We start from the raw sequence: 115,343 nt of genomic DNA, 5'->3' as shown, positions 1-115,343 counted from the left end.
CATGCTGGGGATTCCAAACCCTGCCTTTTACTACACGCTCGAGCTGTATCCTCATATCGTGGAGAAATTCCATGATTGGCATCTCCGGATGGGTATGGAGAAATCACCTTTGGAGGGAATCCGCTGCTGTTGAGGAGGGGTAAGATGACAAGTATAGAGAAGAACAAAATCATTTTTGTAGGAGGAAAAGGAGGAGTGGGAAAGTCGACGACGGCAGCAGCTCTGGCACTAAGTTACACGAGCCGTGGTTATCGGACACTCGTTGTCTCCACAGATCCAGCTCACAACTTAGGTGATATTTTTCATAAGCAATTAGAAAATAGTAAAAAGCCGCTGATGGATGGCTTGTGGGGATTAGAGATCGATCCAGGGAAGGAAGCGAAGCGGTATATTCAAGGAGTGAAAAATAACCTGAAGGGACTCGTTCATGCGAAAATGATCGAGGAAGTACATAGACAAATCGATCTTGCTTCTTCTACCCCCGGGGCAGAAGAAGCGGCACTGTTCGATAAGCTGATATCCATTATGATCGAGGAGAAGGATTTCGATAAGATCATTTTTGACACAGCCCCAACCGGTCACACGATCCGTCTCCTTACTCTGCCGGAAATGATGACCGTTTGGGTGGACGGGCTGTTGGAAAGGCGGAAGAAAGTGAATGATACCTATACGCAGCTGCTTCATGATGGAGAACCTGTGGAAGATCCGATATACGAGGTACTGCAGGAGCGGCGAGAGAAGTTTGCCAAAGCCCGAGGAATTATCCTTGATGAAGATAAGACGGGCTTCCTGTTTGTTTTAAATCCGGAGCGCCTTCCAATTCTTGAAACAAAGCAGGCAGTCCGTCAGTTGGACACCTACGACATCCGTGTCCATACGCTGGTAGTTAACAAAGTGCTTCCGCCTTATGCAGACGGAAGCTTTCTTGAACGTAGAAGAAAGCAGGAACAGATGTACATGCAGGACATTGGTGAGATTTTCAAGGAACAACGGCTTTTGAAGATTCCTTTATTCACGGAAGACATTGCGGACCTGGATCAATTGCAGGCATTTTCCAGACAGTTTGATCAAGAGAACCTATCCGTATAAACCGGACTTTTGAGAGTCCGGTTTATTTTTTTTATTTCGTAGTCGAAAAGTATTAAGTCATTATCCGTAAATAGAACTATATTATCAGAAATTTCCGCCGATATAAGAAAGAGTGTAAACAGGTGATACCAACCTACTCAATCTTAAGGAAAGGAAAGTGAAGCAGATTTATGAACCCTAACAAGTCGCTGCGGGCGCAGCTGTTTCTTAACTTCTTGATTCCTATTGTTATATTAGGAGTCCTTGTTTTTGGATTTGTCAAAGTGTTGTCCAGCCATATCATTGATTCCTATCTTGTTCCTCAATTTGAAAGCACACTGGAAGACACGGGGGATGAACTTGTTCAGGCTGTCGATGATTACCGCATACTTCAGGCGATCCGCAATCCCGAAGGAAATCATGCGGGTTTATTAAAAACCATGGACTCTATCGTAGAGGACAATGATAAACTCAAGCATGCTTATATCCTTACACAAAAGGAAGGGAAAGGTTACTCCGTTAGCAGAAATGGAAGCGGAGAAATGATGGTGGAGTCCCCCCTTACGAAAGAACAAAAGCAGGCTCTGGATAACAAACAGACAGTCATGACAGATTTCTATAAAGACCCGGTAGACGGAGACACGCATAAATCAATAGTTATCCCATTGGAAAATTCGGATGCCGTTGCAGGGGTGGATATGGATGGTTCATTCATTATGACCCTGGAAAACAGTATCAACGTCTTCCTTATTGCTTTCCTAATCCTTGCATTACTGCTCGGCGCGTTGTTTGCATACGTCTTTGGAGGAAGACTGAATAAGTCCATCCAAATTCTTCTGGGATCAATGAAGCGAATTCGTGATGGGGATTTGACAGGCCGTGTGGAAGTGAAGAGGCAGGACGAAATCGGTCAGCTTGCCAACGCAGTTAATGACATGGTGGACGGCCTTCGTTCTTTGGTGAAGCGTGTATCTCAGGCATCCAATGACGTAGCAGGACGAAGTATGGAGCTGACTCACTCCGCCAATGAAGTAAAAGAAGGAAGCGGTCAGGTGGCTTCCACCATGCAGGAACTTTCCTCAGGAGCAGAATCCCAGGCGAACAGTTCCGGCAATCTTTCCGTTATGATGGATCGGTTTACGCTGAAAATTAAGGAGGCAGATCAGACCGGCAAGGAAATAGCCGGTACATCTCATGAGGTGCTTCAGATGACGGATGAAGGAAGGAAGCTGATGCAGCAGTCTGTTCATCAGATGAACAAGATTCATACTATTGTTAAAGATGCTGTGGACAAGGTGCAGGGATTGGAACATCAATCCAAGGAAATCACCAACCTGGTCCAAGTCATTCAGGCAATTGCCGACCAGACGAACCTCCTTTCCCTGAATGCTGCAATAGAAGCAGCAAGAGCAGGAGAACACGGAAAAGGATTTGCTGTCGTTGCGGGTGAAGTCCGCAAATTGGCAGAGCAAGTATCCTCATCTATAGGAAGCATTACGAAGATTGTACATACTATCCAGCAGGAATCTACGAATGTAGCGGGTTCTTTAGAGAGCGGGTATAAAGAGGTTACTACCGGGTCTGAGCAGCTTGAACAAACAGAGGGAACGTTCCTTGCTATTCAAGGATCTGTGACGCAGATGGCTGAGCGAATCAAGCATATATCCACCCATCTGGAAGATATAACGACAGACAGCAGCCACATGAGTGCCTCAATTGAAGAGATTGCATCCGTCACAGAAGAAGCAGCTGCGAGCGTGGAGGAAGTGGCTGCCTCCACCAATCAAACGACGGTTTCAATGGAGGAGGTTTCTGCCAGTGCGCAGCAGCTGTCGGAGCTTTCTGACCAATTGAGTGGTAACGTTCGTGAGTTTAAGACTGATTTGGTATGAAAAAAACCTGTGCTTTAAAGCACAGGTTTTTTTATGCATGGTTTTTTTTTCTTTAACGCCGTGTCCTGTTTCTCTTGGTGAACGAAAGATTTCTTGTGCCAGGTTCTTCCTCGCCACCTTCGCAGCATAAGCAGTCCCCGCAGCCATTCGTCGACAATAAAGGCGATCCATATACCGATCAGCCCGTAGGAAAGCGGAAGACCGAGCAGCCAGGCGATCGTGACTTGGACCCCCCACATGGAAAGAATACCGATGACGACGGGATAACGAACATCGCCTGCCGCTCTTAGAGAATTGATGACGACAAGATTGAACGCCCTCCCTGGTTCCAGTAGAATACTGAGCAGCAGTAAGGTCCCGCCCGATGCAATAATTAATGGGTCGTCCGTAAACAAACCGAGCAGGATATCGCTTGAGAAGTAGAAAACGACAGCGACTACAATCGAGACGGCAATGGCCAGCTTCAAGCTGCGCATGCACTGCCTGTATGCCCGCTCGGTTTCCTTTGCTCCTATATGATGGCCAATCAGAATTTGTGTGCCCTGGCCGATTGCGACTGAGAAAAGGAATATGAACATCATCAAATTTTGGGCGTACACCTTGGTTGTGAGAGCAGTCGCGCCCATCTGTGCGACGAAGTACGTAATGACCATCTGGCTTGCATTGTACGATAATTGTTCTCCCGCTGATGGAATTCCGATATTCAGTAAACTTTTGATATGCTTGATTTCATAACGGTAGAGGGCTGTCCAAGGAAGAGAACTCGACACGCGTTTCACTAATAGGAGAAAGAGCACGATGAATCCTAAACCACGGGAAACGGCGGTAGAGACGGCTACTCCCTGGACGCCGAAAACAGGCAGCCCGAACGGTCCGAAAATGACAATGTAGTTTCCTATTACGTTGACAATATTCATGCCGATCGTGACATACATCGTATCCTTTGTATGCCCATAACTCCTCAGAATAGCGCCTGCTGTCATGAGCAATGCTTGGACAAAAATCAATCCACCGACGATATTCATATAATCGACAGCTTCCCCCATAAGCTGGGCAGGAAGGGCCATTACGGCAAGAATAGGCTCACTGAAAAGAAATAAGCCGAAACTTAAGAGAAGTGAGAACCACAAGTTCACGCTGAGGGAAGTAACGGAAATGGCTCCTGCCTCTTTCGGTTTTCCGGCTCCTAGGTTTTGAGCGACAAGGATAGCCGCTCCCGTTGCAATAAATCCGAACATGACGATGATAACGGAAAGGATCTGGTTGGCTACCCCTACAGCGGCTACTGCCTCATCCGAATATTGACTGAGCATGAGGGTATCGGCGTTCCCCATCAGCATATGTAGAAGCACTTCGATGAAAATAGGCCATGTGAGCGTAAACAGTGTCAGTTTCTTTACATTTTTTTCATGAGTCATGACAGGACTCCTTTACACATATATTGGGGCAAACGTTTGCATGAATAAAATAATGAACGCTTCCTACTAAAACTATAGAAAGATTCCTTCCACGTCAATATAAAAATGGTTCCGCTTACAAAAATGTTAAGAAAGAATGATCCTTATGGGAAGGAAGTAGGTAATCTTGAAAATGACGGACACTTGGGCACAGGTTGCATAGGATATGGGAGATCATGGATCGAGGAGATGATAGTATGTATCCAAACAGTCATAGGTCGTACCAGGCGCATCCGTCCGCCTATAGACAGGAAGGTTCTGAACAAATGCTGAACGTTCTTAAAAATGCTATTAAGTCAGAGGCGGAAGCGGTAGACTTGTACACCCGACTGCTTGCATCAGCGCCGTCTTCTATGCACCAAGGGGAGATGCAGAAGTCGTTGGAAGAGGGGAACGACCGTTTGCAGCAAAGGACAGCGCTTTATATTCAGCTTGCAGGCAAACAGCCGGAATATAAGATTGAAAGGATGCCGTTTCATAGTTATCCGGAAGGTTTGATAAAAGCATATGAAGTAAATGTGCGTAATTATCAGATGGACCGCCAGCAATACTACACCAATCAGCATCCAACCATTCGTCAGTGGTTCGGGAGAGTATGCAATGACGAAGTCATTCAGGCGAATCGCCTGCAGACGCTCGCATATGATGGGAGATCGGAGGGCAAAGATTTTGGCAAGCAGCCTTATGTGCTTAATATCGATGAAGCGACGAAAGCGAATGACACATTTCGGACGGCGATATGGACGGGAGATCATCTGCAGGTAACGTTAATGAGCATCGGTGTCGGCGACGATGTCGGCCTGGAAATCCATCCGGACGTCGATCAATTTCTACGTATCGAAGAAGGGGAAGGACTCGTACAAATGGGGAGCACGAAAGAAACGGTTACATTTGAGGACAGAGCGTACGATGGTTATGCCATCATGGTCCCCGCCGGAACATGGCATAACGTTATTAATACAGGTGACAAACCGTTGAAGCTCTATTCCATCTATGCCCCGCCCCAGCATCCGTTTGGAACTGTCCACCAAACGAAAGCAGACGCTCTTGCAGCGGAATCCGGGAATCACGGATCAGCTTGAGAACTTCCTTAAGGGAAGTTCTTTTTTTTATGAAAATAAATGAAATGATCCCATCTTCCTCCTCGTCTTATGTAGTAGAAGAGGAAAAGGGAGGAAGGTAAACGTGATTGTCATACGTGGTTTGGCACATTCTTTTTATGTCGGAAAGAAAAATAGTCGTCAGGAAATACCTGTGTTGAAAGGGATTGATCTTAAAATCAATAAAGGGGAAATTGTTGCAGTAATAGGCAAGAGTGGTTCAGGCAAGTCCACACTTCTGAATTTGTTAAGCGGATATATCAAGCCACTGCAAGGGGAAATTGTACTTAATGGTACAGACGTTACTGCTTTATCAGAAGGCGATTGGGCTACGTTTCGTGCAGAGAATCTAGGATTCATTTTCCAAAGCTTTCAATTGATTCCGAGTATGACAGCCTTTCAAAATATTGAACTCCCGCTTGTCATGAAGGGGATCAATGAGGCTGACAGAGGGGCGATTGTCAAATCAATGCTTGCGAAAGTCGGCCTTGACGACTATGCAGAGCATTATCCGTCCGAACTGTCTGGAGGACAGCAGCAGCGGGTATCCGTGGCACGGGCGCTCATAGTCGAGCCCCCCATTATCTTAGCGGACGAGCCTACCGGAAGCCTGGATCAGGAAACAGAAGACGAACTGCTTTCTTTTGTTAAACAATTGAATGAAGAAGAAGGCATCACCTTCGTTCTGATTACTCATGATGAAGAAGTGGCTTCCGTTGCGGACAGGGTCATCCGTCTGGAAGATGGCTCGGTCGTTGAACGATTGGATAAGGGGGCGATCCGATGAAGTGGAAAGACAGGTTCCGATTTATCCGGCAGAACATGAAGAAAAACAGATCCCGTGTTGCGATGACCATGCTTGCGACAGCGATCGGCTGCGCGTTCCTTATCATACTTGCTTCCGTAGGTATTGGGGCGCAGAAATATATTGTCGATGATTTGATGAAGGATAGGGCTGTTACGGAAGTTTCCATCTTTGGGAAATCAGAAGTGGCCGAGGGAGAGAATCCTGCACTCACAAAGCAGGACGTCGATCGTCTGGAGGAACTGGATGGGGTAAAAGCCGTCTCCCGTTCTACGATAGTGGAGAACCCGTCTGTAACTAAACTTGGAGACTATGAAGTCCAACCTTCTGTGGAAATGGTGGATTTTAATTCTGAGGAGAAGGCTGGATTGAAGCTGGCTGAAGGACGCATGCCGGCGAAAGAAAATGAAGTGCTGGTCGGCTATCACTTCGACAAACTACTCGTCAATCAGGAGGAAGGGGCGGATAAAGAGCTTTATGATTCCGATGGACTTGTTAAAAAACAGAATCGCTATGATGAACCGGTATTAGGGAAGTCAGCAGACATTGAAATAGAACAGATCAAAGAAGGGGAGCGCGTAACGAACATGTATCCCGTTACGATTGTAGGTGTGGCGGAAGAACCTGCACGGGATTGGGAAGTAGGAAATGAAGTATTAATCTCTGAATCCATGCTTGAGAAAATCGAAGCATTTACCGGTACGAAGAACGGTGCGCAAATACAGACAGCGATGAGCGATGACGAGATTGCACTGCTCCAGGATCTAAACGAACCTCGTTCTTTCAGTGAAGTCAATGTCATTGCCGGAAGCCTGGAACAGGTGGAGAACGTAACAGAGGAATTGAAGAAAGAAGGGTATAATGTTTATTCCGTAACCGAGCAGATTGATGAAGTGAATGTCGTTTTTGCAGTCATCAAGACCGGTCTTGTCATCATCGGAACTATTGCTCTTCTAATCGCGTCCATCGGTATATTCAATACGATGTCTATGGCCGTAACGGAACGGACACAGGATATCGGCATCATGAAAGCGATCGGCGGTCACCCGAAGATGATTCGAAGTATCTTTTTAATGGAAAGTGGCTGCATTGGTTTGATCGGTGCCTTAGCAGGTGTCCTCGCTGCTTACGCTGTCAGCATTTGTATTAACTTTATTCTGCCTTTGGTAATGAAACAAGTGTTTGAGGAAACGCCGGAGGCAGCGATTCAGTTGTCCTTTATCCCACCCTATCTAGCAGTCGCCTGTGTCATTCTCAGCATCGGCATTGCTATGATATCAGGATGGAAGCCTGCGAACAAGGCAACGAGGATTGATGTTCTGCGTGCGCTTAGAAGGGATATATAGCTGTCAGGATAGGTCCTTGCACCCCGATTTCCATTAGGAGTGCAGGGTCCTTTTTCTTAGATTTTTTTAAGAATTTTTGCATGTTCGGTCAATATCCGTTACCCTAGTAGAGTTGACGTTTAGAATTAGGAGAGGAATTAATATGAGTAAGATCAAACGGAATGACCCATGCCCTTGTGGAAGTGGGAAAAAATATAAGAAATGTTGTATGAATAAGAACGTAGAGGGATTAGGTTCTGTATCGCTCCATGAAGAGCTGAACAATCATTACAGTCACTTGATGGCTTATGTGAACCGCAACTACCCGAATCTGGCTCCGCTGGAACAAAAAGAGACCCAGGAAGAAGAAATCGAAGCGGCCTTCCGAATGGTGCAGAAGGTCTTTATGGAAGAACAGGAGAATGGCGGCACGATCTTCGATGAGTTCTTTGAGAAGAAAAAGAAAAAAATAAACCGACCTTCCACGCTTGCTTCCATGGAAGAGTGGAAGCAGCAGAAGACCGGCATTTTTAAAATTGTCAACGTTGACGCTGCTCAAAGTGTCACCGTCGAGGACGTTTGGACGAAGGAACTGTTGGAAGTCAATCAGCAGGGAATTCCTCTTAAGGAAGAGAACTATGCGCGCATGCCTTACTGCATTGGTATCCTTCTGAAGTGGGGACCGGTCTTTAACTTCATTCCATTGTCCATTCCTAATTACGAGGAATCCTACCTTTCCTTCCGAGAACAGCTGGAAGAGAATTATGCTGCATCAGAAGCATCCTCCATCGAGGCTTATCTGGAAGAGACATTTATTGAATCCCTGAGAAAATGGATGTTCATGAACGGGGAGCAGCAGGTGCAGACAGAAGAGCAGGCAAAAGCAGCTCCTTCCAATGAAAACGATGAAGTGCTGGAGTTGTTGCAGCTGGATATGGATGATCAAGAAGCGGTTGATCGACTGGAGAGAGCATGGCTGTCTTATAAAGAAGCAGAGCAGCCGAATCTTAGAAAGCCTGAAGTCGTCGCTGCAGCGCTTGAGCATATGTTTGTCACAACGACGTACTTCCGGGAAGAGACACAAAAAGTTACAAAGAAAGCTGTTGCTGAAAAATATGGGGTAAGCCCAAGCAGCATGACAAACCGGATCAATCAACTGAAAGAGTATTTTGACACGATTACAGAATAAAACTTCTGGAAAGACACCTGGATACAGGTGTCTTTTTTTTGGATAAACAAGCTTACCGCACAGGAAATCCCTAAATACGAAGAGAGATACGCAATGGATAAAAAGGAAAATCAAGATAATCCGTTGGCCTTGGGCAGAGGGGCATCCTGTTCAATCAGCCAAATTTGCGGACAGTCAACCAGGCATAATGATAAAGGACAAAAAAGAGCCCGCCATTTGATGCCAGGCTCTTTTTTGTCCTTCTTCTGCATAGGGTAAGGAAGGAGGGGGGAAGAAATGAAAAGGAAGAAGCAGCCTGCATTAATCCTCTTCATTCTGTTCTTATTGCTGACACTGATAGCTGCCGGAGCATTTTTCATTATGACAAGGCCGAGTTATCAAGCTGAACGAGTGGTCGATGAGTTTTATACGTTGGAGCAGGAAGGCGAGTACAATAAGTCATGGGAATTGTTACATACCAGCATACAGGAGAAATTTGCGAAGGGACCATACATCCAAGACCGATCCCACGTATTCATGAACCACTTTGGTGCGGACACCTTCACCTTTACGATAGACGGCAAGAAGAAAAGAGATAACTGGAAGATGGAGAAGGATGGGGAGCCGTTTGGTGTTGTCTACGAAATGGTGGTCACGCAGACGTACCATGGTAAATACGGACACTTCCTTTTTACACAATTCGTTTACGTTACGAAGGAAGAAGGGGAATGGCGTATCCTATGGGATTATAATAAGTGAGCCCCCTCCATCTATAAGGAGGGGGCTCACTTATTTATCTCAGTTTACCTTTGACTTCATAGGCGGATACTGTTTTTGCTTCACTTTCAATCATCAATTTCCCTTTATGACTCTTGTATTTATCCTTGTCCAACAGTGATTGGAGCTGCACACGATTAGGGGTACGCTGATTGTATAATTCAAAAGCGTCCAGGCGTCGATTCTCTGTTCCCTGGTTAACGACGACTAATACATGATTTTTACGTGTTTTCCTTTCAAAAACAAGGACGTCTTCATCAGAGTAAACAATCCTGAAATCGCCGTGGGTGAGCGCCTGCTCCTTCGTGCGGATATCAATCAACTTCTTGTAATGATTTTTGATTTCCCTGTTTTGTTCCTGCTTATTCCAGGGCATAAATTCGCGGTAATAGCGGTCCTTCCATTCTTCTACAGCATTGTGGTCACCGCTTTGGGACAGCCCTACTTCATCACCGTAATAAATGATCGGTGCTCCCGGAAGCAGGAATTGAAGAGTGGCCGCGTTTTTCATTGTCGTTTCGTTCTCCTTCGCTTCATAGAAGAAGCGTGGCATATCGTGGCTGTCAAGGAACGTAGCAGCGACGAATTCCTCGGCATACCCGTTTTGGATGGTTTCAAGCGAAGCAGCCAGTTCGTTCATCGATTTTCCTTGAATAAATGCGCCGTGAAGAGCGGTTTGCGTTTCGAAATCAATAGCGCCGTCAAGCTTGCCGGTGTAGGAAGTGATCGTATCCAAGTCATCCCATACCTCTCCGAAAATGAATGCGTTGGAATCAATCGACTTTACTTTATGTCGAAAGTCGACCCAGAAGCTCTGGCTCGGTCCTTTGGCATAATCAAGACGAAAGCCGTCGACACCGATGTCTTCCATCCAGAATGGAACGACTTCATTCAGCATGTAGTCCCTCGTGTTCGGATTGTCATTGTTCAGCTCCGGAAGCTCTTTGACACTGTAGAAAGTATCGTATTCGTCCGGCCATTTGGTAAACGTGTACCAGTCATAGTATTTACTGTCTGTTCCTTTGGAAAGAGCATCTTGGAAAAAGTCATGCTGGTTCGATGTGTGGTTGGGAACGAGATCATAGATGACTTTCATATCCCGTTTGTGCGCTTTTTTGACCAGTTCTTTCATCAGCTGATTGCTGCCGAACCGGGGATCAACTTTCATGAAATCGGTTGGATGATAGCCGTGGGAATAAGGTCCTTCATAGATCGGTGAGATCCATAACGTATTGACACCCAGTTCCTCGATGTAATCCAGCTTATCGATGACTCCCTGAAGGTCTCCTCCCATCCAGCCTTTCAGCTGTTCGTCTTTCGGAAGATCAGGCTGAACAGAGGTGTTGTTCCTTACATCTCCGTCCCGGAAACGGTCGACGAATACTTGATAGATGACTGCTTCTTTTGCCCATTTCGGCGATTTATAGTCATCGACATAGTAAGCGAACTCCGTTGCTTCCTCAGATGTCAACGCGTTATTATCAGCAAACTGGGACCCTTCAGATGACTTGTTCCACACATCTATCTTATATTTGACGCGGGTCTTGTTCTTTTGAGCAGGAATGGTGCCTTCCAATATGGACGTCTGTAAACCGTCCGGGGCAGTAGATGTCTCTTGAACAGTAAGGAAGGACGTCCTGCCTTGAACAGCTGTTCCGCGTTTTCCATCTGGAATCGATCCGTCTGTCGTGTAGTAGACCGCGCCTGCGTCAATTGGGCCGAAATGCCGGACCTCTACTTCTACCTGGACGACGTCTTTTTTATTAGGAGTGTAAGGGGCGTGATTAAAATCATGTCGCACAGATTGGGCGACTGGAATTGTCAACCATTTGTCGACTTTATCGTACACGTTGTCGCCGTCTTCACGCAACGTTACGGTCCGCGGATCTGTCCGATCTTCCTTATAAGCTTCACCTGAAAGGCTGTAGAAGTAGGTAAGCTCCTCGGAAGCATCCCCGACAACGCGGAGGGTGTAGATGCCGTCTCCTGTTTTCTCCATCGGGCTGACGGTGTAATTGAAACCGTTTTTGCTTGATGCGACAGTCGGGATTGCCCAGTCCGGTGTCTCTTCAGGCACAGACAAATTCAACGTGACACTGCCGCTGTGGGTATCCGCTAAGCGGATATCAACGGTCCTTTCTTTGTCCGGATGGAAGGTAAAGATATATTTCCCATCTTGAGAAGGGGTGAACGTCAAGTTCGATCCTTCCATCCACTTGCCGTCATAGACGAACTTATACTCCACGGTTTTTCCACCCTTTAGTTCCACAGGTGCACTTTCCCAAAGCTGCTTCTCTGCATCATAAGCAAGTGGATGATTATCCGACCCCCAATCCAATGACTCCGCACTGCCGCGAAGAACTACCTTGTCATATGTAGTCTCCGCCGCATCCGCTTTCTGTGCAAACGGTTGCGCAAAAAGCAAAAACAAAAGTGCTATCCCTACGAATGAAATAAGCGACCACTTTTTCATTAACTGCATTCCCCCTCATAATTTTGAAATCGCTTTCATAATATAGAATAAAGCTTCGAATGTCTATGGGACTAATCTAGTGATTTCCAGAAAAAAGAAAAGGCAGAGGGGACTCTGCCCTCTACCCGATTAATAAGTCAGCAGTCTGACGGAATAGGCGATATACTTCACATACTCACTGAACGTCATTTTTTGTTCCCGCTCATTTAATCCGTCACTTGCGTCGAAAAAGGAGGGGGCGAATGCATAGGAAAGGTCGATGGAATCTTCATAGATCTTATCAAAGGTCATCTTCGTCCTACGGGAATGGTAATCGCTTGTTACCACAATTGCTGAAGTGAAGTCGTATTTGAACATGATTTCTTCGGATAATACAGCATTATCCAAGGTGCTCTCGGCCTCCGTTTCTTCAATAATCGCGTCCGATGGAACACCCAGGTTCTCTGCGTCCTCTCGTGTTACGCCCTTCTCTGTAGAATTTGTGAGAATGATAGAATCGGCAAGTCCTTGATTGAAGAGATCGACGGCATAAGGGAGACGGTTGGATTCGCCGCTCAAAACAATGAGAGCATCTGCCGGCTGCACGTCTTCTGAATCCTCTATGAACAAAAAGCCACTCCCTAAGTTGTAGAGTATGATGATTCCGGTAATGAATAATACAACGGTAATTGCGAAGATACTTAGAATAACTTTCTTGACTCTCGGCAAAGGTGTGTGCACCATAGACTTCCTTTCTATGTAACGAGAAATTATAGAATATTTTACCACATGTTTTGACATAATTGTTAGGAGGGTATAACAGTTTAAGTCTGGTTCGACTTGTTTTTTTTAATGGAATCGAGTAATATATCCTGTAAAACATTTTATTTGAATTGTTTGTCAATTAGATGTAAAATGAATTCAACTTTGTTGAAAATATGAATATGAGAAAGGGTAGAGAAAGATGATAAAGCCTGATGATCGCATTGCAACACCCGGTCAAATAGTAACGTTTGAAAGAAACGATATTGTTTTTAAAGGAAGAGTAATCCCCAGTCAATGCCAACAGTCTGTCATCGTCGACCTGACCATCATGGACAATTTAGCAGAGATTGACTTTGAGTATGACAGAACTGTAGTGGCTCATACCAATTACCGCATTATAGAAGAATAGTGTTGAACCTCCTCTTATATAGGGGAGGTATTTTTATGTAGCAACGCTTTATATCGTAATATATACGACGAGTCAACATGATAATTTTTCCTCTACTTTATTTTATAGGAAAAAATCCTGTGTTCATCTTCCGTTTTTTTTATTACTATTAGAAGGAGGGGGACGTACTGGGGGATTCGTGAATAAATGAGCATGAGAGGATGAAGTGGTTTGGCGCATTTGACTAAATTACTTTTGGATCAGGATGAACTATCGATCACCGGGCGCTACAGTGTGCGTATCGATAAGACAATTGTCATTGAGCCTCTTCGGCACCTGACGGAAGACACCTTCCGTAATTTGCTTAGAAGTAAAGCAATTGTGAAGCGGATCGGAATTCGCAGACAGGAAGATGAGAGCTTCCTGACGTTCGATGGACCGTACTCTTTCCGCAGGGTGAACGGTATCTTGATCTTCCAGCGTACGGCAATATAATCCATACATAACATCTTTAGAACTTCCAAACAGGAGTGGGGAGTTCTTTTTGATTGGTATGATGAAAAAAAGCGCCCGCATTATTTGCGGGCGCTGCTTCGTTATTGGGAATAATAGTTGTCTTCTTCATACTGCGAGTCCGATGAGTTGTATTCATTGGACTGGTTATAGCCACTGTCGGTTTCTTCGTAACTAGATTCATTCGTCTGGCCATTTCCTTGTTCAGCTGGTGGATCGAGATTCAGAGCATCTCTCAATTTCGTTTGAACATCAAAGAGACTCTCCTCATCAGGAGTGAAGTAATACAGTCCATCCTGCAACCGTTCATTGACACCTTCAATTTCAAATGTCTTCGCATTAGACTCGGAAGAGAAGGCTTTCTGAATCGCGTAAATTTCACGTGGACTCAAATTCGTTTGAATGTTCTTCCCTAAAATATCAGTAATTTCTCCAACTTTAAAGATGGTACCGGCTGAGATAGCCTCGTCCATGGCGGCCTTGATGAATTGTCTCTGTCTTTCATCCCGTGGATAGTTGACGGCGGCTGCCTGTTTTCTCATCCGAACAAAGGCGAGGGCTTCTTCTCCATCCATCTTTTGTGGTCCTGCTTCAAATTCAATTCGTTTATCATGATCGAGGTGGCTCCGTTCCCAGAACCCTTCTTTGACATCAACCGTTACTCCTCCAAGTGCATCAACAATTTCAGTGAACCCTTGGAAGTTTACGGTGACATATTTATCTATAGGAATGCCTAGCTCATCTTCAATCGTTTCAACCGCTAAGCGTTCGGCCCCGTATCCGGAAAGTTCCCCGATTGAATAGGATGCGTTTAATTTATGGTAGCCAGCATACTCTTCCCCGACTTTGGATGCAGGTAGTTCAATCTGCGTATCCCGCGGTACAGATGTCATCGTCACTTCATTCGTTTTTGGATCGAGTGTCATGACAATTTGGGTATCCGCCCGCCCGGCTTGTCCGTTTGTGGAGTAATCTTCTACTCCAAGGAGCAGAATAGATATTGGATCATCCCCGATATCTACGGCTTCTTCCCGCAGATCAGACTTCTCGCCGCGATCTAACCCTTCAAAAGATGCTGTATAAACTTGGGAAACGTAATAAAAGCCGCTCCCTACTAATAGTCCAAGTAATAACAGGACGAACACGAGCCTTCTTATCTTTTTCTTTCGGCTGCGCCTTCGAACGCGTACAATTCGTTTAGCCAATGGTTACACCTCAATTCTTAACCTCTCGATGTTCTATTCTATCACAATTGTCGATAATGGAAGAACAAGTTACACAGGTGTATAGATTTGTAATTTATTTGTCATATTATCCCGAATTCTGAAACTTTCACGTTGTTTTTCCGTCTAAATCTATAACAAAAGCAAAGAACCTTCCTGTTATAAGGAAGGTTCTTTTATTAATCGATTTCTTCTTTTTCAAAAATGAGGTAGTTCATTTCTTTGCGGCTGATGCTGTTGTAACGTTTAGCATTAAAGAGATAAAAGGCGAGTCCGATCATAATCCAAACACCGAGAGCGATGTAGGATTCCCTTCCTAGTGCTGCGGGAGACCATGGCAGCAGGAGCAAGGCGAGGAACCCGATGGAGCTGATTATTCCGATCAAGGACAATGCTTTCCTTCCGGGGGCAACGGTTTTAGGGAAGCTCCCGGGTCTATCTTGTTCCGACCACGCCAAAAATTTATAAGCTGCAGCGGTACAGAAGAAATATGCGACAGCTACACCAGTCGAAGACATGTCTACGACCCACAGCAATGCCTCTCTGCCGAACCACGGGGCAAACAGACAAAAGAACATCGTAAATAGGATGCCGATGTATGGCGTATTATATTTCGGATGAAGACGCCGGAAAGCATCTGGGAGAATTCGGGCGCGGCTCATAGCAAACGTCAGTCTGCTTGACGAAATGTAAAAACCGTTCAATCCAGTAAATATTCCCATACAGACAGCCAGGGCAATAATGAAGACACCGGCTCTTCCAAGGTAACTTTCAATCGCATCTCCTGTCCCCCATACCGATCCCGTGTCTTGTATATAGGTAAGAAGTTCCTGCCATGGCATGGAGCTCGCTGTCACCCAGATCATTATACTGTAAGCGAGTCCGGCTGCGAGAAGAGACCAGATAATCAATCCGAAGGCTTTCTTCGGCTCGAATTCGAACTCTTCTGCTGCCTGGGGGATATTATCAAATCCTACATAAGCAAAAGGAGCCAGGGCTAATATTGTTAAAATGGAACCAATTGGTGTCTTATCAGGCGAGAATCCAGGAGACATATTGGTAAGGCTCGGGCCCTCCGTCAGGATTGCTCCGATCGCGAGCAGCACAATTCCGGCAATGAGCAGCATGCTGAAAAAGAATTGTGTACGCCCGGAAAAGCTCGCTCCACGGATGTTTAATAATGCGAATATAATAAGAGCGATACTGGCAATAGCAATTTGAATGATGGATACGTCATAGCCCGCCACTGTGTATAGGTTTCCGGTATGGACGAATTCCGGAAAAAGAAATTTAGCGAGCAGAGCCAGCGCTGATGCATTCAATGCAACGATACAAATATAACCAAGTGTTAAAAACCAGCCGGCGAAAAAAGCAACCTTTCGACCGAATCCTATATAGGCATAGGCGAATTCCCCTCCGGTTACGGGGAATTTCTCAATCAGAAACCCGTAGCTGACGCCGATAATCATCATCAGGACAGCTCCAAGAAGAATACCGATCGTCACGCCCATAGGCCCTGCTTGATTAATCCAATCGGTAGGCAGCACAAATGCTCCCCAGCCAATGGCGGAACCAAAGGCAATAGCCCAGACCCAGTGAGGCTTAAGGGATTTTTCTAATTTTTTTCTTTCTGACGTAGTCATGGTGTCATAATCCTCCTAAAGATTTAAAACATACTTTCCGAACTTATAGAGTATAAAAGACTGGTGCAAACAAAACGAATTCAAACGAAAACATTCAGAATTTAAATATAAATGTGAGAGGATTAGAAGGGTGATAAAAAGGGGATAAGCCAGATGTGGAAAACCATTTGCCATTTTTAGTAAATGGGTGGCGGAATTTTAAAGAAATTGTTATGTTTGACATGAAATTGTTGTGCTATAATTCTTATGGTTAATATGTCGTGGACAAAGGGTTCTTATTCGGATCCATTTGGAAAAAATATTAAAGCTTACGACATACAGGGAGAGGACATAATAAACCGGAGGAGGGTCTTTATGGAATACAAGGCCTTGCTGTTTTGCTTGATTGCATCTGTGCTCATCACACCGCTCGTCAAGAAAATGGCATTGAAGATAGGTGCTACAGATAAACCGAACCATCGAAAAGTACACAAAAATGTAATGCCGCGGCTTGGCGGCTTAGCTATTTTTCTCAGCTTTGCATTGGGGATAATTTTCTTCTTTCCGGAAAGCTCCTACACTTGGCCGGTGCTGATCGGTGCGACAGTGATTATTATTACTGGTGTCGTTGATGATATGCGAGAGCTTTCGGCTAAGGTAAAGCTTGCCGGACAGCTGCTTGCAGCTGCGATTGTTGTTATCGGCGGCGTTCAGGTCGAGTTCATCAATTTACCTTTCGGAGGCCAGCTTGATTTTGGATATTTGAGCATACCGATTACTATTTTATGGATTGTGGGCATTACTAACGCCATCAATCTCATAGACGGCTTGGACGGCTTAGCCGCAGGTGTTTCAGCTATTGCCTTACTGACGATTTCCGGTATCGCCATCACGATGGGGAACGTATTCGTTGTTTTTGCCGGTCTGATGATGCTTGGAAGTACACTTGGCTTCCTTGTCTATAACTTTTACCCCGCTAAGATCTTCATGGGCGACACAGGAGCACTTTTTCTCGGGTTTATGATTAGTGTGTTGTCTTTACTCGGCTTTAAGAACGTCACGTTGTTTTCCTTCATTATTCCAGTCATCATTCTCGGTGTACCGATATCTGATACGCTGTTTGCAATTGTACGTCGAATTATTCAGCGAAAGCCGCTTTCGGCACCTGACAAATCTCACCTGCACCACTGCCTCCTTAATTTGGGATATAGTCATCCCGAAACGGTATTGATGATTTATGCAGTCAGTGCTTTGTTCAGTCTTGCGGCAGTTATCTTCTCCCAGGCAACGATCCTTGGAGCCATGGCTGTTATTCTGGCACTCATTATTATGATTGAACTGATTGTCGAAGTTACAGGATTAATTGGAAAAGAATACCGACCGATTTTGAACATGATACGCGATCGGAATCGAAGATAAAAAGAAGGTGCGCCGGCTAATGCCGGGCACCTTCTTTTAATTATATCTTATTGCCTGGGAAATAATTTCTGCAAAGACTTCATTCATTCGGCATGGCTTGCTCTTCTCCAGAAGACGGACTGAGTTCCGGCTCGTCCGTTTCTACAAATGGTTGATCCATGTCGAGATGTGTCTTTAATGAACCAATCGTTGTCGTCAGGCTCTCCTGGTCGACTTGATAATACCATCCACCATTTATATACATGCCTTCTCCATCCAACTGGAGTTTATCGAAATCAAGTCCGTCCTTTTGTAACAGATAGTCTTTGAAGGATATCATTTCATCAAAGGTCAAGTTCGTCTTCATATTCTCACTGACCGAAGTGAGGATGCTGTCCATATTGTTCAGGGAACGGGTAGAAATTGTTTCACTGATGATCTCCTGGATAATGTCCATCTGCCGCTGTCCTCGTGCAAGATCGCTGTCGTATTTGCGTGTCCTAGCCAAGGCCAGGGCTTCCTCTCCATTCAAGAGTTGAACCCCTTCCTCCAGTTTAATGACACCTGCTTCCCGGGAGCTGTCCTGTTCTGTCATATCGAATGGGACGTCATAGGTAATGCCGCCGATGGCGTCGACGATGTCAACGAAAGATTGGAAATCGAGCCGGACATAATAATCGACAGGAACATCCAGCATTTGCTCCACGGTTTCTACTGTTGCATCCACTCCGCCGAACGCATGGGCGTGGGTGATTTTATCCTGATAGCCGACCTCTGGAATGTAGGTATAAGAATCCCTTGGGATATTGACCATCTTTATGGATTTGTTTTCATCATTGAATGTTGCGAGGACAAGAGCATCAGAGCGTGAGGGTGCCTCGGCTGCAGTTTCATCTACCCCGACGAAAAGGACGGAAATGTGGTCGGACCCCGGGTTTACAGCTTTCGTTCTTTTTTCTGATTTATCTCCCCGGTCTAATTCCTGGTGGGACTCCGTGGCAGTCTGTTTGACCTGATCGGTTAAATAAAGAGCGTATCCACCGGCAGCGCCGATGGCGATCAGCAATACGAAAAATAGAGACAAAAGGAAAATTCTTGTTTTTTTCCTTTTCATATCATAGACGGGCTCCTTTACTCGGGTTTGACATCCTTTTCTACATAAGAAGTTGTACCCTCATGGATTTCAGCCTGTGCGCTTGTCAAATCGGTCATCCATGAGATAAATGCTTCTTCTTCTCCACTTACTACATATACTATCAATTCCACATTTTCGAGATAATTAACCGTTTCGAGTGTATATTTGGAATTCCTTACTTCGTTTTCCACTTTTCCAAGTAAGTGATATTCCACTTTTACCTTTATTTCTTTCATTAACTGCCTCTTCACTACACCGGTCGTATTGATGGCAGCAGAGGCCGTAGAGGAATAGGCGCGAATGAGACCGCCCGCTCCGAGTTTTATACCACCGAAGTAACGGGTGACGACAACGGCTGTATCTTTAAGCCCCTTTTTCTTAAGTACTTCAAGCATCGGCACGCCTGCTGTGCCGCTTGGCTCTCCGTCATCGTTGGCTTTTTGTATCAAATCATGTTCTCCAATCATATAGGCGGAGCAGTTATGGGTTGCATCACTGTGTTTCTTCTTGATTTCCTGAATGAATAATTGTGCTTCCTCTTCTGTTTCGCAGCGTTTCACATAGCCGATGAAACGGGATTTTTGAATGACGACTTCTTCTGAACCTTCCGGCTTTACGGTATAATACGTTTCTAACATCGATTAACAAACCTCCTGTATTCAATTATATAGAGGGAAGGAATAATCGGCAATCTCGGGGAACTAATTACATAGGCTGATAAAAGAAGTATTTGCTATATACTTTTTTGTTCATTGTTCAGCGAACACCCCCACAAATGGACATGGGCCATACGAATGATTATGTGAATATTGATGGAGGGACTTGTCATGAGCGAAAGGAAAAATGGGGATATCGCCCTTGACTATATTATTAATGAAATGGTCGAGACGGTCACCAACAGTAAGGATGAGATATTTCAAATTGGTGAAGAATCCCGGAGCGAATTCGAAACACTGAATAAAGAGCTTGCGGAAACAAAGGACCAAGTGCTCACTCTTATTGAGGAGGGAGACATTCTGGACCGAAAAGTACGTTTCTCGCGTATACGCTTATCCGAAGTTAGCAAAGAATTCCAGAAATATTCAGAAGATGAAATCCGTAAAGTTTATGAACAGACGCACGCTTTGCAGATGGATCTATCCATGAAACGAGAAAAAGAAAAACAACTGCGTGAACGCCGGGATGACATAGAAAGAAGGCTGCGCAACCTGGAAGAGACGATTGGGCGGGCGGAGGCCTTGAGTGGAAAGATTTCGGTCGTCCTCAATTATTTGACAGAAGACTTCAAGCATGTGTCCGATGTGCTTGAGACTGCAAAAGAAAAGCAGCAGTTCGGCCTGCAGATCATTGAGGCGCAGGAGGAAGAACGCCGGCGCTTGTCCAGAGAAATCCATGATGGGCCGGCACAGATGCTGGCGAACGTGATGCTGCGGTCCGACCTTGTCGACCGCACATATCGTGAACGGGGCATTGAAGAAGCGATGGCAGAGGTAAAGAGTGTCCGATCTATGGTTCGGTCTGCTCTATACGAAGTGCGCCGCATTATATACGACCTCCGACCAATGGCGCTTGACGATCTCGGTTTGATTCCTACACTTAAGAAATACCTCACAACGGTCGAAGATTATAATGAAGGAATGGTTTTCTCCTTTACATCTTTCGGTTCTGAGGAGAGGTTGGAGTCCAAGTACGAAGTTGCACTTTTTAGATTAATACAGGAAGCCGTCCAGAATGCCGTTAAGCATGCAGAAGCAAAAGAAGTTAAAGTGAAAATTGAGATTCAGCCCCACGCGGCAACCATCATTGTGAAAGATGATGGGAAAGGCTTCGACCCTTCGGCGAAGAAAGAGAAGTCATTCGGGTTGGTCGGAATGAGGGAACGTGTCGACATGCTCGAGGGGGACCTTCATATCGATTCCAGCCCTGGAGAAGGGACCATTGTCACGATCCATTTACCAATAAATTGATATTCTATACAAAAACTATGTAAATGGACGTGTATCGTTTATAATAGAAATAGGATTAGGGTAGATCGACCAAACACAGATAAAGATAGATGTAGACAGAGAAGGAATAGGTTTCAGGGGAACGTGAAAACCATTCTATGTATAAGAATCAGGAGGAAGTAATCATGACGACCAGAATAGTCCTAATCGACGATCACAAATTATTTCGGGAGGGCGTAAAAAGAATTTTGGATTTTGAATCCAGTTTCGAAGTCGTGGCAGAAGGCGACGATGGAGATACAGCCCTTCAAATCATCGAAGAATACATGCCGGATGTTGTGTTAATGGATATCAACATGCCGAGCATGAACGGAGTCGAGGCGACTGCGGAGATTACAAAGCGTTATCCGGAAATGAAAGTGATCATTCTTTCTATCCATGACGACGAAAACTATGTGACTCATGCGTTGAAAACTGGTGCGCAGGGGTACTTGCTGAAAGAGATGGATTCAGACGCTTTGATTGAAGCAATCAAAGTTGTAGGGGCAGGCGGTTCTTACCTGCATCCGAAAGTGACTCATAATTTAGTTGCGGAATATCGCCGCCTTTCTGAGACGAAAGGAAGCAGCGCATACCGTACGATCGAATACCGTAAGCCACTTCATCTCTTGACCCGTCGCGAGTGTGAAGTGCTTCAGCTTCTTGCCGATGGAAACAGTAACCGAGGTGTAGCAGAGTCTCTGTACATCAGTGAGAAAACCGTTAAAAACCATGTGAGTAATATCCTTCAGAAGATGAATGTCAATGACCGTACGCAGGCCGTTGTTACAGCAATAAAGAATGGATGGGTAGAAGTTATTTAACCCACTCTGACCTTTGGAAACAAGCGGGTCGTTTTTCAGGCATACGAAATGTATACCTGAAAAACGACCCCTTTTTTGTAGATGGGGCCGGTGTTAGTTTTCTGATGCATTGTTACACCCCTTCATGTAAAATAAGAGGAAGAAGAAGCTGGAAGGTTTTCGTGCATAGTTAGAGGAATGTTAAATATTAAAGCAAGGAGTTGAATCGGATGAAAACAGCGGTAATTACGGATAGTACAGCATATTTACCGAAGCAGGTCCGACAGACGAATCATATACATATGGTGCCGTTAAACGTTATTTTTGGAGAAGAATCGTACCAGGAAGAGATCGATATTAAAGCAGATGACTTTTATGACATGGTAAGAGAAGGGGGGAAGCTTCCTAAAACATCCCAACCTGCTATTGGATTGATGACGAAAAAGCTGGAAGAGCTTGCGAAAGAGTATGATGCGGTCGTTGCCATCCATCTTTCGAGTGGAATCAGTGGTACATACCAGGCGATGGTGACAGCAGGTGAAATGGTAGAAAACATGGAAGTGTATGTTTTCGACTCAGAGATCAGTTGTCACATGCAGGGCTATTATGCTCTTGAAGCGTCTGAGTTGGCTGCGAATGGTGCGACACCGGGTCAAATTCTGAGTCGCTTGGAAGAAATGAAAGCGAGCATGCGCGCTTATTTCATGGTGGATGATCTCAGCCACCTTCACCGCGGTGGGAGATTGAACGGCGCTCAAGCGTTTGTTGGAAGCCTGCTGCAGGTGAAGCCTGTGCTTCATTTCGTAGATAAGCAAATTGTTCCTTTCGAAAAGATCCGTACAAATAAAAAAGCGATCAAGCGAATTCTCCAACTGTTTGATGAGGACGTCCGCAATGGCGGGAACTACCGTGCTTGTATCATTCATGCCAACCGTCCTGCGGAAGCGGAGCAGATTAAAGAAGAACTGGAGTCTTCCTATGATAATGTGGAAATGTCTGTCAGTTACTTCGGCCCTGTCATCGGTACGCACCTGGGTGAGGGAGCGATTGGTCTGGGTTGGTACCGCCGGTCCTGAGGATAAAGGGAGCCTGTTTGTGAGACTCAAACAGGCTCTAATTATCACATGGAAGGTGAATCAATGGTGAAATTATGGTTGAACAAAAAGAAAGACGATTATTCCTGGCTCCCGCACGATTCCCCCGCTCATACCACTCCGGAACTGGCTGGAAAATTGTTGTTGAAACACGAGCTCCCTTTTGATACACCTCCTCATTATGTTACACCTCTCTCATCTATCGAAATGTCTTGGTCCGGTTACCTTTGTCGGAGGTGCGGCAATTCGTCTCCCCATCTTTTTGGAAACATGCCCCATTGTGGTGATACTTGCACGTACTGCCGTTCGTGCATTCAAATGGGGAGGGTGTTATCTTGTGAACCCCTCTATTACGGAAGTCCTAACGTAACTTGGCCGTTTTTTTCATCCCCCTGCAAATGGACAGGCAGACGCACAGTCTCCCAGGATAATGCTGCCGAAACCATCCGCGATCTCGTTGACCGCGGATCGGGGGAACTGCTGGTTTGGGCCGTTTGTGGAGCGGGGAAAACCGAAATGCTGTTTTCCGGCCTTTCCGCTGCTCTTGAAGCAGGTAAAAGAATCTGCCTTGCCACTCCTAGAACGGATGTTGTACGCGAATTACTTCCACGTCTTCAGCGGGCATTTCCTGATGTTCCAATTCAGGGGTTGTATGGAGAAAGCCCGACCAAAACTAGCGATGCTCCTTTTCTAATAGCAACGACCCACCAACTTTACCGCTTTGCACGTGCTTTCGACTTTTTAATCATTGATGAAGTCGACGCTTTCCCTTACCATAACGATCCGAATCTTCATTACGCTTCCAGACGCGCAGCCAAAACAGATGCTGCTATCGTCTATTTGACAGCTACTCCTCGCAAAGCGGAAAGAAAACGCATTCGCAATAAGTCCCTTCCTGCCGTGTTCATTCCAAAAAGATTCCACGGCCACCCTCTTCCAGTTCCCATATTAAAGCTCCTTTTCCATTTAAATTCCTATTTAAAAAAGGGAATGCTTCCACCGAAAATTTTACAAATGATTGCCGAACAACAGACGTCTTCTCGGCAGCTGCTTCTATTTCTTCCATCTATTAAAAAAGCGGAAGAGGTTGCACGAATGCTTAAGCAATTAGGTTATTGTGTGACGGCTGTCCATGCGGATGATCCGGACAGGGCGGCTAAGGTGGACGCATTCCGTGAGAAGAATTACCGGATGCTTGTTACGACGACGATCCTGGAAAGAGGCGTTACTTTCCCTTCGGTTGATGTGTATGTAATTGATGCCGGTCACGCCGTATTTGATGAACCGGCACTCGTACAAATTGCCGGCCGAGCCGGGCGGAGTCCGGAAGACCCGGACGGGGACGTGTACTTTTTTCACGCAGGCAAAACCGACGATATGTTGGATGCGGTAGATTCGATTCTTTATATGAACAAGCTTGGCAGGAAATTATGAAGTGTCTGATCTGTCACGGGGAGATTATTCCTGATGTAACATGGGTTACTTTTTGGAGACTTCCTGATAAGAAACAATGCTGTCGATCCTGCTCCCATGCTTTTAGGATAATTGAGAATCCCGGTTGTTTGAAGTGCGGGCGTCCGGATGGAGACGGCATCTGTCCGGACTGCCGGCAGTGGCAGGTTACGAATCCCGGCTTACTCGAATGGAACCGGTCTGTTTTCAGCTATGAAGAGGCTGCAAGAGATTTCGTGGCGCGGTGGAAGTATCGGGGGGATTATGCTCTTTTGGAGGCATTAATACCAGAAGTTCAGCGGATTTTTAAGCGTGAGCAACTTGGCGAAGTCTCATTTCTTGCCGTTCCTTTAAGTATAGAAAGAGAGAAAGAGCGTGGGTTCAATCAGTCAGAAGCAATCATTCATCATCTTGGTCTTAAGCCAATCCATGCATTCAAGCGTGTTCATTCAGGGAAACAGGCGAAGAAGGGCCGCCAAGGACGACTTCGCGGCATCAATCCTTTTTCGCTGGTGACAGAAGTTGATGGTCCCTGCGTGATCGTCGATGATATCTACACGACAGGAAGGACCATCCGCCATATGGCAGCCCTTCTGAAACAATCGGGTTGCCCGGCGGTCTATTCTTTTACGCTTTTTCGATGAATATACTCTCCGGACTTTGGAATCTCTTTTTTCTGACGATATAATATAAAAGAGAGATTTGGGAGGCGGAATGATGGGAGAAGTGGCGAATTGTCCTAGATGTAACGGCATTTTCATAAAAGGTTCTTCGGTAGTTTGTCCGAACTGTAAGCAGAAGGAAGAGAGCGATTTTCAAGCCGTGTACACTTTTATGCGTAAAAAACAGAACCGGACGGCTGTGGTGGCAGAAATTGTTGCTAAGACTGGCGTTTCGGAGGAGAGAATCAGGCAGTTTGTAAAACAAAAGCGCCTGCATCCCTCCCAATTTCCGAATTTAGATTACCCTTGTGAGAAATGCGGGACGTCGATATCTGAAGGTAGAATCTGTAAAGGATGCCGGGAAGATATCACGCGTGGTGTTGCTGTCGATGAAAGAAATAAAGCACTTGAGGATCGAAAGCGTGCAGCTGAGAAAGAGCGTGTGAGCAGGACTTATTATTCAGTAGAAAATGATTAATAAGGCATATTAAACTACAAAAGAACGATACCGATAAAAGAGGTAAATACAACCGGACTGGAAACGAGGTGAACACGATGAAAATCAACGGGCCGAATTCCACTAATTTTAATCCCTATCAGAAACAAATCCAGAAACAACAGGACGTCCGTATGCAGCAGAAGAATGATCAGCTGCACATTTCCAAGGAAGCGAAGATGATGCAGGAGGCGGACAAGCCGGATCAAGCCCGCATGAATCTCATCGAGAAGATCAAAGCAGATATTGATTCTGATCAATACAAGGTAGATACGAATGCGGTTGCTAAGAAAATGCTCGATTTCTGGTCAACCAAAGAATAAAGGAGAACGGATATGACAGTAAATGCGATCGTTGAAGAAATGGGACGCCTGCAACAGCTGCATGAGAGTCTCCTCGCGTTGTCGACGCAAAAGACAAGTGCTTTAAAATCTAATGATACAAAGGCAATTCAGCAGCTGTTGACTAAAGAGCGTAAACACATTCAGGCGATAGAGAAAATAGAGAAAGAACGCAGGACAGCCGTCGACAGCTGGCTTCACAAAACAGGAATGAATATGGATAACCCTACGGTTTCCGCCATTTGTGAATGTCTTGAAGGGCAGGATAAGCAGATGCTGGAAGGAGCATATGAGTCGCTTCTTCATGTTCTTGCAGACTTGAAGAGTCAGGAAGAGTTGAATGCGGAACTTACAAAGCAGTCCTTGCAGTTCGTTTCCCTATCCCTGGATCTTCTGCAGCCATCCATTCAGTCGATGAACTATGCTCAAAACGAAAACCCAGGTGATAGTGGTGCGCCGAAGCGCTCGCTGTTTGATTCCAAAGCTTAACAGAAGAGGAGCAAAAGAATATGGTATCAACTTTCCACGGACTGGAAGTGGCAAAGCGGGGACTCTACGCCCAGCAGTCCGCTTTATACACGACAAGCCACAACATTGCTAATGCGAATACAGAAGGATATACGAGGCAGCGCGTAAATTTTGAGCAGACTGGTCCTTTTCCTCCTGCTTCAAGGAACCGACCGCAAATACCCGGTCAGGTGGGAAGCGGAGTGCAGGCAGGCTCCATCGAACGTGTACGTACGGGATTCCTCGATCACCAATTTCGTGGGGAAAACAGTAAATCCGGCTATTATGACTCCCGCTCGGAAGCGTTGGGCAGATTGGAGACGGTCATGAATGAACCTTCTGAGGATGGCTTGTCTGCAACGATGGACCGCTTTTGGAAATCTCTCCAGGATTTATCCACGAATCCGGAGAATTCCGGAGCAAGGTCCGTCGTAAAACAACGGGGCGAAGCAGTAGCGGATACGTTTAATTACCTCGCGGGCACCCTTCAGACGATTCAGAAGGATATCAAACAGGAAACACGTGTGACAGAGACAGAGATCAATTCGATTGCCAATCAAATCAACAACATCAATCGGCAGATTTCAGAAGTCGAGCCGCACGGCCTTGTTCCTAATGATTTATATGACGAACGGGATCGCCTCATTGATCAGCTTTCCAAACATGTGAACGTTCAGGTAAGCTACGAAAACACGGCGGATTCGGCAAGTCCTCTGGCTATGGGGAATGTAACAATTTCGTTAGTTGACAAGGACGGTCAGGATTTGACTCCAGCAGCGAAACTTGTTGATGGAGCTGTTAATGAAGTGAATACTGTCCAAGTTTCTTACGAGAACGGAGGACCGGCAGCCAATGGTATACAAATAGGAGAAGAGACGTATTCCATTGAAAGTTTTGGATCTCAGGGGAAACTGAAAGCATTGATCGAATCAGGCGGGTATATCGAGGCTGGAGAACAGAAAGGAACGTATGCAGAGATGCTTTCCAAGCTTGATCGGATGGCGACTGGTTTTGCTGACGCTTTCAATACGATTCATAAAGAAGGACAGTCTCTGAACAGTATAAAAAACGGGGATGCTGTTCCTGATTTCTTCGCTATTGATATGACCGAAGTAAATGAAGATGGTGTAGTAGAAGGAATTGCGGGCAGGCTGTCTCTCACGGATGAGATCCAGACAGATCCGGATCATATCGCAGCAGCAGGAGCCTTGCAGACAGGGAACGGAGAAAATGCTCTGAGACTCTCTGAAGTGCAGAACGAAGCTAATGCCCTTTTTGGAGAAGAGACGTCATTAAACAGCTTCTACCAATCGATGATAGGAACGATGGGCGTAGAAGCACAGGAAGCATCACGCATGTCCAGAAATGCCGGCACGTTGAAATCAGCCGTGGATGAGCAGCGGCAGTCAGTCAGCTCGGTTTCTCTCGATGAAGAGATGTCTAACATGATTAAATTTCAGCATGCCTATAACGCAGCAGCCAGAAATATCACTGTCATAGATGAGATGCTCGATACAATCATCAACCGGATGGGTGTGTAGAAAGGAAGGTGAACCTAAATGCGTGTTACGCAATCCATGCTGTCGAACAATATGATGCGCAACTTGAGCGACAGCTACCGCAATATGGGAATATACCAGGATCAGCTTGCAACTGGGAAGAAAATAAGCAGGCCGTCTCAGGATCCTGTTGTTGCAATGAAAGGAATGAATTACCGCTCTCAAGTAGAGGAAGTAGAGCAGTTCCAACGGAATATCGGCGAGGTGCACAACTGGATGGACAATACGGACTCCTCTCTTGATAAGGCGACGCAGGCAATGCAGAGAATACGAGAGCTGACGGTACAGGCGAGTAACGATACATATGAAGAAGGACAACGCACCGCTGTCGCTAAAGAAATACGTCAGTTGAAAGAACACCTCGGTACGATAGCTAATACGAAGGTGAACGACAAATATATTTTCAACGGGGCAAATACGCTGGAAGCGCCTTTTGATATCAGTGATTTGGAAAATTCCGGTCCGCCGAGTTCAGATCCGGTCCTCATCGAAGTATCTGCTGGAGTAAAAATCCAAACGAACGTCACAGGAGGAAATGTCTTCAATCAGGATTTGTTTCAGGACTTGGAGAACTTTGCATCAGTCCTTGAAGGAAACGGTACCGAAGAGGAGCTTGGCAGCTTTCTTGATACCTTTGACGGACATATCAACAATATCGTAAACGAACGCGCAGACCTTGGAGCTCGGATGAACCGTGTTGAGCTGATTGAAGACCGTCTGGAGACGCAGAAAATCAGTGCGACGAAAATGATGTCCGATAACGAAGATGCCGATATAGAGAAAGTAATTACGAATTTAAAGACACAGGAGAGCATCCACCGGGCTGCAATGGGCGTCGGTGCGAGGATCATCCAGCCAACACTGATGGACTTCCTGCGCTGACGAATATCACTAAAATAGGAAGCTTTCTCTGGTATAGAGGAAGCTTCTTTTTACGAAAGGGAAGAGAAACATGGGCGTCCCGCAAATCCAATTACAGACCTCTCCGGGGAAGATCAGCCTTTCGACAAAGAGACCGGAACAAACAATCCGTCAACCAAGGGCCGAGCAGTCGATAGAACAACCTAAAGCTGATGTAACCATACGCCAGAAAAAAGGGAAGCTTACGATTGACCAAACGAATGCATGGCATAACATCGATTTAAAAAGTTCCCCTGTACGTACAAGAGAGCTCGCAGGGATGGCAAGGGAAGACCTGCTGTCAGGGATCGCAAGGGTGGCCGGCGAAGGAGACGAGCTGATGAGGATTGAAAACGGCGGCAGTCCAATTGCCGATCAAGCTCAGAGTAACAGCGGCTATGACTTCACTTTCACCCCTGGCGGCCGTCCTGTCTACGAACTCGTTGCTCTTTCTTATGAGCCTGGGAAAGCGGAAATTTCCGTGACACCAAGGAAACCAATAATTGAAACCGTGCCCCATAAACCAGAACACATCTATAGAAAGGGGGCTGTCCAAGTGGAGATGGCCCACTATCCAGAATTGAAGATTGATTGGAAGGTGTAAGCATGTATATACAGACAAAATATTTTTCTGAGTTGGAAGTAACGGACAGCGATCTTTTAGTATTCGCCCATGGTTTGCCCGGGTTTGAAGACTATCATCAATTTGTTTTACTTCCAATCGATGACACTGGAACCTACTTCGTATTACAGTCCGTCGAAGAAGCGGATGTAGCTTTGATCGTAACGAATCCGTACCTTTTCTATAAAAATTATTCTTTCGATTTTGATGAGAAATCTATGGGGATTAAAGGACTGGAAGAAGTAGCGGTGTACAGTGTCGTCACGTTAGAAGATCCGTTTGAGAAATCTACGTTAAACCTTCAGGCACCGATCGTTATCAATGTCAGGACAAAAGAGGGAAAACAAATCATTTTGAATGATTCCGTCTACCGGACGAAACATGAACTTCTTCAGGAAATAAAAGGTGGTGGCAATCATGCTCGTTCTTAACAGGAAGGAAGGGGAGTCGCTTCGAATTGGCGACGATATTATTGTCACGATTACAGCCGTCGAAGGTGGTCAGGTGAAACTTGGTATCGAAGCCCCGAAAGATATCGCCATCCACCGCGAAGAAATTTATATCTCTATTAAGGATGAAAACAAGGCAGCAGCCTCTGCTCCCGATCATATGCTCGATTTGTTAAAAAGCTTCCATACGGATTAATTCATCGCTGGAGGTATTGGAGGTAAAAGGGTATAGTCGGTGTCTTGGTTCAGATTGTATATAGGTAAGCAATTCTTTTCTTCCCCGTTCTATTAAACTAATTTCTCTTATTCCGATATTATTATAAAGCGAATGAGATTTAAGGAGTTGTTCGGTGTGGATATAACTAAGCATCAATCACTTCTGCAGAGCAGTATGCCCCTTAGTCCTACAACAACCGCTCAGAAGCAAGGTTCAGTCGCGCAGGAAGGTTTACAAAAAGCGGTCTACTTTTCCGATCGGAATGAGAAAGAGAAAGTGAAACAAATGGTGGAAAGTGTAAATGAGTTTCTGAAACCGGTAAGAACTTCGCTTCAGTTCCAATTTCATGACAAGCTTGGCGAGTACTATGTAACCGTCGTTGATAATGAAACGAGAGAGGTCGTTAAGGAAGTGCCTCCGAAGAAGCTTCTTGATATGTACGCGGCGATTGCAGAGAAGCTGGGGTTCCTTGTCGATCATAAAATATAAGCAGGTGATCATATGAGTGATATGCGAATTGGCGGTCTTGCATCCGGAATGGATACAGATCAGATTATAAAAGACTTGATGAAAGCGGAACGTATGCCGCTAGACAAAATGGAGCAGAAACGGGAGTGGCTCACTTACCAGAGAGACTCCTATCGTGATGTGAACAAGCTGCTTTCGGAATTGGATGAAATGGCGTTCGATATGCGGTTGGAACGCACCTATTCCCAAAAAACGACAAGCTCATCGAGCGATGCTGTGTCTGCAACAGGGACCGCGACGGCAGATAATGGCAGTTATAAAGTAGAAGTGCTGGCACTTGCTGAACGGGCTTACAACTACAGCGAGAGCCGCATAACTAATGGAAGCTTCGATCCTGATGATGCACTTCAAAATCAAAAAGACAATTTTATAAACGGACTGACACTGGATGAAGCCTTCTCGATTACGACCTACAATGCGGAGGGAGAAGAAACGACAGTGTCCTTCGATGTATCCGGGGATAAGTCGTTGAATGACTTGTTAAAGGAAATCAGTGATTCGGATCTTGGTGTCCGGGCTTTTTATGATAAAGGTGCAGACAAGGTAATGATGGAGCGTACCGTAACAGGAAACTTTAATAAAGACGAAAACAATTTTCTTGGTGCGGAAATCGGCTTTAATGGAAGTACGGCTCCTTTTCTAGCCGATACACTAAATATTAAGAACGGGTCAAATGATGGGACTGGATGGGTTTTAAATGAGAAAGGCGGGACAGATGCCCGTTTCAAATACAATAATTCCTTTGAAATGACGTCACACACAAACGATTATAGTTTAAACGGCATGAATTTCACCTTCCACGAAGTCGGGACGTCTACGATCAGTGTTTCCAATAACGTCGATGACTCCTTTGATAAAGTGAAAGAGTTTGTTGATAAATATAATTCCATCATCGAAGACTTGAATGGAAAGCTTCAGGAGAAGCGTTACCGCGACTTTCAACCGTTAACAGCAGAACAAAAAAAAGCAATGGAAGAGAACGAAATTGAATTATGGGAAGAGAAATCGAAGAGCGGGATGCTTAGAGGCGATTCCGTCATCAGTAGTGCTCTGAGTAAAATGCGCCAGAATTGGTACACTCCCGTGGAGACAGGTGGTGCGTTTACCCAGCTGGCCGACATCGGCATTAAGACCTCCTCCAACTATCTGGATCGTGGGAAACTGGAAATTACCGAGGCGGACCTTCGTAAAGCACTCCAGGAGGATCCATCCTCCGTTCGCCAGCTCTTTGCAGGAACGGAAGAGAAGCCTGGTATTGCGCGCAGGTTGGAGGCGACGATGACGGAAGCGGTCAAGTCGATTGAGAGCAAAGCCGGAAAACCGACGAGCCTGGACAATAATTTCCTGCTGGGGAGACAGATCAAGGATATCAATGAGGAAATGACAGATTTCGAGGACCGTCTGACATCCATAGAGGATAGGTACTGGAGGCAATTCGGCGCAATGGAGAGTGCCATTCAGAAGATGAATTCCCAATCCGCATATATTATGCAGAACTTTTTTAATTAAAGGAAGTGTTTGATAGATGTCTATTCAAGCGTATCAAAACAACTCTGTTTCCACAGCTTCTCCCGGGGAACTGACGCTCATGCTTTATAATGGCTGTATTAAGTTTATTAAAGCCGGGAAAAAAGCGATGGAAAGCAACGAGATCGAAGCAAAAAATACAAACATTCAAAAAGCCCAGAAGATTATCCAGGAGCTGATGGTCACCATCGACGATCAGTATGAGGTATCGAAACAGATTCTTCCACTCTATGATTATATGAACCGTCGCTTGATCGAAGCGAATACGAAAAATGATACCGGCGTTCTTGATGAAGTTCAAGGAATGGTGGAGGAGTTTCGTGATACTTGGAAGCAGGTGCTGCTTGCTGACAGGAAACTTCAGCATGGTTCCGGCGGGAATGCTTGATGTGTGTGTGGGAGCAGTTTCTAACAGTAACGAAAGAACTGAAACACACTGTAGAACAGCCCGTAACGGACCAGAATAGAGCGGGAATCATTGCAGATATTCAGAAACTTTTAGCGAAAAGAGATGATTTGCTTCCCCATCTTCCTCAGCCTTCTCGATCAGAGCAAGAACTGGTTAGAGCTGTCGGTAACCATGATCTTGTGATTAATCAAAAGATGGAGTTTCTTTTTGAAGGGTTAAAAAGGGATATGCGGAACATGAAGAAGCAGAAAAAATCAAAACAAAGCTATACAAATCCGTATCAAAGCATTTCTGGTTATGACGGGATGTATCTGGACCATAAGAAGTAGAATAGGTGATTATTTGAAAGCTTTGGCAGAAGCTCAGCACTACTTGCTTATCCAATATGACAACCTAATACATACAGTCAGTGAAGGGTTGGAATATGTGGAAAAACAAATCTGTGATGGAGGTTCATTCAGGACACCAGTGGTTTTCCAGGATATCCTGGATGCCTTCATCCAGATGAACCACACCCATGAGCAGATAGCAGACATCTTCAACGAAGAGGGGATGCACCTGCTTTTAGAAGAATTCAGTCGGATGATCATTCATTTACAGGCATGGTTTGATGAAGATACAGAAGAAGGGAAAATACTTCTCCTTCGTACCCGGATCATTCCAAGTTATGAAGCTTGGAAACTGGACGTTCAGCGGTATCTGTATCCATATGTCTGCCATTAATAGAGAGAAACAAGTCCGTCCTCTTCTTAGTAAGGGGGCTTTTTTAAGTTCTCCTTTGATAGAAGAAACACCCTCTTCCACCCGATGTTTATATTTTTCTACTTAATGCGACCGTCGAAAATCAACGTTTTTCCCTCCGATTGACACCTTCCAGCAATTACCGACACAAATATGACAAAATATTTAGAAAGTTTATGCAGGAAAGGCCGTGGGTATGGTAGAATATATATCACATAAGGATGAAAGGAGGACACTTCTGATGCTACAATACAACATTCGTGGTGAAAACTTGGAAGTGACGGATTCTATCAAGGATTATGTGGAGAAAAAGGTGGGCAAGCTTGAACGCTACTTTGACACTCCCCCGACTTCCGAGGTACACGTAAACTTAAGTGTCTATAATGATGAGCAGACAATCGAGGTAACGATCCCGATGAAGAATTTACTTCTTCGTGCCGAGGAACATAACACAGATCTATATGCTGCCATCGACCTTGTGGTAGATAAATTGGAACGACAGATTCGAAAGCATAAAACGAAAGTGAATCGCCGTTTCCGCCAAGAGGGTGCTCCGAAATACGTCTTTGCTGAACTTGAACGCGAGTCTCAGCAGGGCCAGATCCAAGATGAGAATGAACTCGATGTACAAATCGTAAAAACGAAACGTTTTGACTTGAAACCGATGGACAGCGAAGAAGCGGCTCTTCAAATGGATATGCTGGGTCATAACTTCTTTGTCTTCACAAATGCAAGCACCGACGAAACAAATATTGTCTACAAACGTCGGGATGGCCGTTATGGCTTGATCGAAACTTAATATAAGAAAAGATGCTCCTCCTGCTCCGGCAGGAGGATTTTTTAATGTTTGTAGAGTTTGATGTAGCAATTCTTCCTTTTTTATACGCTGAAAAGGGAATTTCCGACATGAAAACCGGTGAAGAATTGATATTTGGCTCCTCGCTCCAGTCTTATTTATGTAGTATAAACAGTGTAGATGATTAATTAGATGAGGAGAGGATGGAATGATGTGCAACGAATGCAGGGATGTTAAGGAACGTTTGAAAAGACAGGAAGATACGATTGCCCAACTGGTTACGATTATTGCCGCCACTAACCGCCGTGTCTCCGATATGGATCAGTTTCTCCACGAGCCACTAAAAGAGGAAGTAACCCCCTCCCCAATATAATATTTCCACACAAATTCCTCATTTGTCTCCTTTATTGTCAGTCTGCTTCTCTTAGTGTTATGATAGGACATGGATTACACTATTTAATGAAGATAGGAAATCAATAGAGGAGCGGTTTCAATGCTTGGAACGTTAAAAAAAATATTTGGCGATGGAAATAACCGCCAACTCAAAAAGTTAGAAAAGGTTGCCGACGATATTGAGGCAATGGAATCACAAATAGAGAAATTATCCGATGAAGAACTGACAAATAAGACAGCTGAATTTAAAGAGCGTTATGAGAAAGGCGAGAAGCTGGATGATATGCTTGTCGAGGCATTCTCGGTCGTCCGGGAAGCTTCTAAGCGTGTTCTTGAGATGCGTCCCTTCAAAGTCCAGCTTTTAGGCGCGCTCGCTCTGCATGAGGGTAACATTGCAGAGATGAAGACAGGGGAAGGTAAAACTCTTGCTTCCACAATGCCTGCCTACTTGAACGCAATTACAGGAAAAGGTGTACACATCATCACGGTCAACGATTACTTGGCCAGCCGTGACGCGAAGGAAATGGGTGAGCTGTTCCAATTCCTCGGATTGACTGTCGGTCTTAACCTGAACGGGATGTCCAAGGAAGAGAAACGTGATGCTTATCTGGCTGATATCACGTACGGAACGAATAACGAATTCGGGTTTGATTACCTGCGTGACAATATGGTGCTTTATAAGGAACAGATGGTCCAACGTCCGTTACACTATGCCATTATTGACGAGGTCGACTCTATTCTAATTGACGAAGCACGTACGCCGTTGATCATTTCCGGCTCCGCTTCAAAGTCTGCAGACTTGTATCAGTCTGCAAACTCGTTCGTCCGTCTTCTTGAGAAAGAAGAGGACTTTACGTATGATGAGAAAACGAAAAATGCCCAGCTTACAGAAGAAGGTATTAATAAAGCAGAACGGTTCTTTAAAATTGAGAACTTGTTCGATTTGTCCAACGTCTCTTTGATTCATCATATCAATCAGGCGCTGAAGGCCCATTCTTCTATGCACCGTGATACGGACTATGTCATTGAAGACGGAGAAGTAGTCATTGTGGACCAGTTCACAGGCCGTCTGATGAAGGGACGCCGGTACAGTGATGGTCTTCACCAGGCTATCGAAGCAAAAGAAGGCTTGGAAATTCAAAATGAAAGCCAGACGCTTGCCTCCATCACATTCCAGAACCTTTTCCGTATGTACGAGAAGCTTTCCGGGATGACCGGTACAGCAAAAACAGAAGAAGAGGAATTTCTGAACATTTATAATATGCGTGTTATTGTAATTCCGACGAACCGCGACATTGCGCGTGATGATAAGCCGGACCTCGTTTATAAAACGATGGATGGAAAATTCAAAGCGGTAGTGGAAGATATCAAACAGCGTTATGATCTTGGGCAGCCTGTCCTTGTCGGTACCGTTGCTGTCGAGACGTCTGAAATTATCTCCCGTTACTTGAATAAAGCCGGCGTTCCGCACAACGTCCTCAATGCGAAGAACCACTTCAGAGAAGCGGAAATCATTGAGAATGCAGGTCAAAAAGGTGCGGTGACAATCGCAACTAACATGGCCGGTCGTGGAACGGACATCAAGTTAGGCGAAGGCGTCAGAGAGCTTGGCGGACTGGCTGTCATCGGTACAGAGCGTCATGAATCACGTCGGATCGATAACCAGCTCCGTGGTCGTTCCGGTCGTCAAGGGGACCCTGGTATGTCCCAGTTCTATCTGGCGACGGATGACGAATTGATGCGGCGCTTCGCCTCAGACAATATTCGCAGTATGATGGATCGTCTCGGTATGGATGATTCTCAACCGATCGAAAGTAAAATGATCTCCCGCGCTGTTGAATCTGCCCAGAAACGGGTGGAAGGAAACAACTTTGATGCTCGTAAAACCGTTCTTTCCTATGATGATGTGCTTCGCCAGCAGCGTGAAGTTATCTATAAACAACGATATGAAGTGCTGACTTCTGAGAACCTGCGTGAAATCATAGAACAGATGATAGAACGTGTCGTGTCTCAAACAGTCGATGTTCATACGGCAGATGACGAGGACGAAAACTGGAACCTGGAAGCAGTTGCAGAGTATTTGAGAGCTAACCTTCTTCAGGAAGGGGACGTTACTGCTGATGACCTGAAAGGTAAAGATCCGGAAGAAATGAAGGAACTGATCCTCGATAAAGTCAAGCTGCGCTATGACGAGAAGGAAGAAGAGCTTTCATCCGAACAAATGCGGGAATTTGAGAAAGTTATCCTGCTTCGTTCCGTCGACCAGAAGTGGATGGATCACATTGATCAGATGGACCAGCTTCGTCAAGGAATTCATCTGCGTGCTTATGGGCAGAACGACCCACTTCGTGAATATAACTTTGAAGGCTTCCGTATGTTTGAACAGATGATTGCAAACATTGATGAAGAAGCGGCCCGTTATATTATGAAAGCGCAGATTCGCAACAACCTTCAACGACAGGAAGTTGCGCAGGGGGCGAAAGCCGTCTCCGGCGGCGGGGAAAGCAAGGAAGCGAAGAAGAAGACCCCTTTCGTGAAGAAAGATACAGTCGGTCGAAATGACCCTTGTCCTTGCGGAAGCGGTAAGAAATACAAGAATTGCCACGGTCAATAAGGTTGAAGACACTCTCTTTATATAAGAGGGTGTCTTCCCTTGTGTGTTAGATATTAAGAGGAGTGATCATTTATGGATATGGCAGAAATTCGCCACGAGTTAGATAATACAGCTAAGAGATTAGCGGACTTCAGGGGGTCTCTTTGACGTCGATCATAAGAAGACCCGCATTGCAGAATTAGAGGAACAAATGACAGAGCCTGGTTTTTGGGACGACCAAAACACGGCTCAAAAAGTCATTGACGAGGTGAACGGGCTGAAAGGTTTAGTCCACACACTGGAAGCACACGAGGAATCCCACGAAAACCTTGAAGTTTCCTATGAGCTTGTAAAAGAGGAAGCGGATGAGGAACTGCTGGAAGATCTTATACAAGAAGTCCAGCAGCTCTCTAAGGATTTGAACGAGTATGAGCTTAACATTTTGCTCAGCGAGCCTTACGACAAAAATAATGCGATTCTCGAACTTCATCCCGGTGCAGGTGGAACAGAGTCACAAGACTGGGCGAGCCTTCTGCTGCGTATGTACACCAGGTGGGCAGAGAAGAAAGGTTTTTCCGTCAGTACGATGGATTACCTTCCGGGAGAAGAAGCTGGTGTCAAGAGTGTCACGCTTCTTATTAAAGGTCATAATGCGTACGGCTACTTGAAAGCGGAAAAAGGCGTTCATCGCCTTGTACGGATATCTCCGTTCGATTCCTCGGGCCGTCGTCACACATCTTTCGTATCGTGCGAAGTAATGCCGGAATTTAATGACGAAGTGGAAATCGATGTGAAAACAGAAGATCTTAAGATCGATACGTATCGTTCCAGTGGTGCCGGCGGGCAGCACGTTAACACAACAGATTCCGCTGTCCGGATTACCCACCTGCCAACGAATACAGTTGTAACCTGTCAGTCTGAGCGTTCTCAGATCAAAAACCGTGAGCAGGCGATGAAGATGTTGAAGGCAAAGCTCTATCAACTTGAGATTGAGCGTCAGCAGCAGGAGCTAGACGATATTCGTGGAGAACAGAAAGAAATCGGCTGGGGAAGTCAGATCCGTTCTTACGTCTTCCACCCGTATTCAATGGTGAAAGATCACCGGACGAATATTGAAAATGGAAATACACAAGCTGTCATGGATGGAGACCTTGATAAGTTCATCAATGCGTACCTTCGTTCTCAAATGGATAAATGATATAAAAGCTTTCCGCCCAAAAGGCGGGAAGCTTTTTTTGTTTGTCATTATAGATAATTTTCCTGAAGAACGAAATTCTGCTACTATGAAAGCAGATACATACGGAGGAGGCGTTAGGAAGGATGAAGGTGAAAAAAGCAATTATACCGGCTGCCGGGCTCGGGACAAGGTTTCTTCCGGCGACGAAAGCGATGCCGAAAGAAATGCTGCCAATCGTTGATAAGCCGACTATACAGTACATTGTAGAAGAAGCCATTGAGTCCGGGATAGAAGATATCATTATCGTAACAGGGAAAGGAAAACGTGCGATTGAAGATCATTTCGATCACGCGTTTGAGCTGGAGGAGAACCTTTTCAAAAAAGGGAAGATTGACCTGCTTCAGGAAGTGAAGCAATCCGCGAAGGTTGATATCCACTATATTCGCCAGAAAGAGCCGAAGGGGCTCGGTCATGCTGTCTGGTGCGCGCGTAAATTTATAGGTAATGAGCCTTTTGCGGTTCTGCTTGGTGATGATATTGTGCGTGCCGATAAGCCATGTTTAAAGCAGTTGATGGAACAGTATGAAGAAACAGGGGCTTCTGTGATTGGTGTTAAAGAAGTGCCGAGAGAAGAGACCTTCCGGTACGGTATTATCGACCCTGAGGAGCAGCAGGATCGTCGTTACGGGGTGAAGCGCTTCGTTGAAAAACCGAATGTGGAAGATGCCCCATCCAATCTTGCCATCATCGGCCGCTACATATTCACACCCGAGATCATGGATTTGTTGTCCACGCAGGAATCAGGCGCCGGCGGTGAGATTCAATTGACCGATGCCATTGAACGTTTGAATGCAGAGCAGCCGGTGTATGGGTATCGATTCACTGGCGACCGATATGACGTTGGTGATCAACTTGGCTTTATTAAAACAACTCTTTCTATTGCTATGGAGAGGGAACATATGAGAGATGATGTCCTGAAACTTCTTCATGAGGTGTTGGAAGAACAGGAGTCAATCCAACGGTGAAAAAAGCAGGGGGTGCCCTGCTTTTTTCATGGATAGAAACGGTGGAATGAATGAGACTATACATAGACGCTTTACTCTGGTAACACGTTATCCGGCATTCATTTACACGGTGGGTGCCTAGTGTTATACTCCAATCGGTTAAATAAACGGGACAAATGTTCAGGGAGAGTTGGACAACATGATGATGGCAAAAAAATACCGTAGAGAACCGATGCCGCCGCTTCTCCGGCATGGGTTCGATTATGTGTTGGTTATAGTAGGCGCATTCTTCGTTGCGCTGGCATTTAATTTATTCTTATTGCCAAATAATATCGCTTCCGGTGGTGTTGCTGGAATTAGTACCATTACGAAGTACGTCTTCGGATGGGAACCCGGTATTGTTCAATGGGCGCTGAATATCCCATTATTTATAATGGGACTGCTGATTCTCGGCAAAAATTTCGGCATCAAATCGTTTGTCGGCACGGTTACACTCCCGCTATTCGTGCTTCTGACAAGTGAACTTGCCCCTGCGACTCCCAATCCTCTTCTTGGGGCAATTTTCGGAGGTATGGGAGTAGGACTGGGTCTCGGCATCGTATTTCGCGGCAGAGCTTCTACAGGCGGGATTGACCTGGCAGCTCAAGTCGTACATAAGTATACACACCTCCCTCTCGGAATTTGCGTTGCAATGCTGGACGGAACGATTGTGATCACTTCGGCTTTCGTCTTTTCGCTTGAATCCGGTCTTTACGCCTTGATTGGATTGTTTGTAACAAGCCGTACGATTGATTTCGTTCAGGTTGGATTAAACACATCAAAAAATGTTCTCATTATAACGGATGAAGTGGATGGAGTAAGGGCAGCCATATTTAAGCGGATCGACCGCGGGGTAACGGTTTTAAGCGGATCGGGCGGATATACGGATAAAGAGAGACAGGTCGTTATGTGCGTCGTTCAGCAGAATGAATTCATTAAATTGACACAAACGGTTAAAACGGTGGACCCGCGGGCATTCGTTGTCGCCATGAATGCGACCGAAGTTCTCGGTGAGGGTTTCAAAACGACGTGACTCGGTTATAATACAGGTTAGTAGAATGTACGTTTCATGAAGGGGGACTTTTTGGATGGAGAAGTGGTGGTTGGTATTATGTTTAGGGCTTGTACTTGTCCTTGCTGCCTGTGGCGGTGGACAGGAAGACGGAACACAGGATGATACCGGATCAGATGAGCAGACAGAAGAAGATGCGGGTTCAGATAGTAATGGTGACGCTTCAGCAGCGGAAGCCGTTTATCAAGCTAATTGTACAAACTGTCACGGTGGGAATCTTGAAGGCGGCTTCGGGCCTTCGTTGACAACGATCGGTTCCAAGTATTCTGCAGACGAAATAAAGGAAATTATTTTAAATGGGCGTGGCAGCATGCCGCAGCAGGATGTATCAGAAGAAGATGCAGACCTGGTGGCCAACTGGTTGTCTACAATGGAAGAATAGAACGAAGGAGTCCGGGCTGTACCGGGCTCTTTTTTTTCGACATTGAAAAACAATTGTAATAATTTCATGTCTAAATTCATCGAATATTAATGTTATAATGGACTTGTTTGTCAATGATAACTGGATTAACAAATATAGAAATACAGGTGATTCTTATATGATAGAAATGCAAGGGGTATATAAAACCTATACCAACGGTGTGACAGCGCTGAACGGTGTCGATGTCAAGATTGATCAAGGTGAATTCGTCTATATCGTCGGTCCGAGTGGAGCAGGTAAGTCTACGTTTACGAAATTAATTTACAGAGAAGAAAAGCCGACAACAGGCAAAGTGACGATAAACAATATGGATACATCCACAATGAAGCAGCGCAAGATTCCTCAACTGCGCAGGCAGATTGGTGTTGTCTACCAGGACTTCAGACTGCTGCCGACGCTGAGCGTCTATGAGAATGTTGCTTTCGCTCTGGAAGTAATAGAAGAGAACCCGGCCAATATCCGCCGCCGTGTCATGGATGTACTTGATCAAGTACGCCTGAAAAACAAGGCACGTTTTCTTCCGGATGAATTGTCCGGCGGGGAACAGCAGCGGGTATCCATTGCCCGTGCAATCGTCAATCATCCGAAGGTCGTCATCGCAGATGAGCCGACAGGAAATCTCGATCCGGAAACGTCTTGGGAGATCATGCACATTCTGGAGGAGATTAATGCCGGTGGAACGACTGTGTTAATGGCGACACACAGCCAGGAAATCGTGAATACGATTCGTAAGCGGGTCATAGCGATTGAAGACGGCATGATCGTGCGTGATGAAAGCCGTGGAGAATACGGATATCAATACTGACAGATGAAGGCTGCCTCTTACTGAAAGAGGTGGTTTTTCTTTTTTTAGGCCTGCTATATCATCCAAATACCGGTAGATAGATGGCGGAGGATGACTTATAATGGAGAGGACATGCTCTTATGGAAAGATGCATATAGTAGTAGCACATAGAGGCATTGGTCTATGATCACCGAGCTCATCGGTAGCACGATCAGCATAGGGAAATCCATTATAGAAGGGTGAATGCGATGAATTGGAAACCGCGTTACATCGCGCTGTTGATGGCGCTTGCGGTCCTCGTGGGAGCAGCAGGCTCTTACATAGGGATAGAGTACTTCGGCAGTGGGGAACAACAATCGCAGTCCGCACAAGTCGCAGATAAAGGCGCGGAGAACTTTGGCAGCTTATCTGCAGATGAACAGAAAGAATTCTTGAAGGACATGGCTGGCTCGGAGGATTTGAAGAAAATTGAGCAGGCAATGGGTGTCATCAAGAAGAATTACGTAGAAGAGGTAGACGATAAGAAGCTCGTTGAAGGCGCCGTTCAGGGTATGCTTGATACGCTCGAAGATCCATACAGTGTTTACATGGATCAGGAAACGATGGAGCAGTTCAATGAGACGATCGAGTCTTCTTTTGAAGGAATCGGCGCAGAAGTCAGCATGGTCAATGATAAAGTGACCATTGTTGCTCCAATTAAAGGTTCCCCCGCGGAAGAAGCGGGTCTGAAGCCGAACGATCAGATTCTGAAGGTGGACGGTAAAAGTGTCGAAGGCCTTGATTTGTATGATGCGGTTCTTAAGATCCGTGGGGAAAAAGGAACAGAGGTAACGCTCGAGATCGACCGCCCCGGGGTGACGGACCCGCTCAGTATTAAGCTGGTACGTGACGATATTCCGTTGGAGACCGTCTACAGCGATATGAAGACGGTCGATGGTAAAAAGGCCGGAGTGATTGAGATTACTTCCTTCTCGGAACAGACGTCTGATGAATTTCATGAAGCCCTGCAGAAGCTGGAGGGGAATGGAATGGAAGGTCTTGTGATCGATGTCCGTGGAAATCCAGGGGGATTGTTCACGGATGTCAAAGATATTCTGAAAGAATTCCTCACGGATGATAAACCGATCGTACAGGTGGAAGATCGGAATGGAGAAATTTCGAAGGAATATTCCAGTAAGAGTAAGAAGAAGGACTATCCGATTACGGTATTGATGGATGAAGGCAGTGCTTCCGCCTCTGAGATATTAGCGGCATCGATGCAGGAAGCAGGAGGCTATGACCTTGTTGGAACGAAGAGTTTCGGTAAAGGTACGGTTCAGCAGGCGATTCCGATGGGGGATGGAAGCACCATCAAACTTACCCTCTTCAAATGGTTGACACCGGACGGTAACTGGATCCACGAAAAAGGGATCAAACCGACGGTGGAAGTAAAACAGCCGGCCTATTTTTATACCAATCCGGTGGAAATCAAAGAACCGTTGAAATACAATGACACGGATGAGAAAGTAGGAAACATCCAGAAGATGCTGAAGGGGCTCGGTCACGATCCCGGCCGTACGGACGGCTATTTCAGTAAAGGAACGGAAGCCGCTGTCAAAGATTTTCAGAAGGAAGCGGACCTTTCCGTAACCGGTGAAGTCGACGAAGAGACCGGTGGAAAACTGGAAGAGGCAATTATTGAGGAAGTACGTAACGAGGACAATGATAAACAGATGCAGAAAGCCTTGGACGTCTTGTTCCAATAAGGAGGATTCTGTTGAAGTTTGCCGAACTATATCCGTAGTCGATGACTGCGGATTTTTTCGTACATAAGACATCAAGAAGATTCAGAAAGGAGAATCACGTTGGACGTTTGGATTTGGGAGCTTTTGCGGGGGATCGGGCGAGCATTCGCCCAGCCCTTTTTGTACATAGCATTTTTTGGAATGGCTTGGTTTGCTGTGAAGCGTATAAAGAAGGAGCGTGCCACCTTCGGCATTCGTATTTTTGATCGATATTCCGATTGGCGCGGGACGGTCGTACTATCGATCGCTGCAGGGCTGCTGTTATCCATTCTTGCTGTCGGAGGAGGAATAGTTATCAGCTTTTCTTTTCTTCTGCTTGTATCGGTCGTTCTTCTTCTGGTTAGTTTGACGGGAAAATCAAATTGGTACTCGCCGGCTTATACGCTTGGAATCAGTTATTTGCTGCTTTTGTTCCTTCCGCTCCTGCCGGAAAGATATCGTTCCAATGGCTGGGTGGAATCTCTGGAACAAACTCCGCTGACAGGGGTAGTCCTTGTGTTGGCGGTGTTATTGTTTGTCGAAGCGTTTCTTTTTTTGAAGACAACACCTTCTCACACTTATCCGGAGCGGGTGATGGGAAGCCGAGGCATGTGGATCGGACAGCACCGTTCGCGGAATATCGCTGTTGTGCCTTTCTTTGCCCTTCTACCTTCGGGAAGTATCGAATCGCTCGCCTCCTGGTGGCCGCTGTTTCCGATTGGACAGGACGGCTTTGGCCTCATTCTTATTCCGTTCGTCATGGGATCGGAATGGACGGCACGGGGACAGGCGCCGGAAGTGGCAGCAAAGGCATTAGGAAGACATACGTTCCTTCTTGCGTTTCTGGTCCTTTGCCTGGCGGGTGCCAGCTTCTACATCCACGCCCTCTCCCTTGCGGCAGTAATAGTAAGTCTTTTAGGGCGGGAAATGATTCATATCCTGCACCGCGTGAGGGAAGACAGACCGGCTTTCTTCTCCTCCAATCCAAAGGGCGTTCGGATTCTGGGTATTCTTCCTGGAAGCCCGGCCAGTCAGATGGGGCTTGTTCCCGGTGAAGTGATTGAGCGTGTGAACAGTATCCCTGTCCGTACAGAGAATCAGTTCTATGAAGCCCTGCAGAATACCGGAGCTTTTACGAAGCTGGAGGTCCGTGACGCGGAGGGGGAAAACCGCTACGTACAGCGTGCTATGTATGAAGGGGAACACTTTGAATTAGGAATTGTTTTTGTAGAGCCGCCAACTCACGAATCGTCGGTAGGTTTCTTTTAGAACAAAAGGTCACTGTCACACCGGTTTCCGCTGTGGTGGTGATCTTTTTTCTTGTGATAAAAAGATTCGTTTGAAATAATTGTAAAAAGGAGGAGTGGGGATGAGTGAAGCAAAGGAAACACCGGAAGAAAGAAGAGAACGTTTGCGTGCGATGGACATCAAGCGTAACTCATCGAGTGCATCCGGAGGCGGGGCACTGCCGGATTTGGTCGGAGCACTCGGGTCAAAGTGGACGGCGCTGCTTCTCGTGCTGCTGATCATCGGGTATATCATCTACCAGGTTTTTAATTGAATAGGGAGCGCAGTATAAGCTGCTTGGAAAAAGCCTTCCCACTGTGTTTAGCAGAAGATGTACGGGTAGTTCTATCTTTATGGAGAAAAAAAACCGTTCCATGTTTCCGGAACCTTTTGTGTACGGTTTCATGAAACAGAACTCGTGATCCCTGAACGAATGTACGATAAGCCAATCTCCTCTCGGCTGGTTAATAAAATGACGGATCAGCAGCAGATGATTGCGGCCTGCCTTTTTTCAAGGCATCATGATGGGTTTGTAAGACAGAATCAGCTGGAGAAAATCCTGAGCTTTAAAAACGTGTATCCTTGGGTACTGCCATATGTAATTCGTCTGTCCGGGGAGTATGTGAAGGAAATCCTCCATGTCATATATGACAACAGGCGGAGGCTCGATACAGAGGAATTAAACAGGTTCCTTTTGGATAACCCTGTCTTCCATCAGCTTATCGAGAGCCGAGTGATCAGCTATTGGAATGCTTATTACAGGGAGGAGTACCCGGATCGTTCCAGCTATATCGGTACTAAAATCATACAATTCTATCAGAAGGTGTTCTATGATTGAGAATGGTGATTCTTTTTAATGGAAACCGATAGAGGTTGGCCGCCGAATCTGCCTTTCTTTTTAGGGAGATTGTAACCGGTGGAGTACTATCATTACTTTTTTTATGGAGGTTCTGGTTCATGATTAAAGCCGTTCTTTGTGATTTAGATGGAACGATGCTTGATAGGGATTCTTCCCTTAAACGGTTTGTCACGGCACAGTATGACCGTTTGACGGAGCAATTGTCTCACGTACCAAAACAGGACTATGTGGATCGTTTCATCGAACTGGATAACCATGGATACGTTTGGAAGGATATTGTATATCAGCAGCTCATCGAGGAGTTTTCTATCTCCTCTTTGACATGGGAGTGGCTGCTGGCCGACTACATTAACCATTTTCCGTGCTACTGCATTCCTTTTCCCGGCATGATGGAAACGGTCAGGAAGTGGAAAGCGGAGAAGCTTCTTATCGGGATCATTACTAATGGCAAAAGCGGTTTTCAAAGGGCCAACATCACCGCGCTCGGGTTGGATCCGTATATGGATGTTATTCTTGTATCGGAAGCGGAAGGGATGAAGAAACCTGAACCTGGTATTTTTCAACGAGCTGTGGATGCCTTGTGTGTATCTCCAGAAACTTGTGTATTCCTCGGCGATCACCCCGTGAACGATATAGAAGGAGCAAGGAATGCCGGTATGCAGACAGCGTGGAAAGACGACGGTCGTAGTAAGGGAGTACCGGCGGATTACATATGGAAGGACTGGAAAGAACTGCGCCCCATCTTTCATCGTTAGAAGAAGTTCCTTTTCAACGGGAATTTCTTTTTTTATGTGAAAAAGAAAACTATAAGTCAGGTAGTGTCGTTAAATAGGCAGGAGGCGAGAATGTGGAACAATCAATCGAGAAATACACGATGTTAGAAGACAAGGAACGGGCAATTGCGGAAATTATGCATACGTATGGAGATGATGTGCTTCGGCTTGTTTATACATATGTGAGAAACCAGGCAATAGCGGAGGACCTCACCCAGGAGATTTTCATTAAGTGCTATACAAATCTGCATAAATATAACGGTACCTCAAAACTGAAAACGTGGTTGTGGCGAATTGCAATCAATCAATGCAAAGATTATTTAAAGAGCTGGTACAACAGAAAAGTCATCGCTGTAGGAGAAGAGACGCTTAGGCAGAAGGAGGAGCCTTTGGGCACGGAGGAAAAGGTTGTTCGGGGCTTTATGGATGTAGAACTAATAACGGCTGTCATGCAGCTCCCTCCGAAGTATCGGGAAGTCATTTATCTCTATTATTACGAAGAGATGACTGCCAAGGAAATTGGAAACGTGACAAAGAAGAGTGAAAATACGATCAAGACCCGTCTTAAACGGGCGAAGGAACTGCTTGAAAATCAATTGGGAGGAGATTTGTATGATGGATGAACGATTGAAGAGATTAAAACATTCTCTAGATGAAACAGCATTAGGCAGGCTTAGGTTTAGTGAAGAAAAAATGGAGACCGTTATCAACCATATACGGAAACAGGAGGGAGAAAGGGATATTGATGTGTTACTTGTTGTCTTCCAACTGCTTGTGTATAAGAAAAACGGGCATCATTTGACGCAGCAGCTTAGAGTGAGAGGGATTACAAGGTTTGACGGCGAGGAAGGCAGACTCTATCTTCTGTTGCACAAACTGGAGAACCAGTCCTATCTCTCTTCATCCTGGGAATCGGACGTTAAATATTATCGACTGACATCTAAAGGTCAAAGACTCCTGAAGAATTACGAAACTACCCCTGGAACGAAAAAGACTCTGTTTCAACCCTTGCTTGAGGCGGTGATTCACGTATGACCAGAGTCGAAAGTGATTTCTTACACCAAGTAAAGGGACATATTAAAAACAAAGAAGCGAGGGAACTGGTAGGAGAAGAGTTGGCTCGCCATTTAGAGACTGAAAGGGAGCGTCTCGTTAAGGAAGGTATCCCACATGATCATGCAGAACAACAGGCGGTGGAACAAATGGGGAACCCGGTTTCCCTTGGTATGGATTTAAATAAGCTTCATCGTCCGAAGACAGATTGGTGGATGGTATTGCTTCTCGGTATCGCCATCACTCTTAGTTTTCTTCCGGTTTTTGTTTACGGAATAGACCAAGGATACTCGACTTGGAACAAAGTGTTGTACACAACGCTAGGCATAGCGATTATGACAGCTTTGTTCTTTCTGGACTATCGTTTGTTGAGGAAGTGGGGTGGGTTAGTGTATGGATTCGGGGTGGCAGGGCTGTTTTCTTTACTGGTCCTTCCGGTATCTTTTGTCAACGGAGCTCCAGTTTTGCAGGCTGGTCCCCTCTCTTTCAAAGCATTCATGTTCCTCCCGTTGCTGCTGGTTGGATTCGCTGCCTTTTTCGTAAAGAAAAGTTCAAATAGATGGATAGGTCTTGCCATGATTGCTCTTCCTTTGTTTCTCTATGTGATGATGCCCGACATCGCATCGCTGTTCCTATTACTGACTGCCTTTATTGCAATGGCATGGAATGCAAACTGGCACAGGAGGATGATTGCGGGGGTATTAATCGGTGGATCAGCAGTTATAGTTGGTGGTGGTGTATGGGTATGGAAACACATGGAAGTATATCAAAAAGAACGATTGCTCGCCTTCCTTCATCCGGAGCAATTTACAGAAGGAAGTGGAGCTGTCTATATGGGAGTCAGATATATGCTCTTGAACGGCGGCTGGTTCGGACACAGGAGTGAGCCGGATGTTTTGACTTCTCCATATGAAGATTTCATGTATGCCAGTCTCGTCTATCACTTTGGCTGGATTACTGCGTTCATAGTCCTGTTCGTTCTCGTCCTTCTTATCATACGTCTTGTCCTCGTTCATCTAAGGGTAAGGGATCCGTTCGGGAAAATGTTGGTGACGGGTGGAGGAGTGTTCTTCACTGTTCAAACCTTCTATCATATATTGATGATCGTGGGTCTTCTTCCTATTACGAGAATCTCTTTGCCGTTTTTCAGCTACGGCTTCTATCCGACGGTTATGAGTGCTTTAGTGTTCGGACTCGTCCTCAGCGTATACCGGAAAAAAGATATAATATACGTCCACTAATTCCTTATTAAACTGAAAATTCGGTCATTTAAAAGGGAGACTGTGGTAAACTAGTGGAAAGGGAAAAAATGGAGGTGGACGTAATGAATGTTCTGGCGGGTATTGGACTGGGATTGCTTACGATCATCTGGCTGTCGATGGAGATCGCTTCCGTTAGTGATGAGGGTGGAGGCTTCCGCTCTTATTTTCGGGCTTTACGAGGGTCGCTGCTCTTCGTCATTCCGCTGTTTTCGCTGGCGGGTTTCATTTATTACGGCTTTTTCAATTAATGGAGGGATAGGTTTGAACTACAGCACGGCTTCTTTGAAAGGAGAAGACCTCGTATCCTGTGTGGAGCTGTTTCGGGCTATTTTTCAGTCAGCCCCCTGGCTTGAATCATGGTCCGTGACGGCTGCAGAGGAACGATTGCGCGATTTAATGAATACACCTAAAAGTTTCGGTCTGGCTTTGTATGCGGAAGGGAAAATGATCGGTTTTACTATTGGAAACAGCAGGCGGACGTCGGGAGGGTGGACCTTCTATATAGCGGAATTCTGTATCGACAATCGTTTGCAGGGCCGGGGTGCCGGTTCTTTTTTAATGCGGTCTTTAGAAGAATTCCTAGAGGAGGAAGGTGTTTCTTCTATTAATCTACTGACAAGCCGTGCAGGTGACGCTGCCGATTTTTACATAAAGAACGGCTTTGTGGAAAAAGAAAATCGGATTGTAATGGTGAAACAAACATAAAAAGAACAGCACCGAATTCTGAACTATAACCCGAATAATGGACACTTATAAAAAAGTGCCCCGTTATTCGGGTTATTTCTGTTTCAAGGAAGGAAACCCGTTTATAATCAAAATAAATATATGAACGGAGTGTGACTATGAGTAAACATCTTTATTCAAATACGGAAATGAAACAATTAGAGGACAATCCGAATGTCGTAAAGGTATCGGAACGTTCTATCACATACCATCCTTTATTTAAGAAAGCTGCAATTCAGGAATATCAGAATGGAAACTTTCCATCTCAAATATTTGAAGAGCACGGATTTGATTTAGTAGTGATTGGGAAGGATCAACCCAGAAGATGCTTAAAGCGCTGGCGTAACACATTTGAAAAGTACGGAGAACTTGGTCTGGAGGGAGACCGTCGTGGAAAAGGAAGTAAAGGTCGACCTTCTTCAAAGAAGATGTCTGCGGAAGAAAAACTTGAGAAAGCGGAAGCTCGTATTAAGTACTTAGAGGCTGAAAATGATTTTTTAAAAAAGCTAGACAAACTCGAAAGGCAGGCGTTGAAGAAGAAACGAAAATAACTCCATCAGAAGTCTATCAGCTTATTTATGAAACAATCCATAATTACTCCTTAAGGAGTATGGTCTCTTATTTATGTGAATTCACAGGAGTAAGTCGAAGTGGATATTATGCGTGGATAAATAGTGATTCCAAAAGACAAGTGAAAAATCAGAAAGACGAAAAGGATATACAAATTATTCAAGTTATCTTCTCACAAAACCATGAGAAAGTAGGAGCTCTGCAAATTAAGTTGATTCTCGAAAATGATTATGGGGTCATCATGAATCATAAAAAAATTCGAAGATTAATGAAGAAATTTGATCTTTCGGCAAAGATCAGACAGGCTAAACCATACAAACAAATGTTGAAAGCCACTCAAGAGCATCGTACGTGCCCAAACCATCTTAACCGAGAGTTCACACAACTAGAACCCGGAAAAGTCTTTTTGACTGATATCACTTACACGTATTTTGGGAAAGGTCAAAAAGCATATCTTTCTTGCGTGAAAGATAGTACAACAAAGGAAATTGTAGCTCACCATATATCTACTTCCCTAGGGATGGATATTGTTTACCGAACGTTAGAGAAACTTCAAGACACCGTAAGATCTTTCCATCCAGAAGCAATGATTCATTCGGATCAAGGGTTTCATTACACTCACCCCAAATTCCAATCTAGAGTGAGAGAAGCTGGCCTTCGTCAGTCCATGTCCCGAAAAGGTAACTGTTGGGATAATGCACCTATGGAATCATTTTTTGGTCATTTAAAGGATATGGTGGATCACCAATCATGTGAAAGCCTAAGCCAACTTAAAGAAGAAATTAGCCAGTATATAGCAAAATATAATAATAAAAGATATCAGTGGAATTTAAATAAGATGACCCCGGTGCAATACCGAGATCATCTCCTAGCCGCCTAAGGTTCTTTTTATAAACTGTCCGAATTATAGGTTACAGTTCAATTCGGTGCTGTTCTTTTTTTTATACTCCTGTCCACTGAAGCCATTGTGCCAGGATGAGAAAGAGGATGCTGACGCCCACCCACATCCCGAACAGTGGCAGGTAGAACTTGACCCACTTCTGCCACTTCACGCCGGCTAGTACGAGAGTTGCCATGAAATATCCGGACGTCGGGTAAAGAATATTTCCGAGCCCGTCCCCTAATTGATAAGCGAGTACGGCTGTTTGTTTTGTGACGCCGATGATTTCGGCAAGAGGAGCCATGATCGGAATGGTCACGAGCGCTTGACCACTTCCTGACGGCACGAGGAAGTTGAACAGTAATTGCACACCGAACATGCCGATGGCGCTGAAAATGGAAGGGAAATGCCCGACCCATTCTCCGAGATAAAAAACAATCGTATCCATAATTTGCGCTTCTTCCATGATGACGGCTACGGCTCTTGCGACACCTACGATGAATGCGCCGAGCAGGACGTTTTTAAAGCCTTCATTAAAGCCATCGCATATATCACTGGTCGACAATCCTGCCACGAGACCGACCACGATACCCATCATAATGAACAGCCCGGCCATTTCCATCATGAACCAACCATGTTTCAGGACACCATAAACAAGAATTCCGAAGAAAAGGAGCGCTGTAACGGCTGCTGCTTTCTGTCTTTTTGTTGCCTTGTAGCGTTTTGTTTGATCGGCGGAAGAATAGAGCTGTCGTTTTTCTTTGTCTTCTTCATAGACAAAACTGGCAGATGGAGTAGTGCGTATATTCTTCGCGTATTTCATGACATAAAGGATACCAATAGTAATGATGATAAGGAATATTCCTAGGCGCAGACCGAGGCCGCTGTATAAAGGGACACCGGCAAGCTGCTGGCCGAGCCCCGTGTTAATCGGGTTTAAGAATCCCGCAGTGAAACCTGCTGTTGTCGCACAGAGGGCTATGGATACAGCGGTCATGGAGTCGTAACCCAGTGCGATGATGAGAGGAAGGATGACAGGCACATAGACGAGGCTCAGTTCCTGTGTTCCTATTAAACTGCAGACGACTGCAAAGGTGATCATCAGAACCGGGACGACCGCCAGGCTTCTGCCGGCAAATGTCCTCGTCAATCCATCTACTGCGTTTTCGATAATGCCCGTTTTTCTAAGAACCATGAATAAGCCGCCAATAATGAAGGTGAAGAATACCACGGAACCGGCGCTGACCAATCCTTGGGGGAAAGCCAGCATAAAGTCCATTAAACTGGTGGGGTTGGATTCGGCTGCTTGATAAGAGGTGGGATCAATCGTAGTTCTGCCCTCCGGTCCCTCAATCCTGTCGTAGGTTCCTGCGGGAATGAAGTAGGTAGCAATGGCTGCCAGAGCGCTGAATGTAAACAAGATGACGTAGATATGGGGCATTTGAAATTTCCTTGGAGCCCCTTCAGGCAGATTTTTCTGTGCTGGACGGGGTGTTTGAGATGCCAAATTAGGTAAACTGATAAGATCTCCTCCTGTTTCATTACAAGTTATGTAAGATTTGTTGACATTATATCTAACGAATGGATGATGGTCATTAGTTAAACTGACTATAATATTTCTGAATTTTTGGATTTCATCAACAAAGGAGGGCGAAGGAACCATTGAATTTGTTTGTTACATAATGTGACATAACTGTTGAGTGATTGGAAAAACCAGGGTACGATTGCTGAAAGTGTTCGTATAAACCTGATAATTGGTTCGGGTGTTTCTACAGGGAACCGTAAATTCCCGGCTACGCAACGCAGAGGGGGATCTCTGTGGATCAGTTGGGGTGGAGTATCTCCTTGCTCTCTTATTAAATGAAGGGGTGGGTTTGTTGGAGATAACGTTAATTAAAAATGCGGAAATCGTAACGATGAATGCGGACGAAGAGGTTTTGTGCGGCGATATATTAATAGAAGGGGATGTTATTGCGGGAATTGGAAAAGATCTACAAGAATCCCGTGCTCATCGAATGGTGGACGCCGGTGGCAGAACGGTCATCCCCGGTTTTGTGCAAACGCACATCCATTTATGTCAAACGATCTTTCGGGGGCGCGGCGATGATTTGGAGTTGATGGATTGGTTAAAGAACAGGATATGGCCGCTGGAAGCAGCTCATGATGAGGAATCTGTCTATTATTCCGCCATGCTTGGGATTGGTGAATTGATTCAAAGCGGAACGACGACTGTAGTGGATATGGAAACTGTCCATCATACAGATTCGGCATTCCGGGCCTTGTCGGAGAGTGGTATTCGAGCGCTCTCAGGGAAAGTGATGATGGATAAGGGGGATGAGGTGCCGCGTGAGCTTCAGGAAGCGACGGAGAGATCCGTCATGGATAGTCTCGACTTGTTGGATAAATGGCATAACTACGACGGGGGAAGAATCCGTTATGCTTTTTCGCCTAGATTTGCTGTCTCTTGCACGGAGGAGTTGTTAAGGGAAGTTGCGCGCCTTTCAAAAGAACGTCAAATATTCGTCCACACCCATGCGTCTGAAAATCGAGGGGAAATTGCCATCGTTGAAGCGGAGACCGGTATGAGAAATGTCGTTTATCTGGATCATCTGGGCCTTGCCAACGAGCGTTTAATACTTGCTCATTGTGTATGGTTGGATGAAGTGGAAAAACGAATCATTAAGGAAAAAGGGGTCCATGTCAGCCATTGTCCAGGGTCGAACTTGAAGCTTGCATCAGGCATTGCTGATACGAAAGGTATGTTGGATCGCGGCATTTCGCTCAGTTTAGGTGCGGACGGAGCACCGTGTAACAATAATCTGGATATGTTTCAGGAGATGAGACTTGCTGCTTTACTGCCGAAACCTTTTCATGGTCCGACAGCTATGGATGCCAGAACCGTATTTCGAATGGCAACGATCGGTGGCGCGAAAGCTGTTGGTATGGAAAAAGAGATCGGCAGTCTCGAAGTGGGAAAGAAAGCAGATTTGTCGATATTGAATTTGGAAGATTTTCATACCTATCCAATGCATGGAGTGGACCCGATTTCCAGAATTGTCTATTCCGCTACCCGGGCGGATGTGGAATCGACTATGGTTGGGGGCAGGTTTTTGATGGAAAATCGAAAAATGAATACGATGGATAAAGCGGTCGTTTTAAAAGAAGCTGACGTATCGATTAAAAGACTCATAAAGCGTACGCCTGTGTTAACGTAATTGTTTAATGTGCTGAAGAGTCGGAGCTTTATTGGTCATCTTGAACAATGACCTGAGTAGTCGTTTGGTCTAAACTGATGGTAATAACACCAAATGTTACAAATAATTACATCTCTGTAATTTTAATTATCGGAATATTATAACAATGAACAAAAGACTAAATTAGGAGGGAAGGCCGGAATGGACGACATCCATGGAATTTTTAGAGATTTAAAGGGGATTCCGTCCCTGGGCAGTGTGATGGCGTCGATTGTTTATGTGGAAGGCTCCGCCTATAAAAAAGAAGGGGCGAGGATGATCATTGACAGAGACGGCTGCCAATACGGCATGCTTAGTGCAGGCTGTCTCGAGCAGGATCTTGCTGCCAGGATGGAGCAGGGGAAAATACCAAAAGATCCTGAAGTGATTATCTATGATATGCGGGGATTTGACATGCTTTCCTGGGGGGAAGGATCGGGGTGCAATGGTGTCATTCATGTTCTTGTCGAATGGGTTACACCCAAAGTTCAGAAGGAGCTTGCTGCTTTAAGGGATGCTCTTGAACGCGGGGAGCAGATAACCATGATCCGGACGCTCCCGGAAAAAGGATCACCGTCGTTTGTGATGTATAAAGGAAGCGAAGGAAATAGATTCGGTGATCACTGGCTTTCTCATTCAGCAGAACAGAAGCTTCTTCATGAGGTAACCTATCGTTCGAATGAAAGAAGTCAGCGGATTCAGGGGACGTCCGTGAAAGAAGATATATTCATCCATACCTTCCAGCCTAAGCAGCGGTTGGTCATACTCGGTGCAGGTAGAGATGCACGTCCGGTGCTGGAACTGGCTGAAAAAGTCGGGTACTATACGATTCTCGCAGACTGGCGTCCGGGTTTGATTGTAGAAGATTCATGCTGTCCCGCAGATGAAAGAATAGCAGCCTCCCCGGCCGATATAATCAAGCATATCCATTGGCAGCCAAATGACTGTGTAATGATTATGACTCACAGTTTTCAAAAAGACCGGGAGTTCCTTCAGGAATTAATAGGGAAGCAATTGAAGTATCTGGGGATCCTGGGTTCAAAACAACGGACGAAACGTCTGTTGGGAAACAAGGAGATTCCACCCTTCATCACCACTCCTATCGGCTTATCAATCAAAGCGGAGGGGCCCGAAGAAATAGCAGTAAGCATCATGGCGGAGCTCATTCCTTTATCCAAAATCGTACATGGTGTTTCGAAGGAGGCTGTCGCCCGTGAAACGCTGGAATAAAGTAGGGATCCTCCTTGCGGCTGGACAGAGCAGGAGAATGGGGGAAAACAAGCTTGCACTACCCTTTGAAGGAAGCACGATTGGAAGCAGAGCTTTGAGCAGAGCCTTAGATTCGGCGCTGGATCATGTGTTTGTTGTCGTAAGGAAGGGGGATACGCTCCATTGGATCGATCCTCTCCTGAAAGACCCGTCTTTCTCTGAGAAGTGGAGTGCTGTCCGATGCACCGAATCTGCTGACGGACAGTCGAAATCCTTGGCCCAAGGTGTTCGGGCAGCTCAAGCTTATGGCGCATCCTTTGTCATTACGCTTCTTGCTGACCAGCCATTCCTGTCTGCGAGTATCATCAATAAACTGATCACCTGCTACAGTGCTGAGAAGGAGCATGGTATTTATTATGTCGCTTCCGTTCATGAGGGAATTGTGCAGCCGCCTGTATTAATGGGCGCTCCCATTTTCGAACACTTACTTTCTTTGGAAGGAGATGCTGGGGCAGGTCGATTACTGAAGCAATTTGCAGAAAGAGGCAGGCGTGTACCATTTCGGAACGGATGGAGCTTCTTCGACGTTGACACAAGAGCGGAGTATGCGTGGATTAGAAGTATGGAGGTGGAAGCGAAATGACGACAGCTGACACACCTGCCGTTTCCTCTCCGGTTACATTAACAGAAGCATGGCGGTTGAAAACCATGCACGGATCTGATGCTGTTTATACAGCCGGAGGGACGATTCTCCAGTTACAGCGGGAGAAAGGTGAAGATATCCCCTTTCATATCGTAAGTTTGTCAGCAATTCCAAACCTTGATAAAGTCGACTATTTGGTAAGGAATGGAGAGCGGGAATTGTCTATTGGAGCGATGACGAAGCTCCAGGAATGTGCCTCTCACCCATTGATTCAGGCGAAGTGGCCAGTTCTTTCGGAAGCAGCTTCAAGAATCGCTTCCCCGGCTGTCCGTAATCAGGCAGTCATCGGTGGCAATGTCGGCTATGGAATCGGCGACCTTGTTCCTGCGCTGCTGGTTTTGGGAGCGAAAGTTGTTTGGTTCCATGGTGGTAAAGAAATGGTTGAACCTCTTCGTTCATTTATTCGGTCACCGAAACCGAAAAATATGATTCTTGTATCCTTTCGACTACCTGATGAAGAGAGAATATGCTTTTACCGGAAAGTAGGGAGGAGAGAGGGGTTTATTCCATCTGTCGTTACTGTAGCGGGAGGCGTTGAAATCGATTCCGATCAGAACGTGAAGAAAGTACGTATTGCGGTCGGTGGAGGAGGATACCAGCCGAGACGTCTGGAGAGGACGGAGCTGTTTCTCAGGGATCATGCGATTCGCCGAGACCGGTGGGAGGATGTTGCAAAGATAATAGAAGAGGATTACCACCCGGCTCCTACACCTTTCGCATCCGAGGAATATTGCCGGCAGGTCGTAGTGAACATTGTTGCCTTTGAGATGGAGAGACTTAGGAATGAACTTTGGACTGGAGGAATCTAGAAAATGGAAACATTGTCATCTTATAAGCAGATGATCCGTCCGGATGGAAAGGCGAAAGTTTCAGGAGAACTGCAATATTTAAGTGATCTGTCTTTCCCCTCCATGCTTTATGGGAAGGTGTTGAGAAGCGGTTATCCGCATGCGGAGATTCTCTCCATTGATACAACAGCTGCTGAAAAGATTCCAGGAGTGCAGGCAGTCATTACAGCAGCCGATATTCCGGGTCTTAATGGATTTGGTATTATCACACCGGATCAACCGGTGTTCTGTGAAGATAGAGTCCGGTATGTAGGAGATGCCGTTGCGGCGGTGGCGGCTGATTCTATGACCATCGCAGAAAAAGCATTGTCCCGGATCTATGTAGAGTATGCCCCTTTACCTGTAATCGATGATCCTGAAAAAGCCATGGATGAGGCTGCGATCCTTCTCCATCCAACCGGGAACCTTCTTCATGAGGCATCTCATAGAAAAGGGAATGTAGCAGAAGGATTTGGTTATTGTACGACTATTATTGAAGAAACTTATTCCGTTCCCCGCCAGATGCATACGTATATGGAAACAGAGGGGGGAGTGATTGTCCCCGAAGCTGATGGAAAGTTGACGGTCTATGTAGGGACACAGCATGGATACAAAGACCGTTTCCAATTAGCGAGGATCCTCGACATGAAGGAAGAAGATATTCGAATCATATCAAGTCCTATGGGAGGTTCGTTCGGTGGAAAAGATGAATTGAATATTCAGCCGTACGCTGCTCTTCTGGCTTTAAAGACAAAGCGGCCGGTCAAGATTCGTCAGACGAGGAGGGAGTCCATTGTTTCCGGTCTCAAGCGGCACCCAATGAAAATCACCATGAGAACCGGGATGGACAGCGCGGGGAGACTCCAAGCGCATCAGGTTAAGATTCTCTCTGACACAGGAGCATACGCCACGCTAGGTCCGGCGATCCTTGACTTTGCTGTAGAACATGCCGTCGGCCCATATATCGTACCTCATGTCGAAACAGAAGGGAAAGCGGTGTTTACAAATAACGGGGTGTCCGGCGAATTTCGTGGATTCGGAGGAAACCAGGTGACTTTTGCGCTTGAAGGGCAGTTGGACCGGCTGGCAGAGGCAGCTGGAATCAATCCGCTTGAACTCAGGAAGATCAATATCCGGGGAGTGGACGATCCGGGCCCCCTCAATCATCGCATTGCCCCGACAAACGGAGCGTCCGCTGTTCTTGAAAAAATGGTGGAACATGTAAAGAAAAAGGAACTGAATGTCCCCGGGAATGGGAAACTCACTGGTAGTGGTATCTCCATATCCATGCACGGAGGTGGTCTTGGTTATGGGCGTCTTGATCCTGCAGGGGGGAGTCTTACTTTAAAGAAGGACGGCAAAATCGAAGCGGCTTTTGGTTTTGAAGAAGTAGGGCAGGGGATTTTAAACGTAATAGAAACGATCGGGGTAGCGGAGCTGAATATTACTACCGAGGATTTGATAATTATTATCGGGGACACCGATAAAGTACCTTCGACCGGCTCTACGACAGCATCGAGAGGAACGAGCATGGTATGGCATGCATTTCGCCGGATGAAGGAACCGTTCCAGAGGCTTATTACACAGGAAGCGTCAAGATTAACAGGGGACCCGTACGAAGAATTACGGCTCGGGCCGGGTGGCGTGTATAAGCGTTTATCGGAGGAACGACTTCTTGATTTTCAGACAATAGCAAAACACGCTGCAAACGGAAAACCCCTTTGCGTGACAACAGAATTTGATTTTCCAACGACTTCTGATCCAGTAGATGGCGGTCATTTTCTTTATACATTCAGTGCGGCTTATGCACAGGTGGAAGTTGATACGTGTTCAGGGCAGGTGACGGTGACGGACTTGGATCAAATCGTTGCCGCCGGGCCGGTTGTCAGCTTAATTGGCTATCGTGGACAAATCGAGGGCGGCGGCATTATGGGGCTTGGGTACGCCTTAATGGAAGACGCCATTATGGATAAGGGGAGGTATGTGACAGAGAACTTGGATGAGTATTTAATACCTACCATAAAGGATGTTCCCAAGACAATGCTGGTGGAACCAATCCAAGAATTGGAATTTGGGGATGAATACGGTCCGAGAGGTGTAGGGGAAATAGGCACCGTGGCAGCAGCACCTGCCATTGCTTCCGCCGTATTTCATGCAACAGGTCATTGGGTGGACCGCCTTCCTATTTCACCTGCTGCCGTCCTTGGAGCGCTTGCTGACAGGAGGAACAAGCAATGGATATGAGAGAAATGGAAGATGGAACCAGTGGGAGAAAGGACGCTTCTCCGCTCTGTATTACAATTAATGGGGATTATGAGGAGTATTACGTCGCCCCCTCTATGCGGCTTGTAGATTTCCTTCGTGATTACCTGGGTATGACAGGAACAAAAATCTCCTGCGAAATCGGCCGTTGCGGTGCTTGTTCAGTACTTGTGGACGAGGTGTTAATGAATGCATGTTTGCTTAATGTGTATCAGGTTGCCGGTAAGTCCATCCAAACCATTGAGGGAATGAAGGGAGAAAAGGCGCTTCACCCAATCCAAGAAAGTTTCCTGAAGGATGGAGGTTTCCAGTGCGGGTACTGCACACCGGGGATGGTGATGGCCGTCCAGGCATTATTGGCAGAATACCCTGAACCGACAGAAGTGCAAATTAGAGAAGGTTTGTCCGGAAACCTCTGCCGCTGCACAGGCTACGGAGGTATTATCCGTGCTGTTAAAAGAGCGGCACGTGAGCTTCGTCAAGTCAAGATATAAAAAGGAAGTGCCGTGGTATCTCAGTGGTATAGAGGGTGTATGAGTGAAAGATTTCTTATGATCCTGTGAAAGATACATCTTTAAGATGGGGGAGTTTAGGAGATGACTGATGCTTTCATAAAAGAAGATATGCGGAAGGAACCGACTGGGTCCGGGATTCTTGACGGCTTAACCTTCGGTGTGAAGGATGTTATTTCTGTGGCAGGTCACACAAACGCAGCAGGTAACCCGGATTGGTTGAATACCCATGCTCCTGCACAGCACAATGCGCCTGTCATAGACCGGCTGCTTGAGGAAGGAGCATTACTTCACGGGATGACTCATACAGATGAGCTGATGTACAGTTTGAACGGAGAAAATGTTCACTATGGTACACCAATCAATCCAAAGTCCCCTGCCTGTATTCCTGGTGGTTCCTCAAGTGGATCGGCGGCAGCGGCATCGGGTGGTGAGGTCCATTTCGCATTAGGGACGGATACGGGCGGATCTGTGCGGATCCCAAGTTCTTACTGCGGAATATACGGATTTCGGCCGACGCATGGAGCAATCGACGTTCAAGGGGTCATCCCCCTGGCTCCCAGTTTTGATACGATAGGCTGGATGGCAGATGATCCTGTGATATTGTCACGTGTCGGGGATATTTTCTTCCGAAGGGGAAAAGGGAGTCCGCGGTTGGAAAAGATAAAAATTGCATCAGATCTATGGGGGCTGCTCGATCCCGACTTACATAAATGCTATGCCGCTCCGCTTCGTCAAGTGAAAGTGATGTTTAAGGAAGTAGAAACACGCCTTCTTTCTGAGGATGGTCTTGGGGAATGGGCGGATACGTTCCGGGTGCTCCAAGCGCAGGAAATATGGCAGGAACACGGGGGGTGGATAGCAGACGTTCGTCCAAGGTTTGCTTATGATATATACAGACGCCTTCTTTGGGCCCGTTCTATCTCTGATCAGGATATGACGGAACGAAAGGCTTACCGGAATAAAATCAAGGCTTGGACGAATGCGTGGATTGGTGATGACGGAGTACTTCTTCTTCCGACTACTCCTGCGGGTCCGCCGAAGAGAGGTACCCCCGCATCGCGTTTGGAGGATATTCGTACTAAAACAATGAAATTGTCATGCATCGCCGGTCTCGCCGGTCTCCCTCAGGTTACTATTCCTCTTCCTTCTACGGTCGAAGGGCCGGTTAGCATATCGCTCATAGCGGCAAAGGGACAGGATCTGAAATTACTAGAAACGGCGTGCTTGATTAGTAAAGAACTACGAAAAGGGGATGCTTATGAAACTGACAGCGTTCAAGGAACACCAGAAGAGTTACTGTGGAATCGTGCATGAAGGCAAGGTTGTTTCTCTGCAGACAATCAATTATATAGAAGGAAAGAACTGGAGTATTGATTTGGACGGGCTGTTGAAGGAAGGACAATGGGAAGAGCTTGTGGGTTGGTATCGGAGTTCCGGAAGAAACAAGCTTTCCTCTTTTCCTTATCGGAAATTAGAGAACCTTCAGCCGGATGATATGCTTCTCTGTCCCGGGAAAACTCTTGGTGTAGGTATGAACTATGTAGAGAAAGCGATGGAACTTACAGGCGAAGCGCCGAAAAAGGAGCCGGTTACGTTTATGAAGCCTCCAACAACGTTGATCGGTCCTGGAGCGGCGGTGCAGCTTCCGAAGGGATCGACTTCTGTAGCAGCGGAAGGAGAGCTTGCTATTATTATAGGAAAAACCTGCAGGGATATAGAGGTGAGGGAGGCTCAGCGCTTTATTGCCGGGTACACGACAGCTCTTGATATGACGGAGAAAGACATTCATAGAGCCGATGATAAGTATCTGCAGTGGTCCAAAAGCTTTGATACCTTTTGTTCCCTTGGGTCCGATCTCGTATGTGGAGATCATTGGTCTTCTCTTGAAGACGTCATAGTGAAGACAACCTTAAATGGAAAAGTTACGCATGAGAATACAGTAGGAAATATGATGTATTCACCAGATTTCATCGTTTCTTTTTTCTCGAAAATCATGACGTTACAGCCCGGGGATGTCATTTTGACTGGGACGCCGGGTTCAAACATGATTCATCCAGGTGACCGTCCTGGCTGCTTAATCACCGGTTTAAATCCATTGGAAAATCCAGTAGAAAGAAAAGAAACCAGGGTGACCGTCCTTTAGCAGGATGGAGCCCTGGTTTCTTTTAATGAGTGCGTTGCTTTTCGTAGTCTTGCTTGAAAACCATCCTCCCGCGTGACAGAGATGCTTCGATCGTGCACGGAAAAGTGTGTCCCATATATATGCTGTGCTTATGCTTAGCCCGGAAGTTGTCCTCTGTCACGGTGAAGGGTCTTCTGGTGTTCACTAAGGCGAAATCTGCATCGTTACCAATTCGGATATGTCCTTTGTTTTCCAATTGAAACCGCCTTGCAGCATTGCCGGCAGTCAACGAAGCAATTTTTTCAAAAGGAATATTATAAGTGATGGCAAGCTCGACCATAGATAGTAGGGTGAATTGTCCACCACTGATACCGCCCCATGACTCAAACAAGTTGTCCGATGATTTCATATCGGGGGGGCATGGAGAGTGATCGGAAGTAATGAAATCGAATCGCTCTTCCATCACCAGTTCAATCAATTCTTTTTGCTCCTCTTCGGAGCGCAGTGGTGGAGCGCATTTAGCGATGGCTCCTTTTTGCTTTAATGCGATATGGTTGAATAATAAATAGTGGGCACATGTTTCGACTGTAATGTCCATGCCCTTTGCTTTCGCTGCTTCAATTCTTTCTAAGGATCTCTTGCTGCTTATATGGACGAAATGGAGAGGGCATTTCGCTATCTCCGCATAATAAATAGCTCTTTCCACTGCTTCCAGTTCTGCTTCGACAGGTCTGGAAGCGAGGTATTCCTCCGGTGTACCATTACCTCTTTTTGAAAATTCCTTTGTTAGAAATGCAGTCATTGGTCCACTTTCAGCATGCAAAGCCAGGATCTTCCCTGTTTTTGCGATTTCTTTCATTCCTTGAATCAAGGTATGGTCATCGACTGCTTCGAATTCATCATTTCCTGTCTCAGAAAGAAAGGCTTTAAAGCCGATCACCCCCTCCTCCGCCATGGACGCGAGGTGGTGTTCATTTCCGGGAACCAAACCACCCCATAATCTGAAATCTATGAGTGATTTTTGAGCTGCTACTCTTTGCTTTTCGATGAGGGCTCCGCGTGTGGTGGTGGACGGTATGCCGTTCAAAGGCATATCGAAGAACATCGTTGCGCCCCCGGCGGCCATCATGCGTGAGCCGGTAGCGAACCCTTCCCATTCTTCCCGGCCCGGTTCATTGAAATGGACATGGGTGTCAATCATCCCTGGGAACAGATGCAGCCCGGAGGCATCATACACATCGGCGGCCGGTTGGGAAAGCGTATCTTCGATAGAGACGACCTTCCCGTTTTTAATACCGATATCCTTCTGTAGGATACCGCTTTCTAAAACGACGGACGCCTGTTTTATTATTAAGTCCAACGTTCCATTCATATCAGCTGTCCCCTTTCTGTCAGTGCTGCGCTGACTTTCTGAATGTCTGTACGCCGTAGCTGTCCAAAGCAGCCTGCAGTGCTTTTCCAGGCTGGATATCTGTGCCGTGTCGGATGAGAACAGCTTCCAACGCGCTCAATGTGTGAAGGATGTTTTCCTTCCGGCAGCTGTAACCCATCGTCCCTATTCTCCATATTTTTCCTTGTAGAGGACCGAATGAACTTGCGATCTCGATTCCGAATTCATCAAGCAGCATCCTTCGTACCGATTCCCCATCAATCTCAGAAGGTATCGTCACACACGTTACGGTCGGGAGTTTGCAGGCTGGATTGCCGAAGATTTGCAGCCCCATTGCTTCTAATCCTTTGATGAGGGCGGACTCATGGTGCTTGTGGCGTTCAAACCTATATTCCAGCCCTTCTTCCAGAACGATGCGCAGACCTTCTCTCAGTGCATACAGCATGGTCGTAGCTTCTGTATGGTGATTCAGCCTTCTAGGTCCCCAATAATCCTGCAGCATACTTAAATCCAGGTAGTTGCTCTTAATAAATGGTTTGGATCTGAGTCCTTCTTTTTCGCGGTCCCCTTCTGTCGAGATGCCGCGTTCGACCTTCTTCCTCGCTCGGATTAGTTCCTCAATTCGTTCGTTATAAGTGAGCGGTGCCATTCCGGAAGGTACGGAAAGGCATTTTTGTGTTCCGCCGACAATTCCATCGATCTCCCATTCGTCTACTTTAATTTCCACTCCACCTATGGAGGCAACAGCATCGACAATAAAAAGGGCGCCCGCCTGTCGACATGCGTGTCCTATCTTCGTCATAGGCTGCATCCGGCCGGTCGATGTCTCTCCGTGGACAAGGGCAACGATTTTAGGAGAAATTCGTTCTATTTCTTTGATTACCTGCTCCTCCTCGAACACTTCTCCCCAGGGGCATTCCATCGTGTGTACCTCTGCTCCGTACCGCTCGCAGATTTCCGTCAAAAGATAGCCGAACCGTCCGAAAATCGGGACGAGAACGTTGTCGCCCGGCTCGATGATGCTGCACAGCATCGCTTCTATTCCGGATCTCGATGTACCGTCGACGGGAAATGCCCATTTGTTCTTTGTCTGAAACGTTTGCCGGAGCATTTCCATTACTTCGTTCATAATGGCGGTAAAGGCGGGGTCAAATTGTCCGACGATCGGTGTGCTCATGGCTCGAAGCACTCGAGGGTCCACCTCCACAGGTCCTGGTGTCATAATGGTTCGTATTGGAGTGTTTAAGTCACGGTAGGTCATATTCTTTCTCCCTTCTTATACATAAGCAGATTGATAAAGCATACTTGTGAGCAGCTCAATTCCCTTTTCCAGTTCCTCGGGTGGTGTATATTCTTCCGGGCAGTGGCTTCGTCCATTTCGACTCGGGACGAATAGGAGAGAGGTTGGACAGAAAGGAGCGAAAACCTGTGCGTCATGTCCGGCTCCACTGATTATCGTTCTCGCGTTAATGTTCATCCTGTCAGCCGTATGGCAGGCTAATTGAAACAGAGACGGATCCAGTTCTGCCGGCGTTACCTCAAGCCAGGGCTTCATATCGACAGACATGAGATAGGCGGCTTCGCAGTGAAGACAGTAACGGTGGATTTCCTCACAATAATCCTGGAGAATGTCGTTATCCTGGTGGCGGACGTCAAGGGTGAAAAGGGCTTCCCCTGCAATGACGTTGGGAACGTTCGGTACCGGCCGGATCTGCCCGACTGTGGCGACGAGGTCCGGGTGTGTGGATGCAGCCGTTTTCGTAATGAAATGAATGATATCCGCTGAAACGGCGAGGGCATCTTTTCGAAAAGGCATTGGTGTCGTACCTGCGTGATTACTTTCTCCATTAACTTTTATGGTGAAGCGTTTCTGTCCGACGATATGGCGGACGATACCCAGCGCTGATCCGGTTTTTTCAAGGACGATTCCCTGTTCAATATGACACTCAAAGAAACGATGGATATCCTTCCGAACGGGGGAAGTGTACCGGGCAGGATCGAAGCCGCATGCTTTCATCGCTTCATATAAGGAAATACCGTTATGATCCTGGATGTTGGATCCATCCTCCAAACCATATCGTCCTGTAATGTGTCCGGAACCCCAGAAGGTAATGGGAAACCTGCTGCCCTCTTCTTCGCAGAGAGAAACGATTTCAATCGAGCGCTTCGGTCTTCCGAATTCAGTCATTAGTCGCTGAACGGCAATCAGACCCGCAATGATTCCGTAGGCGCCATCATATTTGCCTCCGTTCCTTACGGTATCGATATGAGAACCGGTCAGGACGCAGTCCGCTTCCGGCTCACTTCCTTCCAATCTCCCAAAAAGATTGCCGACACTGTCAAAGCGGGAAGTGAGTCCGATAGATTCCATGCGTTCCTTCAAAGCGTTCTGGGCACTCAGCCAAGCCTCCGTATAGAGGAGGCGTTCGACACCTCCGTCTTTTGTTTTACCGTAGGATGCCAGCCACTCGATCAGTTCCTCGTTTGCAGGAATATTGATTTGATCTCTTCCCGTATTGGTATTCATTCCTATCCATCCTTTGTCTGATAATGGAGACAGGAAAGGTCCTGTAACCATAATAGTAGTTGTAAGTGTATCAATAGACAGGAAGAACATCATTAGCAATTATGTAGGATTTTGCTCATTTATTTGTGCAACATCAATAAATTATCAGAAATTTGTGATAAAATGTACGCAATAATAGTTAGGGGGATACTCGTTTGAAAGTAAAAAATGTTTTAGATGTTCCGGCGTTGAGCGGCAGCAGAGTGATTGCCGGTGTCACGGGGATCGACCGGGAAGTGCTCCATGTCAATATGATGGATGCACCTGACATCGCGCGCTTTTTGAAACAGGATGAAATGCTTGTCACGACTGCCTATCATGTTAGGAAAAATCCTGCGGAGCTCGTAGACCTCGTTCGACATATGGATAGTCAGGGATGTGCTGCACTCGGAATTAAAACGAAGCGTTTTTTACAGGAGATCCCTGGTGAGGTATTGCGGGAAGGAGATAGTCTCGGGTTTCCAATCATTGAAATTCCTGCAGATAATTCTCTTGGGGATATTGTCAATGAAATTTTGAGCAGTATTCTCGACCGGCGAACCAATGAGCTGAAGGAAGCATTGGAGACGCATAAGCGCTTTACCGATCATGTGATGAGAGGCAAGGGGATGGAGGGATTGATGAGGAACATTGCAGAAACGATCGACCATCCAGTTGTTCTGCTTGACCCTTATGCGAAGCCGATCGCTTATTCAAATGTCAGCACACGATTGAAAAAAGGGATTGGAGAGCTGTATTTCAAAGATTTTTCTGCTTATTTTCCGGATACTCCGTTCTTCAGTTTTTCCATCGTGTCTGATCGGGAGTGTTACTCTGTGTTTGTCGTTCATACACACGAGAAAAGAGCAGGGTACCTCCTTGTCATGGGGGAACTTCATCCGACCGATCATGGTAAGATGCTTACCATTGAACAGGCTGTCAACGTCATTTCTTTTGAACTCGTAAAGGAAAATGCACTGAAGCAGTACTCCAAACGGGTAAAGAATGATTTCTTTTTCCATTTCACAGAGGGTTTATACCATTCCGATGATGAAGTCGTAAGCCGAGCGAAAGAATTCTCGCTGGAGAGGGAAGCGAATTACATATGTGCAGCAGGAAAAGTAGATGGGAGTCTTGCTGAAGGGAGCTATACTCAGAATCAGAGAGCGATCGATGCCATCTATGAATATATGGAAGATGAAGTAATCCGGCTTTCTTCATCCACTCATTTATTCACGAAGGGGGATCTGTGTGTCCTCATCTTTGAAGTGAAGGACACGGTGGAAAATATTAATGCCTATGCCCGGTCCTCCCTGGGTTTGGTTCAAAAGAAAATAGAACAGCGTTTTCAACGTTCTTTGTCTTTTGGAGTCAGCAATATTGCGAGGGGGCTTCTGCAGGTGAAGAATGCCTTCAAGGAAGCTGAGAGAGCTATGAAGACGGGAACGTTAGCCGGGAAGCACGGGTTTATTCAACTCTATCAAACGAAAGATATCGAAGAATTGCTGCGCATTATTCCTCGGGAAGATTTACAGGAGTTCTGCGCTCATTCCCTGAAGCCTTTGCTCTCCAGGGGGATGGATAAAGAAGAGACGCTGCTTCAGACTTTGTTTGTTTTTCTTGAAACACATTGTCAAATCTCTGAAACGGCAAAACGGCTGTACGTTCACAGAAATACAGTGGTGTATCGTCTTGAGAAATGTGAAGAGCTGCTGGGGGAACGTGTATCGGATTCAGAGGCCACCATACGTCTTCGACTTGCACTACGAATCAGACACTTACTAGAGGCGCCTGAATTTAGTTACTATGATTAAAATTGTGTGTGAAACTTGTGGATGCTGCATAATGACTTTTGTCAGAATATTAAGTAAAATTCAGGTAAATAAAGCATGGTGGAGGAGGAAGCGATGGTCCGATTACAAGAATTGAATGATTGGAATGACGAGCAATTTATCCAGGAGCTCGGTGGAGTGTTCGAAAGCTCCCCGTGGGTGGCGAAAAAAGCAGTCAAGTTCAGGCCTTTCACCTCCCTGAAAGACCTTCATGAGAAAATGGTCGGAATCGTGGCTGATTCTCCTCAAACGGAACAGCTGGAGCTTATCCGTTCTCACCCCGACTTGGGTGCAAACATTAAAATGAGCAGTCAATCTGTTTCTGAACAAGAAGAGGCGGGACTGAGAGATTTAACAGAAGAAGAATTCAGGAGTTTCCATCATCTGAATGAAATCTATCAGCAGCGTTTTCAGTTTCCTTTCATTTTTGCGGTGAAGGGAAAACGTAAAACTGAGATTCACGCCGCATTGCGAACGCGGGTTGCTAATGACAGACGAGCGGAATTTCAGAAGGCGTTGGAAGAAGTCTATGCGATCGCTTCCTTTCGTCTTTTAGACAAAATAGAAGAATAGAGGAGAGATTCAATGGATAATGACCGCTTAATGTATTATGGGAAAAAAGATGTCTTTGCTTACCGCACCTATATGAAACCGCTCGAAGGAGTAAAGGAAATCCCGGAATCGGACTTCAGTGGCCGTGACAATGTCGTGTACGGCCTCAATGCAAGCGTATCTGTCGGAGGGAAGGAATTTTTATCCTCTTTTACCGAAGGGGATAATTCAAAAGTTGTCGCGACGGATTCTATGAAAAACTTCATTCTAAGGCACCTTGCCACCTACGAAGGAGCAACGACGGAGGGATTCCTTGCTTACGCAGCCAAGGCTTTCCTGGATCGGTATCCCCACTTTGAGCGGGTGGAAATGTCAGGGGAAGAAATCCCTTTTGAGCAGACCTCAGCACGACCCCTTTCTGACGGCAGGAGTAAGAGCGATGTCGTTTTCAAACATTCCCGGAATGAGCGGGTATCCGCTTCGACGGAATTTATCCGTACAGCAGACGGTGGAACGGTCATAAACAAACAACGCAGCTCTCTGACCGACCTTCAATTGATCAAAGTAAAGGGAAATTCATTTGCGGGGTACATTCGTGATGAGTATACGACGCTTCCGGAAGACAGCAACCGACCGTTATTCATTTACCTGAATATTCACTGGGGTTATGAAAATGTTGCAGATGCCTATGGTTGGAAACCTCCATTATACGTTGCCGCCGAACAAATCAGGGATATTGCTTCCAGTGTGTTTCACGAACTCCAGACACCATCGATCCAAAACCTCATCTACAGGATCGGCTGTCGTATTCTCGAACGTTTCCCGCAGCTGAAGGACGTGACCTTTGAATCCCAGAACCGGACGTGGGAGGCCGTAGTAGAGGAAATCGAGGGGTCCGAGGGGAAAGTCTATACGGAGCCCCGTCCGCCTTATGGTTTTCAGGTATTCCACGTAACAAAAGCTGATCTTGGTTCCGAAGAAACTACCGTATCCGAAGCACGGATGCATACGTAAGGAGTTTAACTGATGGCATCACTGACTACGCATGTACTTAATCTTGCTGATGGGAAACCCGCATCCCGAGTGAAAATTGACTGTCTGGAAATTCGAGACGGGGAATACTTTCATTTAAAAACGGATTATACGAATGAAGACGGGCGTCTGGATGCTCCAATTGTGGAAGAGGGCTCGTTGCATGACGGAACGTATGAACTTGTTTTTCATATAGGGGACTATTTTAAAGAGAGGGGCGTAGACGGACAGCCGTTCCTGCAAACGATCCCGGTTCGATTCGGAGTGGAAGCAGGGGAAGATCATTACCATGTACCGCTCCTCGTCTCACCGTTTGGTTATCAGGTTTACAGAGGAAGCTGATCAGGAAATGGCGGAATTCCGTCATTTCCTTTCTGTCTGTTCATAGAAAAAAGAAAGGGTGGAAAGAATGGCGAAAATCAATCACTTGCATTACCCATATCAATCCCGTCGTGTGAGCACAACGGCCAGGAAAGGGATGGTGGCAACATCTCAACCGCTTGCGGCTCAAATCGGGTTGGATATATTGAAGAAAGGGGGGAACGCTGTCGATGCAGCGATCGCATCTGCTGCTGCCTTGACAGTTGTCGAACCGACATCGAACGGTATCGGCGGTGATGCCTTCGCGTTAGTCTGGATAAATGGAAAACTGCACGGGCTGAACGGGAGCGGTCCCGCCCCTTCAGGCATATCGATTAATAAAATGAAAGCTCTTGGGTATGAAGAGATGCCGCAATATGGCTGGATGCCTGTGACGGTACCTGGTGCTCCCGGGGCGTGGGTGGAACTTTCGAAAAAGTTCGGAAAGCTTCCATTTCGGGAACTTCTTGAGCCGGCAATTGCATATGCAAAAGAAGGGTTTGCAGTCTCTCCCATCGTGAGCAAGCTGTGGAACAGGGCATATGAACGGTATAAGCATGAGTTGACGAGGGAAGAATTCTCTTCTTGGTTTGATACCTTTGCACCGGGAGGAAAGGTTCCGAAAGCAGGCGATACATGGCAGTCGACAGACCACGCTGCGACACTTGCCGCCATAGCTGAAACGGAGGGGGCTGATTTTTATACCGGCGAACTTGCTGACCGTATAGCGGCATTCTCTGAACAGTGCGGTGGTTTCCTTACGAAAGAGGACCTCTCCGGTTACAAGCCGGAATGGGTGGACCCCGTGTCTGTCCCGTACCGGGGGTATGAGGTATGGGAGATGCCTCCGAACGGACAGGGAATCGTCGCTTTGATGGCCCTTCGTTTGTTGGACGGATTCTCATTTGAAGAGAGAGACAGCGGCAGCACGTTCCATAAGCAGATTGAGGCAATGAAGCTTGCCTTTGCAGACGGTGGTCACTATATTGCTGAGAACCATTCAATGAGAGTTGATGTTGATGAACTCCTGAGTGAAGCATATGCAGATAGTAGAAGAGGAGAAATGGGTGCTAAGGCCGCTTTGCCGGCACCTGGAAATCCATCGACGGGTGGAACGGTTTATTTAGCAGCAGCAGATGAAGAAGGAAACATGGTTTCTTTCATACAGAGCAACTATAACGGATTTGGATCCGGACTTGTCGTTCCAGGAACAGGAATTGCGCTTCAAAATCGCGGTCGTAATTTCTCTTTTGACCCCGATCACCCCAACTGCCTGGAGGGTGGAAAGCGAAGTTACCACACGATCATTCCCGGTTTCCTGACATGTAAGGGGCAGGCAGTGGGGCCGTTCGGTGTCATGGGAGAGTTCATGCAGCCGCAGGGGCATGTCCAGGTCATTATGAATATGATCGATTTCCACCTGAACCCCCAAGCCTCTCTTGATGCACCCCGCTGGCAATGGAAAACCGGCAGGAATGTGCTGGTAGAAAGTGATTTTCCATTAGAGGCATTGGAGGCATTGCGCGCACGGGGCCATGAGATAGAAGTGATGGAAGACAGAACATCGTTCGGACGTGGGCAGATCATCTGGAGAGATTCGGAGACCGGCACGTTATACGGAGGAACAGAATCCCGGACCGACGGTTCTGTCGCGGCCTGGTAAAGGGAAGGGGGAAGGGAAATGAGAATACAGCTTCAAATCTTCCTCGCATTCTTCCGAGTAGGTATCCTCGGCTATGGCGGGGGGCCGTCTTCTATACCGCTCGTACATAAAGAGGTCGTTGAAAAGTATAAATGGATGAATGATGATGAATTTGGTGATCTTCTCGCTCTTGCGAATACGCTACCTGGACCGATTGCGACTAAAATGGCCGGCTATATCGGTTTTCGGGTAAAAGGAACGCTGGGGCTGACCAATGCCATTCTAGCTACCATTCTCCCCACCATTGTTTTGATGATTGTGCTGTTGACTTCGCTTTCTTCTTTTAAAGACAAAGCATGGGTGCAGGGGATGACGCAGGCGGTCATACCGGTTGTCGGTGTGATGCTTGCCGTTCTGACTTGGCAGTTTCTACAGAAAGCAGCAAATGGACTTGGTTATTTAATGACAGGTTTGCTTGCATGTGGCACGCTCCTCCTTCTGCGGCCGCTGGGCGTACACCCGGGAATTATCATTGCCATTCTGTTAGTAGCGGCACTGACCGGTAAAGGGAAGCAAAAATCGAAGGAGGGTGCATCATGATCTATTGGAAGATATTTGTCGCCTTTTTCATACCGGGGATTCTAGGATACGGCGGTGGACCGTCTTCCATCCCTTTAGTGGAGAATGAAGTAGTGGATCGTTATGGTTGGTATGAGGTTAGGGAGTTCAGTGAAATATTGGCTATGGGGAATGCATTGCCCGGACCGATTGCGACAAAAATGGCAGGTTACATCGGATATGAACAGGGCGGGGTTCTCGGTGCCGTCATCGGAATTGCAGCCACAGTAGGGCCGTCCATGATTCTAATGATCGCACTGCTTGGAATTTTGTATAAATACAAAGAATCACCACGCGTAAAGCGGATGACTATGCTGGTGAGACCGACGATCGCTGTATTGCTCGGAATAATTACGTATGATTTTTTTGTGAATTCTTATGAAGGGGCGGGGCTTTTCCAAACTATTTTTCTGATAGCAGCGAGCTTTCTGCTTTTGGAACGGTGGAAAGTCCACCCTGCGTTGGTCATTGCAGGTGCACTTGGTTACGGCGCGCTTTTTCTCGGATAAGAAGAGTTCTTTCACAGAGGCATCCTGCATATTATTTTCAAGTGTGTAATGAAAATGATTCTCAAATTCATTGACAGCAATCGATAGAGCCCATAAACTAGAAAGTAGAGAAAACTCGGAATTCCATGATTGAATATAGATGACGGCGTTGGAATGTGTGATAACAAAGGAGAGATCGACTATGGATACCTTGTTTGCAAATAACTTGACATTAGGATATGGCGACTCAATCATTATCGATTCTTTGGATGTGAAAATCCCTAAAGGAAAAGTGACGGTACTCATCGGTGGGAACGGGTGCGGGAAGTCCACTCTGCTCCGGTCAATGGCGCGGTTACTGAAACCGAAATCAGGCGAAGTCATCCTTGATAGTAAGGATATCGCAAAAATGCGGACAAAAGAGGTTGCCAAGAAGATGGCGATTCTTCCGCAAAGTCCAACGACTCCGGAAGGTTTGACTGTGTATCAGCTTGTTAAACAGGGCCGCTATCCATACCAGGGCTTCGGAAAGCGTTGGTCGAAAGACGATGAACATGCAGTGATGACGGCATTAGAAGATACGAATTTAACGGAATTGAAGGATCGTACCGTCGATTCTCTTTCCGGTGGACAACGGCAGCGTGCGTGGATTGCCATGACATTGGCTCAAGACACCGATACGCTTCTGCTTGATGAACCGACTACCTATCTGGATATGACTCACCAGATTGAGATTTTAGATCTGCTGTTCGACTTGAATCAGGATAAAGGCCGGACGGTCGTCATGGTGCTCCATGATATCAACCTTGCCTGTCGTTATGCCGACCATATCATCGCTGTCAAAGATAAAACGGTGTATTCTCAAGGGAAGCCGGAAGAAGTCGTTTCCTGTGAAATGATGCAGCACGTATTTGAGATGACGTGTGATGTCAGAGAAGATCCGTTGTTCGGCACACCGATGTGTATCCCGCACGGAAAGGGCCGCTGTCTTATCAAACAAGCCCAGGCGGAAGCGCGCAAACAACAAGCAGCAGTTACGGTCTGATGGAAACCGGGGAGGAATGGACCTTCCCGGTTTTTTTTGTTTTATGATCGTCCATTCTTTTAATGGCCAACCTCGAAGAAGTAGGTGGATTTAGGTTGTTCACAAAAAGTTCATGAGAAACGTATAGGATTTCCTTTCTCTATTAATTCTAATTCGTGATATGATTTATTTTGGAACTTCATGTTTTTATAATTAACATCTAAATAGAGAAAGGGTAAGACGATGAAGAAATTTTCAATTTTAACTACCATCGTCACGTTTCTCGCACTAATTCTCGGGAACCTTGTCGTCGCAACCGATTCCGGGGATGCGTGCGGAAGTACGTGGCCTGTATGTAATGGACAAATTATTCCTGATATTACGGATTATCATGTCATCATCGAGTATTCCCACCGTTTAATGGTTCCACTTCTTGTCGTATTGACTGGAATCAATGCAATCGGTGCTATCATCAAATACCGTAAGCATAAGCCTGTATTCGTATTGGCTATCCTGAGTATCATTCTGCTGCTTTTCCAATCCATGGTTGGTGGTTTGAACGTGCTCTTGGGAACACCTCCCGGCTTCACGACATTTGATGTAACGTTCAGCCAAATGCTGTTGGTCATTCTTGTACTGCTCAGCTACAGTTTGAACAACAAACCAGTCGAGTTGGATCGAGATCGCTGGTCGTCGGTATCTCAAAGCTACCGTGCTTTCCTGATCGGCTATAGTGTATACGTTCTTCAAGTCATTTTGGGTGCTTTCTTTAAACATAGTCGTGCCAGCAATGTTCTCTTGGATATACCTGCAATGGAGTACTTAATTAAGAGTGAATCCATTGCCAACATGATTTATTCGCTCCATTGGGTCGCTACGTTCGTCATTATCGTAGCTGCCATTTGGTTTGTCATTTACGCTTCCAGGTTCCGCTATCATATCTTGTTGTCCTGGTTGTACCTGTTATCAATCGTTATGAACGCTGCTGTAGGGTTTGTAATCGTCATTACGGGCAATGTCGTATTGGCATCGTCCCTCCACATGTTGATATCAACGGTTACGATGGCTATCGGAGCAAGCATCCTTGGCGGGTACTGGTTTAAAATGCGTAAAAAAGCCGCAGTGTAAACAAAAGCAGCTGTCTCTTGTGAGACAGCTGCTTTTTTATTTCATGCAAAGAGTTGTTTGATTTCCTCTTCACTTAAAGAGGTAAGCATCGATTCACCAGGCTGGATAATTTGATCAACAAGATCCCTTTTCTTCTGCTGCAGTTGATAGATCCTCTCTTCAATCGTACCTTCTGCTATCATTCGAATGACCTGAACGACTTTTTCCTGGCCGATTCGGTGTGCACGACCGGCGGCTTGTTCCTCGATTGCAGGGTTCCACCACAGGTCATACAAAATGACCGTGTCGGCTCCGGTCAAATTCAGACCGGTCCCTCCGGCTTTTAAGGAGATGAAGAAAGCATCTTTCTCTCCGGCATTGAACCGATCGACCATTTCCATACGTTTTTCTGTTTTTGTCCGACCGTCCAAATAAAAGGCATCCAGACCGGATTTCTGAAGTTCCTCGTGCATGAGGGAAAGCATACTGGAAAACTGAGAGAAAATAAGAAGACGGTTGCCGTTTTCTTTCCGCTCTAAAGCAAGTTCCTTCAGCTGCTCCAATTTACCTGATTTCCCTTCATAGTTCTCCAGGAATAATGCTGGGTGGCAGCAAATTTGGCGGAGGCGTGTTAATCCAGCCAGGATCTCAAGTTTCCCTCGCTGTATTCCTTTTGTCGCAATGGTCTCCTGGATATCGTTCTGGATTCGTTCCAGGTAGGCGAGGTAAACCTCTTTCTGCTCCCTGGTCAGCTCTGAGTACTGGACAGAATCGATCTTATCCGGTAGTTCATCAAGAACCTCCGTCTTCATCCGTCGTAATATAAACGGCCGCGTCATCATGGAGATCTTCTCTGGTTTTAATTGCGTGAATTTCTTTTTGCTCGGGAAGAAACCCGGCATAATTGCACGGAATAAAGACCACAACTCTTGAAGAGAATTCTCAATTGGTGTTCCACTTAAGGCGAAGCGGTGTCTGCTTTTTACGGATCGTACCGCGACGGCAGTTTTGGTCGCTTCGTTCTTGATCGCCTGTGATTCATCAAGAACCATGGTGTGGAATGACTGGTCGCTGTAGGAGGCAACATCCTGTCTCAATAATGGATACGAGGTAATCCAAACATCTTTAGAAGCAGCTGCTTCCAGAGCTTCCTGACGTGAAGACGGGTCCCCGGTCAACACCTGGAGAGAAAGGGAAGGTGCAAATTTCTCTAATTCCTTCTTCCAGTTAAAGACGAGAGAAGCCGGAGCAACAATCAGCGCCGGTTCATTCATCAGCCCTTCTTCTTTTTCATGAAGCAGGTAAGTGATCGTCTGCAGCGTTTTTCCAAGTCCCATATCATCCGCAAGAACACCGCCGAGACCATAGTGGCTGAGCATCTTCATCCAACGAAAACCGGTGAGCTGATAGGAGCGCAGCTCTGCATTCAGTCCAGATGGAGGTGCGATATCAAACGACTGTGGTGATTTAAGCTGGTTCACAAGTTCATGGAACAGCCGGTTTCGTTCCGCATCCGTCGGTTGAAGGGCATCTTCCACCTGAAGGCTCCGCGCCGTGGAAACGTGGAGTTGATTGTCATCTAAATCCTGTGCGGTAAGATCCAGTTCGTTCATAAGTTTCTGGAAGCGTTCAAAGGAGTCCGAGGTCAAAGACATTAGAGCTCCATCCGAGAGTCGATAATACTTTTTCTTTTCAATTACGGCCTTGAGCGCTTCGTGTATGTCATCAGAGCTGATTCCCTCAATGGTAAAGCGGATATCAAGCCAGTTCCCTTCGTTTTCAAGCTCGACGGAACTTTGGAGTTCGTGTGCTTCTTCGCTGATTAAAGAGCGTACGGAGGAAGATAAGTAGACATCACTCCACTCTTTAAGCTTCGGAAGATAATAGCGCAGAAAAACATCTAAAGGGTATTCATCTTCAATATAGACCATTTCTCCATCAAATTTAAATTCGGCAGACTCAATGATCTGCATGATATGCTCTTCCGTTTGACTGTCTCTTTGTATAATTGCCTGAGAGACGTTATTCTGTTGAAAAGGATCGATGGTAATGTCACCATAATGGAACTTTACATCAATGGTTAATGTCCATTGGGAGAAGTCCAAATAAACTTCTGCCCGCAATGGCTCCTGAATAATTCTTTCCTTAGCGGAAGAGTCCAGATTAACGTCAGCTATCCGCTCTAACTCTGGCAGGACGTAGGAAACAATTCCTTCCATATCGTGATAGCTTACTGTGTGACTTCCGCTCGAGTTGTATGGGAGCGTGGTATATAAGGTCCTCAAAATATCTTCTTTCTCCGGGTCAATTGGATAGAAGGAAGACTGACGGTACAGCATATGGTAATCTGCCAGGTAATCATATTCCTTCAACTTGTTCATATGCATATGAAAGTGACCGCGTTCTTCCGTTACGTAAAAGGACAAATCCGGAAAATCTTGTTCGAAGCGGACAGCCCCCATCGGATCGCCACGGTCAATCATCGCAGCATTTTGTTCCTGCAGCAATGGAAGGAGATCCTTGGTCATGGCAGGTGGAATGCGTAAAACTTTCTTATCGTTCATACTCCAATGCTGCTCATAAAACTGCTCCTGTTCATATGCCCGCTGAAGAATATGGAAAATTCGCTTATCCAGCTCTGTAAACAGGTGTTCGGATGGGTCAAAGGTGAACTTTTTCGTAATCCTGTAAGGCTGCTGCTTCCGAATGTGGTCAAGAAGCTCCCGAATATTCTTGATGACGTAGGGATAGCCTTCGCCGATTTTTATCTCCATTCCAAGACTCTTCGCGCCAAGCATGGATTGAAGGTGCAGAAAATAGTTGACTTGCAGCGGCCGCTTGCTTTCTGTTTCCGACTGGTTTTCCTGACGCTGCCGGAAAGCCTCAAACAAACTTACAGCGAACATACGGTCTTGACTGGCCGGAGGGAATTGGACGTTCTTCCCTTTCTCCGCCAGACGCGGAGCGAGCTCCTCCAATGTTTTCTCACGTATGGCGATTAAAACGGCGGCGATATGTTTACACGTATAGTGCTCTGCATATGCCGGGCATTCGCACGTCGCCTCGACATCTTCATCATCAAAAAAGAAAACGCGGACTTCATAATCATGGGTCCCCGCTACGACCGCCCGCCAGGAACGGATGGCGCTATTATGTGACAGTCCATACACTTTACCTGATTCGAAGTAGCGTTTACCCCGCTCATAGTAAGTGGGACCGGTAATCTTTTGTATATCTTTCGGTTGTAGTAAATAACTTTGCATATATGGCATCCTTACTGAACGTTATTTGCTTCTATTATAACAGGTTTGCAGAGGGGGAGAGAAGTGGAAGGAATCATGGCCCGTCACGTCAAGCATTGATTTTAGCGGGCGGTTATGCTAACTTTCAAAGTATAATCAAAAGTGTTGAAGCGCTCTGAAATCGAGGCGCGCTTTTTTTATGGAAAAGGAATGCTGTACGGATCATGTGTCCACGACACGGTCGTTGTAACGTATATCCTGCCTTAAATCAAAACATATAAAAATTTATAACATGGAGGATATAACGATGAATCCTATTCAAGAAGAAATGAAAAAGCGTCGTACGTTTGCTATTATCTCCCACCCGGACGCCGGAAAAACGACGATGACGGAAAAAATGCTGCTGTTTGGTAATCTGATTCGTTCAGCAGGAACGGTAAAAGGAAAGAAATCTGGTAAATTCGCTACATCCGACTGGATGGAAATCGAGAAGCAGCGGGGAATCTCAGTAACATCGAGTGTTATGAACTTCCCATATAAAGGCTACCAGGTCAATATACTGGATACGCCTGGCCACGAAGACTTCAGTGAAGACACGTATCGCACGCTGACAGCTGTCGACAGTGTTGTTATGGTTATTGACGGGACGAAAGGAATCGAGGCACAGACGCTCAAGTTGTTCAAAGTCTGTAAAATGCGCGGCATCCCAATTTTTACGTTCATTAACAAGATGGACCGGGAAGGACGCGAGCCGTTCGATTTAATGCAGGAAATTGAAGAAACTTTAAATATTGAAACATACCCGATGACCTGGCCTGCCGGTATGGGGAAACGATTCCTCGGGGTTTTTGACAGAGAACAGGAACAGTTCGTTCATTTCACAGGAAATGAGGAAGAAGATTATATTCCTTATAACCAGCTCGATCAGTATCCGGAATTAACAGAAAATGCAACATTCCAGGAAGCTCAGGAAGAGATGGAACTTGTGGCAGAAGCCGGGGAAGCTTTTGATATGGAGAAGGTGCTGCGCGGTGATCAAACGCCGGTATTCTTCGGTAGTGCACTCGCGCCATTCGGAGTCGAAACATTCTTTAATTCATTTATTGAAATGGCACCCGAACCTGCACCACGTAAGTCAACGGAAGGTGTCGTTTCACCAGAAGACGAGGAGTTTTCAGGTTTTATTTTCAAAATCCAGGCTAACATGAATCCGCAGCACCGCGATCGGATCGCTTTTGTTCGAGTTTGTTCCGGTAAATTCGAACGCGGAATGAACGTCACGCTCTCGCGAACCGGAAAAACCTTTAAACTTGCCCAGTCACAACAGTTCGTAGCCTCTTCCCGTGGAACCGTTGAGGAAGGATATGCAGGAGATATTATCGGAATCTATGATCCAAACGTCTATCGGATCGGCGATACGATTGTTACAGGTAAATCCAAGTTTGAATATGATGAACTTCCTCAATTCCCGCCGGAGATCTTCAAGAAGGTTACAGCTAAAAACGTTATGAAATCGAAGCAGTTCCGCAAAGGTTTGGAACAGCTGGTTCAGGAAGGAGCAATTCAGCTGTTTAAACGCTACAGCTTCGAAGATTTTATCATCGGTGCTGTCGGAGAACTTCAATACGAAGTATTCGAATATCGGATGAAGAATGAGTATAATGTGGATATTGAGTTGATACCGCTTGGAGAGCGTATTCCACGCTGGCTTAAAGAGGATCAGGTGGACGTTTCGCTGTTCGATGAACGGAACATGCTTGCTGAAGATCGGGAAGGGAATCCGGTTGTTCTGTTCAAAAACGATTTTTCCCTGCGTTGGTTCATTGATAAGAATCCGGATATTGAGTTGATCGATTTGTTTGAAGTAAATGAATATAATCAAACCTTTGATGCGTAAGCCCTGAATTGATATAGAAATAAAGAAAGCACCTGTGGTGAACTGTAACCTATAATTCGGACAGTTTATAAAAAGAACCTTAGGCGGCTAGGAGATGATCTCGGTATTGCACCGGGGTCATCTTATTTAAATTCCACTGATATCTTTTATTATTATATTTTGCTATATACTGGCTAATTTCTTCTTTAAGTTGGCTTAGGCTTTCACATGATTGGTGATCCACCATATCCTTTAAATGACCAAAAAATGATTCCATAGGTGCATTATCCCAACAGTTACCTTTTCGGGACATGGACTGACGAAGGCCAGCTTCTCTCACTCTAGATTGGAATTTGGGGTGAGTGTAATGAAACCCTTGATCCGAATGAATCATTGCTTCTGGATGGAAAGATCTTACGGTGTCTTGAAGTTTCTCTAACGTTCGGTAAACAATATCCATCCCTAGGGAAGTAGATATATGGTGAGCTACAATTTCCTTTGTTGTACTATCTTTCACGCAAGAAAGATATGCTTTTTGACCTTTCCCAAAATACGTGTAAGTGATATCAGTCAAAAAGACTTTTCCGGGTTCTAGTTGTGTGAACTCTCGGTTAAGATGGTTTGGGCACGTACGATGCTCTTGAGTGGCTTTCAACATTTGTTTGTATGGTTTAGCCTGTCTGATCTTTGCCGAAAGATCAAATTTCTTCATTAATCTTCGAATTTTTTTATGATTCATGATGACCCCATAATCATTTTCGAGAATCAACTTAATTTGCAGAGCTCCTACTTTCTCATGGTTTTGTGAGAAGATAACTTGAATAATTTGTATATCCTTTTCGTCTTTCTGATTTTTCACTTGTCTTTTGGAATCACTATTTATCCACGCATAATATCCACTTCGACTTACTCCTGTGAATTCACATAAATAAGAGACCATACTCCTTAAGGAGTAATTATGGATTGTTTCATAAATAAGCTGATAGACTTCTGATGGAGTTATTTTCGTTTCTTCTTCAACGCCTGCCTTTCGAGTTTGTCTAGCTTTTTTAAAAAATCATTTTCAGCCTCTAAGTACTTAATACGAGCTTCCGCTTTCTCAAGTTTTTCTTCCGCAGACATCTTCTTTGAAGAAGGTCGACCTTTACTTCCTTTTCCACGACGGTCTCCCTCCAGACCAAGTTCTCCGTACTTTTCAAATGTGTTACGCCAGCGCTTTAAGCATCTTCTGGGTTGATCCTTCCCAATCACTACTAAATCAAATCCGTGCTCTTCAAATATTTGAGATGGAAAGTTTCCATTCTGATATTCCTGAATTGCAGCTTTCTTAAATAAAGGATGGTATGTGATAGAACGTTCCGATACCTTTACGACATTCGGATTGTCCTCTAATTGTTTCATTTCCGTATTTGAATAAAGATGTTTACTCATAGTCACACTCCGTTCATATATTTATTTTGATTATAAACGGGTTTCCTTCCTTGAAACAGAAATAACCCGAATAACGGGGCACTTTTTTATAAGTGTCCATTATTCGGGTTATAGTTCATGGATACAGGTGCTTTTTATATTTTTCCGAGTCGTAAAGGATATAGGTGAGCGTTGGCTGGATGGAAAAGGAGTAGGTCGGAGAGAGGGGATAAAAATGGAAAAACAGGGAAAAACCAATTGCAAGTGCGAATGTTTGTTCGTTTAAGGTTAGAATGGTAAACTGTTGTGGTAAACTAGGAAGGAATAGTGAGGAACGGAGGTTTTCGTCGTGGAGGGACAATTCGAATTAGTATCTAAATACACCCCGCAGGGAGATCAGCCGCGAGCAATCAAAGCATTGGTCGAAGGGATTAACAATGGGGAAAAACATCAGACGTTACTCGGTGCAACGGGTACCGGTAAGACGTTCACCATGTCAAACGTCATTGAACAGGTCAACAAGCCGACACTGATCATAGCCCATAACAAAACGTTGGCAGGGCAGCTCTATAGTGAATTCAAGGAGTTCTTTCCAAATAACGCTGTGGAATATTTTGTCAGTTACTATGATTATTATCAGCCGGAAGCTTATGTCCCTTCGTCGGATACGTTTATCGAGAAGGACGCGAGCATCAATGATGAGATCGACAAGCTGCGCCACTCCGCTACGTCTGCTTTGTTTGAGCGGAACGATGTCATCATTGTTGCCAGTGTTTCTTGTATTTATGGTTTAGGTTCTCCCGACGAATATCGAAGTCAGGTGCTTTCCATTCGTACGGGAATGGAGAAGGATCGCGATCAGCTGCTCCGGAACCTTGTAGACATTCAATATGCGCGGAACGATATTGACTTTCAGCGTGGTACATTCCGCGTGCGCGGGGATTCGGTGGAAATTATTCCTGCTTCACGGGAAGAACATGCGATGAGGATTGAATTTTTCGGAGACGAAATTGACCGGATCAGAGAAGTGGATGTGTTGACCGGCGAAGTGATCGGCGATCGGGAGCATGTAGCGATTTTCCCGGCCTCCCACTTTGTCACCCGGGAAGAAAAGTTGAAAAAAGCCATTGAAAATATAGAACAGGAAATGAAAGACCGTGTAAAAGAGCTTCGGGACAACGACAAGCTTCTCGAAGCGCAGCGTCTGGAGCAGCGGACAAACTACGATTTGGAAATGATGAGGGAAATGGGTTTCTGTTCAGGAATCGAAAACTATTCCCGTCATTTGACGTTCCGGGAGCCGGGAGCGACGCCTTATACGCTTCTCGACTATTTCCCGGATGATTTCCTGATTATGATTGATGAATCCCATGTGACACTTCCACAGGTGAGAGGGATGTATAACGGGGACAGGGCTAGGAAACAAGTGCTCGTCGATCATGGATTCCGTCTCCCTTCCGCTATGGACAACAGGCCGCTTATGTTTCATGAATTCGAGGAACACATCAACCAGATTGCTTACGTTTCGGCGACGCCTGGTCCATACGAAATCGAACATACACCGAAGATGATCGAGCAGATTATCCGGCCGACCGGACTTCTTGATCCGGAAATTGAAGTGCGTCCGATTCATGGTCAGATCGATGATCTGGTGGGAGAGATCAACAAGCGGAAAGATCGAAATGAGAGGATACTGGTTACAACACTTACGAAGAAAATGTCTGAGGATTTAACGGACTACCTCAAAGAGTTGGGAATGAAGGTTGCTTACCTCCATTCAGAAATCAAGACGCTCGAACGGATTGAAATCATCCGGGATCTTCGTGTCGGTAAATACGATGTGTTGATCGGAATCAACTTGTTGAGAGAAGGTCTGGACATTCCGGAAGTATCTCTCGTTACTATTCTCGATGCAGATAAAGAAGGTTTCCTCCGTTCCGACCGTTCCCTGATTCAGACGATCGGACGTGCAGCACGAAATGAAAACGGAAGAGTTATCATGTATGCCGACAAAGTGACGGCTTCCATGCAGTTTGCTATAGATGAAACATACCGTCGTCGGGAGAAGCAGATTGCCTATAACGAAGAGCACGGTGTAACTCCGACAACGATCAAGAAAGAAGTGCGTGACGTTATTAAGGCTACTGCCGTCGCAGAAGAAGAGGAACAGTACGATACGGGTAAGAAGCCTTCGGAAATGACGAAGCGCGAACGTCAGGAGCTTATCGACAATATGGAAACGGAAATGAAGCAGGCAGCTCGGGAACTCGATTTCGAGCGTGCGGCTGAACTGCGTGATGTTTTGTTGGAACTAAAAGCGGAGGGATGATTTGAGTATGGCTAGTAAACATATAAGTATCAAGGGAGCCAGAGCCCACAATTTGAAGAATGTCGATATCGACATTCCAAAGAATAAGCTGGTGGTCATGACTGGTTTATCCGGTTCAGGGAAGTCTTCGTTGGCATTCGATACCATTTATGCCGAGGGACAGCGCCGATATGTGGAGTCCTTGAGTGCTTATGCCCGTCAGTTCCTTGGGCAGATGGATAAACCGGACGTCGATGCAATTGAAGGGTTATCCCCGGCAATTTCCATCGACCAGAAAACGACAAGTCGGAACCCTCGTTCTACTGTAGGGACCGTGACCGAAATTTACGATTATTTACGTCTGCTCTTCGCCAGGATTGGACGTCCGACCTGTCCGAAACACGGAATAGAAATCAGTTCTCAAACCGTCCAGCAGATGGTGGATCGTGTGATGGAGTATCCGGAAAGAACGAAGCTTCAGATTCTCGCACCTGTCGTCTCCGGGCGAAAAGGGGAACACGTGAAGGTGTTTGAACAGCTCCAAAAAGAAGGATATATCCGTCTTCGTGTCGACGGAGAAATGCGCGAAATTTCCGAGGAAATAAAACTGGATAAGAACAAGAAACATTCAATAGAAGTCGTCATTGACCGAATTGTTGTTAAAGATGGTGTGGAAGGCCGCCTTTCTGATTCCATCGAAACGGCTCTTAATCTAGGAAATGGACATACGATTGTGGATGTAATCGGCGAGGAGGAGCTGATGTTCAGTGAACACCATGCATGCCCGATATGCGGATTTTCCATCAGCGAGCTGGAGCCGCGTATGTTTTCCTTTAACAGCCCGTTTGGAGCATGCAGCCGCTGCGACGGTTTAGGTACTCAGCTTGAAGTAGATATCGATCTTGTGATTCCAGACAGGAGCCGGTCCTTGAACGAACACGCAATCGCCGCCTGGGAACCTCAAAGCTCACAATACTATCCGCAGCTGCTTAAGAGTGTTTCAGATCACTACGGTATTGATATGGATCAGCCTTTCGAAGAATTACCGGAGGAGCATAAAGAACGGATCCTTTACGGTAGTGGAGAGGAGAAGGTTTATTTCCGCTATGAGAACGATTTTGGAAAAGTAAGGGAAAATGAAATCTTCTTTGAAGGCGTTATTCCAAACATTTCCCGGCGCTATAGAGAAACCAGTTCCGACTATATTCGTGAGCAGATGGAAAAGTACATGGCACAGAAACCGTGTCCGAAGTGTAAAGGAAACAGATTGAATGAAGAAGCTCTCGCCGTTCTCATCAACGGCAAACACATCGGGGTGACAACAGACTTCTCTGTTACGGAAGCGAAGAATTTCTTCGATTCATTAGAACTGACAGAGAAGGAGGAAACGATCGCGCGCATGATCCTGAAGGAGATTGTAGAGCGATTGAGCTTTCTTGCGAATGTCGGCCTTGATTATTTAACACTTTCCCGGTCTGCCGGTACCCTTTCCGGCGGTGAAGCGCAGCGGATCAGGCTTGCGACCCAGATCGGTTCTGCACTTACGGGAGTATTATATGTACTGGACGAGCCTTCCATCGGCCTCCACCAGCGTGATAACGACAGACTGATTGAAACGCTCAAGCGGATGCGCGATTTGGATAATACGCTGATCGTGGTAGAACATGATGAAGATACGATGTTGGCTGCCGACTATTTAATCGACATTGGACCTGGTGCAGGAGCACATGGCGGAAATATTGTTTCCCAGGGAACGCCGAAGCAGGTAATGAAGAGTCGGAAGTCTTTAACCGGGCAGTACTTGTCGGGTAAAAAATTCATTCCGCTTCCAGCAGAGCGCCGGAAACCGGATGGCCGCTTTTTGAAAATCAAAGGAGCGGAAGAGAACAACCTTAAGAAAGTGAACGCCGATGTGCCGCTTGGACTTCTGACCGCTGTCACCGGGGTATCAGGTTCAGGGAAGAGTACATTGATCAATGAAATCCTCTACAAAACACTTTCGATGCGGCTTCATAACGGAAAACAAAAACCAGGGAAGCATAAAACTGTAGAAGGTATCGATCAGCTCGACAAAGTGATTGATATCGATCAGTCGCCTATCGGCCGGACACCACGCTCCAACCCGGCTACGTACACAGGTGTATTCGATGATATCCGGGATGTTTTTGCACAGACGAACGAAGCTAAAATCCGCGGATACAAAAAAGGACGATTCAGCTTCAACGTCAAAGGTGGAAGATGTGAAGCGTGTCGCGGGGATGGAATTATTAAAATCGAAATGCACTTTCTGCCGGATGTTTACGTTCCGTGCGAGGTATGTGACGGGAAACGCTATAACCGGGAAACGCTCGAAGTGAAATATAAAGGGAAGAGCATTGCAGATGTACTGGGGATGACGATTGAAGAAGCGCTGGATTTCTTTGCCAACATCCCGAAAATCAAACGGAAGCTGCAGACGGTGGCGGATGTCGGGCTTGATTACATTAAGCTTGGGCAGCCTGCGACGACCCTTTCCGGTGGGGAAGCCCAGCGTGTGAAACTTGCCAGCGAGCTTCATCGCCGTTCAAACGGAAAGTCCTTCTATATTCTGGACGAACCGACGACAGGATTACACGTGGACGACATATCCCGACTTCTTCAAGTGCTGCAGCGACTTGTGGAAAACGGAGATTCCGTTCTGATTATTGAACATAATCTGGATGTCATTAAAGCGGCAGATCACATCATTGATCTTGGACCGGAAGGCGGACAGAATGGCGGACAGATCATCGCTACCGGTACACCGGAAGAAGTGGCAGAACACAGGGAGTCCTATACGGGACGGTATTTAAAACCGGTTCTGGAAAGAGACCGCAAGCGAATGGAACAGCGTATGAGTGAGCGGGAAGAAGTCGCCTCCAAGTAGATGTTTTGACGCCTGCCGGAGAATTCAGTATCGTTAAACAAGAATCGTTTGACGGGAGGAATACTAGTGAAAGCAATACAGCAAGAAGCAGTTCAGAACAAAATAGATCAATTTGCCAACAAAGATGTCTACGTTCACTTGGAAACGACGAATGGGGCTTATGCCAGCCACTTTGATCAAAACGCCTATAATGTAGGGGCATTTATTCGCAATGCAAAAGTGAAATATAAACATGGAAAAATTGTCAGCACAGGCGGAGGTTTCCGCGTCGGATTGAAGCTGGATCTTGGATGGGTGTACGCAGAAGGAGTGTCGGATTTCGAAATTGATGAACATGACCGTCTCCTTTTGGCTGGACACGACCGGGAAGGTCGCCTTATGGTAGCTCTGGAAATCAGTGAGACTCCTTTTTCTCATGAGGTCGATCCGGATGAGTAAAGAGAAAGTGCTCGTCATCTTCCCTCATCCGGATGATGAATCCTTTGGGGCTTCGGGAACCATATCGAAGTTCAGGGAAGAAGGCGCAGAAGTCACTTATCTATGTGGTACATTAGGAGAGATGGGGCGTAATATGGGTAAGCCCGTATTTGCAAACAGAGAGACGCTCTCCTCGTTCCGTAAGGAGGAACTCCAAAAAGCGGTTGAGGAGCTGGATATCGGCCTGGAATTTCTCGGTTACCGTGACAAGACGCTGGAGTTTGAACCATTGGATCAAATGGCTCTCTATCTGAAAGAGAGAATCGAGGCGTACGGAGCTTCCATCATTATCACACACTATCCTGGCTATGCTGTACACCCGGATCACGACGCTCTCGGTGCCGGCGTGGTGGAGGCTGTGCGTTTAATGGATGATTCGAAGCGGCCGGAGCTGTGGCTGCATGCCATTTCCAACGATCATCAGGAAGATTTGGGAGAACCGGAAATCGTATTGGATATCCGCCCTCATTGGGATAAGAAAATGGCAGCCATACGCGCTCACCTGTCTCAGGTGGATGGTATGATGAGTTTAATGGAACAGAACCCGGAACAATTAGAACGTATGAAAACAGAGCGTTTCTACCGCTGTAGTATTTAGGCAGATTACACCTTGAGAAGACACGATGTCTTTTCAAGGTGTTTTTTGAATCACTGGCTGTTGGCAAATCGTACGAAGAAGTAAGGAGTGAGGAAAATGACAGAAGAGCGAATGAAGATCCTCAAAATGATTGAAGAGGGGAAAATAACGGCTGATGAAGGAGCGAAGCTGCTTGAAGCTGTAGAAAGAAAGCCGGAGGAAGACAAAGAGAAACCCGCCTCCAAAAGGTATGGGTTACGAAACTTTTTCGATGATGCGGTTGAGAAAGTGAAAAAATCAGATTTTGACATGGTTTTCGGGGAATATCAATCTTTTTCCGAGGAGGCAGTGCTGGAGGCAGGGGAAATGAATGATATCGATGTATGGATTGCAAATGGTTCCCTTGTACTTCGATCGTGGGATCAGGATTATGTCAAAGCCGTATTTGATGGGAGGGTGTATGGGGCGGAGAGTGAACAGCAGGCGAAGGACAGGTTCCAAGAGGACGTGAACCTGACTTTGAAAGCAGGTTTGCTCCGACTTTCCAGCCCGGTCAAAAAAACAAAGGTGAAGGTGGAGCTTTATGTTCCTCCTGTCCACCTTTCCTTTATTAAAGCGAAGCTGTCCAACGGTGATCTGGAAATAGAGGAGCTGAAAGCAGATCAGCTGCAATTGAAAACATCAAATGGTCCTGTGAAATTAAAGGAGTTGATTGGTCGCAGCTGCAAGGTTGAAACAGGTAATGGAAGTATTACGGCAGCATCCGTTAATTTTGATGAGTGGGAAGCAGATACCATCAATGGGACCGTCTCCCTTGTTGGTGATCTTGGCAAGAGTGATATTTCAACCGTAAGCGGACAAATTAAAGTGGATCATTTGAGCAATAAAGCTCATACGGGTTTCTATAAGACAACTGCTGGAAGCATTCGTGTTTCCATACCCAATGAAAGAAAAATAGTAGGATTATTGAAAAGCAATATAGGGAACGTATATTGCGAGTTGGAAAACTACAAGATTCTAAAAGACAAGAAAGATGTAATGAACAAACGTCTGGAATTCGAAGCTTACGAACAATATGACCAGACATATCATATAGAGGCTGAGACAAAGACCGGGCCTGTGACCGTCACCCCGCCGTCCATCCTCTGATCTTGTCTAAAAAAATAGGTAGGTGGATAGTTTGAAGAATTGGTTCCTGCATATCTTGGTGAATGCCATAGCGATCATAGCTGTCGGTGCCCTGTTTGATTCTGTACAAATTGAAGGGGTGGGCGGGGCATTACTCGCTGCGCTGATCTTATCGATCCTGAACGCAATTGTACGTCCAATATTGGTTATCTTGACGCTGCCGATTACGCTCGTATCTCTTGGACTCTTCCTGTTCGTCATTAACGCCATTACACTTTGGCTTACAGATGCGCTGCTTGGCAGTACCTTTGATATTGATGGATTCGGAATGGCAATCATTTCTGCCATCATCATTTCCATTATCAACCTGGTATTGAACAGTCTGATCAAAGATATGAAAAAATAATGTTCTATGGAAGCACGGGCGAAACAGCCTGTGCTTTTTTTATGGATTACTCTGTAGTCAGGACTAAATATTCAAGAATTAAAAAAACATGCTACAATAGGGGACAGTGGTTCACGAATAAGGAGGTTGTTAGAGAGATGAGCAAGGTCCGAACAGAAGATTTATTAGAGCAGTTTAAATTAGAATTGATAGCCGGAGAAGACGGCATTCATCGTGAAATACATATGAGTGATATTTCCAGGCCTGGAGTGGAAATGACCGGGTATTTCAAGTTCTATCCAAAAGATCGTCTCCAACTATTGGGCAAGACGGAACTATCCTACTTCAATGAGTTGACACATGAACAGAGAAAAGAGCGTGCCGAAAAACTGTGTACGGATTTGACGCCGGGTATTGTCATTACCAGAGGAATGGATGTACCTGAAGAACTGCGTGAGGCAGCGATTGATGCCGGCGTTCCATTAATGAGGTCGCCGTACAAGACGACACGTGTGATCAGCCGTTTGACAAATTTTCTTGAATCTAAATTCGCACCATTCACCGCAATTCATGGTGTACTCGTAGATATATATGGTATCGGCGTTCTGATTACCGGTCAAAGCGGCGTCGGTAAAAGTGAAACAGCACTCGAACTTGTCAAGAGAGGGCACAGGCTCGTTGCGGACGATAGTGTAGAGATTCGTCAAGAAGACTACGATACATTGATTGGCAACAGTCCTCCTTTGATTGAACATCTATTGGAAATCCGTGGTCTCGGCATTATCAATGTGATGACATTGTTCGGTGCCGGTGCTGTCCGCAGTTTCAAGCGAATCACTCTTGTCATTGATCTGGAGCTTTGGGATAAGAATAAACAATACGACCGTCTCGGTCTCGAAGAAGAAACGATGAAGATCATGGATGTCGAAGTTCCGAAGGCGACCATTCCTGTACGACCGGGAAGAAACCTGGCTGTTATCATCGAAGTGGCAGCAATGAATTTCCGTTTGAAACGGATGGGCGTCAATGCAGCAGAAGAGTTCTCAGAACGTTTGACTAAAGTGATTGACCAAGATAAAGAGACGGAGTAAAGGAGGAAATACATCATGCAAGTTTGTACACCAGAACCGTTGAATCCGGTGTTCCTCCAGCTCGGTCCTCTCACCATCTACTGGTATGGGTTGATTATCGCCACCGGAGCCTTTCTTGGGCTGCTCATAGCAACAAGGGAGACGGAACGACTTGGTTTAAAGAAAGATTACATGGTGGATATCGTGGTTTATGCGATTCCGGCAGCTATTATCTGTGCCCGTGCCTACTACGTTCTGTTTGAATGGGATCGGTATGCGGGAGGGCCGTGGTGGAAAGTTTTCGCCGTATGGGAAGGCGGAATTGCTATACACGGCGGTTTGATCGGAGCTGTATTAACTGCCTATCTTTATACCCGTGCGAAGAAGCTGTCCTTTTGGCAGATGGCCGACATTGCCGCACCGAGCATCATTCTCGGACAGGCAATCGGACGCTGGGGTAATTTCATGAATCAGGAAGCGCACGGAGGCCCGGTCTCTGAATCGTTCTATAATAATTACATGCAGTATCTGCCCGACTTTATTAATCAACAGATGTGTATCGAAGGGACCGTCTATCATCCTACGTTCCTCTATGAATCGCTTTGGAGCATCATCGGATTCATCTTATTGCTGATTCTTCGTCACAAATTCGATCCTCGTCGAGGGGAAGTTTTCCTGAGCTATGTCATCTGGTATTCCATCGGACGCTATTTTATCGAAGGAATGCGGACGGACAGCCTGTATCTATTTGCTGAAATCCGCACAGCTCAGTTCATTTCGATCGTACTGATTGTGTTATCTGTCATTCTGATCATTTATCGCAGGAAGTCAGGAATGGCGGATAAATATTATAGTGGAAAAAAAGTAAAATAAAGGAGCATATGCCATGATGGGTGTTGCGAAAAGAGGGGCTCGAAAAGGGATCGATTTGACATGGACGTTGGGGAAGGTCATCTTTCCTGTAACGTTGATTGTAACGATTCTTCAATACACCCCTGTTTTACCTTGGGTCATTGATCGGTTGGAACCGATGATGCGGTGGATTGGTCTATCTGGTGAAGCGGCGGTTCCACTTGTTTTAGGTAATGCATTGAACTTGTATGCGGGAATAGCCGCAATCTTGTCATTTGAATTCACGGTCAAAGAAGTATTCATCATGGCAATCATGCTGTCCTTCTCGCACAACCTATTAATTGAATCGACGGTTGCCAAGAAAGTTGGAGTCAGCTGGTGGATCGTTATCTGCGTCCGCGTGGGTTTGGCACTTCTTGCTGCGGTGACGGTCAACCTCGTCTGGAACGGCGGCAGTGAAATCGCCCAATACGGCCTCGCTCCTGAGCAGGCAGCTGATCCGGAAGGCTGGTCAGCAATTATCTTTCACGGAGTTCAGACGGCCTTCATGGGGATCGTCCAACTGGCATTGATTGTTATTCCGCTCATGATTGTCATGCAGTACTTAAGGGAACGAGGGTGGCTCGATCGCTTCTCAGGCTGGATTGCGCCTGCGACCCGCTTCCTCGGTATGGAGAGAAACACGTCGATGACGCTTGTTGCCGGGTTAACGATCGGTCTCGCGTATGGGGCCGGGTTGATGATTCAGGCGGTCAAAGAAGACGGCGTTTCAAAGAAAGATATGACACTCGCAGTGATCTTTCTTGTCTCCTGTCACGCAGTGGTCGAAGATACGCTTGTCTTTATCCCGCTCGGAATACCGGTATGGCCTCTGCTTGTTATCCGGTTGCTCACGGCTGTTATTTTGACTGCGGTCATCGGTTTTGTTTGGAACAGACTACACCAAGATAGGAAGGATTCTACTAATGAGCATACGTACCATTCTCTTTGACTTGGACGGAACGCTGATCGACACGAACGAACTGATCATCGCTTCCTTTACACACACCATTGAGCAATTTGCAGATCGTCCTTACAGCAGGGAGGAAATCCTTGATTTTATCGGTCCGCCTCTTATAGAAAGTCTGAGGAAAGTTAACCCTGATAAAGTACAGGAAATGATTGAAGTTTATCGGGAACACAATGTGGAAAATCATGACAAGTATGTGAAAGCATATGAAGGAGTGGTGGAGACGATTCAGACATTGAAGGAAGAGGGATACCACCTCGGAATCGTCACTACGAAAATGCGTCACACCGTCCAGATGGGGCTGGAAATGACCGGTCTTGCCGGTATGTTCGAAACGATCATCACCCTGGATGATGTCACGAATGCGAAGCCGCATCCGGAACCAATTGTCAAAGCACTCGATCATTTAGGTTCCAAAGCATCGGAAGCATTGATGGTCGGAGACAACACGCATGATATTGAAGCAGGACAGAACGCCGGCACAAAGACCGCAGGCGTGGCGTGGACAATAAAGGGAAGACGCGTTTTGGATGAGTTAAATCCGGATTACATGCTGTCCAACATGCGCGACCTGCTTTCCATTACAAGGGGTTGAAGGAATGAGGAAGACGGATCGTTATCCGGTGGAAGGCGGCAACTCACTTTGGCACATCTACAAGACCGTTCCGTTCACTAAAGTGGTAAAAAATTTTGTCATTATTCAGGTGGCAAGATACACGCCGTTTCTCGGGTTGAAAAATTGGCTTTATCGAACCTTTTTAAGGATGGAAGTCGGAGGGCAGACGGCATTTGCGCTCATGGTCATGGTGGATATTATGTTTCCGGAGAAGATCCGTGTCGGACGGAATTCGGTTATCGGCTACAATACGACGATTCTTGCTCATGAATATTTAATCGATGAATATCGTTTGGGGATAATTGACATTGGAGATGAAGTCTTGATCGGTGCAAACACGACGATTCTTCCTGGTGTCACAATTGGAGACAGAGCTGTTGTATCGGCAGGGACGCTTGTGCATAAAGACGTTCCTGCCGGAGCCTTTGTCGGTGGTAACCCGATGCAGATCATCTATACGAAAGACCAAATGGAAGAGAGGAACAACATGCAGGGAAAAGAGGAGACGTTATGAGCTTCAGCCAGCCGGTACTGCCCGCTGTTAAGAAAATAAAGGAATTTGAAACGCTTTTGGAAAGTAACACGGATTACATTATTCTTCTGGAGAGCCGGCTCGGACTATTGCGGAAGCTCGTGAAGGTGGGGCAGAAAGCAGGTAAGAAAGTATTGGTCCATGTCGATTTGATTCAAGGTTTGAAGGCCGATGATTACGGCATGGAATACATTGGTCAGGAAGTAAAACCGGATGGTGTGATCAGTACAAGAGCCCATGTCATCCATCAGGCTAAGAAGTATGGCATTCTCTCCGTCCAACGTTTATTTCTGATAGACAGTCAGGCGATAGAACACAACGTGAAGATCATCCAGAAGACATCCCCGGACTATGTGGAAGTTTTACCGGGTATTTTGCCGGGTATGATAAAAGAGATTAAGGATCGTATAGGAGTTCCGGTGATTGCGGGTGGTTTGATACGCACAGATGAAGAGGTTGAGAAAGCGCTTGCGTCCGGAGCTTCAGCTGTTTCCACCTCACGTTCAGAATTATGGAAGTTTTAGCATCACGAATACATACCACCTTTCGTGAGGGGACAGACGGATCCACACAATCATTAGCGTGACTAATATTGTGTGGTTTTTTTGTTCGATCTGTTCAATAGGAGAAAGGGGATGTCGTTGCATATGACGGAATTCGTTGGGGAACTGATCGGGACGATGATCTTGATTATTTTTGGTGCCGGTGTCATCGCAGGTGCTAACTTAAAAGCAACAAAGGCCGATGGGAATTGGGTGTTGATCACCATCGCGTGGGGGCTTGCGGTAGCTTTAGGTGTCTATGCTGTAGGAAGGATCACCGATGCTCATATTAATCCAGCGGTGACGCTCGGATTCGCTATTGTCGGAGATTTCCCATGGTCAAAGGTGCCACAGTATATCACCGCTCAAATGATTGGTGCCTTCATTGGTGCTGCAATTGTATATTTTCATTACCTGCCCCATTTCAAAGATACAGAGGACCAGCTTGCTATAAAGTCTATTTTCTGTACGGATCCCGCGATTCGGAGCCCAATCTCCAACCTTGTCAGTGAAATGATTGGAACATTCGTATTGGTGATGGGATTGTTATTCATTGGTGCCAATGATTTCACGGATGGTCTGAATCCGCTCATTGTCGGATTATTGATTGTAGCGATCGGGATGTCGCTCGGTTCTACAACGGGATATGCCATTAACCCCGCCCGTGATCTTGGACCGCGGATCGCTCATGCGGTTCTTCCAATTCCGGGTAAAGGCGGGTCGGACTGGGGGTATGCCTGGATACCAGTGCTTGGTCCTGCAATCGGAGGTATGTATGGAGGATTGTTTTATAAAGCCATTTTTGAGGGCGAACCAACGATCGTTTTCTGGGTCGGGACGATCCTTGTCGGTGCAGTGCTGCTCTCATCCATGAGGGTGGAATTAAGAAAAGCGGCTCAAGTCAATTAAAGGAGTGATGAAGATGGAAAAATATATTTTATCGATCGATCAGGGGACGACCAGTTCACGAGCAATTTTATTCAATAAAGAAGGCGAAATCGTGGAGACCGGTCAAAAGGAGTTTGAACAATATTTTCCTAAGCCGGGCTGGGTGGAGCATGATGCCAATGAAATCTGGACATCTGTGCTTGCGTGTATTGCAGATGTACTTAGAAAATCGGATGTCGAAGCGGATCAAGTAGCCGGCATCGGTATAACAAATCAGAGGGAAACAACCGTTGTGTGGGACAAGAATACAGGGAAGCCGGTCCACAAGGCAATTGTATGGCAGAGCAGACAAACGCAGCCGATCTGCAATGAGTTAAAAGAGCAGGGACATGAACCGACGTTCCGTGAAAAGACGGGGCTGCTTCTCGATCCCTATTTTGCCGGTACGAAGGTCAAATGGATTCTCGACAATGTAGAAGGAGCACGTGAAAAAGCGGATCAAGGAGAGTTGATGTTTGGAACGATTGACACGTGGCTTATCTATAAGTTGTCCGGGAAGGCGGCTCATGTAACGGATTATTCCAATGCTTCCCGGACATTGATGTATAATATTTTCGATTTGAAGTGGGATGATGAACTCCTTGAAATTCTTGGTGTTCCGTCCAGTATGCTTCCGGAAGTAAAAGAATCATCAGAAGTCTATGCAGAAACGGTGGATTATCACTTCTTCGGAAAGAATATTCCCATTGCCGGCATAGCAGGCGATCAGCAGGCAGCTTTGTTCGGGCAGGCTTGTTTTGAGAAAGGCATGGCTAAGAATACCTATGGTACTGGTGGATTCATGTTGATGAATACCGGAGAAGAGGCGGTTAAGTCTAATAACGGCCTGCTGACCACAATTGCCTGGGGGTTGGATGGAAAAGTGGAATATGCACTGGAAGGGAGCATTTTCGTCTCCGGTTCTGCTATTCAGTGGCTCAGGGACGGACTGGAGATGATCGAATCATCTCCTGCCAGTGAAGAAATTGCCGGCAGTGTCAACTCAACGGAAGGTGTGTATGTCGTACCTGCCTTTGTAGGATTGGGAACGCCGTATTGGGATAGTGAAGCACGAGGAGCTGTGTTCGGGCTGACGCGCGGAACAACGAAAGCCCATTTTGTACGTGCAACTCTCGATTCTCTTGCGTATCAGACGAAAGACGTCGTTGATGCAATGGTGGAGGATTCCGGAATTGAGTTGAAAAAGCTGCGTGTTGATGGAGGAGCGGTCAAAAACAACTTATTGATGCAGTTCCAAAGTGATCTTCTGAATGTTACGGTGGAGCGTCCGAGAATTAATGAAACGACGGCTCTTGGTGCTGCCTATTTGGCGGGACTTGCGGTAGGATTCTGGGAAGACCGTAAAGATATAGATTCCCAATGGGAAATGGAGCGGGAGTTCGACCCTGCCATGAAGGAAGAGAAGAGGAAAAAACTTTATCAAGGCTGGCAGAAGGCTGTGGAGGCGACAAGGGTGTTTAAACAGGAAGAGTAAAGCCTTTGACACACGTATGAGCGTAGGATATAATATACCCATAAGTTAATCAAATTGGTCGGAGATACGGAGAGACCACGAAACTTTATGTTTATACATAAAGGTGTTCGTGGTCTCTTTTTTTGTATTCTCCTACGGAAGAGACGGCCGCTCGATGAGCAATCGGACACATATTTGGGCCCGTTTTAGGGAATACCCCTATCAGACCGATTAAATTGAACATCAATGGAAGAAGGAGAGATCGTATGCAATCACTTTCTAGTTATGAAAGACAGGATCAATTAAATCGTTTGGCACAGGAAGAGTGGGATGTTCTAGTAATTGGTGGAGGTATCACCGGTTCCGGAATCGCTTTAGATGCGGCAAGCCGGGGAATGAAAACAGCTGTCGTAGAAATGCAGGACTATGCAGCAGGTACATCCAGCCGTTCGACAAAGCTCGTTCACGGAGGGTTGCGTTATTTGAAGCAATTTGAAGTGAAGATGGTCGCTGAAGTAGGGAAAGAAAGGGAGATCGTCTATGAGAACGGTCCACATGTAACGACTCCTGAATGGATGCTGCTGCCGTTCCATGAAGGCGGTAACTTCGGTCCGTTCTCCACGAACATCGGTCTGCGGGTATATGACTACCTGGCAGGTGTTAAGAAATCAGAACGCCGTACCATGATGAGTGCGGAAGAAGCGCTTAAACGTGAGCCTTTGATTAAGAGTGAGGGGCTGAAAGGTGCCGGCTATTATGTAGAATATAAAACAGACGATGCCCGTTTGACTCTGGAAGTCATGAAGAAAGCAGTTGAACACGGCGCCTTGTCTTCGAACTATACGAAAGTTGTTGATTTCATTTATGATGACGGCGGCAAGCTTGCCGGTGCTAAAGTCGAAGATACAGTAACGAATGAACAGTACCACGTGAAAGCGAAGAAAATTATTAATGCAGGTGGTCCGTGGGTAGACGAATTACGTGAAATTGATGGTTCCAAAAAAGGGAAGACCCTTCATTTGACGAAAGGTGTCCACCTTGTGTTTGACCAAGCCAAGTTCCCATTGAAACAAGCGATTTACTTTGATACTCCGGACGGCCGCATGGTCTTTGCCATTCCTCGTGATGGAAAGACCTATGTGGGTACAACAGATACGACGTATGACGAAGATATTGCGCATCCGACTATGACTGAAGATGACCGCGACTATATCTTGAATTCTATTCATATGATGTTCCCGTCTGTAGAAATTAACGCCAATGACGTGGAATCCAGCTGGGCCGGTCTTCGTCCACTTATTCATGAAGAAGGAAAAGATCCGTCTGAAATCTCCCGTAAGGATGAAATTTTCGTTTCGGATTCCGGGCTTATTTCCATGGCCGGAGGTAAACTTACCGGTTATCGTAAAATGGCACAGACAGCCGTTGATCTTGTTCGTGATCAATTGACGGAAGAGTACGGCATTCGTTACTCTGATTCAGAAACGAAACATATGCCTATTTCCGGTGGGGAAGTCGGCGGATCCAAAGGCTTTAAGAAATTCAAAGAAGAACGGATGAAAATTGGAGATTCCATCGGCCTGGACGCTAAAGTAGCGGATAAATTGATCCGCCTGTATGGTGCTAATGTCGATAAGGTTTTCCAAAACCTTAAGAATCGCAGGCAGGAAGCGGAACAAGCCGGCGTGGATCCTGTTGTATTCGCTCAGCTTACGTACGGATTGGAGAATGAACTGGTTATGAAGCCGGTCGATTTCTTTGTCCGCCGTACAGGTGCTCTGTTCTTTGATATCAACTGGGTACATGAGCACAAGGATTCCGTCATTGAATACTTGACGACTGCACTTGGGTATTCCGAACAGCAGAAACAAGAGTACACGAAAGAACTGAACCTTCTGCTTGAAGAAGCAGTTAAACCGGTGGAGTTTGTATAAAGACCTGCTAAAGAAGCCTCTCCAATTAGGAGAGGCTTTTTTGTTAACAACAGTCAGTTTTCAGCGAAGTGGAACCTTTCTCTAAGTCAAACCGTAGAAACAGTTAGAGGAGGGATACCTATGACGAGTGTAGAGGAACTTATTAAAAAGGATGCGAAACGCCAACTGCTGGCAGGGACGGTGCTGTCCATATTAGCGGTTCTTTTCCTTGTTGAACTATTTTGGTACCGGTCTGTCTCTATTGCATTCATGGGTTTATACTCATTCGCTTTCACGCTGGGCGGAATCGGTCTTTTGCGAACTGGTTTTGTTGATTGGAAGAAAGCAAAGAAAACGGATATGCATGTCAAGGCTGACGAAACGTCCTTGACCATTGAGAGGGTCCCAGGCAGGATGTATGTCGGTCAGAAAACATTAGATTCCGCCCATGCGGTGCTGGTGGATATGGATGGAGCCGTATATGCAGAAGCAGAGGAAAGGAAACTGGGGAAGTATCCGCTTTGGAGAAAGCTTTCTGTATTGCTTTCTGTGTCTGACATTCGTTCCTTTGAATGTGAAGTGACGGACAGAGAAGGAAACCTCTTGTACACGATGGAGAAAAAAGGAGGATTTGCTTGGCGAGGGTACGTTCAGAACCATGCGGGTGAGTACGTCGCTTATACCAAAGAAACAAAAGACCGGGAATCCGGGAAACGTACGATTGTCTATGTCGGGACGGATAATAAGCGCTGGACTGCAGAAGGGGATGCCTTTATCGGTCATTTTCTTGTTAAAGATCAAGCTGGTAAGGAATGGGCAATGATCAAGCGTGGTGCGATCCCTTCGGAAGCGGCGGACCGGTTTGAGAAGATGCCCGGCTGTTTGATTGAGTGGAAAGAGAGGGGGAAGATTCCAGCCTCTTTAATTGCTTTCTTATTTTTAATGAATACAAGGGAAAGATAAAAGAGCCTTTCTTAATGGAGGGGCTCTTTTTCTGTGCTCCGAGAAAAGGTTAACAGAAGGCAATAAATATAATCCATTTTTAGCAATAAACGAGAAAAGCGTCTATTTCAAGCATATTTTTATGATAAGATGTCGTATTTACAGAAATATTTCGACATTTTCTGCTATCATTGATGAATAAAAGCAAAAAAAGGAAAAGATGTTTGACGCACTATCTTTATTTTGTTAGCATATTAGCAGACTAAAGGATTTGGGGAAAGGATGAGTTCCGTTGGTTAAACGTCTAATGTTTGAAAAACCTTTAGGGATGCGAGACACGCTGCCCTTCTTTCATAATCAAAAAACGAATGCACGTAAAAAATTAGCCGATACAATCTTATCTTATGGCTATTCTTTTATGGATACGCCGATCATGGAATATCACGAAACAGTTGGAAAAGTGAGTGCTACGCTTGATACACAATTGTTCAAGCTTCTCGATCAGCAGGGACACACGTTGGTGCTGCGCCCGGATATGACCGCACCAATTGCAAGAGTGGCTGCATCCCAGCTTAAAAACTCAGAGTTCCCTCTCAGGCTTGCTTATGATGGACCGGTGTTCCGTGCGCAACAGACGGAAGGCGGGAAGCCTGCCCAGTTCGAGCAGGTAGGCACGGAGCTGATTGGTGATCATTCGTCATATGCCGATGCGGAAGTAATCGCACTACTCGTCGAATCTTTGAAACGGACGGGGCTGCAGGACTTTGTCGTTACAGTCGGGCATATCGGCTATGTGAAGGCATTTTTCCAGGACCTCCTCGGAGAAGAGCAGGAAACAATGGAAAAGCTCTTGAATTACTTATACCGTAAGAATTATGTGGGATATAGAGAAGCGGTCAAGGAACTTACGATCAGCGGGGATAAGCAGGATGCTTTGCTCCAGCTTTTAAACTTGAAGGGCGGAGAAGAAATATTCGATGCAAGCCGGTCCCTTGCCCGTAATCAATCATGTATGCAGGCGGTAAATGAATTGAAGCAGTTATTCCGACTGCTCAAACAATATGGCGTCGAACGCTACATTCATTTCGACCTGAATTTGATCAGCCATATGGACTACTACACAGGAATTCTATTCGAAGGGTATGCACCACACATAGGTGCGCTGCTCTGCAACGGCGGCCGATACGATACACTGCTTCCTTCTTTCCAGCTGAATGCATCCGCTACAGGCTTTGCCATTCACCTGGAACGTCTAGTGGAAGCATTGGACGAGAGGGAAGGAAGCGACGAACGGGTAGGAATCATTGTCGATGATGACAGCTTTCAGAAGGGTCTTTCTCTAGCTTCTGACTATCGGGAGACGGGGAGAAAAGTATTGCTTCAGCATATGGATCAAATCCCGGATATTCAAGCATTTCGTAAGGAGTTAGCAGAAACGGTGGATGTAACGAAAGGTGGTAGCGGGAATGAGTAAACCATTGACGATTGCCATGCCGAAAGGACGTATTTATGAAGAAGCAGCGGAACTAATGAAGCGGGCAGGTTATGAACTGGGCGCCGATCTTGATGAATCAAGAAAATTGATTTTGGAGTTTCCTGATGAGAATATCCGAGTGATGATGGCAAAACCGATGGATGTCGTGACTTATGTCGAGTACGGGGCAGCAGATATCGGCATCGCCGGCAAGGACGTCCTACTTGAACAGGACCGGGATGTATATGAAGTTCTCGATTTGAAAATCAGCCCTTGTTACCTTGCTGTTGCTGGTCTTCCTGATCAGCCGCTCAGCAGAATTGCTCCAAAGATTGCGACTAAGTATCCCAAAGTCGCTTCCGACTATTTCCGTGAACAGGGAGAACAGATAGAAATCATTCCGCTTAATGGTTCCATCGAACTGGCACCGCTGATCGGTCTCGCTGATCGAATTGTCGATATTGTATCGACAGGTCGTACGCTTAAGGAGAACGGTCTGATCGAATATGAAAAAATCACAGAAATTACGTCCCGTTTAATTGTGAACCCGGTCAGCTACCGACTGAAAAGTGAGGAAATCGAACAGATGGTTACCAATTTGAGTCTGGTCATGGAAGGAGAAAAGGCATGAAGATAGTAAAGAAGAGTGACCGGATCTCCTTGAAGCGAAGTGTTGATCAAGGAACAGAAGAGCAGCGGAAGACGGTGCAGTCTATCATCCAGGATGTTAAAGTCATGGGGGACCAGGCACTTATAGACTACACACAAAAGTTTGACGGTATTATGCTGAATTCCATCCAAGTGTCGGAAGCAGAATTCGAGGAGGCTTATGAATCGCTAGAGGGCGGGTATGTAGAAATCTTGGAAGAGGCAGCGGCAAATATTCGCCGATTCCATGAAAAGCAGCTCCCGAATTCATGGTTTGACACCACGCAGGACGGTTCGATTCTCGGCCAGAAGATTACAGCAATCGCAGCAGCAGGTGTGTATGTGCCGGGAGGGACAGCTGCCTATCCATCTTCTGTTTTTATGAATGTCATTCCTGCGCAGGTAGCCGGAGTGGAACGTATTGTCATGGTCACTCCTCCTGGAAGTGATGGCAAAGTGCCGGCGGGTGTCCTGGTCGCGGCGCGTATTCTGGGCGTGGATAATGTGTTCAAAGTGGGCGGTGCCCAGGCGATTGCGGCATTGGCATATGGAACAGAAAGTTTAGCTCCTGTTGATAAAATAACCGGTCCCGGCAATATATACGTGGCTCTTGCGAAACGGGAAGTTTTCGGGGATGTGGATATCGATATGATAGCTGGTCCCAGTGAGATCGCCATCCTCGCTGACGACACAGCGTTTCCGGGTGAAGTGGCGGCCGACCTCCTTTCCCAGGCGGAACATGATGCGCGATCTTCAAGCGTGCTTGTAACAACAAGTGCAGCGCTCGCAGAAGCTGTAAAGGAAGAAGTGCGGACGCAGGTTAAAGTGCTGCCAAGGTCAGATATTGCCAGAAAGAGTGTAGAAGACTACGGAATGATCATCATTTGTGATACATGGCAGGAGGCCGTGGATACGGTGAATGAAATAGCACCGGAACACCTGGAAGTTATAACAGAGGATCCGTTCCGCGACCTTGCTCTGATCAAAAACGCCGGAGCCGTCTTTTTAGGTCCTTACAGCTCGGAACCTGTCGGGGATTATTTTGCTGGACCCAACCACGTGCTTCCGACGAACGGTACAGCCCGGTTCTCCAGCCCTTTGACGGTCGACGATTTTCTAAAGAAATCCAGTGTTATATCCTACAGCGAGGCAGCCTTGAAAAGAAATGCAGATAAAATTGCCCGCTTTGCGCGTCTTGAAGGTCTCGAAGGTCACGCCAGAGCAGTAGAAATCAGGAAGGAGCGATGGAATTGACGAGAAGTGCAGCAATTGAACGTACGACAAGAGAAACAGATATCCGACTGGAATTCAATGTAGACGGGCAGGGGAAAGCGGATTTGGATGTGCAGGTGCCCTTTCTGTCACACATGCTGGAGCTGTTTACGAAGCATGGACTGTTCGATTTAAAGGTGGATGGTAAAGGGGACATCGAAGTGGATGATCACCACTTGACCGAAGACATAGGCATCTGCCTTGGACAGGCACTGAGGAAGGCTGTCGGGGATAAGTACGGGATGAAGCGCTACGGGTCTATGACGCTCCCTATGGATGAAACGCTTGTAACGGTGGCTGTTGATTTGAGTGATCGACCGCACTTGGAATGGAGAGCAGAACTTCCCAAAGATAAGGTAGGTACATTTGATACGGAGAACGTCCATGAGTTCTTCTGGAAGCTTGCAGTCGAAGCGCGGATGAACCTACATATTGTTCTGCACCACGGCATAAACACCCATCACATTATCGAAGCTATGTTCAAAGCGCTTGGGCGAGCCTTGGATGAAGCAACGACCATTGATCCGCGTGTGAAGGGTGTGCCGAGTACGAAAGGAAGTTTGTGAAATGATCGGAATAATTGATTATGGAATGGGCAATTTATTCAGTGTTTCCAAGGCGCTGGAGCGAATCGGTGTCGACTATTGTATCGGAGACCGTCCCGAACTGCTGGAAGGTTGCGACGGCTACATACTGCCGGGTGTGGGAGCCTTCCCAGATGCGATGAAAGCTCTCGATCTTCATGGGTTCATCCCATTCATCAAAGCGGAGGTATCGAGAGGTGTTCCGTTGTACGGGATCTGTCTTGGTATGCAGCTGCTATTCGAATCCAGTGAAGAGGGCGGATGGACGGAGGGTTTAGGCCTCTTTCCAGGAACCATCACCCGTTTTCCAGGTGTAGATGAAGAAGGTAAGTCTTATAAGGTTCCTCATATGGGATGGAACGAGCTTGATATTCACAAGCCGGGCGAGCCTCTCCTTGCCAATGTGAAAGCGGAACATGTCTACTTTGTCCATTCTTATGTGGCCAGGACTGAAGCCAGGGAAATTCTTTATGCGACTTCCGACTATCATGTCGAAGTTCCTGCGATCATCGGTAAAGAAAATCTCGTTGCAAGTCAATTCCATCCGGAAAAGAGTGGGCGGGCAGGGATGCAGCTGCTCGAGAATTTTTGCAAAGTAATGTGTAAACAGGGAGTGGTATAATCATGACTTTCACTATATACCCGGCCATCGATATGCGTGGCGGCAAGTGTGTTCGTTTAGAACAGGGGGACTTCGCAAAAGAGACGATTTATGGCGAGAACCCTTTTGAAGTAGCAAAAGAGTTCGCGGAAGCCGGTGCATCATGGATCCATATGGTGGACCTTGACGGTGCCAAAGCGGGTTCAAGAAAGAACGCGGAATATGTTATTCGTACAGCTGAAGAGCTCGATTGTCGTGTCCAGATCGGCGGGGGCATCCGTACGGAAGATGATGTACGCTACTACTTGGATAAAGGAGTTGACCGTGTCATTATCGGTTCACTTGCCGTCAGCGACACAGAAGCCACGAAGCAACTGTTGAGGAAATACGGCGGAAGGATTGCCATCGGTCTTGATGCAAGGAATGGCTTCGTTTCTACAGCCGGATGGCTGGAGCAATCCAAGGTTCGTGCGGTGGATTTAGGTAAAGAGCTGGCCGAAGCAGGAGCGGAAACGTTTATTTATACGGACATTGCTAAAGATGGAATGCTTTCCGGACCAAATACGGAAGAAATAGCCCGGCTTGCCGTAGAGACCGGTGTTAATGTCATTGCTTCCGGTGGAATTAAAGGACTGGATGATTTAACAGAACTGAAAGAATACAGCGATAAGCACGTAGTCGGTTCTATAATCGGTAAAGCGCTATACACGAATCAATTCACTTTGCGTGAAGCATTAGAAGTGGAGGAGGACTGATGTTATCGAAACGGATCATTCCATGTTTGGATGTGAAAGAGGGGCGGGTTGTCAAAGGTATCCAATTTGTCGACATCCGTGATGCCGGTGATCCTGTGGAACTGGCGAAGGTGTATGATGAACAAGGAGCGGACGAACTGGTCTTCCTTGACATTTCCGCAACCCATGAAGGGAAGAAAACGATGATTGACGTCGTAAGGGCTGTCGCTTCCGAGCTTGCGATACCGTTCACTGTAGGTGGCGGCATTCGCACCCTTGAAGATATGAAGGAGACGCTTCGGAACGGCGCGGACAAGGTGTCCCTTAATTCCGCAGCAGTATTACGGCCGGATTTAATACGAGAAGGTTCAGATTTTTTCGGCAGTCAATGCATCGTGCTTGCCATTGATGCAAGGTATGACGAAGAAGCGGGAGACTGGAGGGTTTACACGCACGGCGGGAGGACACCGACAGACTGGCTTGTGACCGAATGGGCGGAAGAAGGAGTTCGACTGGGTGCCGGTGAAATCCTCCTTACTTCCATGAATAAAGATGGCGAGAAAACCGGATTTGACCTTCCGCTTTTGAAAGCCGTTCAGCAAGTCGTCTCCGTTCCTGTTATTGCTTCCGGAGGAGCGGGGCACGCCGAACATTTTCATGAAGTATTCACGGAGGTCGATGCAGACGCTGCCCTGGCAGCTTCGATCTTCCATTATAAAGAAACATCCGTAGCAAATGTGAAAACCTATTTGAAGGAAAAAGGAGTGCCGGTGCGATGAATATGAGCGATGTGAAGTACGATGAAAAGGGCTTGGTCCCTGCGATTGTCCAGGATGCAAGGTCTAAGACTGTATTGACACTTGCTTACATGAGTGAAGAATCTTTGAAAGAAACCCTTCGTAAAGAAGAAACGGTGTTTTACAGTCGCTCCAGAGAAGAACTTTGGTACAAGGGTCAGACTTCCGGGAATACGCAGCGTGTAACAAGTATCCACTATGACTGTGATCAGGATGCCTTGCTCGTACAGGTTATCCCGGCTGGTCCTGCCTGTCATAAAGGGGACTACAGCTGTTTTTCAGAGGAACTGACAAACACAGGCGTAGAGCCTAAAGAAGAGCGGTATCAGATTCTTGATACACTGCAGACGATTCTTGCAGAACGGAAAGCATCACTCCCTGAGGATTCTTATACAGGGCAGCTGTTTGCAGAAGGCATCGACAGAATCGCTAAGAAAATAGGAGAAGAAGCCGGGGAAGTGATTATCGCAGCGAAGAACGACGATCCGAAAGAACTGGCTATGGAATCGGCCGATCTTCTGTTCCACTTGATGATGGTTCTGACGGATTGTGGTGTTCCTCTTGATGAAGTGCTGAAAGTGTTGGAGCAGAGACACTCCTGATTTTGTTACCTTTTTCTCCTATTTCTATATCGACATTTATGTTATACTGCATAACTAGTGAGATTGGAAACGGAAATAGGGGGACAGTCATGACGACATCACTAAAAGAAACAGCGGCACAAAAGGATACGAATATTATCCCATTTCTTCCATCAGGGTCGTTTTATTTCACCCATGGGATTCAGGCTTTCAAAAAGCGTCGTTTCAGTGCTGCTGTGAAGTGGCTGAAAAAAGCGATGGAAGCTTCTCCCGATGAACCGCTCTATCAGTGCCAACTTTCTGTCGTGTACACGGAAGTTGGTTCTTATCATGCTGCCAATCAGGTATTGACGGAAGTGTTGGCGCAGTTCGGCAAAGAATATGTCGATTGCTATTATTTGATGGCGAACAATTATGCACATCTTGGTCTTTTAAGTGACGCGAAGAAGTATGTAGAAACCTATTTGGAACAGGCAGAGGACGGAGAGTTCGAGGACGCTGCCTTACAGCTTCGGGACATGTTGGATAACTTAGAAGAAGAGGACGAAGAAGATGATTGGGCATTTGAAGATGAAGATGAACTTCTTATCTATCAGGAGACAGCTTTTTATCACCTAGAGCACGAAGAGTGGCCTCAGGCATTGAGTGTTCTGGAGGAAATGATGGAATCATTTCCGGAATTTTCGCTTGCGAAGCATAAATATGCCTATGCATTATTTATGAACGGCGATCAGGAGGCGGCTTTGGAATTTGAACGTTCGATATTGGAAGAAGATCATTCTAACATCCAAAGTTATGTGAATCTGGCCGTCTTTTTATTAAAACAGGGAAAGACGGAGGAAGCGATGAATTATGTCCGTCTGCTGCGTAATGTTTATCCGATGCATGAGCAACAGAAGGTGGCAATTGCCGAAATTCTTACAAGGGCGGGCCACTATCAGGAAGCCGTGGATCGGTTCCGTCTATTGAAGGATAGACAAGTGACTCGACGGAGAGGCTATTATAAATGGTACAGCATTGCTGTATATCATACAGGCAACCCTTCCAAGGCCCTTCAGCTTTGGGAAAAAGGCTGCAAACAGTTTCCTAAGATGGCGGATGAAGGCGGACCGTGGGAAGAGGTATAACAAATATCCTGCGGCTTCCCTTCCTGCATACACGGACATAAGCTGAGCGCTTCTGTGAAGTCCAGTCCTTCACTGCGGCGCTTGTCTTATGTCGATGCGGTTTTGCAGTCCGCTTATTTAAGCACATTGATGGACGGGTTGCACTTGATTTATTATGATTAAGACATCAGACAACAGTGTCTATGCTAACGAAGGAGTGGATAATCAATGACGGAAGAACGTATTTATGATGTAATCATTGCAGGAGCCGGTCCTGCTGGAATGACTGCTGCCGTATACGCTTCCCGTGCCAACCTGGATACGCTTATGATTGAACGCGGCGTACCCGGCGGTCAGATGGCAAACACGGAAGATGTAGAGAACTATCCTGGATATGAAAGCATTCTTGGTCCGGACCTTTCCAATAAAATGTTCGAGCACGCGAAGAAATTCGGTGCGGAGTATGCGTACGGAGATATTAAAGAAGTTATAGACGGCAAGGAATATAAGACGGTCCGTGCCGGTAATAAGGAGTATAAAGCCCGTGCTGTCATCGTGACGACCGGCGCCCAGTATAAAGAACTAGGTGTACCGGGTGAAAAAGAGCTCGGAGGTCGTGGTGTGTCCTATTGCGCGGTGTGTGACGGAGCTTTCTTCCGTGATAAAGAACTCGTCGTTGTAGGAGGCGGAGATTCCGCTGTAGAAGAAGGGGTATATCTCACTCGCTTTGCCAGCAAAGTTACGATTATACACCGTCGCGATGAGCTTCGTGCACAGAAAATCCTTCAAGACCGTGCATTTGATAACGATAAGATCGAATTCATCTGGGATACGGTTGTTAAATCCATCAATGATAAAGACGGGAAAGTGGGAAGTGTCACACTTCACAACAATAAAACAGGCGAAACGCAGGAGTTTGATACGAACGGTGCATTCATTTATATTGGAATGAATCCTCTGAGTAAGCCTTTTGAAAGCCTTGGGATTACGAATGAACAAGGTTATATTGAAACAGACGAAAACATGGAAACGAAAGTTCCTGGTATTTTTGCAGCCGGGGATATTCGTGAGAAAGAGCTGCGGCAAATCGTCACTGCGACTGGTGACGGCAGTATCGCCGCTCAATCTGCGCAGCACTATATCGAGAACCTTTTAGAAGAATTGAAAGTGGTCAATTAACACAGCTTTTTAACGCATGTGTAACACGTGTGAAACATTCACTTGTTATGATGAAATCAAGCAATTGACCCCCCTTTAATAGATTTTTCCATCAGGCACAGGTGCATGTCATCTGTGCCTTTTTTTGCGCTTTGGACCAGGCGTATCAATCCAATCATTGTGGGCGTCTGTGTATTCATTGTATAATGGGGGAAGATGCCTTTTCAGAAAGAAACAGAGGTGACTGGAGAATGCAACGTGTAGCAAACTGTGTATTACATGTGAATGATTATGTACTGTTATTGAAAAAGCCGCGCCGAGGATGGTATGTAGCACCGGGCGGGAAAATGGAAGCAGGCGAAAACATCAAAGATTCAGCTGTCCGTGAATTTTGGGAAGAGACGGGATTGACCGTCACAGATCCTGAAATGCGCGGTTCTTTCACGTTCGTCATGCGTGAAGAAGGAACGACCGTTCAGGAATGGATGATGTTCACTTTTTACAGCACTTCCTATACAGGAGAACTCCTTGAAATCAGCGAAGAAGGTGAACTGGAGTGGGTACACGTAGACGACGTGCTTCAAAAGCCGATGGCTGAAGGAGACCGGGAAATTTTCCACCATCTTCTCAACAGTAAGGAACAAGTATATGGAACATTTGTATATACGACGGACTTCCAGTTGCTTGATAAGGAACTGGACCCGTCTCAGCCTGAAAAATGAGGAGCGATGCAAACGATGCATATGGATACAGATGAAACGCAGTTAGTCATTATCACAGGAATGTCAGGCGCAGGAAAAACTGTGGCTGTTCAAAGTTTTGAAGATCTCGGTTTTTTTTGTGTCGATAATTTACCACCCGCTCTCCTTCCAAAGTTCCTGGAACTGATGAAAGATTCGAGCAATAATATACAAAACGTGGCTCTTGTCATGGATCTGCGTGGAAGAGAATTCTTTGATTCCTTATTTGACTCGCTGGACCGGCTGGGTAAAGAAGAGTGGTTGCAGGAGCATATTCTATTTCTCGACGCAGAGGATCAATCACTTGTGTCCCGCTATAAAGAAACAAGGCGTTCTCATCCACTTGCGAAAGACGGGCTTCCCCTTGAAGGGATAAGGAAAGAACGTAAGATGTTGGATGAGCTTCGGGGAAGATCTCAGAAAATCATTGACACCACCACATTAAAGCCTAAAGAATTACGTGAACAAATCATAGAGAACTATCGTCAGAGAGAACAGCAGGTCTTTTCTGTCCAGATGGTGTCGTTCGGTTTTAAGTACGGGGTGCCTATTGATGCAGATCTAATGTTTGACGTTCGTTTTCTCCCAAACCCCCATTACGTGGAACACATGCGTCCTCTAACCGGATTGAATACAGAGGTGTCTTCGTATGTTTTTAAATGGTCGGACACTCAGAAATTCCTTGAGAAATTGAAGGATCTTCTCCAATTCATGCTTCCCCAGTATAAAAGGGAAGGAAAGAGCCAGCTCGTAGTTGCGATCGGTTGTACAGGCGGTCAGCACCGCTCTGTCGCATTGGCCGAGCATTTGTGCGAATATTTCTCCTCAGACTTTGTCACCCACGTGACTCATCGAGACATTGAGAAGAGAAAGGGTCGGTAAGGGATGGATAAGAAAACGAAACCACGCGTCGTCGTCGTAGGAGGCGGGACTGGAATGCCGGTCTTGTTACGCGGTTTGAAGTATCTGCCCATTGATTTATCCGCAATTGTTACCGTAGCAGACGACGGAGGCAGCTCGGGTCGTCTGCGGACGGAAATGGCAATCCCGGCTCCTGGTGATATTCGAAACGTGGTAGCTGCGTTGTCGGATGCAGAACCAATGCTTCTGGAGTTGTTTCAGCACAGATTCTCAAATGGGAACGGCTTATCCGGTCACTCTATGGGAAACCTTTTACTGGCTGCGATGGCATCGATGACCGGGGACTTCTATCAGGGTATTAAAGAAATCTCCCGGGTGCTGAACGTGCGCGGAAACATATACCCGATCGCCAATCATTCGATGAGCCTGCATGCAGAAATGGAAGACGGAACCATTGTTACAGGTGAATCGCTCATTCCTAAGCAGAATAAAAGGATCAAGAAGGTGTTTGTAAGCCCTACACCGGTGCAGCCACTTCCGGAAGCGGTCGAAGCAATCAATGCTGCAGACTTGATTGTCATCTCTCCGGGGAGCCTGTATACCAGTATCCTTCCAAATATCATCATCCCGGAAATTGGAGAGGCATTAAGGGAAACGAAAGCAAAAGTGACGTATATCTGCAATGTGATGACCCAGGAAGGGGAAACTTCCGGTTATACGGCAGCAGATCACATCCAGGCACTGTTCGATCATATCGGTGAAGGTGTACTCCAGTCGGTCATTGTCCATAATCAGCCGATTGATCGAGGTGTCAGGAAGGCATACGCCGAGGAAAATGCAGAACCGGTAGTTTATGACATCGATCGGATCAAATCGATGGGAATAGAAGTAATAGAAGAAGACATCATAGACAGGAGCAAGCCAATGCTTCGTCATGATACAGAGAAAATTGCCCGTTTACTGCAATCCATGCTTTAAACGGTAACTTCTCGACAAAGGGGGTGGACATCATGTCATTTGCATCAGAAATTAAGAAAGAATTGACCAATGTAGAGTCGGATACACATTGCATGGAATCAGAATTGGCGGCTTTAGTGAGAATGAACGGGACGTTTTCCTTCTCAAATCGAGAATATATCCTCGATGTCCAAACGGAAAATGCGGCTATTGCGAGGAGAATCTATACGCTCATCAAGAAGCTCTATCCCTACCCGGTAGAACTGCTTGTTAGGAAAAAAATGCGTTTGAAAAAGAATAATGTCTATATTGTCAGGCTGACGGAGAATGCGAAAATCGTTCTGGAGGACTTGGAAATATTAAAGGGGCCGCTGTCGATAAATCCTGAAATTCCCGAGAAGTATTTGCAAGAAACCTGCTGTAAACGTGCATACTTGAGAGGCGCATTTCTTGCAGGGGGATCTGTTAACAATCCAGAGACATCTTCCTATCACTTAGAGATTTACTCATCCGATGAGGAACACAACGAAGCGTTGTGTACGTTGATGAACAGTTTCGGTCTTCATGCACGCACTCTGAGCAGAAAAAAGGGCTATATCACGTATTTGAAAGAAGCAGATAAAATTACAGAATTGATTAGTAACATCGGAGCACACCAGGCTTTATTCAAATTCGAAGACGTACGTATTGTACGCGATATGCGAAACTCGGTGAACCGTCTCGTCAACTGCGAAACGGCGAATTTGAATAAAACGATCGGTGCAGCGTTCCGTCAGGTAGAGAACATCAAGTTCATAAAACGTACGGTTGGTTTAGAAGCTCTTCCGGATAAACTCCAGGAGATAGCTATGCTTCGGCTTCAATATCAGGAAGTTTCCTTGAAAGAACTGGGCGAGTATGTCTCAGGTGGTGCCATCAGTAAATCAGGAATCAATCATCGTTTACGGAAAATAGACGAGTTTGCTGAAAAGGTACGCAGAGGAGAAGTTGCAGAAAACTCAAGAAACTGATGTAAGCTTAACAAATCCGTGCTATAATATTAGGTAATCCAACGCTTTCATAATTTTGGAAAGCGTTCTTTTTTACACCGGACTGAATCCGCTTACAACGGAGCGGTATTTATAGAGAGGAGCGTGAGTGATGATTGAGAAACAAGTGAAAATTGAATTGGACACAGGGCTTCAGGCAAGACCGGCCGCGCAGTTTGTCCAGGAAGCCAACAAGTTTTCTGCTGATGTGTTTATAGAAAAGGCGGAGAAGCGTGTAAATGCGAAAAGCATTATGGGATTAATGAGTCTTGCTGTCGGAACAGACGAAGAAATCAAATTGATTGCTGACGGTACAGATGAACAGGAAGCGATAGAGCGTCTGACAGCATTCGTGAAGAATTGACGACATTCTTGTGAAAGAATGAGCGCAAAGCAGGTATCGATTTCAAAAAATAAAAAATCCTCTTCGGCTGACCGCCGGAGAGGATTTTTTGGAGTTATTTGTCTGTAACTTTTGTCATAACCTTATCAATCAAACCATACTCTACCGCTTCATGTGCGGACATAAAGTTGTCGCGGTCTGTGTCGCGCTCGATTACTTCAATCGGCTGACCTGTACGCTCGGAAAGGATTTGGTTTAATTTTTCACGCATTTTAATAATTCGTTTCGCGTGAATCTCGATGTCCGTCGCTTGTCCTTGCGTACCTCCAAGCGGCTGGTGGATCATTACTTCACTGTTAGGAAGTGCGTAACGTTTGCCGGGTTCTCCTGCATTAAGGAGGAACGCACCCATAGACGCTGCCATACCTGTACAGATGGTGGATACATCAGGCTTGATGAACTGCATCGTATCATAGATGGCCATACCTGCGGTAATAGATCCACCCGGAGAGTTAATGTATAGAGAGATATCTTTCTCCGGATCATCAGCGGCAAGGAATAGCAGCTGGGAAACGACAGAGTTCGCGATATTATCATCGATCGGGCTGCCGAGCATGATGATACGGTCTTTAAGTAAGCGGGAGTAAATGTCGTAAGCACGCTCTCCACGGTTTGTCTGTTCAATAACTGTTGGGACTAGATTCATTTCAAATTCCTCCTTATCATCAAGTCAATATGATGGAATACATTAATCATACAATTAAGGTCAATGAAGGTCAAACAAAAACGATCGACCTTTTTCTCGATTTTCCTTCTACCATCATACCCTTAAATTTCCTTACTAAACGTCGCACGTCGTAATTGAATAATTTTTCTGCCTTTCCTCTTTATTTCCCTCCTTGATAAATAAGATTTCAGGAATGTAGTGGAAAAGGTTGCGTTTTTTTAAGAATAACCTTATAATAGATTTTGCATGTCGCTAATGCGCCTGTAGCTCAGTTGGATAGAGCGGTAGATTCCGGTTCTACGTCAGTCGGGGGTTCGAATCCTCTCAGGCGCGCTGAAAATACATAATGTGATAAAAACCCCGATCATTCATTGAGAAGATCGGGGTTTTTATTTTGTGTGTATCTGTTATTATATAAAGATAATGATATTTGAAGGATGATCTGCAGTTACAAAGATGTTCTTTAGATTAAAGTTATACAAAATACGCACAGAAATGATACGAACATTTATTTGGTTTTGCTATCGTAATGTAGTTCCTTAAAGGGTCGGAGTATGTTAGAATTTATATAATAGATGAGATACTTTTCGCTTTGGAATAGAAAAGGGGTATATATGACAAACCTAATCCGTTACAAAATGTTGTCGACTGAGGAAATATCTGAAGACAGACGGATCCACGTGTTCGACATGCAGCGTCAGCGGAAGCTGTCCTTCAATTATGAGTCGCTGAAACGTACACCCGAGAATTATGTAGGCGAAGAGTTAACGGACTTTCTGAAAAAGAGGAAAATGAAAATCGACAATGGTTTTTACGATAAGACCGGGCACGCTTCATAAGCGTGCCTTTTTTGTAAGGAAAGGGGTGTTCATATGAAGGAGGTAGTCTTGTACAGCAGGCCGGGTTGTAAATTGTGTGAAGAGGTAAAACAGCTGATCGAACTGTTCGATGCACATGTATTGGAAGTAAATATTGAGGATAATCCAGATCTATTGGAGAAATATATACTTGAAATACCGGTGGTCGATATCTCAGGCGAGACATTGGATTATAGAAGCATAGACTATTTCCAGTTGGAAAAGCGTTTACAATAAAAAACGTGTCGTATTCTGCTTGCGATTAGCCGGAGCGACTGTTAATATTAAACCTGTAATAAGATATTTTTTTGCTCCAAGCGGGACAGAATATGACTGGCTGGGACATAAATTATCCCGGTTGGTATTATTTCAAAGAAGGAGCTTTTTCCATGAGAGCGTTCATCGACTTACAGAAGAAATTATTCCCCGACGTTCTGGACGTTATGCAGCGGCGTTATCAGTTGTTGTACTACATTCAGATCATGCAGCCAGTCGGGCGGAGGGCGTTGGCGGAGAACATAGCACTCGCTGAGCGTACCGTTCGAAGTGAGGTTGATTTTCTTAATAAACAAGGCGCCGTCGAGATTACGTCCAGAGGTATGCATTTGACATATGAAGGGCAGAACATTCTTGAACAGCTAGCCGAGTTTATTAAAGAGGTCACGGGAATAAAGGTTTTAGAACAGCAGCTTAAGGATAAATTAAACCTAGATTATGCTGTTGTTGTTCCTGGAGACAGCGATGAGCTCCCTTGGGTTAAACAAGAGATGGGAAAAGCGTGTACCGAGTATTTGAAAAGGCATATTGTCCCCAATCAAGCAATCGCCATTACAGGTGGATCCACGATGGCCGCTGTCGCACAAATGATGCGTCCATACCGTGGAGCCGACCAGTGCCTGTATGTGCCTGCCCGCGGCGGTCTTGGGGAGAGAGTGGAGAATCAGGCCAATACGATCTGTGCTGAAATGGCCAAAAAAGCAAAAGGAGACTATCGTCTTCTTTATGTACCCGATCCACTTAGTGAAGAATCCTATATGACGATAAAAAAAGAGCCTTCCATTAAAGAAGTGCTTGAAATCATCCGCCATGCGGATATCGTCATCCACGGAGTAGGAGACGCCCTGACGATGGCTGAACGACGGAAAACATCCCGGGAACAGCTGGAGCTCATCAAAGAGAACCATGCTGTCGGGGAAGCTTTCGGATATTACTTCAATAGAAGTGGGGAAGTTGTTCATAAAGTCCGCACCGTCGGCCTTCAATTAGAAGATCTGAAGGATGCAGAGCACGTCATCGCTGTCGCAGGCGGCCGTTCCAAAGCCCAGGCGATCGCATCTTATTTCCAGCCCGGACAAAGTAATGTCCTCATCACGGATGAAGGGGCTGCACAAGAGTTAATAAGGGGTTTATCCCTTTAAATAAATGATTTTTTAATCATCAAGGAGGAATTTTGCATGACAGTAAGAATTGGTATTAACGGTTTTGGACGTATTGGACGTAACGTATTCCGCGCTGCGTTGAAAAACAACGACGTTGAGGTAGTTGCAGTAAACGACCTTACAGACGCTAACATGCTTGCACACCTTCTACAGTACGATACTGTACATGGTAAGTTGGATCAGGAAGTATCTACAAACGGTGACAACCTTATCGTTGGTGGTAAAGAAATTAAAGTACTTTCTGAAAAAGATCCTGCGCAACTTGGTTGGGGAGATCACGGTGTAGATATCGTAATTGAATCTACCGGCCGTTTCACTCAACGTGAAGATGCTAAGAAACACTTGGATGCAGGCGCGAAGAAAGTTATCATCTCTGCTCCAGCTAAAGGGGAAGACCTTACAGTCGTAATGGGAGTTAACGAAGACAAATACGACAAAGATTCTCACCATGTAATCTCTAACGCTTCTTGTACGACTAACTGCCTTGCTCCATATGCTAAGGTACTTGACGAGAAATTCGGTCTTAAACGCGGTATGATGACAACTGTTCACTCTTACACAAATGACCAGCAGATCCTTGACCTTCCACACAAGGATTACCGTCGTGCGCGTGCAGCAGCGGAAAACATCATTCCTACAACAACAGGTGCTGCTCAAGCAGTTGCTAAAGTTCTTCCACACCTTGATGGTAAACTTAGCGGTATGGCTATGCGTGTACCGACTGCGAACGTATCTATCGTAGACTTGGTTGCGGAGCTTGACAAAGACGTTACTGCTGAAGAAGTTAACGAAGCGCTTAAAGCAGAAGCAGAAGGCAAACTTAAAGGTATCCTTGGATACAGCGACGAGCCACTTGTATCTACTGACTACAATGGCAACACTCACTCTTCTGTAGTAGACGGTCTATCTACTCTTATCCTTGAAAACAACATGGTTAAAGTTGTATCTTGGTATGATAACG

General features: G+C 46.0%; 114 protein-coding genes, 1 tRNA gene, 1 pseudogene and 1 riboswitch (2 of these 117 cut by a window edge). Of the genes and pseudogenes, 102 read left to right on the top strand and 14 right to left on the bottom strand.

Annotated elements, in window-relative coordinates:
* From QRD89_RS14635 to QRD89_RS14625, 3 genes are all read left to right on the top strand, one after another.
* On the top strand, positions 1-133 hold the 3' portion of the coding sequence (locus QRD89_RS14635) for a cory-CC-star protein (RefSeq protein ID WP_235601511.1). 95 nt of this gene lie to the left of the window's left edge; the window shows 133 of its 228 coding nt (coding positions 96-228); its start codon lies off the left edge, out of view; its stop codon occupies positions 131-133.
* An 11-nt stretch (positions 134-144) separates the two neighbouring features.
* Entirely contained in the window at positions 145-1,089 is a 945-nt protein-coding gene (locus QRD89_RS14630; RefSeq protein ID WP_286095567.1) for an ArsA family ATPase, read from the top strand.
* A gap of 170 nt (positions 1,090-1,259) precedes the next feature.
* Entirely contained in the window at positions 1,260-2,960 is a 1,701-nt protein-coding gene (locus QRD89_RS14625; RefSeq protein WP_286095566.1) for a methyl-accepting chemotaxis protein, read from the top strand.
* A 14-nt stretch (positions 2,961-2,974) separates the two neighbouring features.
* Here the strand turns inward: QRD89_RS14625 and QRD89_RS14620 are convergent, their stop codons facing one another.
* On the bottom strand, positions 2,975-4,378 hold the full coding sequence (locus tag QRD89_RS14620; protein ID WP_286095564.1) for an MATE family efflux transporter: 1,404 nt from the start codon (positions 4,376-4,378) through the stop codon (positions 2,975-2,977).
* 236 nt (positions 4,379-4,614) lie between these two features.
* Here QRD89_RS14620 and QRD89_RS14615 point away from each other — a divergent pair, with 236 nt between their 5' ends.
* The 5 genes from QRD89_RS14615 to QRD89_RS14595 all read left to right on the top strand — a co-directional run bounded on the left by QRD89_RS14615 (position 4,615) and on the right by QRD89_RS14595 (position 9,574).
* Positions 4,615-5,499, top strand: coding sequence for a cupin domain-containing protein (locus QRD89_RS14615; protein WP_286095563.1), 885 nt, complete (start codon positions 4,615-4,617; stop codon positions 5,497-5,499).
* 103 nt (positions 5,500-5,602) lie between these two features.
* Positions 5,603-6,304: an ABC transporter ATP-binding protein gene (locus tag QRD89_RS14610; RefSeq protein ID WP_026578192.1), complete on the top strand. Its 702-nt coding sequence runs from the start codon at positions 5,603-5,605 to the stop codon at positions 6,302-6,304.
* Positions 6,301-7,668 carry an ABC transporter permease gene (locus QRD89_RS14605; protein WP_286095562.1) on the top strand — a complete coding sequence of 456 codons (1,368 nt, stop codon included), beginning with the start codon at positions 6,301-6,303 and terminating at the stop codon, positions 7,666-7,668. The genes QRD89_RS14610 and QRD89_RS14605 overlap by 4 nt, the downstream gene beginning before the upstream one ends.
* Before the next feature lie 142 nt (positions 7,669-7,810).
* The gene (locus tag QRD89_RS14600) at positions 7,811-8,836 is read left to right on the top strand and encodes a YecA family protein (protein WP_286095561.1); all 1,026 of its coding nucleotides are present in this window, start codon (positions 7,811-7,813) and stop codon (positions 8,834-8,836) included.
* A 276-nt stretch (positions 8,837-9,112) separates the two neighbouring features.
* Positions 9,113-9,574, top strand: coding sequence for a hypothetical protein (locus tag QRD89_RS14595; protein WP_008634234.1), 462 nt, complete (start codon positions 9,113-9,115; stop codon positions 9,572-9,574).
* A gap of 34 nt (positions 9,575-9,608) precedes the next feature.
* On the opposite strand, the gene QRD89_RS14590 is transcribed toward QRD89_RS14595, so the two are convergent.
* Positions 9,609-12,065, bottom strand: coding sequence for a glycoside hydrolase family 13 protein (locus tag QRD89_RS14590; RefSeq protein WP_286095560.1), 2,457 nt, complete (start codon positions 12,063-12,065; stop codon positions 9,609-9,611).
* Positions 12,066-12,194: 129 nt separating this feature from the next.
* A complete protein-coding gene (locus QRD89_RS14585) occupies positions 12,195-12,773 on the bottom strand; it encodes a YdcF family protein (protein ID WP_286095559.1) in 579 nt (192 codons plus the stop codon).
* A gap of 235 nt (positions 12,774-13,008) precedes the next feature.
* On the opposite strand from QRD89_RS14585, the gene QRD89_RS14580 reads away from it, so the two are divergent.
* Complete coding sequence (locus QRD89_RS14580; protein ID WP_008635516.1) at positions 13,009-13,218, top strand: YkvS family protein; 210 nt, start codon at positions 13,009-13,011, stop codon at positions 13,216-13,218.
* A 219-nt stretch (positions 13,219-13,437) separates the two neighbouring features.
* Complete coding sequence (locus tag QRD89_RS14575; RefSeq protein WP_153017415.1) at positions 13,438-13,692, top strand: hypothetical protein; 255 nt, start codon at positions 13,438-13,440, stop codon at positions 13,690-13,692.
* Between the two features lie 101 nt (positions 13,693-13,793).
* On the opposite strand, the gene QRD89_RS14570 is transcribed toward QRD89_RS14575, so the two are convergent.
* Positions 13,794-14,915, bottom strand: coding sequence for an LCP family protein (locus tag QRD89_RS14570; protein WP_286095558.1), 1,122 nt, complete (start codon positions 14,913-14,915; stop codon positions 13,794-13,796).
* Positions 14,916-15,112: 197 nt separating this feature from the next.
* A complete protein-coding gene (locus tag QRD89_RS14565) occupies positions 15,113-16,576 on the bottom strand; it encodes an APC family permease (RefSeq protein ID WP_286095557.1) in 1,464 nt (487 codons plus the stop codon).
* Between the two features lie 354 nt (positions 16,577-16,930).
* Between QRD89_RS14565 and QRD89_RS14560 the strand changes: the two genes are divergently transcribed.
* Entirely contained in the window at positions 16,931-17,974 is a 1,044-nt protein-coding gene (locus QRD89_RS14560) for a glycosyltransferase family 4 protein (RefSeq protein WP_008635524.1), read from the top strand.
* Between the two features lie 79 nt (positions 17,975-18,053).
* On the opposite strand, the gene QRD89_RS14555 is transcribed toward QRD89_RS14560, so the two are convergent.
* Positions 18,054-19,067, bottom strand: coding sequence for an LCP family protein (locus tag QRD89_RS14555; protein ID WP_008635527.1), 1,014 nt, complete (start codon positions 19,065-19,067; stop codon positions 18,054-18,056).
* A 17-nt stretch (positions 19,068-19,084) separates the two neighbouring features.
* Positions 19,085-19,726, bottom strand: a complete 642-nt coding sequence (locus tag QRD89_RS14550; protein ID WP_026578198.1) for a YigZ family protein — start codon at positions 19,724-19,726, stop codon at positions 19,085-19,087.
* A 189-nt stretch (positions 19,727-19,915) separates the two neighbouring features.
* Here QRD89_RS14550 and QRD89_RS14545 point away from each other — a divergent pair, with 189 nt between their 5' ends.
* From QRD89_RS14545 to QRD89_RS14360, 38 genes are all read left to right on the top strand, one after another.
* Entirely contained in the window at positions 19,916-21,055 is a 1,140-nt protein-coding gene (locus QRD89_RS14545) for a sensor histidine kinase (RefSeq protein WP_008635532.1), read from the top strand.
* A gap of 164 nt (positions 21,056-21,219) precedes the next feature.
* Complete coding sequence (locus QRD89_RS14540) at positions 21,220-21,897, top strand: response regulator (RefSeq protein WP_008635534.1); 678 nt, start codon at positions 21,220-21,222, stop codon at positions 21,895-21,897.
* 209 nt (positions 21,898-22,106) lie between these two features.
* Positions 22,107-22,952, top strand: a complete 846-nt coding sequence (locus tag QRD89_RS14535; RefSeq protein WP_062514288.1) for a DegV family protein — start codon at positions 22,107-22,109, stop codon at positions 22,950-22,952.
* Positions 22,953-23,000: 48 nt separating this feature from the next.
* Positions 23,001-24,404, top strand: a complete 1,404-nt coding sequence (locus QRD89_RS14530; RefSeq protein WP_502875578.1) for an ATP-dependent helicase ComFA — start codon at positions 23,001-23,003, stop codon at positions 24,402-24,404.
* 128 nt (positions 24,405-24,532) lie between these two features.
* Entirely contained in the window at positions 24,533-25,066 is a 534-nt protein-coding gene (locus tag QRD89_RS14525; protein WP_286095556.1) for a ComF family protein, read from the top strand.
* Positions 25,067-25,136: 70 nt separating this feature from the next.
* Positions 25,137-25,562, top strand: coding sequence for a TIGR03826 family flagellar region protein (locus QRD89_RS14520; RefSeq protein ID WP_286095555.1), 426 nt, complete (start codon positions 25,137-25,139; stop codon positions 25,560-25,562).
* Between the two features lie 77 nt (positions 25,563-25,639).
* Positions 25,640-25,903 carry a flagellar biosynthesis anti-sigma factor FlgM gene (gene flgM, locus QRD89_RS14515; RefSeq protein ID WP_008635552.1) on the top strand — a complete coding sequence of 88 codons (264 nt, stop codon included), beginning with the start codon at positions 25,640-25,642 and terminating at the stop codon, positions 25,901-25,903.
* 12 nt (positions 25,904-25,915) lie between these two features.
* Positions 25,916-26,410 carry a flagellar protein FlgN gene (locus QRD89_RS14510; protein ID WP_008635553.1) on the top strand — a complete coding sequence of 165 codons (495 nt, stop codon included), beginning with the start codon at positions 25,916-25,918 and terminating at the stop codon, positions 26,408-26,410.
* A gap of 20 nt (positions 26,411-26,430) precedes the next feature.
* Positions 26,431-27,969 (top strand): flagellar hook-associated protein FlgK, encoded by a 1,539-nt coding sequence (flgK, locus tag QRD89_RS14505; protein ID WP_286095554.1) that lies wholly within the window; start codon positions 26,431-26,433, stop codon positions 27,967-27,969.
* 18 nt (positions 27,970-27,987) lie between these two features.
* Positions 27,988-28,869 carry a flagellar hook-associated protein FlgL gene (gene flgL / locus QRD89_RS14500; protein WP_286095553.1) on the top strand — a complete coding sequence of 294 codons (882 nt, stop codon included), beginning with the start codon at positions 27,988-27,990 and terminating at the stop codon, positions 28,867-28,869.
* A 70-nt stretch (positions 28,870-28,939) separates the two neighbouring features.
* Positions 28,940-29,491, top strand: a complete 552-nt coding sequence (locus QRD89_RS14495; protein WP_286095552.1) for a DUF6470 family protein — start codon at positions 28,940-28,942, stop codon at positions 29,489-29,491.
* Positions 29,492-29,493: 2 nt separating this feature from the next.
* The gene (gene fliW / locus QRD89_RS14490; protein WP_008635557.1) at positions 29,494-29,940 is read left to right on the top strand and encodes a flagellar assembly protein FliW; all 447 of its coding nucleotides are present in this window, start codon (positions 29,494-29,496) and stop codon (positions 29,938-29,940) included.
* Positions 29,927-30,154: a carbon storage regulator CsrA gene (gene csrA, locus QRD89_RS14485; protein ID WP_008635559.1), complete on the top strand. Its 228-nt coding sequence runs from the start codon at positions 29,927-29,929 to the stop codon at positions 30,152-30,154. The genes fliW and csrA overlap by 14 nt, the downstream gene beginning before the upstream one ends.
* 156 nt (positions 30,155-30,310) lie before the next feature.
* Positions 30,311-30,664 carry a flagellar protein FlaG gene (gene flaG, locus QRD89_RS14480; RefSeq protein ID WP_026578203.1) on the top strand — a complete coding sequence of 118 codons (354 nt, stop codon included), beginning with the start codon at positions 30,311-30,313 and terminating at the stop codon, positions 30,662-30,664.
* A gap of 12 nt (positions 30,665-30,676) precedes the next feature.
* A complete protein-coding gene (locus QRD89_RS14475) occupies positions 30,677-32,212 on the top strand; it encodes a flagellar hook-associated protein 2 (RefSeq protein ID WP_286095551.1) in 1,536 nt (511 codons plus the stop codon).
* A gap of 16 nt (positions 32,213-32,228) precedes the next feature.
* On the top strand, positions 32,229-32,618 hold the full coding sequence (fliS, locus tag QRD89_RS14470; RefSeq protein WP_008635562.1) for a flagellar export chaperone FliS: 390 nt from the start codon (positions 32,229-32,231) through the stop codon (positions 32,616-32,618).
* Positions 32,618-32,968 (top strand): flagellar protein FliT, encoded by a 351-nt coding sequence (fliT, locus tag QRD89_RS14465; protein ID WP_008635569.1) that lies wholly within the window; start codon positions 32,618-32,620, stop codon positions 32,966-32,968. The genes fliS and fliT overlap by 1 nt, the downstream gene beginning before the upstream one ends.
* Before the next feature lie 13 nt (positions 32,969-32,981).
* Positions 32,982-33,362 carry a DUF8042 domain-containing protein gene (locus tag QRD89_RS14460; RefSeq protein WP_286095550.1) on the top strand — a complete coding sequence of 127 codons (381 nt, stop codon included), beginning with the start codon at positions 32,982-32,984 and terminating at the stop codon, positions 33,360-33,362.
* 259 nt (positions 33,363-33,621) lie between these two features.
* Positions 33,622-34,179: a ribosome hibernation-promoting factor, HPF/YfiA family gene (gene hpf, locus QRD89_RS14455; protein WP_008635578.1), complete on the top strand. Its 558-nt coding sequence runs from the start codon at positions 33,622-33,624 to the stop codon at positions 34,177-34,179.
* Between the two features lie 44 nt (positions 34,180-34,223).
* Complete coding sequence (locus QRD89_RS14450; RefSeq protein WP_286095549.1) at positions 34,224-34,364, top strand: hypothetical protein; 141 nt, start codon at positions 34,224-34,226, stop codon at positions 34,362-34,364.
* Positions 34,365-34,384: 20 nt separating this feature from the next.
* Positions 34,385-34,549, top strand: coding sequence for a hypothetical protein (locus QRD89_RS14445; protein ID WP_161484909.1), 165 nt, complete (start codon positions 34,385-34,387; stop codon positions 34,547-34,549).
* 120 nt (positions 34,550-34,669) lie between these two features.
* The gene (gene secA / locus QRD89_RS14440) at positions 34,670-37,183 is read left to right on the top strand and encodes a preprotein translocase subunit SecA (protein WP_008635580.1); all 2,514 of its coding nucleotides are present in this window, start codon (positions 34,670-34,672) and stop codon (positions 37,181-37,183) included.
* 72 nt (positions 37,184-37,255) lie between these two features.
* Positions 37,256-38,360 (top strand): peptide chain release factor 2 gene (gene prfB, locus QRD89_RS14435; protein ID WP_152413350.1). Its coding sequence is split into 2 segments (ribosomal slippage): positions 37,256-37,327 and positions 37,329-38,360, totalling 1,104 coding nucleotides; the frame shifts between segments, so codons are not numbered across the junction.
* Between the two features lie 122 nt (positions 38,361-38,482).
* A complete protein-coding gene (gene galU, locus QRD89_RS14430) occupies positions 38,483-39,364 on the top strand; it encodes a UTP--glucose-1-phosphate uridylyltransferase GalU (protein WP_026578206.1) in 882 nt (293 codons plus the stop codon).
* 211 nt (positions 39,365-39,575) lie between these two features.
* Positions 39,576-40,415 carry a YitT family protein gene (locus QRD89_RS14425; protein ID WP_008635586.1) on the top strand — a complete coding sequence of 280 codons (840 nt, stop codon included), beginning with the start codon at positions 39,576-39,578 and terminating at the stop codon, positions 40,413-40,415.
* Positions 40,416-40,470: 55 nt separating this feature from the next.
* Positions 40,471-40,836: a cytochrome c551 gene (gene cccB, locus QRD89_RS14420; protein WP_286095548.1), complete on the top strand. Its 366-nt coding sequence runs from the start codon at positions 40,471-40,473 to the stop codon at positions 40,834-40,836.
* Positions 40,837-40,993: 157 nt separating this feature from the next.
* On the top strand, positions 40,994-41,680 hold the full coding sequence (gene ftsE / locus QRD89_RS14415; protein ID WP_008635590.1) for a cell division ATP-binding protein FtsE: 687 nt from the start codon (positions 40,994-40,996) through the stop codon (positions 41,678-41,680).
* Between the two features lie 227 nt (positions 41,681-41,907).
* On the top strand, positions 41,908-43,404 hold the full coding sequence (locus tag QRD89_RS14410) for a S41 family peptidase (RefSeq protein WP_286095547.1): 1,497 nt from the start codon (positions 41,908-41,910) through the stop codon (positions 43,402-43,404).
* 99 nt (positions 43,405-43,503) lie between these two features.
* Positions 43,504-44,691, top strand: a complete 1,188-nt coding sequence (locus QRD89_RS14405) for a PDZ domain-containing protein (protein WP_008635594.1) — start codon at positions 43,504-43,506, stop codon at positions 44,689-44,691.
* 100 nt (positions 44,692-44,791) lie between these two features.
* Entirely contained in the window at positions 44,792-44,983 is a 192-nt protein-coding gene (locus QRD89_RS14400; RefSeq protein ID WP_286095546.1) for a DUF6366 family protein, read from the top strand.
* Between the two features lie 198 nt (positions 44,984-45,181).
* Positions 45,182-45,547 (top strand): hypothetical protein, encoded by a 366-nt coding sequence (locus QRD89_RS14395; RefSeq protein ID WP_286095545.1) that lies wholly within the window; start codon positions 45,182-45,184, stop codon positions 45,545-45,547.
* A gap of 119 nt (positions 45,548-45,666) precedes the next feature.
* Positions 45,667-46,323, top strand: a complete 657-nt coding sequence (locus QRD89_RS14390; RefSeq protein ID WP_286095544.1) for an HAD family hydrolase — start codon at positions 45,667-45,669, stop codon at positions 46,321-46,323.
* A gap of 119 nt (positions 46,324-46,442) precedes the next feature.
* On the top strand, positions 46,443-46,964 hold the full coding sequence (locus QRD89_RS14385; protein ID WP_035388404.1) for a sigma-70 family RNA polymerase sigma factor: 522 nt from the start codon (positions 46,443-46,445) through the stop codon (positions 46,962-46,964).
* Entirely contained in the window at positions 46,954-47,376 is a 423-nt protein-coding gene (locus QRD89_RS14380; protein ID WP_286095543.1) for a PadR family transcriptional regulator, read from the top strand. Before QRD89_RS14385 ends, QRD89_RS14380 begins: the two co-directional genes overlap by 11 nt.
* The gene (locus tag QRD89_RS14375) at positions 47,373-48,635 is read left to right on the top strand and encodes an FtsW/RodA/SpoVE family cell cycle protein (protein WP_008635607.1); all 1,263 of its coding nucleotides are present in this window, start codon (positions 47,373-47,375) and stop codon (positions 48,633-48,635) included. Before QRD89_RS14380 ends, QRD89_RS14375 begins: the two co-directional genes overlap by 4 nt.
* An 83-nt stretch (positions 48,636-48,718) precedes the next feature.
* On the top strand, positions 48,719-48,904 hold the full coding sequence (locus QRD89_RS14370) for a hypothetical protein (protein ID WP_008635609.1): 186 nt from the start codon (positions 48,719-48,721) through the stop codon (positions 48,902-48,904).
* Between the two features lie 13 nt (positions 48,905-48,917).
* Positions 48,918-49,361, top strand: coding sequence for a GNAT family N-acetyltransferase (locus QRD89_RS14365; protein WP_286095542.1), 444 nt, complete (start codon positions 48,918-48,920; stop codon positions 49,359-49,361).
* Between the two features lie 137 nt (positions 49,362-49,498).
* Positions 49,499-50,829, top strand: a protein-coding gene (locus QRD89_RS14360) for an IS3 family transposase (RefSeq protein ID WP_286095523.1) whose coding sequence is annotated in 2 segments (ribosomal slippage) — positions 49,499-49,871 and positions 49,871-50,829 — 1,332 coding nt in all. Because the reading frame shifts where the segments join, the coding sequence is not laid out codon by codon here.
* Positions 50,830-50,890: 61 nt separating this feature from the next.
* Here the strand turns inward: QRD89_RS14360 and QRD89_RS14355 are convergent.
* The gene (locus tag QRD89_RS14355) at positions 50,891-52,270 is read right to left on the bottom strand and encodes a YfcC family protein (protein ID WP_286095541.1); all 1,380 of its coding nucleotides are present in this window, start codon (positions 52,268-52,270) and stop codon (positions 50,891-50,893) included.
* Between the two features lie 276 nt (positions 52,271-52,546).
* Positions 52,547-52,646, top strand: a riboswitch (purine riboswitch).
* A 60-nt stretch (positions 52,647-52,706) separates the two neighbouring features.
* Here QRD89_RS14355 and QRD89_RS14350 point away from each other — a divergent pair.
* The 8 genes from QRD89_RS14350 (at position 52,707) to QRD89_RS14315 (ending at position 61,721) form a co-directional block, all read left to right on the top strand.
* The gene (locus QRD89_RS14350) at positions 52,707-54,044 is read left to right on the top strand and encodes a 5'-deoxyadenosine deaminase (protein WP_286095540.1); all 1,338 of its coding nucleotides are present in this window, start codon (positions 52,707-52,709) and stop codon (positions 54,042-54,044) included.
* Between the two features lie 180 nt (positions 54,045-54,224).
* On the top strand, positions 54,225-55,292 hold the full coding sequence (locus QRD89_RS14345) for an XdhC family protein (protein WP_008635618.1): 1,068 nt from the start codon (positions 54,225-54,227) through the stop codon (positions 55,290-55,292).
* Complete coding sequence (locus tag QRD89_RS14340) at positions 55,276-55,914, top strand: NTP transferase domain-containing protein (RefSeq protein ID WP_286095539.1); 639 nt, start codon at positions 55,276-55,278, stop codon at positions 55,912-55,914. Before QRD89_RS14345 ends, QRD89_RS14340 begins: the two co-directional genes overlap by 17 nt.
* Entirely contained in the window at positions 55,911-56,783 is an 873-nt protein-coding gene (locus QRD89_RS14335; protein ID WP_286095538.1) for an FAD binding domain-containing protein, read from the top strand. Before QRD89_RS14340 ends, QRD89_RS14335 begins: the two co-directional genes overlap by 4 nt.
* 3 nt (positions 56,784-56,786) lie before the next feature.
* The gene (gene pucD / locus QRD89_RS14330; protein ID WP_286095536.1) at positions 56,787-59,045 is read left to right on the top strand and encodes a xanthine dehydrogenase subunit D; all 2,259 of its coding nucleotides are present in this window, start codon (positions 56,787-56,789) and stop codon (positions 59,043-59,045) included.
* Positions 59,036-59,557 (top strand): (2Fe-2S)-binding protein, encoded by a 522-nt coding sequence (locus QRD89_RS14325; RefSeq protein WP_286095535.1) that lies wholly within the window; start codon positions 59,036-59,038, stop codon positions 59,555-59,557. The genes pucD and QRD89_RS14325 overlap by 10 nt, the downstream gene beginning before the upstream one ends.
* 102 nt (positions 59,558-59,659) lie before the next feature.
* The gene (locus QRD89_RS14320) at positions 59,660-60,892 is read left to right on the top strand and encodes an amidase (RefSeq protein WP_286095534.1); all 1,233 of its coding nucleotides are present in this window, start codon (positions 59,660-59,662) and stop codon (positions 60,890-60,892) included.
* The gene (locus QRD89_RS14315; RefSeq protein ID WP_286095533.1) at positions 60,837-61,721 is read left to right on the top strand and encodes a fumarylacetoacetate hydrolase family protein; all 885 of its coding nucleotides are present in this window, start codon (positions 60,837-60,839) and stop codon (positions 61,719-61,721) included. The genes QRD89_RS14320 and QRD89_RS14315 overlap by 56 nt, the downstream gene beginning before the upstream one ends.
* Positions 61,722-61,743: 22 nt before the next feature.
* Here the strand turns inward: QRD89_RS14315 and allB are convergent, their stop codons facing one another.
* Genes allB through QRD89_RS14300 form a run of 3 tightly spaced genes read right to left on the bottom strand, consistent with a single transcriptional unit; the run spans position 61,744 to position 65,617 of the window.
* On the bottom strand, positions 61,744-63,072 hold the full coding sequence (gene allB / locus QRD89_RS14310) for an allantoinase AllB (RefSeq protein ID WP_286095532.1): 1,329 nt from the start codon (positions 63,070-63,072) through the stop codon (positions 61,744-61,746).
* A gap of 19 nt (positions 63,073-63,091) precedes the next feature.
* Positions 63,092-64,351, bottom strand: coding sequence for a pyridoxal-phosphate-dependent aminotransferase family protein (locus tag QRD89_RS14305; RefSeq protein WP_286095531.1), 1,260 nt, complete (start codon positions 64,349-64,351; stop codon positions 63,092-63,094).
* 15 nt (positions 64,352-64,366) lie between these two features.
* Positions 64,367-65,617 (bottom strand): M20 family metallo-hydrolase, encoded by a 1,251-nt coding sequence (locus QRD89_RS14300; RefSeq protein WP_286095530.1) that lies wholly within the window; start codon positions 65,615-65,617, stop codon positions 64,367-64,369.
* A 194-nt stretch (positions 65,618-65,811) separates the two neighbouring features.
* On the opposite strand from QRD89_RS14300, the gene QRD89_RS14295 reads away from it, so the two are divergent.
* The 8 genes and pseudogenes from QRD89_RS14295 to QRD89_RS14255 all read left to right on the top strand — a co-directional run bounded on the left by QRD89_RS14295 (position 65,812) and on the right by QRD89_RS14255 (position 74,311).
* Positions 65,812-67,449, top strand: a complete 1,638-nt coding sequence (locus QRD89_RS14295; RefSeq protein WP_286095529.1) for a PucR family transcriptional regulator — start codon at positions 65,812-65,814, stop codon at positions 67,447-67,449.
* Positions 67,450-67,542: 93 nt separating this feature from the next.
* Positions 67,543-69,033, top strand: a pseudogene (gene pucL / locus QRD89_RS14285) (factor-independent urate hydroxylase).
* 12 nt (positions 69,034-69,045) lie between these two features.
* Positions 69,046-69,393, top strand: a complete 348-nt coding sequence (uraH, locus tag QRD89_RS14280; protein ID WP_008635643.1) for a hydroxyisourate hydrolase — start codon at positions 69,046-69,048, stop codon at positions 69,391-69,393.
* A gap of 67 nt (positions 69,394-69,460) precedes the next feature.
* Positions 69,461-71,074 (top strand): gamma-glutamyltransferase family protein, encoded by a 1,614-nt coding sequence (locus QRD89_RS14275; protein ID WP_286095524.1) that lies wholly within the window; start codon positions 69,461-69,463, stop codon positions 71,072-71,074.
* Positions 71,075-71,092: 18 nt separating this feature from the next.
* Positions 71,093-71,653: a chromate transporter gene (locus QRD89_RS14270; RefSeq protein ID WP_026578223.1), complete on the top strand. Its 561-nt coding sequence runs from the start codon at positions 71,093-71,095 to the stop codon at positions 71,651-71,653.
* Positions 71,650-72,180 (top strand): chromate transporter, encoded by a 531-nt coding sequence (locus tag QRD89_RS14265; protein ID WP_008635649.1) that lies wholly within the window; start codon positions 71,650-71,652, stop codon positions 72,178-72,180. The genes QRD89_RS14270 and QRD89_RS14265 overlap by 4 nt, the downstream gene beginning before the upstream one ends.
* Before the next feature lie 181 nt (positions 72,181-72,361).
* A complete protein-coding gene (locus tag QRD89_RS14260) occupies positions 72,362-73,204 on the top strand; it encodes an ABC transporter ATP-binding protein (protein WP_008635652.1) in 843 nt (280 codons plus the stop codon).
* A gap of 222 nt (positions 73,205-73,426) precedes the next feature.
* Entirely contained in the window at positions 73,427-74,311 is an 885-nt protein-coding gene (locus QRD89_RS14255) for a COX15/CtaA family protein (RefSeq protein ID WP_008635655.1), read from the top strand.
* 41 nt (positions 74,312-74,352) lie between these two features.
* Here QRD89_RS14255 and QRD89_RS14250 read toward each other — a convergent pair whose 3' ends face one another.
* Complete coding sequence (locus tag QRD89_RS14250) at positions 74,353-77,553, bottom strand: DEAD/DEAH box helicase (protein ID WP_008635656.1); 3,201 nt, start codon at positions 77,551-77,553, stop codon at positions 74,353-74,355.
* Between the two features lie 286 nt (positions 77,554-77,839).
* Between QRD89_RS14250 and QRD89_RS14245 the strand changes: the two genes are divergently transcribed.
* Positions 77,840-79,429 carry a peptide chain release factor 3 gene (locus QRD89_RS14245; RefSeq protein ID WP_008635659.1) on the top strand — a complete coding sequence of 530 codons (1,590 nt, stop codon included), beginning with the start codon at positions 77,840-77,842 and terminating at the stop codon, positions 79,427-79,429.
* A gap of 79 nt (positions 79,430-79,508) precedes the next feature.
* Here QRD89_RS14245 and QRD89_RS14240 read toward each other — a convergent pair.
* Positions 79,509-80,839, bottom strand: a protein-coding gene (locus QRD89_RS14240) for an IS3 family transposase (RefSeq protein WP_286095523.1) whose coding sequence is annotated in 2 segments (ribosomal slippage) — positions 79,509-80,467 and positions 80,467-80,839 — 1,332 coding nt in all. Because the reading frame shifts where the segments join, the coding sequence is not laid out codon by codon here.
* A 328-nt stretch (positions 80,840-81,167) separates the two neighbouring features.
* Here QRD89_RS14240 and uvrB point away from each other — a divergent pair.
* From uvrB to QRD89_RS14085, 31 genes are all read left to right on the top strand, one after another.
* Positions 81,168-83,147: an excinuclease ABC subunit UvrB gene (gene uvrB / locus QRD89_RS14235; RefSeq protein ID WP_008635661.1), complete on the top strand. Its 1,980-nt coding sequence runs from the start codon at positions 81,168-81,170 to the stop codon at positions 83,145-83,147.
* 7 nt (positions 83,148-83,154) lie between these two features.
* Complete coding sequence (gene uvrA / locus QRD89_RS14230) at positions 83,155-86,031, top strand: excinuclease ABC subunit UvrA (protein WP_008635667.1); 2,877 nt, start codon at positions 83,155-83,157, stop codon at positions 86,029-86,031.
* A 66-nt stretch (positions 86,032-86,097) separates the two neighbouring features.
* Positions 86,098-86,469, top strand: a complete 372-nt coding sequence (locus QRD89_RS14225) for a YojF family protein (RefSeq protein WP_008635669.1) — start codon at positions 86,098-86,100, stop codon at positions 86,467-86,469.
* A complete protein-coding gene (bshB2, locus tag QRD89_RS14220; RefSeq protein WP_008635670.1) occupies positions 86,462-87,106 on the top strand; it encodes a bacillithiol biosynthesis deacetylase BshB2 in 645 nt (214 codons plus the stop codon). The genes QRD89_RS14225 and bshB2 overlap by 8 nt, the downstream gene beginning before the upstream one ends.
* Before the next feature lie 96 nt (positions 87,107-87,202).
* Entirely contained in the window at positions 87,203-88,234 is a 1,032-nt protein-coding gene (locus QRD89_RS14215) for a DUF4097 family beta strand repeat-containing protein (RefSeq protein WP_286095522.1), read from the top strand.
* 31 nt (positions 88,235-88,265) lie between these two features.
* Positions 88,266-88,619: a phage holin family protein gene (locus QRD89_RS14210; RefSeq protein WP_008635672.1), complete on the top strand. Its 354-nt coding sequence runs from the start codon at positions 88,266-88,268 to the stop codon at positions 88,617-88,619.
* A 137-nt stretch (positions 88,620-88,756) separates the two neighbouring features.
* Complete coding sequence (hprK, locus tag QRD89_RS14205) at positions 88,757-89,689, top strand: HPr(Ser) kinase/phosphatase (RefSeq protein ID WP_026578226.1); 933 nt, start codon at positions 88,757-88,759, stop codon at positions 89,687-89,689.
* Positions 89,690-89,704: 15 nt separating this feature from the next.
* The gene (gene lgt / locus QRD89_RS14200; RefSeq protein WP_286095521.1) at positions 89,705-90,541 is read left to right on the top strand and encodes a prolipoprotein diacylglyceryl transferase; all 837 of its coding nucleotides are present in this window, start codon (positions 89,705-89,707) and stop codon (positions 90,539-90,541) included.
* Between the two features lie 13 nt (positions 90,542-90,554).
* The gene (locus QRD89_RS14195) at positions 90,555-91,511 is read left to right on the top strand and encodes a nucleoside recognition domain-containing protein (protein WP_026578227.1); all 957 of its coding nucleotides are present in this window, start codon (positions 90,555-90,557) and stop codon (positions 91,509-91,511) included.
* On the top strand, positions 91,486-92,124 hold the full coding sequence (gene ppaX / locus QRD89_RS14190) for a pyrophosphatase PpaX (protein WP_008634045.1): 639 nt from the start codon (positions 91,486-91,488) through the stop codon (positions 92,122-92,124). Before QRD89_RS14195 ends, ppaX begins: the two co-directional genes overlap by 26 nt.
* Positions 92,125-92,128: 4 nt before the next feature.
* Entirely contained in the window at positions 92,129-92,659 is a 531-nt protein-coding gene (locus QRD89_RS14185; RefSeq protein WP_008634047.1) for an acyltransferase, read from the top strand.
* Positions 92,656-93,201 carry a glycerol-3-phosphate responsive antiterminator gene (locus QRD89_RS14180; RefSeq protein ID WP_008634049.1) on the top strand — a complete coding sequence of 182 codons (546 nt, stop codon included), beginning with the start codon at positions 92,656-92,658 and terminating at the stop codon, positions 93,199-93,201. Before QRD89_RS14185 ends, QRD89_RS14180 begins: the two co-directional genes overlap by 4 nt.
* 123 nt (positions 93,202-93,324) lie before the next feature.
* A complete protein-coding gene (locus tag QRD89_RS14175) occupies positions 93,325-94,128 on the top strand; it encodes an MIP/aquaporin family protein (protein ID WP_286096885.1) in 804 nt (267 codons plus the stop codon).
* Positions 94,129-94,141: 13 nt separating this feature from the next.
* The gene (gene glpK / locus QRD89_RS14170) at positions 94,142-95,641 is read left to right on the top strand and encodes a glycerol kinase GlpK (RefSeq protein WP_008634055.1); all 1,500 of its coding nucleotides are present in this window, start codon (positions 94,142-94,144) and stop codon (positions 95,639-95,641) included.
* A gap of 245 nt (positions 95,642-95,886) precedes the next feature.
* Entirely contained in the window at positions 95,887-97,554 is a 1,668-nt protein-coding gene (locus QRD89_RS14165) for a glycerol-3-phosphate dehydrogenase/oxidase (RefSeq protein WP_008634058.1), read from the top strand.
* A gap of 120 nt (positions 97,555-97,674) precedes the next feature.
* A complete protein-coding gene (locus QRD89_RS14160) occupies positions 97,675-98,496 on the top strand; it encodes a hypothetical protein (RefSeq protein WP_008634061.1) in 822 nt (273 codons plus the stop codon).
* Between the two features lie 271 nt (positions 98,497-98,767).
* Positions 98,768-99,949, top strand: coding sequence for an ATP phosphoribosyltransferase regulatory subunit (locus QRD89_RS14155; RefSeq protein ID WP_008634063.1), 1,182 nt, complete (start codon positions 98,768-98,770; stop codon positions 99,947-99,949).
* Entirely contained in the window at positions 99,942-100,580 is a 639-nt protein-coding gene (gene hisG, locus QRD89_RS14150) for an ATP phosphoribosyltransferase (protein WP_008634065.1), read from the top strand. The genes QRD89_RS14155 and hisG overlap by 8 nt, the downstream gene beginning before the upstream one ends.
* Entirely contained in the window at positions 100,577-101,851 is a 1,275-nt protein-coding gene (hisD, locus tag QRD89_RS14145; protein ID WP_286095520.1) for a histidinol dehydrogenase, read from the top strand. The genes hisG and hisD overlap by 4 nt, the downstream gene beginning before the upstream one ends.
* Positions 101,842-102,435, top strand: coding sequence for an imidazoleglycerol-phosphate dehydratase HisB (hisB, locus tag QRD89_RS14140; RefSeq protein ID WP_039870769.1), 594 nt, complete (start codon positions 101,842-101,844; stop codon positions 102,433-102,435). The genes hisD and hisB overlap by 10 nt, the downstream gene beginning before the upstream one ends.
* A gap of 1 nt (position 102,436) precedes the next feature.
* Positions 102,437-103,075, top strand: coding sequence for an imidazole glycerol phosphate synthase subunit HisH (gene hisH / locus QRD89_RS14135; RefSeq protein ID WP_008634071.1), 639 nt, complete (start codon positions 102,437-102,439; stop codon positions 103,073-103,075).
* 2 nt (positions 103,076-103,077) lie between these two features.
* On the top strand, positions 103,078-103,809 hold the full coding sequence (gene hisA / locus QRD89_RS14130; protein WP_062514224.1) for a 1-(5-phosphoribosyl)-5-[(5-phosphoribosylamino)methylideneamino]imidazole-4-carboxamide isomerase: 732 nt from the start codon (positions 103,078-103,080) through the stop codon (positions 103,807-103,809).
* Positions 103,809-104,567, top strand: a complete 759-nt coding sequence (gene hisF, locus QRD89_RS14125; protein WP_008634077.1) for an imidazole glycerol phosphate synthase subunit HisF — start codon at positions 103,809-103,811, stop codon at positions 104,565-104,567. Before hisA ends, hisF begins: the two co-directional genes overlap by 1 nt.
* The gene (gene hisIE / locus QRD89_RS14120; protein ID WP_008634079.1) at positions 104,564-105,187 is read left to right on the top strand and encodes a bifunctional phosphoribosyl-AMP cyclohydrolase/phosphoribosyl-ATP diphosphatase HisIE; all 624 of its coding nucleotides are present in this window, start codon (positions 104,564-104,566) and stop codon (positions 105,185-105,187) included. The genes hisF and hisIE overlap by 4 nt, the downstream gene beginning before the upstream one ends.
* An 89-nt stretch (positions 105,188-105,276) precedes the next feature.
* The gene (locus QRD89_RS14115; RefSeq protein WP_008634081.1) at positions 105,277-106,293 is read left to right on the top strand and encodes a tetratricopeptide repeat protein; all 1,017 of its coding nucleotides are present in this window, start codon (positions 105,277-105,279) and stop codon (positions 106,291-106,293) included.
* Between the two features lie 207 nt (positions 106,294-106,500).
* The gene (trxB, locus tag QRD89_RS14110) at positions 106,501-107,451 is read left to right on the top strand and encodes a thioredoxin-disulfide reductase (RefSeq protein WP_008634082.1); all 951 of its coding nucleotides are present in this window, start codon (positions 106,501-106,503) and stop codon (positions 107,449-107,451) included.
* Positions 107,452-107,681: 230 nt separating this feature from the next.
* Complete coding sequence (locus QRD89_RS14105; protein WP_286095519.1) at positions 107,682-108,152, top strand: 8-oxo-dGTP diphosphatase; 471 nt, start codon at positions 107,682-107,684, stop codon at positions 108,150-108,152.
* 21 nt (positions 108,153-108,173) lie between these two features.
* Positions 108,174-109,052 (top strand): RNase adapter RapZ, encoded by an 879-nt coding sequence (gene rapZ, locus QRD89_RS14100; RefSeq protein WP_152522225.1) that lies wholly within the window; start codon positions 108,174-108,176, stop codon positions 109,050-109,052.
* A 3-nt stretch (positions 109,053-109,055) separates the two neighbouring features.
* The gene (mgfK, locus tag QRD89_RS14095) at positions 109,056-110,009 is read left to right on the top strand and encodes a gluconeogenesis morphogenetic factor MgfK (RefSeq protein WP_008634090.1); all 954 of its coding nucleotides are present in this window, start codon (positions 109,056-109,058) and stop codon (positions 110,007-110,009) included.
* Positions 110,010-110,041: 32 nt separating this feature from the next.
* Entirely contained in the window at positions 110,042-110,998 is a 957-nt protein-coding gene (whiA, locus tag QRD89_RS14090) for a DNA-binding protein WhiA (RefSeq protein WP_008634091.1), read from the top strand.
* Positions 110,999-111,128: 130 nt separating this feature from the next.
* Positions 111,129-111,380 carry an HPr family phosphocarrier protein gene (locus tag QRD89_RS14085; protein ID WP_008634092.1) on the top strand — a complete coding sequence of 84 codons (252 nt, stop codon included), beginning with the start codon at positions 111,129-111,131 and terminating at the stop codon, positions 111,378-111,380.
* Between the two features lie 94 nt (positions 111,381-111,474).
* Here the strand turns inward: QRD89_RS14085 and clpP are convergent, their stop codons facing one another.
* Entirely contained in the window at positions 111,475-112,065 is a 591-nt protein-coding gene (gene clpP, locus QRD89_RS14080; protein WP_008634093.1) for an ATP-dependent Clp endopeptidase proteolytic subunit ClpP, read from the bottom strand.
* Between the two features lie 278 nt (positions 112,066-112,343).
* On the opposite strand from clpP, the gene QRD89_RS14075 reads away from it, so the two are divergent.
* From QRD89_RS14075 to gap, 5 genes are all read left to right on the top strand, one after another.
* A tRNA-Arg gene (locus QRD89_RS14075) sits at positions 112,344-112,419 on the top strand.
* Positions 112,420-112,700: 281 nt separating this feature from the next.
* A complete protein-coding gene (locus tag QRD89_RS14070; RefSeq protein WP_008634094.1) occupies positions 112,701-112,925 on the top strand; it encodes a hypothetical protein in 225 nt (74 codons plus the stop codon).
* Between the two features lie 33 nt (positions 112,926-112,958).
* Positions 112,959-113,180, top strand: coding sequence for a glutaredoxin family protein (locus tag QRD89_RS14065; protein WP_008634095.1), 222 nt, complete (start codon positions 112,959-112,961; stop codon positions 113,178-113,180).
* A 152-nt stretch (positions 113,181-113,332) separates the two neighbouring features.
* The gene (locus QRD89_RS14060; protein WP_026578235.1) at positions 113,333-114,361 is read left to right on the top strand and encodes a sugar-binding transcriptional regulator; all 1,029 of its coding nucleotides are present in this window, start codon (positions 113,333-113,335) and stop codon (positions 114,359-114,361) included.
* Positions 114,362-114,397: 36 nt separating this feature from the next.
* On the top strand, positions 114,398-115,343 hold the 5' portion of the coding sequence (gene gap / locus QRD89_RS14055) for a type I glyceraldehyde-3-phosphate dehydrogenase (protein ID WP_008634098.1). It continues 62 nt past the right edge of the window; the window shows 946 of its 1,008 coding nt (coding positions 1-946); it begins with the start codon at positions 114,398-114,400; the stop codon falls past the right edge of the window.

The organism is Halobacillus sp. ACCC02827, from assembly GCF_030291935.1.
Lineage (GTDB): Bacteria > Bacillota > Bacilli > Bacillales > Halobacillaceae > Halobacillus.
The sequence above is the reverse complement of the archived record's forward strand: the minus strand, read 5'-3'. Positions and strand labels throughout refer to the sequence as shown.

What these genes read in the sequence shown, in the direction of transcription:
- QRD89_RS14580 (WP_008635516.1), top strand. Translation starts at nt 13,009, where the DNA reads ATGATAAAGCCTGATGATCGCATTGCAACACCCGGTCAAATAGTAACG.
- QRD89_RS14545 (WP_008635532.1), top strand. Translation starts at nt 19,916, where the DNA reads ATGAGCGAAAGGAAAAATGGGGATATCGCCCTTGACTATATTATTAAT.
- hisG (WP_008634065.1), top strand. Translation starts at nt 99,942, where the DNA reads ATGAGTAAACCATTGACGATTGCCATGCCGAAAGGACGTATTTATGAA.
- QRD89_RS14175 (WP_286096885.1), top strand. Translation starts at nt 93,325, where the DNA reads ATGACGGAATTCGTTGGGGAACTGATCGGGACGATGATCTTGATTATT.
- QRD89_RS14495 (WP_286095552.1), top strand. Translation starts at nt 28,940, where the DNA reads ATGGGCGTCCCGCAAATCCAATTACAGACCTCTCCGGGGAAGATCAGC.
- QRD89_RS14255 (WP_008635655.1), top strand. Translation starts at nt 73,427, where the DNA reads ATGAAGAAATTTTCAATTTTAACTACCATCGTCACGTTTCTCGCACTA.
- QRD89_RS14380 (WP_286095543.1), top strand. Translation starts at nt 46,954, where the DNA reads ATGATGGATGAACGATTGAAGAGATTAAAACATTCTCTAGATGAAACA.
- QRD89_RS14115 (WP_008634081.1), top strand. Translation starts at nt 105,277, where the DNA reads ATGACGACATCACTAAAAGAAACAGCGGCACAAAAGGATACGAATATT.
- QRD89_RS14605 (WP_286095562.1), top strand. Translation starts at nt 6,301, where the DNA reads ATGAAGTGGAAAGACAGGTTCCGATTTATCCGGCAGAACATGAAGAAA.
- hisF (WP_008634077.1), top strand. Translation starts at nt 103,809, where the DNA reads ATGTTATCGAAACGGATCATTCCATGTTTGGATGTGAAAGAGGGGCGG.
- QRD89_RS14475 (WP_286095551.1), top strand. Translation starts at nt 30,677, where the DNA reads ATGAGTGATATGCGAATTGGCGGTCTTGCATCCGGAATGGATACAGAT.
- flgM (WP_008635552.1), top strand. Translation starts at nt 25,640, where the DNA reads ATGAAAATCAACGGGCCGAATTCCACTAATTTTAATCCCTATCAGAAA.
- QRD89_RS14530 (WP_502875578.1), top strand. Translation starts at nt 23,001, where the DNA reads ATGGAAGGTGAATCAATGGTGAAATTATGGTTGAACAAAAAGAAAGAC.
- QRD89_RS14060 (WP_026578235.1), top strand. Translation starts at nt 113,333, where the DNA reads ATGAGAGCGTTCATCGACTTACAGAAGAAATTATTCCCCGACGTTCTG.
- hisA (WP_062514224.1), top strand. Translation starts at nt 103,078, where the DNA reads ATGACTTTCACTATATACCCGGCCATCGATATGCGTGGCGGCAAGTGT.
- QRD89_RS14395 (WP_286095545.1), top strand. Translation starts at nt 45,182, where the DNA reads ATGACGGATCAGCAGCAGATGATTGCGGCCTGCCTTTTTTCAAGGCAT.
- QRD89_RS14595 (WP_008634234.1), top strand. Translation starts at nt 9,113, where the DNA reads ATGAAAAGGAAGAAGCAGCCTGCATTAATCCTCTTCATTCTGTTCTTA.
- QRD89_RS14105 (WP_286095519.1), top strand. Translation starts at nt 107,682, where the DNA reads ATGCAACGTGTAGCAAACTGTGTATTACATGTGAATGATTATGTACTG.
- QRD89_RS14320 (WP_286095534.1), top strand. Translation starts at nt 59,660, where the DNA reads ATGACTGATGCTTTCATAAAAGAAGATATGCGGAAGGAACCGACTGGG.
- QRD89_RS14560 (WP_008635524.1), top strand. Translation starts at nt 16,931, where the DNA reads ATGGAATACAAGGCCTTGCTGTTTTGCTTGATTGCATCTGTGCTCATC.
- allB (WP_286095532.1), bottom strand. Translation starts at nt 63,072, where the DNA reads ATGAATGGAACGTTGGACTTAATAATAAAACAGGCGTCCGTCGTTTTA.
- QRD89_RS14390 (WP_286095544.1), top strand. Translation starts at nt 45,667, where the DNA reads ATGATTAAAGCCGTTCTTTGTGATTTAGATGGAACGATGCTTGATAGG.
- trxB (WP_008634082.1), top strand. Translation starts at nt 106,501, where the DNA reads ATGACGGAAGAACGTATTTATGATGTAATCATTGCAGGAGCCGGTCCT.
- QRD89_RS14590 (WP_286095560.1), bottom strand. Translation starts at nt 12,065, where the DNA reads ATGAAAAAGTGGTCGCTTATTTCATTCGTAGGGATAGCACTTTTGTTT.
- QRD89_RS14565 (WP_286095557.1), bottom strand. Translation starts at nt 16,576, where the DNA reads ATGACTACGTCAGAAAGAAAAAAATTAGAAAAATCCCTTAAGCCTCAC.
- mgfK (WP_008634090.1), top strand. Translation starts at nt 109,056, where the DNA reads ATGGATAAGAAAACGAAACCACGCGTCGTCGTCGTAGGAGGCGGGACT.
- fliS (WP_008635562.1), top strand. Translation starts at nt 32,229, where the DNA reads ATGTCTATTCAAGCGTATCAAAACAACTCTGTTTCCACAGCTTCTCCC.
- hprK (WP_026578226.1), top strand. Translation starts at nt 88,757, where the DNA reads ATGAGCAAGGTCCGAACAGAAGATTTATTAGAGCAGTTTAAATTAGAA.
- QRD89_RS14540 (WP_008635534.1), top strand. Translation starts at nt 21,220, where the DNA reads ATGACGACCAGAATAGTCCTAATCGACGATCACAAATTATTTCGGGAG.
- whiA (WP_008634091.1), top strand. Translation starts at nt 110,042, where the DNA reads ATGTCATTTGCATCAGAAATTAAGAAAGAATTGACCAATGTAGAGTCG.
- QRD89_RS14355 (WP_286095541.1), bottom strand. Translation starts at nt 52,270, where the DNA reads ATGCCCCATATCTACGTCATCTTGTTTACATTCAGCGCTCTGGCAGCC.
- QRD89_RS14450 (WP_286095549.1), top strand. Translation starts at nt 34,224, where the DNA reads ATGTTTGTAGAGTTTGATGTAGCAATTCTTCCTTTTTTATACGCTGAA.
- QRD89_RS14370 (WP_008635609.1), top strand. Translation starts at nt 48,719, where the DNA reads ATGAATGTTCTGGCGGGTATTGGACTGGGATTGCTTACGATCATCTGG.
- lgt (WP_286095521.1), top strand. Translation starts at nt 89,705, where the DNA reads ATGCAAGTTTGTACACCAGAACCGTTGAATCCGGTGTTCCTCCAGCTC.
- QRD89_RS14335 (WP_286095538.1), top strand. Translation starts at nt 55,911, where the DNA reads ATGACGACAGCTGACACACCTGCCGTTTCCTCTCCGGTTACATTAACA.
- fliT (WP_008635569.1), top strand. Translation starts at nt 32,618, where the DNA reads ATGTGTGTGTGGGAGCAGTTTCTAACAGTAACGAAAGAACTGAAACAC.
- QRD89_RS14260 (WP_008635652.1), top strand. Translation starts at nt 72,362, where the DNA reads ATGGATACCTTGTTTGCAAATAACTTGACATTAGGATATGGCGACTCA.
- QRD89_RS14620 (WP_286095564.1), bottom strand. Translation starts at nt 4,378, where the DNA reads ATGACTCATGAAAAAAATGTAAAGAAACTGACACTGTTTACGCTCACA.
- QRD89_RS14070 (WP_008634094.1), top strand. Translation starts at nt 112,701, where the DNA reads ATGACAAACCTAATCCGTTACAAAATGTTGTCGACTGAGGAAATATCT.
- uvrA (WP_008635667.1), top strand. Translation starts at nt 83,155, where the DNA reads ATGGCTAGTAAACATATAAGTATCAAGGGAGCCAGAGCCCACAATTTG.
- hisIE (WP_008634079.1), top strand. Translation starts at nt 104,564, where the DNA reads ATGAATATGAGCGATGTGAAGTACGATGAAAAGGGCTTGGTCCCTGCG.
- galU (WP_026578206.1), top strand. Translation starts at nt 38,483, where the DNA reads ATGAAGGTGAAAAAAGCAATTATACCGGCTGCCGGGCTCGGGACAAGG.
- bshB2 (WP_008635670.1), top strand. Translation starts at nt 86,462, where the DNA reads ATGAGTAAAGAGAAAGTGCTCGTCATCTTCCCTCATCCGGATGATGAA.
- hpf (WP_008635578.1), top strand. Translation starts at nt 33,622, where the DNA reads ATGCTACAATACAACATTCGTGGTGAAAACTTGGAAGTGACGGATTCT.
- QRD89_RS14270 (WP_026578223.1), top strand. Translation starts at nt 71,093, where the DNA reads ATGAGAATACAGCTTCAAATCTTCCTCGCATTCTTCCGAGTAGGTATC.
- QRD89_RS14625 (WP_286095566.1), top strand. Translation starts at nt 1,260, where the DNA reads ATGAACCCTAACAAGTCGCTGCGGGCGCAGCTGTTTCTTAACTTCTTG.
- ppaX (WP_008634045.1), top strand. Translation starts at nt 91,486, where the DNA reads ATGAGCATACGTACCATTCTCTTTGACTTGGACGGAACGCTGATCGAC.
- QRD89_RS14615 (WP_286095563.1), top strand. Translation starts at nt 4,615, where the DNA reads ATGTATCCAAACAGTCATAGGTCGTACCAGGCGCATCCGTCCGCCTAT.
- QRD89_RS14085 (WP_008634092.1), top strand. Translation starts at nt 111,129, where the DNA reads ATGATTGAGAAACAAGTGAAAATTGAATTGGACACAGGGCTTCAGGCA.
- csrA (WP_008635559.1), top strand. Translation starts at nt 29,927, where the DNA reads ATGCTCGTTCTTAACAGGAAGGAAGGGGAGTCGCTTCGAATTGGCGAC.
- QRD89_RS14065 (WP_008634095.1), top strand. Translation starts at nt 112,959, where the DNA reads ATGAAGGAGGTAGTCTTGTACAGCAGGCCGGGTTGTAAATTGTGTGAA.
- QRD89_RS14160 (WP_008634061.1), top strand. Translation starts at nt 97,675, where the DNA reads ATGACGAGTGTAGAGGAACTTATTAAAAAGGATGCGAAACGCCAACTG.
- QRD89_RS14315 (WP_286095533.1), top strand. Translation starts at nt 60,837, where the DNA reads ATGAAACTGACAGCGTTCAAGGAACACCAGAAGAGTTACTGTGGAATC.
- hisB (WP_039870769.1), top strand. Translation starts at nt 101,842, where the DNA reads ATGGAATTGACGAGAAGTGCAGCAATTGAACGTACGACAAGAGAAACA.
- QRD89_RS14385 (WP_035388404.1), top strand. Translation starts at nt 46,443, where the DNA reads ATGTTAGAAGACAAGGAACGGGCAATTGCGGAAATTATGCATACGTAT.
- QRD89_RS14345 (WP_008635618.1), top strand. Translation starts at nt 54,225, where the DNA reads ATGGACGACATCCATGGAATTTTTAGAGATTTAAAGGGGATTCCGTCC.
- QRD89_RS14375 (WP_008635607.1), top strand. Translation starts at nt 47,373, where the DNA reads ATGACCAGAGTCGAAAGTGATTTCTTACACCAAGTAAAGGGACATATT.
- QRD89_RS14445 (WP_161484909.1), top strand. Translation starts at nt 34,385, where the DNA reads ATGATGTGCAACGAATGCAGGGATGTTAAGGAACGTTTGAAAAGACAG.
- QRD89_RS14305 (WP_286095531.1), bottom strand. Translation starts at nt 64,351, where the DNA reads ATGACCTACCGTGACTTAAACACTCCAATACGAACCATTATGACACCA.
- QRD89_RS14300 (WP_286095530.1), bottom strand. Translation starts at nt 65,617, where the DNA reads ATGAATACCAATACGGGAAGAGATCAAATCAATATTCCTGCAAACGAG.
- QRD89_RS14410 (WP_286095547.1), top strand. Translation starts at nt 41,908, where the DNA reads ATGAATTGGAAACCGCGTTACATCGCGCTGTTGATGGCGCTTGCGGTC.
- QRD89_RS14510 (WP_008635553.1), top strand. Translation starts at nt 25,916, where the DNA reads ATGACAGTAAATGCGATCGTTGAAGAAATGGGACGCCTGCAACAGCTG.
- cccB (WP_286095548.1), top strand. Translation starts at nt 40,471, where the DNA reads ATGGAGAAGTGGTGGTTGGTATTATGTTTAGGGCTTGTACTTGTCCTT.
- QRD89_RS14325 (WP_286095535.1), top strand. Translation starts at nt 59,036, where the DNA reads ATGGATATGAGAGAAATGGAAGATGGAACCAGTGGGAGAAAGGACGCT.
- QRD89_RS14215 (WP_286095522.1), top strand. Translation starts at nt 87,203, where the DNA reads ATGACAGAAGAGCGAATGAAGATCCTCAAAATGATTGAAGAGGGGAAA.
- pucD (WP_286095536.1), top strand. Translation starts at nt 56,787, where the DNA reads ATGGAAACATTGTCATCTTATAAGCAGATGATCCGTCCGGATGGAAAG.
- ftsE (WP_008635590.1), top strand. Translation starts at nt 40,994, where the DNA reads ATGATAGAAATGCAAGGGGTATATAAAACCTATACCAACGGTGTGACA.
- QRD89_RS14400 (WP_286095546.1), top strand. Translation starts at nt 44,792, where the DNA reads ATGAGTGAAGCAAAGGAAACACCGGAAGAAAGAAGAGAACGTTTGCGT.
- QRD89_RS14630 (WP_286095567.1), top strand. Translation starts at nt 145, where the DNA reads ATGACAAGTATAGAGAAGAACAAAATCATTTTTGTAGGAGGAAAAGGA.
- QRD89_RS14555 (WP_008635527.1), bottom strand. Translation starts at nt 19,067, where the DNA reads ATGAAAAGGAAAAAAACAAGAATTTTCCTTTTGTCTCTATTTTTCGTA.
- rapZ (WP_152522225.1), top strand. Translation starts at nt 108,174, where the DNA reads ATGGATACAGATGAAACGCAGTTAGTCATTATCACAGGAATGTCAGGC.
- QRD89_RS14275 (WP_286095524.1), top strand. Translation starts at nt 69,461, where the DNA reads ATGGCGAAAATCAATCACTTGCATTACCCATATCAATCCCGTCGTGTG.
- secA (WP_008635580.1), top strand. Translation starts at nt 34,670, where the DNA reads ATGCTTGGAACGTTAAAAAAAATATTTGGCGATGGAAATAACCGCCAA.
- QRD89_RS14535 (WP_062514288.1), top strand. Translation starts at nt 22,107, where the DNA reads ATGAAAACAGCGGTAATTACGGATAGTACAGCATATTTACCGAAGCAG.
- uraH (WP_008635643.1), top strand. Translation starts at nt 69,046, where the DNA reads ATGGCATCACTGACTACGCATGTACTTAATCTTGCTGATGGGAAACCC.
- QRD89_RS14265 (WP_008635649.1), top strand. Translation starts at nt 71,650, where the DNA reads ATGATCTATTGGAAGATATTTGTCGCCTTTTTCATACCGGGGATTCTA.
- QRD89_RS14250 (WP_008635656.1), bottom strand. Translation starts at nt 77,553, where the DNA reads ATGCAAAGTTATTTACTACAACCGAAAGATATACAAAAGATTACCGGT.
- glpK (WP_008634055.1), top strand. Translation starts at nt 94,142, where the DNA reads ATGGAAAAATATATTTTATCGATCGATCAGGGGACGACCAGTTCACGA.
- flgL (WP_286095553.1), top strand. Translation starts at nt 27,988, where the DNA reads ATGCGTGTTACGCAATCCATGCTGTCGAACAATATGATGCGCAACTTG.
- QRD89_RS14520 (WP_286095555.1), top strand. Translation starts at nt 25,137, where the DNA reads ATGATGGGAGAAGTGGCGAATTGTCCTAGATGTAACGGCATTTTCATA.
- hisD (WP_286095520.1), top strand. Translation starts at nt 100,577, where the DNA reads ATGAAGATAGTAAAGAAGAGTGACCGGATCTCCTTGAAGCGAAGTGTT.
- QRD89_RS14600 (WP_286095561.1), top strand. Translation starts at nt 7,811, where the DNA reads ATGAGTAAGATCAAACGGAATGACCCATGCCCTTGTGGAAGTGGGAAA.
- QRD89_RS14245 (WP_008635659.1), top strand. Translation starts at nt 77,840, where the DNA reads ATGAATCCTATTCAAGAAGAAATGAAAAAGCGTCGTACGTTTGCTATT.
- QRD89_RS14550 (WP_026578198.1), bottom strand. Translation starts at nt 19,726, where the DNA reads ATGTTAGAAACGTATTATACCGTAAAGCCGGAAGGTTCAGAAGAAGTC.
- QRD89_RS14195 (WP_026578227.1), top strand. Translation starts at nt 90,555, where the DNA reads ATGATGGGTGTTGCGAAAAGAGGGGCTCGAAAAGGGATCGATTTGACA.
- QRD89_RS14185 (WP_008634047.1), top strand. Translation starts at nt 92,129, where the DNA reads ATGAGGAAGACGGATCGTTATCCGGTGGAAGGCGGCAACTCACTTTGG.
- QRD89_RS14180 (WP_008634049.1), top strand. Translation starts at nt 92,656, where the DNA reads ATGAGCTTCAGCCAGCCGGTACTGCCCGCTGTTAAGAAAATAAAGGAA.
- hisH (WP_008634071.1), top strand. Translation starts at nt 102,437, where the DNA reads ATGATCGGAATAATTGATTATGGAATGGGCAATTTATTCAGTGTTTCC.
- QRD89_RS14165 (WP_008634058.1), top strand. Translation starts at nt 95,887, where the DNA reads ATGCAATCACTTTCTAGTTATGAAAGACAGGATCAATTAAATCGTTTG.
- fliW (WP_008635557.1), top strand. Translation starts at nt 29,494, where the DNA reads ATGTATATACAGACAAAATATTTTTCTGAGTTGGAAGTAACGGACAGC.
- flgK (WP_286095554.1), top strand. Translation starts at nt 26,431, where the DNA reads ATGGTATCAACTTTCCACGGACTGGAAGTGGCAAAGCGGGGACTCTAC.
- clpP (WP_008634093.1), bottom strand. Translation starts at nt 112,065, where the DNA reads ATGAATCTAGTCCCAACAGTTATTGAACAGACAAACCGTGGAGAGCGT.
- QRD89_RS14425 (WP_008635586.1), top strand. Translation starts at nt 39,576, where the DNA reads ATGCCGCCGCTTCTCCGGCATGGGTTCGATTATGTGTTGGTTATAGTA.